Source organism: Candidatus Thalassolituus haligoni (assembly GCF_041222825.1).
Lineage (GTDB): Bacteria > Pseudomonadota > Gammaproteobacteria > Pseudomonadales > Oceanobacteraceae > Oceanobacter > Oceanobacter antarcticus.
The window spans coordinates 2,890,001-3,004,439 of sequence record NZ_CP139482.1 but is presented as its reverse complement, the minus strand read 5'-3'; the positions used below and the strand labels follow the sequence as shown (position 1 = coordinate 3,004,439).

Annotated in this window: 113 protein-coding genes, 3 tRNA genes and 1 other RNA gene (2 of these 117 cut by a window edge); 68 read left to right on the top strand and 49 right to left on the bottom strand. The window is 53.5% G+C overall.

Annotated elements, in window-relative coordinates; all coding sequences use genetic code 11:
* On the top strand, positions 1-920 hold the 3' portion of the coding sequence (argJ, locus tag SOJ49_RS13405) for a bifunctional glutamate N-acetyltransferase/amino-acid acetyltransferase ArgJ (protein ID WP_369855000.1). 298 nt of this gene lie to the left of the window's left edge; only the last 920 of its 1,218 coding nucleotides appear in the window; the start codon falls outside the window, past its left edge; its stop codon occupies positions 918-920.
* A gap of 23 nt (positions 921-943) precedes the next feature.
* Positions 944-1,378 (top strand): 8-oxo-dGTP diphosphatase MutT, encoded by a 435-nt coding sequence (gene mutT, locus SOJ49_RS13400; protein WP_369854999.1) that lies wholly within the window; start codon positions 944-946, stop codon positions 1,376-1,378.
* A 16-nt stretch (positions 1,379-1,394) separates the two neighbouring features.
* On the opposite strand, the gene SOJ49_RS13395 is transcribed toward mutT, so the two are convergent.
* The 6 genes from SOJ49_RS13395 to miaB are packed head-to-tail and all read right to left on the bottom strand — an operon-like array spanning position 1,395 to position 7,062.
* On the bottom strand, positions 1,395-1,742 hold the full coding sequence (locus tag SOJ49_RS13395; protein ID WP_369854998.1) for a DUF6164 family protein: 348 nt from the start codon (positions 1,740-1,742) through the stop codon (positions 1,395-1,397).
* A complete protein-coding gene (lnt, locus tag SOJ49_RS13390; protein ID WP_369854997.1) occupies positions 1,742-3,295 on the bottom strand; it encodes an apolipoprotein N-acyltransferase in 1,554 nt (517 codons plus the stop codon). Before lnt ends, SOJ49_RS13395 begins: the two co-directional genes overlap by 1 nt.
* Positions 3,292-4,113, bottom strand: a complete 822-nt coding sequence (locus SOJ49_RS13385; RefSeq protein WP_369854996.1) for an HlyC/CorC family transporter — start codon at positions 4,111-4,113, stop codon at positions 3,292-3,294. Before SOJ49_RS13385 ends, lnt begins: the two co-directional genes overlap by 4 nt.
* A complete protein-coding gene (ybeY, locus tag SOJ49_RS13380; RefSeq protein ID WP_369854995.1) occupies positions 4,110-4,592 on the bottom strand; it encodes an rRNA maturation RNase YbeY in 483 nt (160 codons plus the stop codon). The genes SOJ49_RS13385 and ybeY overlap by 4 nt, the downstream gene beginning before the upstream one ends.
* The gene (locus SOJ49_RS13375; RefSeq protein WP_369854994.1) at positions 4,589-5,665 is read right to left on the bottom strand and encodes a PhoH family protein; all 1,077 of its coding nucleotides are present in this window, start codon (positions 5,663-5,665) and stop codon (positions 4,589-4,591) included. The genes ybeY and SOJ49_RS13375 overlap by 4 nt, the downstream gene beginning before the upstream one ends.
* Before the next feature lie 35 nt (positions 5,666-5,700).
* Positions 5,701-7,062 (bottom strand): tRNA (N6-isopentenyl adenosine(37)-C2)-methylthiotransferase MiaB, encoded by a 1,362-nt coding sequence (gene miaB / locus SOJ49_RS13370; RefSeq protein ID WP_369854993.1) that lies wholly within the window; start codon positions 7,060-7,062, stop codon positions 5,701-5,703.
* A gap of 130 nt (positions 7,063-7,192) precedes the next feature.
* Between miaB and SOJ49_RS13365 the strand changes: the two genes are divergently transcribed.
* Both SOJ49_RS13365 and SOJ49_RS13360 read left to right on the top strand, forming a co-directional pair.
* Positions 7,193-7,537 (top strand): DUF1820 family protein, encoded by a 345-nt coding sequence (locus tag SOJ49_RS13365; protein WP_369854992.1) that lies wholly within the window; start codon positions 7,193-7,195, stop codon positions 7,535-7,537.
* A 155-nt stretch (positions 7,538-7,692) separates the two neighbouring features.
* Positions 7,693-8,292: a hypothetical protein gene (locus tag SOJ49_RS13360; protein WP_369854991.1), complete on the top strand. Its 600-nt coding sequence runs from the start codon at positions 7,693-7,695 to the stop codon at positions 8,290-8,292.
* A 30-nt stretch (positions 8,293-8,322) separates the two neighbouring features.
* Here SOJ49_RS13360 and SOJ49_RS13355 read toward each other — a convergent pair whose 3' ends face one another.
* From SOJ49_RS13355 to SOJ49_RS13310, 10 genes are all read right to left on the bottom strand, one after another.
* On the bottom strand, positions 8,323-8,478 hold the full coding sequence (locus SOJ49_RS13355; protein WP_369854990.1) for a hypothetical protein: 156 nt from the start codon (positions 8,476-8,478) through the stop codon (positions 8,323-8,325).
* A gap of 54 nt (positions 8,479-8,532) precedes the next feature.
* Positions 8,533-9,102, bottom strand: a complete 570-nt coding sequence (locus SOJ49_RS13350; protein ID WP_369854989.1) for a TetR/AcrR family transcriptional regulator — start codon at positions 9,100-9,102, stop codon at positions 8,533-8,535.
* 274 nt (positions 9,103-9,376) lie between these two features.
* Positions 9,377-10,468, bottom strand: coding sequence for a redox-regulated ATPase YchF (ychF, locus tag SOJ49_RS13345; protein WP_369854988.1), 1,092 nt, complete (start codon positions 10,466-10,468; stop codon positions 9,377-9,379).
* A gap of 39 nt (positions 10,469-10,507) precedes the next feature.
* Positions 10,508-11,095: an aminoacyl-tRNA hydrolase gene (gene pth / locus SOJ49_RS13340; protein ID WP_369854987.1), complete on the bottom strand. Its 588-nt coding sequence runs from the start codon at positions 11,093-11,095 to the stop codon at positions 10,508-10,510.
* A gap of 124 nt (positions 11,096-11,219) precedes the next feature.
* The gene (locus tag SOJ49_RS13335) at positions 11,220-11,834 is read right to left on the bottom strand and encodes a 50S ribosomal protein L25/general stress protein Ctc (protein ID WP_369854986.1); all 615 of its coding nucleotides are present in this window, start codon (positions 11,832-11,834) and stop codon (positions 11,220-11,222) included.
* Positions 11,835-11,950: 116 nt separating this feature from the next.
* Entirely contained in the window at positions 11,951-12,892 is a 942-nt protein-coding gene (locus tag SOJ49_RS13330; protein WP_369854985.1) for a ribose-phosphate pyrophosphokinase, read from the bottom strand.
* Between the two features lie 48 nt (positions 12,893-12,940).
* Positions 12,941-13,015: transfer RNA gene (locus SOJ49_RS13325), tRNA-Gln, on the bottom strand.
* A gap of 4 nt (positions 13,016-13,019) precedes the next feature.
* On the bottom strand, positions 13,020-13,895 hold the full coding sequence (ispE, locus tag SOJ49_RS13320) for a 4-(cytidine 5'-diphospho)-2-C-methyl-D-erythritol kinase (RefSeq protein WP_369854984.1): 876 nt from the start codon (positions 13,893-13,895) through the stop codon (positions 13,020-13,022).
* Positions 13,888-14,493: a lipoprotein insertase outer membrane protein LolB gene (gene lolB, locus SOJ49_RS13315; protein WP_369854983.1), complete on the bottom strand. Its 606-nt coding sequence runs from the start codon at positions 14,491-14,493 to the stop codon at positions 13,888-13,890. Before lolB ends, ispE begins: the two co-directional genes overlap by 8 nt.
* Entirely contained in the window at positions 14,483-16,342 is a 1,860-nt protein-coding gene (locus tag SOJ49_RS13310) for a tetratricopeptide repeat protein (protein ID WP_369854982.1), read from the bottom strand. The genes lolB and SOJ49_RS13310 overlap by 11 nt, the downstream gene beginning before the upstream one ends.
* 170 nt (positions 16,343-16,512) lie before the next feature.
* Here SOJ49_RS13310 and hemA point away from each other — a divergent pair, with 170 nt between their 5' ends.
* From hemA to SOJ49_RS13290, 4 genes are read left to right on the top strand one after another with little or no spacing between them, the layout of a single operon-like run.
* Complete coding sequence (gene hemA, locus SOJ49_RS13305; RefSeq protein WP_369854981.1) at positions 16,513-17,796, top strand: glutamyl-tRNA reductase; 1,284 nt, start codon at positions 16,513-16,515, stop codon at positions 17,794-17,796.
* Between the two features lie 2 nt (positions 17,797-17,798).
* On the top strand, positions 17,799-18,884 hold the full coding sequence (gene prfA, locus SOJ49_RS13300; RefSeq protein ID WP_369854980.1) for a peptide chain release factor 1: 1,086 nt from the start codon (positions 17,799-17,801) through the stop codon (positions 18,882-18,884).
* Complete coding sequence (prmC, locus tag SOJ49_RS13295; RefSeq protein WP_369854979.1) at positions 18,881-19,786, top strand: peptide chain release factor N(5)-glutamine methyltransferase; 906 nt, start codon at positions 18,881-18,883, stop codon at positions 19,784-19,786. The genes prfA and prmC overlap by 4 nt, the downstream gene beginning before the upstream one ends.
* 38 nt (positions 19,787-19,824) lie before the next feature.
* Entirely contained in the window at positions 19,825-20,583 is a 759-nt protein-coding gene (locus SOJ49_RS13290) for a ThiF family adenylyltransferase (RefSeq protein WP_369854978.1), read from the top strand.
* 325 nt (positions 20,584-20,908) lie between these two features.
* On the opposite strand, the gene SOJ49_RS13285 is transcribed toward SOJ49_RS13290, so the two are convergent.
* On the bottom strand, positions 20,909-21,922 hold the full coding sequence (locus tag SOJ49_RS13285; RefSeq protein WP_369854977.1) for an IS110 family transposase: 1,014 nt from the start codon (positions 21,920-21,922) through the stop codon (positions 20,909-20,911).
* Between the two features lie 840 nt (positions 21,923-22,762).
* Between SOJ49_RS13285 and SOJ49_RS13280 the strand changes: the two genes are divergently transcribed.
* A complete protein-coding gene (locus SOJ49_RS13280) occupies positions 22,763-24,040 on the top strand; it encodes an NAD(P)/FAD-dependent oxidoreductase (protein ID WP_369854976.1) in 1,278 nt (425 codons plus the stop codon).
* A 245-nt stretch (positions 24,041-24,285) separates the two neighbouring features.
* Here the strand turns inward: SOJ49_RS13280 and SOJ49_RS13275 are convergent, their stop codons facing one another.
* The 3 genes from SOJ49_RS13275 to SOJ49_RS13265 all read right to left on the bottom strand — a co-directional run bounded on the left by SOJ49_RS13275 (position 24,286) and on the right by SOJ49_RS13265 (position 27,102).
* Positions 24,286-24,870, bottom strand: a complete 585-nt coding sequence (locus tag SOJ49_RS13275) for a phosphoheptose isomerase (protein WP_369854975.1) — start codon at positions 24,868-24,870, stop codon at positions 24,286-24,288.
* Between the two features lie 95 nt (positions 24,871-24,965).
* On the bottom strand, positions 24,966-25,328 hold the full coding sequence (locus tag SOJ49_RS13270; RefSeq protein ID WP_369854974.1) for a YraN family protein: 363 nt from the start codon (positions 25,326-25,328) through the stop codon (positions 24,966-24,968).
* Between the two features lie 10 nt (positions 25,329-25,338).
* Positions 25,339-27,102, bottom strand: a complete 1,764-nt coding sequence (locus SOJ49_RS13265) for a penicillin-binding protein activator (protein WP_369854973.1) — start codon at positions 27,100-27,102, stop codon at positions 25,339-25,341.
* A 31-nt stretch (positions 27,103-27,133) separates the two neighbouring features.
* Here SOJ49_RS13265 and rsmI point away from each other — a divergent pair, with 31 nt between their 5' ends.
* Positions 27,134-27,991: a 16S rRNA (cytidine(1402)-2'-O)-methyltransferase gene (gene rsmI / locus SOJ49_RS13260; protein WP_369854972.1), complete on the top strand. Its 858-nt coding sequence runs from the start codon at positions 27,134-27,136 to the stop codon at positions 27,989-27,991.
* Positions 27,992-28,120: 129 nt separating this feature from the next.
* Positions 28,121-28,495: RNase P RNA component class A (gene rnpB, locus SOJ49_RS13255), an RNA gene on the top strand.
* A gap of 39 nt (positions 28,496-28,534) precedes the next feature.
* Here rnpB and SOJ49_RS13250 read toward each other — a convergent pair.
* The gene (locus tag SOJ49_RS13250; RefSeq protein ID WP_369854971.1) at positions 28,535-29,278 is read right to left on the bottom strand and encodes a peptidase; all 744 of its coding nucleotides are present in this window, start codon (positions 29,276-29,278) and stop codon (positions 28,535-28,537) included.
* Between the two features lie 460 nt (positions 29,279-29,738).
* On the opposite strand from SOJ49_RS13250, the gene SOJ49_RS13245 reads away from it, so the two are divergent.
* The 9 genes from SOJ49_RS13245 to SOJ49_RS13205 all read left to right on the top strand — a co-directional run bounded on the left by SOJ49_RS13245 (position 29,739) and on the right by SOJ49_RS13205 (position 37,691).
* Positions 29,739-29,948, top strand: coding sequence for a transposase (locus tag SOJ49_RS13245; protein ID WP_369854970.1), 210 nt, complete (start codon positions 29,739-29,741; stop codon positions 29,946-29,948).
* A 327-nt stretch (positions 29,949-30,275) separates the two neighbouring features.
* Positions 30,276-30,554, top strand: coding sequence for a VOC family protein (locus SOJ49_RS13240; protein WP_369854969.1), 279 nt, complete (start codon positions 30,276-30,278; stop codon positions 30,552-30,554).
* Between the two features lie 115 nt (positions 30,555-30,669).
* The gene (locus SOJ49_RS13235; RefSeq protein WP_369854968.1) at positions 30,670-31,596 is read left to right on the top strand and encodes a hypothetical protein; all 927 of its coding nucleotides are present in this window, start codon (positions 30,670-30,672) and stop codon (positions 31,594-31,596) included.
* 484 nt (positions 31,597-32,080) lie between these two features.
* The gene (gene hemH, locus SOJ49_RS13230; RefSeq protein ID WP_369854967.1) at positions 32,081-33,091 is read left to right on the top strand and encodes a ferrochelatase; all 1,011 of its coding nucleotides are present in this window, start codon (positions 32,081-32,083) and stop codon (positions 33,089-33,091) included.
* A 278-nt stretch (positions 33,092-33,369) separates the two neighbouring features.
* The gene (locus SOJ49_RS13225) at positions 33,370-33,645 is read left to right on the top strand and encodes an RNA recognition motif domain-containing protein (RefSeq protein ID WP_369854966.1); all 276 of its coding nucleotides are present in this window, start codon (positions 33,370-33,372) and stop codon (positions 33,643-33,645) included.
* A gap of 213 nt (positions 33,646-33,858) precedes the next feature.
* On the top strand, positions 33,859-34,614 hold the full coding sequence (locus SOJ49_RS13220) for a TetR/AcrR family transcriptional regulator (protein ID WP_369854965.1): 756 nt from the start codon (positions 33,859-33,861) through the stop codon (positions 34,612-34,614).
* Positions 34,611-35,576 (top strand): HlyD family secretion protein, encoded by a 966-nt coding sequence (locus SOJ49_RS13215; RefSeq protein ID WP_369854964.1) that lies wholly within the window; start codon positions 34,611-34,613, stop codon positions 35,574-35,576. The genes SOJ49_RS13220 and SOJ49_RS13215 overlap by 4 nt, the downstream gene beginning before the upstream one ends.
* The gene (locus SOJ49_RS13210) at positions 35,573-36,535 is read left to right on the top strand and encodes an ATP-binding cassette domain-containing protein (protein ID WP_369854963.1); all 963 of its coding nucleotides are present in this window, start codon (positions 35,573-35,575) and stop codon (positions 36,533-36,535) included. The genes SOJ49_RS13215 and SOJ49_RS13210 overlap by 4 nt, the downstream gene beginning before the upstream one ends.
* On the top strand, positions 36,525-37,691 hold the full coding sequence (locus SOJ49_RS13205; RefSeq protein ID WP_369854962.1) for an ABC transporter permease: 1,167 nt from the start codon (positions 36,525-36,527) through the stop codon (positions 37,689-37,691). Before SOJ49_RS13210 ends, SOJ49_RS13205 begins: the two co-directional genes overlap by 11 nt.
* A gap of 402 nt (positions 37,692-38,093) precedes the next feature.
* Here the strand turns inward: SOJ49_RS13205 and SOJ49_RS13200 are convergent, their stop codons facing one another.
* The gene (locus SOJ49_RS13200; RefSeq protein ID WP_369854961.1) at positions 38,094-38,240 is read right to left on the bottom strand and encodes a hypothetical protein; all 147 of its coding nucleotides are present in this window, start codon (positions 38,238-38,240) and stop codon (positions 38,094-38,096) included.
* A gap of 158 nt (positions 38,241-38,398) precedes the next feature.
* On the opposite strand from SOJ49_RS13200, the gene SOJ49_RS13195 reads away from it, so the two are divergent.
* From SOJ49_RS13195 to SOJ49_RS13185, 3 genes are all read left to right on the top strand, one after another.
* On the top strand, positions 38,399-38,842 hold the full coding sequence (locus SOJ49_RS13195; RefSeq protein WP_369854960.1) for a hypothetical protein: 444 nt from the start codon (positions 38,399-38,401) through the stop codon (positions 38,840-38,842).
* Positions 38,832-39,086 carry a YheU family protein gene (locus tag SOJ49_RS13190; protein WP_369854959.1) on the top strand — a complete coding sequence of 85 codons (255 nt, stop codon included), beginning with the start codon at positions 38,832-38,834 and terminating at the stop codon, positions 39,084-39,086. The genes SOJ49_RS13195 and SOJ49_RS13190 overlap by 11 nt, the downstream gene beginning before the upstream one ends.
* 70 nt (positions 39,087-39,156) lie before the next feature.
* Complete coding sequence (locus SOJ49_RS13185; protein WP_369854958.1) at positions 39,157-39,357, top strand: hypothetical protein; 201 nt, start codon at positions 39,157-39,159, stop codon at positions 39,355-39,357.
* 71 nt (positions 39,358-39,428) lie between these two features.
* Here SOJ49_RS13185 and mnmC read toward each other — a convergent pair whose 3' ends face one another.
* From mnmC to SOJ49_RS13160, 5 genes are all read right to left on the bottom strand, one after another.
* Positions 39,429-41,561, bottom strand: coding sequence for a bifunctional tRNA (5-methylaminomethyl-2-thiouridine)(34)-methyltransferase MnmD/FAD-dependent 5-carboxymethylaminomethyl-2-thiouridine(34) oxidoreductase MnmC (gene mnmC, locus SOJ49_RS13180; RefSeq protein WP_369854957.1), 2,133 nt, complete (start codon positions 41,559-41,561; stop codon positions 39,429-39,431).
* A 92-nt stretch (positions 41,562-41,653) separates the two neighbouring features.
* The gene (locus SOJ49_RS13175; RefSeq protein ID WP_369854956.1) at positions 41,654-42,223 is read right to left on the bottom strand and encodes a peptidylprolyl isomerase; all 570 of its coding nucleotides are present in this window, start codon (positions 42,221-42,223) and stop codon (positions 41,654-41,656) included.
* 89 nt (positions 42,224-42,312) lie between these two features.
* Positions 42,313-43,032, bottom strand: coding sequence for a TIGR04211 family SH3 domain-containing protein (locus SOJ49_RS13170; RefSeq protein WP_369854955.1), 720 nt, complete (start codon positions 43,030-43,032; stop codon positions 42,313-42,315).
* 22 nt (positions 43,033-43,054) lie between these two features.
* Complete coding sequence (locus SOJ49_RS13165) at positions 43,055-43,354, bottom strand: YciI family protein (protein ID WP_369854954.1); 300 nt, start codon at positions 43,352-43,354, stop codon at positions 43,055-43,057.
* 3 nt (positions 43,355-43,357) lie between these two features.
* Positions 43,358-43,963 (bottom strand): septation protein A, encoded by a 606-nt coding sequence (locus SOJ49_RS13160; RefSeq protein WP_369854953.1) that lies wholly within the window; start codon positions 43,961-43,963, stop codon positions 43,358-43,360.
* 65 nt (positions 43,964-44,028) lie between these two features.
* Here SOJ49_RS13160 and SOJ49_RS13155 point away from each other — a divergent pair, with 65 nt between their 5' ends.
* The 7 genes from SOJ49_RS13155 to rluB all read left to right on the top strand — a co-directional run bounded on the left by SOJ49_RS13155 (position 44,029) and on the right by rluB (position 51,057).
* Positions 44,029-44,886, top strand: a complete 858-nt coding sequence (locus SOJ49_RS13155; protein ID WP_369854952.1) for a PHP domain-containing protein — start codon at positions 44,029-44,031, stop codon at positions 44,884-44,886.
* A 104-nt stretch (positions 44,887-44,990) separates the two neighbouring features.
* Positions 44,991-45,614: an L-threonylcarbamoyladenylate synthase gene (locus tag SOJ49_RS13150; RefSeq protein ID WP_369854951.1), complete on the top strand. Its 624-nt coding sequence runs from the start codon at positions 44,991-44,993 to the stop codon at positions 45,612-45,614.
* Between the two features lie 234 nt (positions 45,615-45,848).
* The gene (locus tag SOJ49_RS13145) at positions 45,849-46,901 is read left to right on the top strand and encodes a tryptophan--tRNA ligase (protein ID WP_369854950.1); all 1,053 of its coding nucleotides are present in this window, start codon (positions 45,849-45,851) and stop codon (positions 46,899-46,901) included.
* Between the two features lie 136 nt (positions 46,902-47,037).
* Positions 47,038-48,213 carry a tryptophan--tRNA ligase gene (locus SOJ49_RS13140; RefSeq protein WP_369858070.1) on the top strand — a complete coding sequence of 392 codons (1,176 nt, stop codon included), beginning with the start codon at positions 47,038-47,040 and terminating at the stop codon, positions 48,211-48,213.
* Between the two features lie 165 nt (positions 48,214-48,378).
* The gene (locus SOJ49_RS13135) at positions 48,379-49,251 is read left to right on the top strand and encodes a ScpA family protein (protein ID WP_369854949.1); all 873 of its coding nucleotides are present in this window, start codon (positions 48,379-48,381) and stop codon (positions 49,249-49,251) included.
* A complete protein-coding gene (gene scpB, locus SOJ49_RS13130; RefSeq protein WP_369854948.1) occupies positions 49,244-50,206 on the top strand; it encodes an SMC-Scp complex subunit ScpB in 963 nt (320 codons plus the stop codon). The genes SOJ49_RS13135 and scpB overlap by 8 nt, the downstream gene beginning before the upstream one ends.
* Complete coding sequence (gene rluB, locus SOJ49_RS13125; protein ID WP_369854947.1) at positions 50,203-51,057, top strand: 23S rRNA pseudouridine(2605) synthase RluB; 855 nt, start codon at positions 50,203-50,205, stop codon at positions 51,055-51,057. The genes scpB and rluB overlap by 4 nt, the downstream gene beginning before the upstream one ends.
* Before the next feature lie 21 nt (positions 51,058-51,078).
* Here rluB and SOJ49_RS13120 read toward each other — a convergent pair whose 3' ends face one another.
* From SOJ49_RS13120 to SOJ49_RS13100, 5 genes are all read right to left on the bottom strand, one after another.
* Entirely contained in the window at positions 51,079-52,020 is a 942-nt protein-coding gene (locus SOJ49_RS13120; RefSeq protein ID WP_369854946.1) for a GGDEF domain-containing protein, read from the bottom strand.
* Between the two features lie 327 nt (positions 52,021-52,347).
* Entirely contained in the window at positions 52,348-53,103 is a 756-nt protein-coding gene (locus SOJ49_RS13115; protein WP_369854945.1) for a YciK family oxidoreductase, read from the bottom strand.
* Between the two features lie 93 nt (positions 53,104-53,196).
* Entirely contained in the window at positions 53,197-53,871 is a 675-nt protein-coding gene (locus SOJ49_RS13110) for an HAD family hydrolase (RefSeq protein WP_369854944.1), read from the bottom strand.
* Positions 53,868-54,596 carry a bifunctional 2-polyprenyl-6-hydroxyphenol methylase/3-demethylubiquinol 3-O-methyltransferase UbiG gene (ubiG, locus tag SOJ49_RS13105; protein ID WP_369854943.1) on the bottom strand — a complete coding sequence of 243 codons (729 nt, stop codon included), beginning with the start codon at positions 54,594-54,596 and terminating at the stop codon, positions 53,868-53,870. The genes SOJ49_RS13110 and ubiG overlap by 4 nt, the downstream gene beginning before the upstream one ends.
* Before the next feature lie 33 nt (positions 54,597-54,629).
* Entirely contained in the window at positions 54,630-55,934 is a 1,305-nt protein-coding gene (locus tag SOJ49_RS13100; RefSeq protein WP_369854942.1) for a TRZ/ATZ family hydrolase, read from the bottom strand.
* 475 nt (positions 55,935-56,409) lie between these two features.
* Here SOJ49_RS13100 and gyrA point away from each other — a divergent pair, with 475 nt between their 5' ends.
* The 11 genes from gyrA to pyrF all read left to right on the top strand — a co-directional run bounded on the left by gyrA (position 56,410) and on the right by pyrF (position 70,453).
* Positions 56,410-59,148 carry a DNA gyrase subunit A gene (gyrA, locus tag SOJ49_RS13095; RefSeq protein WP_369854941.1) on the top strand — a complete coding sequence of 913 codons (2,739 nt, stop codon included), beginning with the start codon at positions 56,410-56,412 and terminating at the stop codon, positions 59,146-59,148.
* A gap of 58 nt (positions 59,149-59,206) precedes the next feature.
* Positions 59,207-60,289: a 3-phosphoserine/phosphohydroxythreonine transaminase gene (serC, locus tag SOJ49_RS13090; protein ID WP_369854940.1), complete on the top strand. Its 1,083-nt coding sequence runs from the start codon at positions 59,207-59,209 to the stop codon at positions 60,287-60,289.
* 65 nt (positions 60,290-60,354) lie between these two features.
* The gene (pheA, locus tag SOJ49_RS13085) at positions 60,355-61,446 is read left to right on the top strand and encodes a prephenate dehydratase (protein WP_369854939.1); all 1,092 of its coding nucleotides are present in this window, start codon (positions 60,355-60,357) and stop codon (positions 61,444-61,446) included.
* Between the two features lie 125 nt (positions 61,447-61,571).
* Positions 61,572-62,684 carry a histidinol-phosphate transaminase gene (gene hisC / locus SOJ49_RS13080; protein ID WP_369854938.1) on the top strand — a complete coding sequence of 371 codons (1,113 nt, stop codon included), beginning with the start codon at positions 61,572-61,574 and terminating at the stop codon, positions 62,682-62,684.
* Complete coding sequence (locus SOJ49_RS13075; protein WP_369854937.1) at positions 62,681-64,930, top strand: bifunctional prephenate dehydrogenase/3-phosphoshikimate 1-carboxyvinyltransferase; 2,250 nt, start codon at positions 62,681-62,683, stop codon at positions 64,928-64,930. Before hisC ends, SOJ49_RS13075 begins: the two co-directional genes overlap by 4 nt.
* A 4-nt stretch (positions 64,931-64,934) precedes the next feature.
* The gene (gene cmk / locus SOJ49_RS13070; protein ID WP_369858069.1) at positions 64,935-65,606 is read left to right on the top strand and encodes a (d)CMP kinase; all 672 of its coding nucleotides are present in this window, start codon (positions 64,935-64,937) and stop codon (positions 65,604-65,606) included.
* A gap of 158 nt (positions 65,607-65,764) precedes the next feature.
* The gene (gene rpsA, locus SOJ49_RS13065; protein WP_369854936.1) at positions 65,765-67,450 is read left to right on the top strand and encodes a 30S ribosomal protein S1; all 1,686 of its coding nucleotides are present in this window, start codon (positions 65,765-65,767) and stop codon (positions 67,448-67,450) included.
* Between the two features lie 437 nt (positions 67,451-67,887).
* Entirely contained in the window at positions 67,888-68,184 is a 297-nt protein-coding gene (gene ihfB / locus SOJ49_RS13060) for an integration host factor subunit beta (RefSeq protein WP_369854935.1), read from the top strand.
* Positions 68,185-68,207: 23 nt separating this feature from the next.
* A complete protein-coding gene (locus SOJ49_RS13055; protein ID WP_369854934.1) occupies positions 68,208-68,492 on the top strand; it encodes a lipopolysaccharide assembly LapA domain-containing protein in 285 nt (94 codons plus the stop codon).
* A 9-nt stretch (positions 68,493-68,501) separates the two neighbouring features.
* Positions 68,502-69,686 (top strand): hypothetical protein, encoded by a 1,185-nt coding sequence (locus tag SOJ49_RS13050; protein ID WP_369854933.1) that lies wholly within the window; start codon positions 68,502-68,504, stop codon positions 69,684-69,686.
* 134 nt (positions 69,687-69,820) lie between these two features.
* On the top strand, positions 69,821-70,453 hold the full coding sequence (gene pyrF / locus SOJ49_RS13045; RefSeq protein WP_369854932.1) for an orotidine-5'-phosphate decarboxylase: 633 nt from the start codon (positions 69,821-69,823) through the stop codon (positions 70,451-70,453).
* Between the two features lie 220 nt (positions 70,454-70,673).
* Here pyrF and SOJ49_RS13040 read toward each other — a convergent pair.
* From SOJ49_RS13040 to purM, 5 genes are all read right to left on the bottom strand, one after another.
* Positions 70,674-70,749: transfer RNA gene (locus SOJ49_RS13040), tRNA-Asn, on the bottom strand.
* Positions 70,750-70,890: 141 nt separating this feature from the next.
* Entirely contained in the window at positions 70,891-71,472 is a 582-nt protein-coding gene (gene dcd / locus SOJ49_RS13035) for a dCTP deaminase (RefSeq protein ID WP_369854931.1), read from the bottom strand.
* A 23-nt stretch (positions 71,473-71,495) separates the two neighbouring features.
* Positions 71,496-72,278, bottom strand: coding sequence for a DUF3108 domain-containing protein (locus SOJ49_RS13030; RefSeq protein ID WP_369854930.1), 783 nt, complete (start codon positions 72,276-72,278; stop codon positions 71,496-71,498).
* A 25-nt stretch (positions 72,279-72,303) separates the two neighbouring features.
* A complete protein-coding gene (gene purN / locus SOJ49_RS13025; RefSeq protein WP_369854929.1) occupies positions 72,304-72,975 on the bottom strand; it encodes a phosphoribosylglycinamide formyltransferase in 672 nt (223 codons plus the stop codon).
* Positions 72,972-74,024: a phosphoribosylformylglycinamidine cyclo-ligase gene (gene purM, locus SOJ49_RS13020; RefSeq protein ID WP_369854928.1), complete on the bottom strand. Its 1,053-nt coding sequence runs from the start codon at positions 74,022-74,024 to the stop codon at positions 72,972-72,974. Before purM ends, purN begins: the two co-directional genes overlap by 4 nt.
* Positions 74,025-74,369: 345 nt before the next feature.
* On the opposite strand from purM, the gene SOJ49_RS13015 reads away from it, so the two are divergent.
* Together SOJ49_RS13015 and hda are read left to right on the top strand one after the other, a co-directional pair.
* Positions 74,370-75,395: a DUF2066 domain-containing protein gene (locus SOJ49_RS13015; RefSeq protein ID WP_369854927.1), complete on the top strand. Its 1,026-nt coding sequence runs from the start codon at positions 74,370-74,372 to the stop codon at positions 75,393-75,395.
* On the top strand, positions 75,395-76,096 hold the full coding sequence (gene hda, locus SOJ49_RS13010; RefSeq protein ID WP_369854926.1) for a DnaA regulatory inactivator Hda: 702 nt from the start codon (positions 75,395-75,397) through the stop codon (positions 76,094-76,096). Before SOJ49_RS13015 ends, hda begins: the two co-directional genes overlap by 1 nt.
* A gap of 137 nt (positions 76,097-76,233) precedes the next feature.
* On the opposite strand, the gene SOJ49_RS13005 is transcribed toward hda, so the two are convergent.
* A complete protein-coding gene (locus tag SOJ49_RS13005; protein ID WP_369858068.1) occupies positions 76,234-77,421 on the bottom strand; it encodes a pyridoxal phosphate-dependent aminotransferase in 1,188 nt (395 codons plus the stop codon).
* A 125-nt stretch (positions 77,422-77,546) separates the two neighbouring features.
* Here SOJ49_RS13005 and uvrB point away from each other — a divergent pair, with 125 nt between their 5' ends.
* Both uvrB and SOJ49_RS12995 read left to right on the top strand, forming a co-directional pair.
* Positions 77,547-79,577, top strand: coding sequence for an excinuclease ABC subunit UvrB (gene uvrB / locus SOJ49_RS13000; RefSeq protein ID WP_369854925.1), 2,031 nt, complete (start codon positions 77,547-77,549; stop codon positions 79,575-79,577).
* Between the two features lie 129 nt (positions 79,578-79,706).
* A tRNA-Val gene (locus SOJ49_RS12995) sits at positions 79,707-79,783 on the top strand.
* A gap of 146 nt (positions 79,784-79,929) precedes the next feature.
* Here the strand turns inward: SOJ49_RS12995 and SOJ49_RS12990 are convergent.
* Positions 79,930-80,205, bottom strand: a complete 276-nt coding sequence (locus SOJ49_RS12990; RefSeq protein ID WP_369854924.1) for a hypothetical protein — start codon at positions 80,203-80,205, stop codon at positions 79,930-79,932.
* A gap of 362 nt (positions 80,206-80,567) precedes the next feature.
* On the opposite strand from SOJ49_RS12990, the gene alaC reads away from it, so the two are divergent.
* The 17 genes from alaC (at position 80,568) to SOJ49_RS12905 (ending at position 97,516) form a co-directional block, all read left to right on the top strand.
* The gene (gene alaC, locus SOJ49_RS12985; RefSeq protein WP_369854923.1) at positions 80,568-81,764 is read left to right on the top strand and encodes an alanine transaminase; all 1,197 of its coding nucleotides are present in this window, start codon (positions 80,568-80,570) and stop codon (positions 81,762-81,764) included.
* A 189-nt stretch (positions 81,765-81,953) separates the two neighbouring features.
* On the top strand, positions 81,954-83,252 hold the full coding sequence (locus SOJ49_RS12980; protein ID WP_369854922.1) for a homoserine dehydrogenase: 1,299 nt from the start codon (positions 81,954-81,956) through the stop codon (positions 83,250-83,252).
* Between the two features lie 181 nt (positions 83,253-83,433).
* Positions 83,434-85,647 (top strand): flagellar biosynthesis protein FlhA, encoded by a 2,214-nt coding sequence (flhA, locus tag SOJ49_RS12975; RefSeq protein ID WP_369854921.1) that lies wholly within the window; start codon positions 83,434-83,436, stop codon positions 85,645-85,647.
* Between the two features lie 81 nt (positions 85,648-85,728).
* Positions 85,729-87,093: a flagellar biosynthesis protein FlhF gene (flhF, locus tag SOJ49_RS12970; RefSeq protein WP_369858067.1), complete on the top strand. Its 1,365-nt coding sequence runs from the start codon at positions 85,729-85,731 to the stop codon at positions 87,091-87,093.
* A gap of 1 nt (position 87,094) precedes the next feature.
* The gene (locus tag SOJ49_RS12965) at positions 87,095-87,916 is read left to right on the top strand and encodes a MinD/ParA family protein (RefSeq protein ID WP_369854920.1); all 822 of its coding nucleotides are present in this window, start codon (positions 87,095-87,097) and stop codon (positions 87,914-87,916) included.
* 51 nt (positions 87,917-87,967) lie between these two features.
* Positions 87,968-88,657 (top strand): RNA polymerase sigma factor FliA, encoded by a 690-nt coding sequence (locus SOJ49_RS12960; RefSeq protein WP_369858066.1) that lies wholly within the window; start codon positions 87,968-87,970, stop codon positions 88,655-88,657.
* Positions 88,658-88,992: 335 nt separating this feature from the next.
* A complete protein-coding gene (gene cheY / locus SOJ49_RS12955; protein ID WP_369854919.1) occupies positions 88,993-89,379 on the top strand; it encodes a chemotaxis response regulator CheY in 387 nt (128 codons plus the stop codon).
* Positions 89,380-89,394: 15 nt separating this feature from the next.
* Positions 89,395-90,168, top strand: coding sequence for a protein phosphatase CheZ (locus tag SOJ49_RS12950; RefSeq protein WP_369854918.1), 774 nt, complete (start codon positions 89,395-89,397; stop codon positions 90,166-90,168).
* Between the two features lie 12 nt (positions 90,169-90,180).
* On the top strand, positions 90,181-92,436 hold the full coding sequence (locus tag SOJ49_RS12945) for a chemotaxis protein CheA (protein WP_369854917.1): 2,256 nt from the start codon (positions 90,181-90,183) through the stop codon (positions 92,434-92,436).
* A 59-nt stretch (positions 92,437-92,495) separates the two neighbouring features.
* The gene (locus SOJ49_RS12940; protein WP_369854916.1) at positions 92,496-93,650 is read left to right on the top strand and encodes a chemotaxis response regulator protein-glutamate methylesterase; all 1,155 of its coding nucleotides are present in this window, start codon (positions 92,496-92,498) and stop codon (positions 93,648-93,650) included.
* A 24-nt stretch (positions 93,651-93,674) separates the two neighbouring features.
* On the top strand, positions 93,675-94,046 hold the full coding sequence (locus tag SOJ49_RS12935; protein WP_369854915.1) for a hypothetical protein: 372 nt from the start codon (positions 93,675-93,677) through the stop codon (positions 94,044-94,046).
* Complete coding sequence (locus SOJ49_RS12930) at positions 94,003-94,791, top strand: ParA family protein (protein ID WP_369854914.1); 789 nt, start codon at positions 94,003-94,005, stop codon at positions 94,789-94,791. Before SOJ49_RS12935 ends, SOJ49_RS12930 begins: the two co-directional genes overlap by 44 nt.
* Positions 94,784-95,134: a hypothetical protein gene (locus SOJ49_RS12925; protein ID WP_369854913.1), complete on the top strand. Its 351-nt coding sequence runs from the start codon at positions 94,784-94,786 to the stop codon at positions 95,132-95,134. The genes SOJ49_RS12930 and SOJ49_RS12925 overlap by 8 nt, the downstream gene beginning before the upstream one ends.
* A 5-nt stretch (positions 95,135-95,139) precedes the next feature.
* Entirely contained in the window at positions 95,140-96,090 is a 951-nt protein-coding gene (locus tag SOJ49_RS12920) for a chemotaxis protein CheW (RefSeq protein WP_369854912.1), read from the top strand.
* Between the two features lie 138 nt (positions 96,091-96,228).
* Positions 96,229-96,711: a chemotaxis protein CheW gene (locus SOJ49_RS12915; protein ID WP_369854911.1), complete on the top strand. Its 483-nt coding sequence runs from the start codon at positions 96,229-96,231 to the stop codon at positions 96,709-96,711.
* A gap of 18 nt (positions 96,712-96,729) precedes the next feature.
* Positions 96,730-97,119: a DUF2802 domain-containing protein gene (locus SOJ49_RS12910; protein WP_369854910.1), complete on the top strand. Its 390-nt coding sequence runs from the start codon at positions 96,730-96,732 to the stop codon at positions 97,117-97,119.
* A gap of 163 nt (positions 97,120-97,282) precedes the next feature.
* Positions 97,283-97,516 carry a hypothetical protein gene (locus SOJ49_RS12905; protein WP_369854909.1) on the top strand — a complete coding sequence of 78 codons (234 nt, stop codon included), beginning with the start codon at positions 97,283-97,285 and terminating at the stop codon, positions 97,514-97,516.
* Between the two features lie 164 nt (positions 97,517-97,680).
* Here the strand turns inward: SOJ49_RS12905 and bcp are convergent, their stop codons facing one another.
* From bcp to nrdA, 4 genes are all read right to left on the bottom strand, one after another.
* Positions 97,681-98,163: a thioredoxin-dependent thiol peroxidase gene (gene bcp, locus SOJ49_RS12900; protein ID WP_369854908.1), complete on the bottom strand. Its 483-nt coding sequence runs from the start codon at positions 98,161-98,163 to the stop codon at positions 97,681-97,683.
* 41 nt (positions 98,164-98,204) lie between these two features.
* Positions 98,205-98,699 carry a class I ribonucleotide reductase maintenance protein YfaE gene (gene yfaE, locus SOJ49_RS12895; protein WP_369854907.1) on the bottom strand — a complete coding sequence of 165 codons (495 nt, stop codon included), beginning with the start codon at positions 98,697-98,699 and terminating at the stop codon, positions 98,205-98,207.
* Positions 98,699-99,829 (bottom strand): class Ia ribonucleoside-diphosphate reductase subunit beta, encoded by a 1,131-nt coding sequence (nrdB, locus tag SOJ49_RS12890; protein WP_369854906.1) that lies wholly within the window; start codon positions 99,827-99,829, stop codon positions 98,699-98,701. Before nrdB ends, yfaE begins: the two co-directional genes overlap by 1 nt.
* A gap of 174 nt (positions 99,830-100,003) precedes the next feature.
* A complete protein-coding gene (gene nrdA / locus SOJ49_RS12885) occupies positions 100,004-102,283 on the bottom strand; it encodes a class 1a ribonucleoside-diphosphate reductase subunit alpha (protein ID WP_369854905.1) in 2,280 nt (759 codons plus the stop codon).
* Between the two features lie 743 nt (positions 102,284-103,026).
* On the opposite strand from nrdA, the gene SOJ49_RS12880 reads away from it, so the two are divergent.
* Both SOJ49_RS12880 and SOJ49_RS12875 read left to right on the top strand, forming a co-directional pair.
* The gene (locus SOJ49_RS12880) at positions 103,027-103,767 is read left to right on the top strand and encodes a response regulator (protein ID WP_369854904.1); all 741 of its coding nucleotides are present in this window, start codon (positions 103,027-103,029) and stop codon (positions 103,765-103,767) included.
* Positions 103,768-103,906: 139 nt separating this feature from the next.
* On the top strand, positions 103,907-105,451 hold the full coding sequence (locus tag SOJ49_RS12875; RefSeq protein ID WP_369854903.1) for an ATP-binding protein: 1,545 nt from the start codon (positions 103,907-103,909) through the stop codon (positions 105,449-105,451).
* A 39-nt stretch (positions 105,452-105,490) separates the two neighbouring features.
* Here the strand turns inward: SOJ49_RS12875 and SOJ49_RS12870 are convergent, their stop codons facing one another.
* Positions 105,491-106,414, bottom strand: coding sequence for a LysR family transcriptional regulator (locus SOJ49_RS12870; RefSeq protein WP_369854902.1), 924 nt, complete (start codon positions 106,412-106,414; stop codon positions 105,491-105,493).
* 509 nt (positions 106,415-106,923) lie between these two features.
* On the opposite strand from SOJ49_RS12870, the gene SOJ49_RS12865 reads away from it, so the two are divergent.
* The gene (locus SOJ49_RS12865; protein WP_369854901.1) at positions 106,924-107,997 is read left to right on the top strand and encodes a GGDEF domain-containing protein; all 1,074 of its coding nucleotides are present in this window, start codon (positions 106,924-106,926) and stop codon (positions 107,995-107,997) included.
* A 2-nt stretch (positions 107,998-107,999) separates the two neighbouring features.
* On the opposite strand, the gene argF is transcribed toward SOJ49_RS12865, so the two are convergent.
* Together argF and SOJ49_RS12855 are read right to left on the bottom strand one after the other, a co-directional pair.
* Complete coding sequence (argF, locus tag SOJ49_RS12860; RefSeq protein ID WP_369858065.1) at positions 108,000-108,887, bottom strand: ornithine carbamoyltransferase; 888 nt, start codon at positions 108,885-108,887, stop codon at positions 108,000-108,002.
* A gap of 43 nt (positions 108,888-108,930) precedes the next feature.
* On the bottom strand, positions 108,931-110,100 hold the full coding sequence (locus SOJ49_RS12855) for an aspartate aminotransferase family protein (RefSeq protein WP_369854900.1): 1,170 nt from the start codon (positions 110,098-110,100) through the stop codon (positions 108,931-108,933).
* Between the two features lie 406 nt (positions 110,101-110,506).
* On the opposite strand from SOJ49_RS12855, the gene SOJ49_RS12850 reads away from it, so the two are divergent.
* Positions 110,507-110,935, top strand: a complete 429-nt coding sequence (locus SOJ49_RS12850) for a hypothetical protein (RefSeq protein WP_369854899.1) — start codon at positions 110,507-110,509, stop codon at positions 110,933-110,935.
* 41 nt (positions 110,936-110,976) lie between these two features.
* Here the strand turns inward: SOJ49_RS12850 and rimK are convergent, their stop codons facing one another.
* From rimK to maoP, 3 genes are read right to left on the bottom strand one after another with little or no spacing between them, the layout of a single operon-like run.
* Complete coding sequence (gene rimK / locus SOJ49_RS12845; protein ID WP_369854898.1) at positions 110,977-111,882, bottom strand: 30S ribosomal protein S6--L-glutamate ligase; 906 nt, start codon at positions 111,880-111,882, stop codon at positions 110,977-110,979.
* Positions 111,883-111,887: 5 nt separating this feature from the next.
* Positions 111,888-112,307 (bottom strand): ATP-dependent zinc protease, encoded by a 420-nt coding sequence (locus SOJ49_RS12840; RefSeq protein ID WP_369854897.1) that lies wholly within the window; start codon positions 112,305-112,307, stop codon positions 111,888-111,890.
* A complete protein-coding gene (gene maoP / locus SOJ49_RS12835; RefSeq protein ID WP_369854896.1) occupies positions 112,300-112,629 on the bottom strand; it encodes a DUF413 domain-containing protein in 330 nt (109 codons plus the stop codon). The genes SOJ49_RS12840 and maoP overlap by 8 nt, the downstream gene beginning before the upstream one ends.
* Before the next feature lie 131 nt (positions 112,630-112,760).
* Here maoP and SOJ49_RS12830 point away from each other — a divergent pair, with 131 nt between their 5' ends.
* Together SOJ49_RS12830 and SOJ49_RS12825 are read left to right on the top strand one after the other, a co-directional pair.
* Positions 112,761-113,660, top strand: coding sequence for a LysR family transcriptional regulator (locus tag SOJ49_RS12830; protein ID WP_369854895.1), 900 nt, complete (start codon positions 112,761-112,763; stop codon positions 113,658-113,660).
* Positions 113,660-114,439: the 5' portion of a zinc-binding dehydrogenase gene (locus tag SOJ49_RS12825; RefSeq protein WP_369854894.1), read on the top strand. Its footprint extends 192 nt past the window's final position; the window shows 780 of its 972 coding nt (coding positions 1-780); the start codon lies at positions 113,660-113,662; the stop codon falls past the right edge of the window. The genes SOJ49_RS12830 and SOJ49_RS12825 overlap by 1 nt, the downstream gene beginning before the upstream one ends.

Genomic DNA, 114,439 nt, shown 5'->3' with positions numbered 1-114,439 from the left:
TGGCCGCAGCTACCGGTGTTGAGGCCAGTCAGATACTGCCGTTTTCGACCGGAGTCATTGGCGAGCCACTCAATATGGCCGCCTTTGAACGCGGCATTCCTCTGGCATTGGCACAACTTGGCGAAGACCAGTGGGCCCGTGCAGCGCGTGGCATCATGACAACGGATACCTTGCCAAAAGGTTACTCGCACTGCTTTGAACTGGATGGCCATGAGGTCACCATCAGTGGCATATCCAAAGGGGCTGGCATGATCAAGCCCAATATGGCGACCATGCTGGGCTTTATTGCCACCGATGCGCAGATTGACAAAACGGTACTTGAGCAGTGGTGCAAGCGTCTGGCTAATGCCTCGTTTAACCGCATTACTATCGATGGTGACACCTCAACCAACGACAGCTGTATCCTGATCGCCACTGGCCAATCGGCACTGACGATTACCGATGCCGATTCCCCCGTGGCCGAGATGCTGTTTAACGAATTAAAAATAGCCTTTCAGCTACTGGCCCAAGCCATTGTGCGTGACGGTGAAGGCGCAACCAAGTTCGTTACTGTCGAAGTTATTGAAGCACGCGAGCAGCAAGAGGCACTGGATGTCGCTTACACGGTTGCTCATTCGCCACTGGTGAAGACCGCCATGTTTGCCTCCGATGCCAACTGGGGTCGTATTCTTGCAGCCGTTGGCCGCGCCGGTGTCGCCAATATGGAACTGGATAAGATCCAGATCTGGCTTGATGACGTCCGTATCGTTGAAGATGGTGGCCGCTGTGACTCGTACACCGAAGCTGCTGGTGCTGCCATATTCAAACAGTCCGAGTTTACCGTGCGTATTGCGCTTGGGCGCGGAGATGTGACCGAGACCATCTGGACGACGGATTTGTCCCATGAGTATGTCACCATCAATGCCGATTATCGTTCCTGATGGCTGTGAGAGATGCAGGGGATATGAGTCACGCCGTTGCTGTTACTGAGCAATTGGCGGTAGCTGTGGCAGTGATTTGTAATCCGCAACAGCAAATCCTGATCGCAAAACGCCCGGATCATAAACATCAGGGTGGGCTGTGGGAGTTTCCAGGGGGAAAGATTGAAGCAGGTGAAACAACCGCTGCCGCCCTGGTGAGAGAGCTGGACGAAGAGCTGGGCCTGCAACTGGGTAACGACAGTATGTCACCGTTGATTGAGGTCTGCTTTGATTATCCAGACAAGTCAGTCCGACTGGATGTTTACTGGGTAGAGGTAACGGCAACAGAGTCATTGCAGGCACACGGTGCCGAAGGGCAACCGATCTGCTGGGTTGGTGCTGCTGATTTGGCCAGCTACAATTTTCCGGCAGCCAATCAGCCGGTTCTGGATGCAACACTGGGCCGTTTGAAACGTTAAGTTAGTAGTTTTTTGGCTACTCAAACACCGTTACAAATGGCCATACGGTCAGCATCACGATGATTCCAATACCCGCCGCGACCAGAATAAAATCTATCGGGCGTTCCCGAAAGCGATGGCGCAAGGATGGCACCGGTTGGGATGCCCCCCTGTTTTGGTCAAGCAGATCCTGTTGTACTGCGTCAATCAGCGATCTTGCCCTGTCGTAGTCATCGGCATCGACCAGCCAAATCGCTGCCACGGATATTCCCCAACGACCAGCATGGGTTTCATAACAATGAATAGCATGCTGCTCCAGCAAAGCCCTCACTGCATCAGCTTCTTCATCCGGCACATTGTTCAGTCTGAACAGTAACTTCGCCATTACCGCTCGCTCGTTGCTGTTGTTGGACGGGTGGCAATCACCAGTGCGGTAGCAAACAGCAGTGTTACCAAACACAAAAAGTACAACGGCAGCAGCCCCCAGCGCATATAGGGCGTGTCTCCGCTCCGTACTTCAGCCTTGGCCGTCAGGCTGCCGCGAATGCCGGTCGGTAGTTGCTTCACGATCTGACCATGGTTGTTTACTAGTGCTGTAATACCGGTATTGGTCGAACGCAGCAGGTAACGCCCGGTTTCCAACGCCCGCATTTGCGCCAGGCCCATGTGCTGTTTTGGCCCCAGAGAGTCGCCAAACCAGGCATCATTGCTGACCGTGACCAACAGGTTAGCTTGCCTGGCCATGCGGCTGACGAGTTGTGGATAGGCTATTTCGTAGCAAATATAAGGGGCAATCAAATAAAGCTGTTGATGCGCTTCGAGACGGATCAGATCCTGATCGGGTGCACCATGCAAGAAGCTCGACATTTCCAGATCAAAAAATGGAATCAGGCCGCGTAGCTGGCTTTCAAAAGGAATAAATTCACCAAAAGGAACCAGTTGTTGTTTGTGATACAGACCGTCAGCCATACCCGTCGCAACAATGCTGTTGTGATATTCCCCGGCCTGCGGGTGATTTTGTGGATAGCGGTAAGCGATACCGGTTATCAGGCCAGCATCATGTTGTTGCGCTGTGTGATTAAGTTCGTCCAGGTAAGGTAAAAAACGATCATAGACCAAGGTGATCGCTGTCTCCGGCCAGACAATCAGGTCGCTGTCCCAGAGTTTTGAGGTTTCCTTGAAATACAGGTTGATGGTTGGGCTGACCATTTCCGGCTTCCATTTCAGATTCTGATCAATGTTTCCCTGTACGCTGCTGACCGTCAGTTCACCCACTGGCGTTGTCCATTGCTGTTGTTGTAACAGGTATCCTGCAGGCCAAAGCAGTACGACCCAGAGGTATCTTAACTGGGTTGTCCGCAGAGCCTGAATCAGACCGGTGGCGGTCAGCATCAGAATAACCGAGATACCATAACTGCCAATGACGGGAGCCCAGCCGGATAGCCAACTGAACAGGTGTGCGTCACCCGCAAATAACCACGGGAAGCCGGTAAATATCCAGCTGCGTAACCATTCGCTGATAAACCAGAAGGCGGGTAGCATTAGCCAGGGAATAACTGGTTGGCCATGACGTCTGAACAGGGCGTAGAGGCTAAAGCAGATGGCGGGAACCAGTGCCAGCACTGCGGCAAACAACGCTGCCAATAGTATGGCCAGGGGGACGGATGTGCCGCCAAAGTCATGCATGCTGACATAAACCCAGGAAACACCACTGCCAAATTGACCAAAGGCGTACCACCAGCTGCGTTCAAATGCCTGGCGGCACGAAGTGGGTTGCCACAGCAGGTGAGCAAACAGGATCAGGCTGACCAGCCCTAGTGGCCACCAGTAAAGCGGTGCCAATGCCAAGGGAGCTATGGCTCCGGCTGCCAGTAATAACAGCGGTGTCATCCAGCGCTCGGATTTGATCATCATCCCGGTAGGGGTGGTTGGAATCACACAGGGGTGACCTCAAGTAAATTGATCTGGCGGCTGGTGCCGTTGACGACCTTGAAGCGCCAGTTTTCGATACTGATGCTTTCATTACATTCTGGCACCCGACCAAAATGATGGATGACGATACCACCGATGGTATCAAAATCGTCATCGCTGAAGCTGGCTTCAAAATGCTCGTTAAAGTCTTCGACCGGAGTGAGTGCCTTGACCATAAAAATCTGATTTTCGACTTCCTTGATCAGGCTCTCTTCTTCATCAAAATCATGCTCATCTTCAATATCGCCGACAATCTGTTCCAGTACATCTTCAATAGTGACCAGTCCGGCGACACTGCCAAATTCATCGACCACAACCGCCATATGATTCCGGGTGGCCCGGAATTCCCGTAGCAGAACATTCAGGCGCTTGCTTTCCGGTACAAAAGTGGTTGGGCGTAAAATATCCTTGAGGCGGAAATTGTCGTGGTGATCGGTAAGCAACAATGGCAACAGATCCTTGGCCAGCATGATACCCAGGATTTCATTTTGCCCTTCACCCAGCACGGGGAAGCGGGAGTGAGCCGATTCGATAATGCGTGGAATGCATCCCTTGAGCGACTCGTTGATTTGAATGGAGACCATTTGGGCGCGCGGAATCATGATATCCCGAACCTGCATCTCGGAAACCTGCAGGGCACCTTCAAGAATATTCAGGGTGTCGTTGTCGACGATGCTGCGTTCGGCAGCTTCTCGTACAATCACTTTGATGTCCTGGCGACTTTGTGGATCGTCAGAAAACAGATCAGTCAGCTTTTCCAGCCAACTTCGGGGGTCGTCGCTCATGGGGCCTCGTCTTGATAAGGGTCTGGGAAGCCGAGCCGCGCCAGCAGGCGTCGCTCCAGTTCTTCCATCTCTTCCGCTTCGTCGTCATTTATATGGTCGTATCCCAGCAAATGCAAGCAGCCGTGAATGACCATATGAGCCCAGTGGGCATTTACTGATTTACCTTGTTCGCGAGCTTCCCTTGTCACAATCTGTACACAGATAACCAGGTCGCCCAGCAAAGGGATAGGGACTTGCGGTGGGGCTTCAAAAGGAAATGACAAGACATTGGTCGGCGAATCCTTGCCACGGTATTCGCTGTTTAATTGTTGGCTTTCTGCTTCAGCGCAAAGACGAATGGTCAGTTCCGGTTCGTCATAGGGTGAGCGTTCCGCCACTGCGGCGGTTACCCACTGCAGAAACTGCTCTTCCGTGGGCAAGCTTTCTGCTTGCGGATCAATTTCTTCGGCAATTTGTAAGTCAAGCAGCGCTAGCGTCATGAAATGGTTGCCTGTTGCCGTTCCTGGCGACTGGCTTCTCTGGCCTGTTCTTCTTTTTCGTCATGACGATCGTAGGCATCAACAATGCGCTGTACCAAAGGGTGTCGGACAACGTCACGATTATCGAAACGGGTGATACCGATGCCTTCAACGCCGTCGAGTACTTCCAGGCCATGACGCAAACCGGACAGTACACCACGTGGCAGGTCAGTCTGGGTGATGTCACCAGTAATCACCGCTCTGGAGCCAAAGCCAATCCGGGTCAGAAACATTTTCATCTGTTCTTTGGTGGTGTTCTGGCTTTCATCCAGAATCACAAAAGAATGGCTGAGGGTGCGCCCACGCATGTAGGCCAGTGGTGCTACTTCAATGACATTACGTTCCATCAACTTGCCGACGTATTCAAAACCGAGCATTTCGTAGAGGGCATCGTAGAGTGGACGCAGGTAGGGATCAATTTTCTGTGCCAGGTCGCCAGGCAGAAAGCCCAGTTTTTCACCGGCTTCTACCGCTGGGCGCACCAGCAAAATACGTCTGACATCATCTTTCAATAGCGCTTCTACCGCTGCAGCGACCGCCAGGAAGGTTTTGCCGGTACCGGCAGGGCCAATACCGAAGCTGATGTCGTAGCGTCGTATCTGGTCAATGTATTCGCGCTGATGCTTGCCTCGTACCTTGACATGGGCCTGGGGCGTTTTGATGATCAGCGAGCCGTGCTGGGGATCTGGCTGAGGCTGTTGTTCCGAGCTATCCGATTCATCCTGTTGGTTAATCTTGTCTTCTGATAGCAGTAAATGGATCAGATCCGGCGTGATCGGCGTGCCATTGGCGGTCTCACTGTAGAGCCGGTCAATCAGCCGGGCGGCACGGGCACCGGCTTCGCGGTCGCCTTCGAGGCGAAACTGGCCGCCACGATTATAAATGACCAACTGGTAGTGATCTGCAATCTGGCGGATATGGCTGTCCAGATTGCCACTGAGGTTGGCGAGCCGGGAGGCATTTTCCGGTTGCAGCTCCAGAGTCTGGACGGATATTTCAGCAACTGACGCTGGGGTGCTGGGCGTATCGGTCAAAAAAATCTCCTGGGAGTAGGCAACGGCGTACTGGTCTAGTACGCCTGATCTGCATCGATGATGACACCACGCAGGCTGTTCGGGTAGGCATCTTCAATCTGTACCCGTACGAATTTACCAATCAGGCTGTGGTCTTCATAGCGGAAGTTTACAACGCGGTTGTTTTCCGTACGCCCTTGCAGTTCTCCCGGATCCTTGCGAGAGACACCGGTGACCAGAATGGTTTCTTCACGGCCGACCATGCGGCGGCTGATTTGTTGGGCATTTTGTAAAATACGGGCTTGCAGAATATGCAGGCGCTCTTTCTTGACGCTTTCCGGGGTATCGTCTATCAGTTCAGCTGCCGGTGTGCCAGGGCGGGCGCTGTAAATAAAACTGAAAGAGGTATCAAAACCAATACTTTCGATCAGTTTCATAGTGTCTTCAAAATCTTCCAGCGTTTCGCCTGGGAAGCCGATAATGAAGTCGGAGGATACGGAAATATCCGGGCGCAACTTGCGCAGCCGCTCGATCTTGTCGATATACAGATCAATTTCATGGCCGCGTTTCATCGCCGCGAGAATCCGGTTGGAGCCACTTTGTACCGGCAAGTGCAGGTGGCTTACCAGCTCTGGTACTTCGGCATACACCTGAATCAGGCTGTCACTGAACTCCAGCGGGTGTGAGGTGGTGAATCGAATCCGGTCAATACCGTCGATGTCGGCAACCTGGGTAATCAGTTCGGCCAGGTCGGCTTCTTCTCCATCGGTGGTTGCACCGCAGTAGGCGTTGACGTTCTGCCCCAGCAGGTTGACTTCCCGAACGTTTTGCGCTGCCAGTTGTTCTACTTCTCGCAGTACATCGGCGAGCGGTCGGCTGACCTCTTCGCCACGGGTGTAGGGGACAACGCAGAAAGTGCAATATTTGGAGCAACCTTCCATAACAGACACAAAAGCCGTACAGCCTTCCACTTTGGGAGCGGGCAGATGGTCAAATTTTTCGATTTCAGGGAAGGTAACGTCGACTACCTGGATGGCATTAGCTGCCTTGTTCACCATGGCTGGCAGGCGGTGGAGCGTTTGGGGGCCAAAGACCATATCGACAAAGGGCGCTCGTTTGATGATGGCGTCACCTTCCTGGCTGGCGACACAGCCGCCAACGCCAATTTTAAGATCGGGGTTTTTGGCTTTCAGTTTTTTCCAGCGCCCTAGCTCATGAAAGACCTTTTCCTGGGCTTTTTCCCGAATCGAGCAGGTGTTCAGCAGAATGACATCGGCTTCTTCCGGGTTGTCGGTCATTTCCATCTGATGGCTGGCTTCCAGCATGTCTGCCATCCGGGATGAATCGTATTCGTTCATCTGGCAACCGTGCGTTTTGATGTAAAGCTTTTTCGGTTGATCCTGAGTGGCAGAAGTCATGGGCAAAACAGCCTTCGGTGTCGCGTAAAAAAAGGGGCAGTATTATACTTCGCTCCCTTCTGTTGATGCCAGTGTGCATCTGCAGTCCTGATCGAGATTTTCTGTGCTACCGAGGTTGTCTGACGCCTTTATGAATTCGAAAGAAATGGTTGAACCCGTCTACCGCGTTGTTTTTTTACAACAAGCCGAGGTATTTGAAATTTACGCGCGCTATATCTATCCAAGTGATCTGTATGGTTTTGTTGAAGTTGAGCAATTATTGTTCGGGGAGCGTTCCCAGTTAGTGGTGGATCCTGGTGAGGAGAAGCTGAAAAACACCTTTGCTGATGTCAAACGCACCTTTATCCCTATGCATGCCGTCATCCGTATCGATGAAGTGAGCAAGGAAGGCAAGCCGACGGTGACCAAAACCGATGGTGTCAATAACGTCAGTTTATTCCCAGGGCCGGGAGGGACACCAGCGGGTCGACGATAACGTCATTGAGGACGGTTGTCTGACTCACTATTGGCACGGCTTGTCACTTTCGGCAGGCCCTGCTATGTTCAGGCAAGTTATTTCTGCTGAGGAGATCTTCGCAGGTACTTGCCGTTTGGCTCCGCAATGTCCATCCAGTATAGGGAGTTAGCCTCATGAACGCAGAAGTGATGCCGTTGTTCTGGCGAATTGCAGAACACGAACAAAATGGCCTGGAAGCTGTTAGCTTGTTAATGCCTGCTCCGGCCTCCGGAGAAGCACCCGCTGAATTTCCCACCGAAGTTTGTTTCCGTTCTTCCCGAGAGCAAAAGCCCCCGGTTGACCTGCGTTGGTCTGACGAAGACTCTGATCTGTTTATGAGCCTACTTGATCGAGTGGTTGATGTTGAGGAAGACAACGAGGTTACTCTGGATATCAATGACGGTATCGTACAGGGGATCGTACAATTGGTGGCGCTGGCACGGTTTAAAAAACCGGCATCGACAGATGATCTGGTAGGTGACGATTTTAATACCGAACGGGAAGAAACCGAGATCGGTGATCTGGTCGCGCTGAACACCCGCTATGGCTATGTTTTGGCGATTGTGGTCGGACTGGATTCGATCGATACCACCTGTGTTTTGCTGGAATCGGTAGTTGATGATGCCGGACTGACACTGGTTGCAGAAAATACCCTGGTTATTGCCAACCGACTTTCGATATTGCCAGGCTGCTTTGCCGACTCGGATGTCGGGCAAGGGGAAACTCGGCACTGAGCGGTGTCAGTGCCAGTGTCTTTTTGCGGCTTACTTCGCCAGCGCCAGACGCTGGCGTTTTTGTTTCAACACCATATGAGTCAGGGTTGAATAAAAGCCGGTTCCACTTTGGCGGTTGTGATGGTGGCTGTGGCTGGCAGCGATTTCAGCACCGCTGACCGTGTTTGCATTCGATTGCTTATTCATGTGTGATCCTGTCTGAATAGGTGAAAGAATATTCATTCCGTGTTTATGTCCCGTTTAACGTCGTATTGCATCCCAACAGAGGCTGAGAATGTCTTCTTCATCGCAGCTGACGCAGCTGAACTTTTCTGGTGCTTGTTGCTGTTTTTTCGCCATCATGGAAAGGCTTCCATAGGTCACTGTATTGAGCAGTTCGTTGGGAAGATCCTTGAAGACCCCCTGATGCTTGCCATCATCCAGTAGTTGACCGATGACCTGTTGCAGTACCGTCAGGGAGTTCTCCCGGTGTTCGGCGCAAATGGTTGGCGAGGCCAGTAGCTGATCCATTAATGCCCGCTGACAAGGGTTTGCGAGTACGTAGCGGTAATAGTTGCCCCACAAGGTAAAGAAGCGTTCGCGCAATGGCAGCGAGGCATCGTAACCTTCGGTACAGGCGGCAGTCAGTTTTGTGATCAGGTCATCAAACAGGGCCTTGACCAGATCCTGCTTGGTTTCAAAATACCGATAGATGGTTCCGGCACCACATCCGGCAAGAGCAGATATTTTGGACATTGGACAAGCCTGAAGGCCATGTTCGACGATCATCTCTGCCGTTGCTTTCAGTATCTGTTCGCGCTTGTCTATCATGATGCTCTATTGCCAGTGACTGAACGTTCATTCTGGTCGTTGGGCGATGGATTTGCAATCTGCTATTACGTGTCGTTTTGGTTCAATGTGTTATTTATTTGAAACAATAAGGCTGGAAATAGAAAATTGGTTCTATTTTCGATGAAATGTTGCGGATTATTGGACGTGCTGGTGACTGATGAGCAGGCGGAAAGGGAGTTGTCCTTTCTGCCTGGGCCTGGGCTGCCTGCAGTTGCAGCAGCTCAGACCTGTGTCTGGTGAATAAGACAGTAATCTATACGTTAAAACGGAAGTGTACGACGTCGCCGTCCTTGACGATATACTCCTTGCCTTCAAGCCGCCATTTGCCAGCTTCCTTGGCGCCAGACTCCCCTTTGTACTGAATAAAGTCGTTATAGCCAACCACTTCTGCGCGGATAAAGCCGCGTTCAAAGTCGGTATGGATCGCTGCGGCAGCACGTGGTGCGGTATCGCCGACCTTGATGGTCCAGGCGCGGACTTCTTTTACCCCGGCGGTGAAGTAGGTTTGCAGCCCCAATAATTCATAGCCTGCACGGATAACACGATCCAGCCCCGGTTCTTCCATACCGATTTCGGACAGAAATTCCATCTTGTCTTCATCATCCAGTTCGGCGATTTCGGACTCGATCTTGTTGCAAACGGCCACGACCTGGGCACCTTCGGAGGCGGCAATGGTGCGCACAACGTCGAGGTGTGGGTTGTTTTCAAAGCCGTCTTCGGCAACGTTGGCAATGTACATGGTAGGTTTGGTGGTCAGCAGGTGGAATGCACGGGCGACTTTTTGCTCGTCGTCACTCATGTCCAGCATGCGGGCGGTGTGGCCTTCTTCAAAATGGGGTAGCAAACGCTCCAGCAACGCTTTTTGCGCTACTGCATCCTTGTCGCCGCCTTTGGCGGTACGGCTAACGCGTTGATACTGCTTTTCACAGGATTCCATATCGGCCAACACCAGCTCGGTATTGATGATCTCAATATCGTCTGCCGGGCTTACCCGGTTGGCAACGTGAATAACGTTGTCGTCTTCAAAACAGCGTACCACGTGGGCAATGGCATCGGTTTCACGAATGTTGGCGAGAAACTGGTTGCCCAGGCCTTCACCTTTTGAAGCGCCAGCCACCAGTCCGGCAATATCGACGAATTCCATGGAAGTTGGGACGACGCGTTCAGGTTTGACGATGTCAGCCAGTTCATCCAGGCGCTTATCGGGCATGGAAACCACCCCGGAGTTAGGCTCAATGGTGCAGAACGGAAAGTTCTCTGCGTCGATGCCGGCCTTGGTGAGTGCATTGAACAGTGTGGATTTTCCGACGTTGGGCAAGCCAACGATGCCGCATTTGAAGCCCATAAGTGGTTTCCTGTGTCTGATAAAAACGGGGCAGGTATTTTACCCTTTAAATGAATGAAGTCGATTCATGGCTTTCGCCATTTCGCCGTTCAGTACGTCTGGTAATACTCGGCATGCTTCGTCAATGGCTGCCCGGATGCTCTGTTCTTCCGCGACGGGGGCGCGTCCCAGCACATGGCCAGTGACCCGTGATTTGTCACCGGGGTGGCCAATGCCAATTCTCAGACGATGAAAATCCTTGTTGTTACCCAGCTGACTGATAATGTCGCGCAGACCATTCTGGCCACCATGGCCACCACCGGTTTTAAACCGTGCGATACCCGCTGGCAGGTCAAGCTCGTCATGAATAACAAGAATGTTTTCGGGTTTGAGTTTGTAAAAATTGGCCAGTGCGGCAACCGCAAGGCCACTGCGATTCATAAAGGTGGCGGGCTTGAGCAGCCAGCATTCCTGGCCATTGATATGGCCCTTGCCAGCGAGTCCGTGAAATTTTTTGTCGGGAGACAGACTAATGCGCTGGCTGTGCGCAAACGCATCCAGGCACCAGAAACCGGCATTATGGCGGGTGTGTTCATATTCGTTGCCGGGATTGCCCAGACCAACGATCAGTGAAATCGGTGCAGTCACTTGCTTGCCTCATCAACAGAATGACGTGAGAACAGCTTGTCAGCTTGCGGCATCATAAATTCTGGTAAATCTGAAAACAAAAAAAAGCGGGGATATCCCCGCTTTTTTTAACAGCCGAACGAGATTACTCGCCAGCGGCTTCAGTTTCTTCGTCGGAGCCGCCTTTGGGCGCCATCACAGACACAACAGCAGTATCGTGCTCTGGGCCGTGAGACAGAGCCAGAGACTCAACACCTTCAGGCAGCACCAGATCGCTCAGGTGAAGGATGGTACCGAGTTCAACCGCAGCCAGATCAACTTCGATGAATTCTGGCAGGTGATCTGCCGTGGTAATGATGTCCAGGCTGGTCAGCTGGTGAGTTACCTTGCCGCCACTCATCTTGACACCAACACAGCTTTCTTCATTCAGGAAGTGCAGTGGAACGTGTGCCTTGATCTTGCTGTCTGCGTTAACGCGCAGAAAGTCGGCATGCCACAGCATGGCTTTGGCTGGGTGGCGCTGCAGGTCTTTCAGCAGAACCTGTTCAGTCTCACCGGCAATCTCCAGAGTAATGATGCTGTTGTAAAACGCTTCATTTTCCAGCTGCTTGTTGAACTCATTGGACTTGATGGTAATGGTTACGGGTTCTTTTGAACCACCGTAAACAATGGCCGGAACGCCGTTTTCACGACGCAGGCGGCGGCTCGCACCTTTCCCTGAGTCTTCGCGAACAACAGCAGACAATGTGAAGTCTGACATAGTAAATACCTCTTTAGCGGATAGAAAAACCGCCAGAACTTGCGACCAGTGCTGGCGGTTTTATTTAACCGGTGACACAACCAGTGTCACCGGGTTCAGCGCTTGCTCGCGTGTTATTAGCGGAACATCGCGCTGATGGATTCTTCGTTGTTAACCCGGCGTACCGCTTCTGCCAGCAGACCAGCAATGGTCAGTTGGCGAATGGAGCCTGTGGCTTTGGCTGCCTCAGACAGGGGAATGGTGTCGGTGACAACCAGTTCATCCAGTTCTGCATTGGCAAGCCGTTCAAGAGCGGGGCCGGATAGTACAGGATGTGTACAGTAGGCGACAACTTTTTCTGCACCAAACTCTTTTAGTGCCTTGGCGGCATGGCACAATGTGCCTGCGGTGTCGACCATGTCATCTACCAGCACACAGGTGCGGCCCTTGACATCACCGATAATGTTCATGACTTCGGCAACGTTGGCTTTAGGGCGGCGCTTGTCGATGATGGCAAGGTCGACATCCATCTGTTTGGCGATTGCGCGGGCGCGTACTACACCACCAATGTCGGGTGAAACAACGATCAGGTTTTCGTAGTTTTGACGTTCCAGATCGTCGAGCAGCACCGGGGAGGCGTAAACGTTATCAACCGGAATATCAAAGAAACCCTGAATCTGGTCGGCGTGCAGGTCAACGGTCAGCATGCGGTCAATACCCGCACCGGCCATCATGTCGGCAACAGCACGGGCGCTGATTGGCACACGGGCGCTGCGCGGACGGCGATCCTGGCGGGCATAACCAAAATAGGGAACGACTGCGGTAATTCGGCCAGCTGAAGCACGACGCAAACCATCGGCCAGTAGCAGAATTTCCATCAGATTATCGTTTGTGGGAGCACAGGTGGGCTGGATAATAAAAACGTCTTTACCGCGCACGTTTTCATCAATCTCAATGGTAATTTCACCATCACTGAATTTTCCAACGCTGGCTTCACCGAGGGGAATGTCGAGACGTTCGACAACGAGTCGGGCCAGTTCCGGATTGGCATTACCGGTAAATACCATCAACTTAGACACAATAGTCCCCTTTGATGTCACTTTAATCTGATTTGGGAGGAAAAGAATTGGCTGAGGTGGCAGGACTCGAACCTGCGAATGACGGGATCAAAACCCGTTGCCTTACCACTTGGCGACACCCCAGTATCTAGGACGGTCTGAATAATAGCTTATGTGCCGGAGAGTGGTTAACACCCTGTGCAATAAAATGCTCATATTCAGCCGGTAACTGCTCAGCAACCTTTGCGGCTGCTGCTTCCGAGTCAAAGCTTGAAAATATGCAAGCTCCAGTACCCGTCATCTTAGCAAGAGAATATTTATTTAGCAAATTCAATGCGTTACCAACTTCAGGATAAATCATCGAGACAATTTGCTGGCAATCGTTATCGCCCCCTTGCTCAAGTGCGGTGCGCATATTAATGGCAGGGGTATTTCTTGTCAAACACTTATGGGAAAAAATTTCTGCCGTGTTGACGTGGACGTCTGGCCGAACGACCAAGAACCATTTTTCTTCCAGTTGTGGCACGGGAGTGAGCTGCTCTCCGACGCCTTCGGCAAAGGCGGCCTGACCGTAAATAAACACCGGCACGTCGGCACCGAGGCCGAGGCCAATCCTGGCGAGTTGATCGAGAGACTGCCCAAGTTGCCAGATCTGGTTCAGTGTTAACAGGGTGGTGGCGGCATCCGAACTGCCACCGCCAAGGCCGCCGCCCATCGGTAAACGTTTGGTCAGACGGATATCAGCTCCTGGAACCGTTATGCCCTTTTCTTTGGCGAGGTTTTGCAGCACTCGGGCGGCACGAATAATCAGGTTCGACTCGCGCTCGACGCCGTCAATGTCGGGGGTCAGGGTGAGCAGGTCGTCACCCCGGCAGCGAAATTCGAGCCAGTCACTGTAGTCGAGGAACTGAAACAGGGTTTGCAGGTTGTGGTAACCATCCGGCCGACGCCCGGTAATATGTAACATCAGGTTCAGTTTGGCGGGTGCCGGTACGCTGACCCAGGGGCTGGCAACATCAGTCATGCAATGTCCACTCGTTAATGGCCAAGGTTAGAGTGTAGTCGTAGCCCTTGAGTTTGATCAGACCCGGTAGCCATATGCCCTGGTGTTGTTGATAACGACTGAAGCGTATGGTCCAGCCATTTTGTTGCAGATTGCTTAGCAGTCCGTAGTCATCAAACTGACTGGTGGCCTCGCTTGCCGGAGAGGGTTGGCCCTTGACCCAATAACGAATGCCTTCAATTGGCAAGTACCAGCCGAGATATTCGGCCATCAGGCTTTCGGCATTCGGAGCGGTCAGCGGCTGGTCGTGATCGGGCAGGGTCAGCGTCGCTTCGGTCGGGTTACCCTGCAAGCGTGACGACCCCTGACCCATGGGGCCGGTGATAAACAGATCGTATTGCTGATGTTGCTGTTCCCAGGTGAGGTAGCCGGTCACGCTGTCGCTATTGGTTCTGACCGACAGTTTGCCGCGCAGCTGCCAGTCTTGTAATTGCTCCAGCTGTTGCTGTTGCAGCTGCTGATCACCGGGCAGTAATGAGCAGGCGCTTAATGTCCCCATCAGCATCATCAACAGTAGCAGCGCTAACGTCTGAAGCTTTTGAACTATGTTATTCGGCATCCATCTCGACCTTCAGGCGCTGCAGTGTTGCCCGGATAATAGCGCTGTTGGCGTGGTCTTGCAGGCCAGCTCGCCATACCTCTCTGGCTTGTTGCTGTGCTCCGGTGACCCAGAGTAACTCACCATAATGGGCGGCAATTTCATGATCGGCGACAATGGTAAAAGCCCGCTGTAGCAGTGGCTCGGCTTGCTGATAGTCACCCAGTTTGAAATAGGCCCAGCCCAGGCTGTCAATAATGGCGGGGCTGTTGGGTCGTAATACCAGTGCCCGTTTCAGTAATGGCAGGGCATCTTCGATGCGGTGTAATCGGTCTACCAGCGTGTAGCCGAGGGCATTGAGGGCATCGGCGTTATCGGGTTGCAGTTCTATCACCCGTTCAAGGTCTTGTTCCATCAGGGGCAGATTATTCATCCGTTCTGCGACCAGAGCGCGGTAGTAAATGACTTTTGCATCGTTCGGGTTATCATCAATCAGACGGGTGTAGCGATCCAGAGCATCCTGAAAATGGCCGTAGTCGGTCAGCAAGCTGGCCTCCAGAACCATCAACTCGTTGTGTTTGTCGGGGTGGCTCTGGCGCAACGCGGTTAAATAATCAACCGCACTCTGGATGCCTTGCTGCTCCGCCAGCAGTGCTGCCGCATTAAGATGTGCTGGCATGAATTCGCGGCTGTCTTCTACCTGGGCATAATAGCTCAGCGCCTGATCTGGCTTGCCGAGTCGCTCGGATAATTGCCCGAGGTAATAAAGGGCCTGAGGCTGATGTGCTCCGGTTTCCAGCAGACTGAGCAAGTGGTTGTAGGAGTCCTGATTCAGCTCCAGTTCAAATTCAATCAGCCCCAATGACAGCAGGATGGTGTGATCACCTGGGTAACTCTGATGTAAATCTTCAAAGGCCTGTCTGGCGGCTTCGGTCTGGTCGGTATTTAATAACAGTCTGGCGCGCAGAACCTCCATGCCCTTGTGATCAGGATGTTGTACCAGTACCTGATCCACCCAGGTCAGAGCTGCACGTTTGTCAGCCCCCGATGCCAGCATCCGGGCTTTGAATACCGCCGCTGGCAGGCTGTCGGGAGCCAGGGTCAGCGCCTGATTGTAATGATTGAGTGCGCTGGTATTGTTACCGAGGCTTTGTTCCAGAATACCCGCTGCGGTCCAGAGTGAGGGGTTGTTTGGGGTGGTTACCAGCCGTTGTGACAACGCATCAAGCAGCTTTTTGCGGTCACTTTCGGCCCCGAGAGATGCGGTGGAAGCCAGTAATTCATAATGGCTGTCGCCGGTCAGATCCTGCAATACACTAAGGTGTTCCAGGGCGTTGAGAAACAACCGCTGCGACATATAAAGCTGGGCCAGTTGCCAGTGTACTTCCGGGTTGTCGGGTTCGGCAGCCAGCCAGATACGGGCAGCCTGGATTGCCTGCGGGTAGGAACCCATATACTGGGAGACCTGCGCGGCCCGAGCAGCAATCTGTGGATTGCCGGTACGCTCTGCAGCGGCCAGATAGCCATCGCGGGCACGCTCGAACTGCTGACGCTGCCCGGCGAACTCGGCAGATAACAACTCGAGTAACTCCTCCTGGCTAAAACTGGCAGGTTTGGGCTTGGGTTCGATTGCGGCGGATTCGGCTTGTGTGGCTGCGGTTGTCGTTCCGGCCGTCGCAGTGTCATTCAACGAGGGTTCGGTGGCCTGATCTTCAGGTTGTGCCTGCTGTTTATGTGCCGCACAGCCCGACAAAAAGCTGCCGAGCAGGATGCCAGTCAGGATCAATTGAGTAAGAGAAGTGCGTTTGCTGCTGGCCGGATGCAACAACGGCGTAGCGTTCGGTACGGCTGTCAACGATGGTGTGAACACTCTGTTTCTTCCGGATGCGGGGGGCTTCAGGAGCCGGTAGCGCCTGATTCGCCAGAAAATTTTGTGTCTATTTAGGGTTAGATGACACACTAAGTCAAAGATTTAAGCGGTAAAGCCGGGCGCTGACGTTTATAATCCGCGCTTTTCGATCAGGGGTAGCACATAGCGTAATGGGTATCTGGGCTCTGGGAATTAACCACAAGACTGCGCCGGTGTCCGTGCGCGAGCGCGTTGCATTTAATCCCGCCTCCATGCCTTCCGCTCTGGTGGACATCTGTCACGTTAATGCGGCTACCGAGGCCGTTATCCTTTCAACCTGTAACCGCACTGAGATCTACGGATCGTCGGCAGAGTTCAATTGGAATCAGGTTCGTGACTGGCTTGCCAATCATCATGGCCTGAATGCCAGTGAACTTGACTCGGCTCTGTACTGCCTCGAAGGAGATGCAGCGGTACAACACACCATGCGAGTGGCCAGTGGTCTGGACTCGTTGGTGCTGGGTGAACCACAGATTCTGGGACAAATGAAATCCGCCTATGCCGTGGCTCAGGAAGCAGGCACCGTCGGCTCTGAACTGGGGCGGCTGTTTCGTCAGACCTTCTCGATTGCCAAGCGTGTCCGTACCGACACTGCCATCGGAGAGAACCCGGTATCGGTGGCATTTGCTGCGGTGCGTATGGCTCAGCACATATTTTCGGATCTGGGCCGCAGCACCGCATTACTGATTGGTGCTGGCGAAACCATCGAACTGGTGGCGCGGCATCTGCGTCATGCCGGCATTGAAAAAATCATTGTTGCCAACCGCACACTGGCGCGTGCCCAGCATCTGGCGGAAGAATTTCATGCCGAAGCCGTGTTACTGGAAGATATTCCGGAAGTACTGGCCGAGGCGGATATTGTAATCGCTTCCACCGCCAGCCCGTTCCCTGTGCTGGGTAAAGGAGCGGTTGAAAAAGCATTAAAAAAACGCCGCCACAAGCCTATGTTTATGGTCGATATTGCCGTTCCCAGAGATATTGAAGCCGAGGTCGCAGACCTCGGCGATGTCTACTTGTACACCGTCGATGACCTGCGCAGCATTATTGAAGAAAACGTCCGTTCACGTGAAGACGCTGCATTGCAGGCGGAAGAGCTGATACTGGCGGGAGTGGAACACTTTATGCGCGAGCTGAAAGTGCTCGATGCGGTTCACACCGTCACAGACTTGCGCGCCCACGTCGACCGGGTGCGCGAAGAACAACTGATCAAGGCGATTAAACAACTGCAAAATGGTGCCGAGCCAGAAAAGGTTTTACGCCAGTTTGCCCATACTTTTAGCAACAAGCTGCTTCATGCTCCCACCATCGCACTGCGTCAGGCAGCGGCGGACGGGCGCATGGATGTCTTTGACAGTACCCGCGAGCTGTTCCAGCTTGGCGATACCGTTGATGCTGCCAGCACTGGCGATGATTGAACATGAAAGCCTCTATCCTGCACAAACTGGAATCTCTCTCCGAACGTTACGAAGAAGTCGGGCACCTGTTATCCGACCCGGACGTTATTAGTGATCAGAATAAATTTCGACAACTGTCGAAAGAATACAGCGAGCTGGAAAGCCTGGCCCAGACCTTTGGGCGCTACCAGCAAGCACAAGCCGACCTGGATGAAGCCGAACAACTGGCCAGCGACCCCGACCCCGACATGCGCGCCATGGGCGAAGAAGAAAAACAATCGGCCAAAGAACAGCTGGATGCCCTGACCGGCGAACTGGAAATTCTGCTATTACCCAAAGACCCGGACGATGGCCGTAACGTCATCGTAGAAATACGTGCTGGCACCGGCGGTGATGAAGCCGCAATTTTTGCCGGTGACCTGTACCGCATGTACACCCGCTTTGCCGAAACCCAGGGCTGGCGTACCGAGCTGATGAGCGCCAGCGAAGGCGAACACGGCGGTTTCAAGGAAGTGATTACCCGTATTGCAGGAACCGACGTTTACTCGCGGCTGAAATTTGAATCCGGTGCCCACCGGGTACAACGCGTGCCGGAAACCGAAAGCCAGGGCCGCATTCATACCTCGGCCTGCACCGTGGCAGTGATGCCAGAAGTTGACAGCGAAGAAGAGATCGATATCAACAAAAACGATCTTCGTATCGACACCTTTCGTGCCTCCGGTGCCGGTGGTCAGCACATCAACAAAACCGACTCAGCCATCCGCGTAACCCACTTGCCGACCGGGCTGGTGGTGGAATGTCAGGACGAACGATCACAACACAAAAACCGCGCCAAGGCACTGGCGGTGCTGGCGACTCGTCTGCGAGATGCCCAGCGCCAAGCCGCCCATGCCGAACAGGCAGCCACCCGTAAAAGTCTGGTGGGGTCGGGAGATCGTTCCGAACGTATTCGTACCTACAACTACCCGCAAGGGCGCGTTACCGATCACCGCATCAATCTGACCTTGTACAAACTGGATGAAATTGTTCAGGGCGACCTGATTCCGGTTATTGGGCCGCTGGCGCACGAGCATCAGGCCAACCTGCTGGCAGAAATGTCGGGCCAATGAGTCAATCCCAATCCATAGATCAGTGGCTGGCGACGGCCCGTCAGCAGCTTGAATTGAGCAGTCATGCCCGCAAGCTGCAAGACAACAATCCACAAGACAACAATCCACAAGACAATACCGCCCGACTCGATGCCGAACTGTTACTGGGGCACGTACTGCAAAAACCGCGTGCCTGGCTGTATACCTGGGGCGACACAACGCTGGAAGCGGCGCATAACGAACCGCTTGAACGGCTGTTGGCACGTCGCTGCCAAGGTGAACCGATGGCGCATATTCTTGGCCAGCGCGCGTTCTGGTCACTCGAACTGGAAGTGAATCCGAGTACCCTGATTCCCCGGCCAGATACCGAAACCCTGGTAGAATGGGCACTGGAATTACCCTTGCTGGCGACAGCGCGAGTATTGGATCTGGGCACCGGCAGCGGGGCGATAGCCCTGGCATTAGCCAGCGAACAGCCCTCCTGGAAAGTATTAGGCGTCGATGTTTGCCTCCCGGCAGTTGAACTGGCGCGCCGCAACGCCCGGAGCAACAAAGTGCGTGCGACATTTCTGTTAAGCCACTGGTTTGATGCTCTGGCTGGGCAGTTTGATCTGATCGTCTCCAACCCCCCCTATATCGACGCCGCCGACCCGCACCTGGCCCAGGGCGACGTTGCTTTTGAACCTCGCAGCGCGCTGGTTGCCGATCATCAGGGCATGGCCGATATCGAACACATCATCAGCAAGGCAGCGGCGTTTCTGGTAGCGGATGGCTGGTTATTGCTGGAACATGGTTATCAACAGGCCACCGCCGTTGCCGACTGTCTGAAACAACAGGGCTTTGTCGATGTGGGCACCCGGCACGATTTGGGCGGCCAGCCACGTATTACCGGCGGACGCTGGCCTCAAACCTGGTTGGCCTGATACTGATTGTTCAGACCTGCCTGTCGAAGGAATAGAAAATGGAAACCCTCTCAGACCAACAACTGTTGCGTTACAGCCGCCATATCCTGCTGCCAGAGCTGGACATCGAAGGGCAACAGGCACTGTTACAAGCCCGCGTCATGATCATTGGTCTTGGTGGCCTTGGTTCACCCGTCGCCCTGTATCTGGCCGCCAGTGGCATTGGCCAACTGCTGCTGGTCGACGATGACCAGGTCGAACTGTCCAATCTGCAACGCCAGATTGCCCACGCCGACGCCGACGTGGGCCGCGCCAAAGTAGATTCCGCAGCGGCACACATACAAGCGCTCAACCCAGACTGCCAGATAACGGCCATACAACGCCGCGCCGATAAAACCTGGCTGCAAAGCCAACTCGGCACGATAGACGTAGTACTCGACTGCACCGACAACGCCGACATTCGTTACCAACTGAACCAGGCCAGCCTCGCCACAAAAACACCCTGGATATCCGCCGCCGCCACCGGCACACAAGGACAATGGATCTGGTTTGACCCTACGGACAACAACAGCCCCTGCTATCGCTGCCTCTACCCAAACCTGACCACCAGTGGACTCAGCTGCGCCGACAGCGGCGTACTGGCACCGCTGGTAGGAGTGATTGGATCACTACAAGCACTGGAAGCACTGAAATTTATCGCCAACATAGGCGATACCCGCCCAGGCCGACTCAAAACATTCGACGCCCTTGCCGGAGAACAGCGCAGCTGGGAACTCCCCAAAAATCCACAATGCCCGGATTGCAGTCGCCCGGAGTAACCATCCGACATCCGTGGGGACTGCATCGCAGTGGGGACATATATAGACGCTCCCGCGGTGTCAAGGACGACTTCACCCTGGCACCTCCAAATGCCCTTCTTTTTTCCTGTTGACCCTTCGTCGTTCGTTGCGATGACAGTGGCAGTTCTGACATATATCCGGCTTCTGATCGGGATCAGCTCCCGCAGCCCTGATGAAATCCGAACCCTGGCACCTTTAACATCTATTCGATCTGGCCACGCCGATCGTGTCCCGCTCAGGCTCTACCAGGGACGGATTGCCCCGTTACATCATCAAACAACGACTACCCGATGGGTTCTTGCTTTCAGGCCGGATTAAAGACCGTTTGACGTGTCAAAACGCTCCAGATAATCCGCGCCAGTTTATGCGCAATGGCGACAACGCCCTTGTGCAATCCGCGACGCTGGACGATGTCTATCATCCAGCGCGCCAGATTTGTGTCTTCGTTTCGCTTGGCCCAGCGCAGTGTGTGACGTGCAGCCTGCACCAGTAGTTTTCTCAGGTAAGCATCACCACGTTTGGTGATCCCTGACATCACCGATTTATGACCACTGGCCTTTTGTCTCGGCGTTAACCCCGTCCACGCCGCAAAATCCCGGCTGTTATGAAAGACCTCCGCATTGCCCACCGTACTCTTGATGGCCGTCGCGATATGAGCCCCGATTCCAGGGATAGAGATCAGGTTCTGGCATTGCTGATCCTGTTCGCCATAACGCTTTAATTCTTCGTTAATGTGATCAATCCGACGCGATAACAGGTCATATTCAGTCAATGTCCAATTCAACTCCGACTGCATCATGCCAGACAGCTCACCTTGTTCCAGAATCTCGCGCAACCCTTTAAACACAGCATTGATCCCGATGGGAAAGATATAACCGTAGTCCGTCAACAAACCGCGCATCTGATTGCAAAGCGCAGTGCGATCCTTGACCAGCCGTTCTCGCATTCGATGCAGGCTCTGAACATCCTGTTGACCCAATGACTTGATCGGTACAAACCGGATATTGGGTCTCATGGATGCTTCATAAATGGCCAGAGCATCGTTCTGATCGTTCTTGTTGCCCCGCACAAATGGCGTGACATGCTGGGCCGGAATCAACAGTACCTGATGGCCTTGTTGCTGAAATAACCTGGCCCAATAATGCGAGGAATAACAGGCCTCCATGACGACTCTGGAGGGTGTTTGCTCCAGCATGAATTGCCTGAATTTCTCCCGGCTGAGGCGTAACTGCTTCGATACCTTGTTGTGCCCGGAGACGATGCAGATCTGAAAAACGGACTTTGCAAGATCGATGGCGATGGTACTAATATCATTCATGTGGACGCTCCTCATATTGACGTTTTGCTGGTAACAAAACCTTAGCGCATTTGACGCTGGATCCTATGGGGAGCGTCCATCTCATCATCTATTTAATCCTGCACGGCTCTGCGCGAGTGTTGCCGTTGTTCAGGGCAAGGCGGCGAATGCAGCGAAATGACGAGTCCTTTTCACATTCGTCAACACCGCACTGGACGGCGGCAACCCGTGCCCAGAGTGAGCACCGGATTAAATAGATGTCCCCATTACATTGTTTTTTTGTGATCGCCCGTGGCAACGTTGGGAAGTTCACGCCTTTTTCGATTGTCGCCTGATCAGCATCTTCCGGCACCGGATTGATGCAGACTTCTGCCGGTGGTAGCGGTACGTTCGGGCGGCTGTATCTGTACCTCAAATCAGCCGTCACGCAGGCTATTATTCGGACTGTCATTTTTGGCAGGCCGCTGAAAATAGTGGCAGTCGATTGGCTCGTTTCAGCGATTGCCTGGTTCTGTCTGGTCATTTTTTTGTTGTGAAGCGTTTAGTGTCTCTTGGTGGCTAGCTGCCAAGCTGCTGATTTTATTAATTATTTTTTTGCTGTAAATTTTAAATATTCCTGTACGGGAATATTGGCCTCGCTGTTGCTATCTCTAGGAGCCTGTCGGACTTGGGCGTTCGTTGCGAGTGCAAGACTGGTTGGCGCGATGTTTACGCGAATGTGAGGCGAATAGTGATTCTGTTTACCAAGAATTTGCGTAAAAAGAGCCAAATCCAGCTTTTCCGCAGTAGAGCAGACCTGAGCTAGACAGGCTCCTAGCTATCGACACACAACAAGATACACAACAAGAAGTGAGGCTGAGCATGGCGAGAATCATCGTATTGGGCGCAGGCACTGGCGGTATGGCCGGTGCGTATGAAATTCGTGAGCTGTTGGGCAAGGGTCATCAGGTGACGGTGATTAATGAGCGGGAAGATTTCCAGTTTGTGCCGTCCAATCCCTGGATTGCTGTGCGCTGGCGCGAACGTCCTGAAATCAGTTTTCCGATTCGTCCTTATCTGGAGAAGAAGGGCATCGAGTTTATTGCGTCGTCGGTGACGGCGATCGAGCCAGATAAGAATAGCCTGACGTTGAAGGATGGTTCGCAGCAGTCTTACGATTATCTGGTGATTTGTACCGGGCCAAAGCTTAATTTTGCGGCTATCGAAGGTGCCGGGCCTCACGGTGGTTTTACCCAGTCGGTCTGTACGCTGGATCATTCGGAAGCCTGTCGTGACGATGTTGATCAACTGATAGATGAGCCTGGGCCGGTGGTGGTTGGAGCCATGCCGGGGGCTTCGTGTTTTGGCCCGGCGTATGAGTATGCTTTTATTCTGGAGACTGAATTACGCAAGCGTAAGGTTCGTGACCGGGTGCCGATGACGTATATTTCCAGCGAGCCTTATATCGGCCATTTGGGTCTGGGTGGGGTGGGCGATTCCAAGTCGATGCTGGAAAGCGAGTTGCGTAACCGCCATATCAAGTGGATTACCAATGCCAGTGTGACGCGGGTGGAAGCGGGCATGATGTATGTGGATGAGCTGAATGACGATGGTTCTCTGAAGCAGCAGCATGAGGTGCCGTTCAAACATTCGATGATGTTGCCGTCGTTTGTTGGTGTTGATCCGGTGGCTGCGGTCGAGGGGCTGGTGAATCCGAAAGGTTTTGTGATTATTGATGAGTTCCAGCGTAATCCGACTTGGAAGAATATCTTTGCGGCGGGTGTCTGTGTGGCTATTCCACCGGTGGAGGTGACGCCAGTGCCTACCGGTACGCCAAAAACCGGTTATATGATTGAGTCGATGATGACGGCGATTGCTCACAATTTGCATGCCGATTTGGAAGGCGGTGTTGCGGATGCAAAGGGTACTTGGGCGGCGATTTGTCTGGCCGATATGGGGGATACGGGGGCGGCGTTTGTGGCGATTCCGCAGATTCCACCGCGTAATGTGACCTGGTTTAAGCAGGGTAAATGGGTGCATCTGGCCAAGGTGGCGTTTGAAAAGTACTTTATTCGTAAAATGAAAACCGGCTCCAGTGAGCCTGTGTTCGAGAAGTACACGCTCAAGGCGCTGGGAATTAACCGTCTGAAAGATGACTGATGCCTATTTTCAGACAATGCGCATTAAGCGCAGGGTCTCGCTCCCTATCAAATAGCCGTCGTGGTGAGTCGTTGAGTTGTGGTGATTTAGTCGCGGTGATTTAAAAGGTAGCGGCTATTGGCATCCTGCGAGCTGGGGGGCGAATGATGGTTTTTGGGTCAGGTAAGGCTATCTAACTAAGTCCACCTAAGGCTAAGGCTATCAGCAACGCTAATGCTGATAGCCTTTATTTTTTAACGGCTGTTTTATTCTTCGCCAAACAGTGAGCAGTCGATGTAGTCGCAGAGGCAGTGAATCACCAACAAGTGGACTTCCTGTATGCGGGCAGTCACTGTCGATGGCACGCGGATTTCAACATCGTCTGTGGTCAGCAGCGAGGCCATATCGCCGCCGTCTTTTCCTGATAGGGCAATGACGGTCATTTCCCGTTCATGGGCTGCTTGAATAGCCTGCACTACGTTGGCCGAGTTACCACTGGTGGATATCGCCAGCAGAATATCGCCCTTGTTGCCCAGTGCCCGGATCTGCTTGGAAAAGATTTCGTTGTAGCTGTAGTCGTTGGCAATCGACGTCATGGTGGATGAGTCGGTGGTCAGGGCGAACGCGGGCAGCCCTGGGCGTTCGCGTTCAAAACGGTTGAGCAGCTCGGAGGAAAAATGCTGGGCATCTCCGGCTGATCCACCGTTGCCACAGCTGAGAATCTTGTTGCCACCAAGAATGGCATTCACCATCGTCTGACCGCCTCGTTCGATAAAGGGAGGCAGTTGCTCGGCGGCGAGCGCCTTGGTTTCAATACTGTTGCCAAAATGGCTGATGATGCGATCTTGCACGGTGGTTCTCCGTCATCAGAAGCCGACAATGGTAATGCATCAATCGGGATAAGACCAAGGCTCGAGGGTGAATTGATTATCAAATACAGCAAGATTCAGAAGGCGTTTTGTATCCAGTCGAATGTTACCGGGTCGCCACAGCCGGACAACACATCAAAACGGCAGTCTGGTAACGGTTCGGCATACTGCTGTTGCAGGTAGTGTTCGGCGGCCAGGCGCAGTTTCTGTTGTTTGCTGACGGTTACCGTTTCTGCCCCGGAGCCATAAGAATTCCGTTTGCGATAACGCACTTCGATAAATACCAGTACGTTGTTGTGGTGAAAGATCAGGTCAATTTCGCCGCGGCGAGTGTAATAATTACGGGCTTCAAATTCTAGCCCGTGTCCCCGTAAAAACTGTTCAGCCGCTGCTTCTATTTGCTGGCCCATGGCGCGGCGGGAAACCTGGTGAATGGCCATTGGAAGACTGCTACTGCTGACTCAGCAGTGCCGGGCGGCCAGAGCGGAAAATAGCGCATTCACTTTGCCGATGGATGCGGCGCTGGGCATCCAGTTGGATGCTCCCGGTCTCTCCATCAAGGCGGTTGTCCGGGAAGGCTTGCAGTTGCGGCAGGCGTGGTAACAGGCGATAGGCATCAACCCCCAGCGCATACAGGCGCAGATACGGCCCCTGGCCGCTGTCACTGTTTTTTTCTACCTGGTTGTAAAGCTGACCACCTTCCAATACCCAGGGCAGGTCGCAAAACCGGATGCCGTTCAGGTCGCGATCATGGTTGGGGTCGGGTTGGCCGCTGTAAACGTGTGAGGTGGCGTAAACGGGCAGATCACCAGCGAAGTTGAATGCCAGTGTTGGTTTGATCTGGCGCGCTTGCTGTGGCTGGGCAACGAGGAATACCCAGTCGATATCCTGACGGCGACGGGGTTCAAATTCGGTTGATTGACGTAATAACTGGCGCATTAGCCGATTGCGGCTGGCGCTGTCGTCGACGTTCAGCAGTGCCTTGATATCCGGGTTGTAATCGCTCTGGCTGGTGTAAAAGCGGGTCTCGCCCAGTTCGCCGCCCAGTGCCAGCCAGTGATCCCGGAAAGCGGCAAAAATTCGCTCGCCCCAGGGGCCTTCAGGAATCATCACCAGTGCCCGGCGATGACCATCTGCCCAGGCTTGTTCGGCCACTTGAATAGCTTCATCTTCCGGAGCCAGGCCAAATTGATACAGATTAGCCGGTGTGCTGGCTTCGTTGTCGGGGCTTGGGTCACCATAGTTCAGCGCCAGTGTGGGAATCGCCAGTTCGGGGCGCTGTGCCAGCGTCACGACTTCTTGCTTGCTGACTGGCCCGACAATCCATTGAGCACCGGTCATTAACGCTTCGGCGTATCCCTGATCGACCGATTCTGTCCCTTGGCTGTCGAGCATGGTGAGTTCTGGGGTCGCTTGTCCTTTTTCCAGCGCCTGATAGTAGGCGGCCAGAAATCCGTCCCGAATTGCCTGCCCGGAAGCTGCCAATGGACCAGACAATGGCAACATGAGGGCAACACGTTCCGGGCGTTGGGCGGCAAGTGTCGACAGGTACGCCAGACTGCCCGGCAATTGGCGAGCAGCCGGGTGCAGCGGGTTACGGCTGCGCCATTGTTCCAATGCTGCGATTTGATCATCAAGGCTGAGGCCGGAATGTCGGGTCAGTATCGCCAGCTCCAGCCATTGTCCCAGTTCCGTGCCGGTATTTTGAGCACTCTTGTCATTCAGCTCTTCTTCCGACATGGCCATCAACTGGTTCCAGATGGCTTCATGGTTACTGTTGGCCAGCGTGCCTTGCAGTACCGGGGCAATAAATACCCGTTCTCGCACTGCCGCGTAATGTTCTCCGCGCTGACCATACCAGGTGGCGCGCAGTAAACTGATGCGAGCGTCTTGAGAGGGCGTTGCCTGGTCTCGCAAGGACTGCAGTCGTTCAAGAGAATATTCGGCGCTGTCGGGTTGTTCGGACTTCAGCGCCAGCACGGTGGCGACCAGCAGCTGATCAATACGCTCGCTATTACTCAGCTTGCGTTGCTCCAGCTGTTGCAAATACTGGCTGGCGTTGCCAAACTCGCCCCTTTCAATCGCTGAACCCGCGCGTTGCAGCAGCTCGGCATTACTGACCTGAACAGGCTGAACGGCCTTTTCTGAGGTGTGTGGAGGAGCAGTAGCGCACCCGGCAATACCTAACAGCATCACCGCTGTTGCGGTCGCCAAGAATTTCCATACCCCAGGTGTATTTCCCCGCATGAGCTCTCTTCCCGATTCTGTTAGCGCCACGCTGTACGTCGTGGCAACGCCAATAGGCAACCTGGCTGACCTGACCGAACGGGCCCGTCAGGTGCTGGGTGCCGTGAATTTAATTGCCTGCGAGGATACCAGACATACCCAGAGATTGCTCCAGCACCTGGGCCTGCGCAAGCCCATGTTATCGGTACACGATCACAATGAACGTGACCGTATTCAGCAGGTGATGGATCACCTGGATCAGGGCCGTGATATCGCCCTGGTATCCGATGCCGGTACGCCATTGATTTCTGATCCCGGTTATCCACTGGTACAGGCGCTGCGTCAGGCTGGCCACAAGGTGGTGCCGATTCCGGGTGCCAGTGCCATGATTACGGCGTTGTCGGCGGCCGGTTTGCCGACAGACCGGTTTACCTTTGAAGGGTTTTTGCCGCATAAAAGCAGTGGCCGTAAAGAGCGTCTGCGCGCCATTGCCCAAGACACCTGCACCCTAGTGTTTTATGAAGCCAAACACCGGATTCTCAATACCCTTGAAGATATGTCCGACGTGCTCGGTGATCAACGAGAAGCCGTGGTGGCGCGGGAGCTGACCAAAACCTTCGAGAGTTTTTATCGGGGCACTTTGATGGAGATTCACGCCCAGCTGTCCAGCCATGATGACCATCAAAAAGGTGAGTTTGTGGTGATGGTGACGGGGAATCCAGCGCCTGCACCGGCTTCTGAAATCGATACCGAACGGCTGTTCAAATTGTTGCTGGCGGAGCTGCCACCAAAAAAAGCAGCGGCGATCATTGCTGAACTGACCGGCGAAAATAAAAAAGAGCTGTATCAAAAAGCGCTTGATTGGAAGGATGCCTAGCCGCTCCTCGCTCTGTTCCAGGTCAGTTCCAGGTCAGCAGCTTGTCCGGGCCAGGGTTTGTTGCCTGTGCAGCGACTAGCAGCGACTAGCTGGTGCGTTACATGACATTTTTATGATAGTCTCCGCGCTGGAGTCGGCCAGACAGTCGTCGCTTGTGTGTTTCGGCATACAGGGGGAGGAAAGTCCGGGCTTCAAAGGGCAGGGTGCCAGGTAACGCCTGGGAGGCGTGAGCCTACGACCAGTGCAGCAGAGAGCAAACCGCCGATGGCCCCTTTTTCTTGTAAAAAGGTGGATCAGGTAAGGGTGAAAGGGTGCGGTAAGAGCGCACCGCGCGTCTGGCAACAGTTCGTGGCACGGTAAACTCCACCCGAAGCAAGACCAAATAGGTTCCCTACAGGCGCGGCCCGCGCTGGGAACGGGTAGGTCGCTTGAGCCAGTGAGCAATTGCTGGCCTAGATGAATGATTGTCCAAGACAGAACCCGGCTTATCGGCCGACTCCGGTTATTTAAAAACCCTCACTGGCTGTGCCAGTGAGGGTTTTTTTATGCTTCTTCTACCGGTTGACAGACGTCACTGGTTAACAGCGGCAGGTTGTCAAACAGTTCCTTGATGCCTTCAGACCAGGCTATTTGCACTTGATGGAACATCTCGTCGTCTTCCTGAAGACGGATCAGCCCTGGATTTTTCATGCCGCCCGTATGGTAGCAAACCAGATCCAGTGGCATCCCCACAGACAGATTGCTGCGCAGAGTTGAGTCCATCGAGATCAGACTGCAAAGCATGGCGCGATCAAGCGGTGTATTGAAGTTAATAATACGATCCAGTATCGGTTTGCCGTATTTGCTTTCGCCCACCTGAAAATAGGGGGTGTCTTCTCCGGCTTCAATAAAATTGCCTTGCGAATAGACGTTAAACAAGCGGTGCGGTTCGCCCTTGATCTGCCCACTCACCAGCATGCTGCAGCTGAAATCGACACCTTGGGACTGCCCCTGATCGCGCTTGATCACTTCTCTTATGGTTTTGCCCACCAGCTCGGCGACATCAAACATGGTCGGCACATTCAGTGCGTGGCGTTCGGCGTTGCGTATGGTGGTTTGCAACAGCGTAATGACACTTTGGGTGGTGGCCAGATTGCCAGCACTTTGCAGGAAAATAACCCGCTCTCCCGGTACTTCGAGAACATGCAGTTTGCGGAAGCTGGCGATATGGTCAACACCGGCATTGGTGCGGGAGTCGGATGTTAAAACCAGTCCGTTCTCGACTTTCAGTGCGACGCAGTAGGTCATGGTGCATGCTTCCTGTAAAAAGGCGATCTCTGCTGTACGCATACCCTTTGTGCACAGCGAGCGCCTGGTAAGATTGGCAGCCATTGTAATCGGCGAATATGTCGGGTCAATCACACAAGTGAACAGATTTACGGAATGCTGCTCACCGTCCTGAAACAGGTGGACTCGTCTTGGCGGCAAGCAAGTTCAGTGAGTTATCTTGCTTGTAACAAAGGCAATCAAGGTGCCCCGTTACACTCGGCATATTGGGTTCGGAGTTCGGTGCGATTGGTAAGTTAATCGTGGAGCGCCTTATTGCAAGCGTTATGCACCTTAAAGCCAAGTGTATCGATGGTAGATAATACCTACACGAAAAGCAGATCGACGCCTACATCCCAGACAACCAGTTCCGAAGCCATGATCCCAAGTTTGCTCATCAAAAAGAGAAATACGGCAAACTCTACCGAGCTACACCGACTGGATGAAACATCGAGTCGACAGCCCCCACGGCAAACAAATCTACAGCCACCGGATGTCCGTTGTCGAACCGGTCTTCGGCAACATCGGCACCAACAAAAGACTGAACCGCTTCAGCCTGAGAGGAAAAATCAAAGTACAGGGACAATGGCAACTGTATTGCCTGGTGCATAATGTAGAAAAACTGGCGAAATATGGGCATCTAAGCCCGTAAAACAGAATTAATACAGCCTTAGAACAGGCAAGGAAAGCGATATGGTATTTGGCTTATAGACGACCAAAGGCTGAAAACACAGAATAAACAAATGGTGGCCGATAAAAACCGGCAATCGAAAATAAATAACAAAGCACGAGCGGTTGGTGGAAAAAGTGGGTTAGAGACAGGTTTTTCTACAGACTCGTTAGTCGCCGGCCCTGAATCAAATGCAAAAGGAGAGTGTATGTCCAGTTCAAACATAAATAGCGTGTTTGCAGTTCTATCGGTCAGGAATCAAGACGAGGCAGTCAGGTGGTATGCCAATCTGCTCGGCCGGAACGCGATATGATCCCAGTGGAAGGCGTAGCGGAGTGGCAACTTGCCGATAGCGCCTGGCTTCAGGTAACCGTTGATTCTGAGAGAGCAGGTACTTCAACGGCCATAGTCGGTGTAAACGACATCGAGGCCCAATGCAGAACGTGCGCCGAGGCGAACGTGCCGTACTGCGAGGTGGTAGAGTATCCGGGCATCATTAAAATGATCGAAGTTATCGATCCCGACGGGAATAAGGTTGCGTTCGTCCAGGACATCTCGAGCGCCAGCCGATGGAACCGTTGTGTTTGAAAACTATCCATAGGGCTAACAAACGCAGGCACGGCGACAGCTTTTCCGTTGCGGCTTCGCTTCCACTACAAAGCTGCGCGTGCTGCGGGCGTTAGATTTTTCGCAGGAATCCTGAATGAAACATTGGACAGAGCCCAACGGGATATTCCTGATTCAAATTCCAACAGAGTGGCAATACTACAACCCTGTTGTGGAAGGCGAAGAGGAAAAGTCCCCATACAGCTTTCAGCCCTATGAAAACGCTAACGGGTGTTTTCAGATTAGCTGTTATCCACTAGAGGAAATAGCACCTAAACTTGCAGATAAGTATCCGAGTGGTGTGCCAGAGCTTAGATGGCAACCTTCTAGGATGGATGATTCAGAGTTCTGTGTTCACATGTTTTATGGGGCTTCAGCAGATCAGGCTTTAATCGGTAAATATATCCATGATGCAAGTCTCGATAACGATGAACAAATAAATGAAGAGCTCCGCTTAGTTGAAAAAATTCTAAAATCTGTGGTTATTGTCCCTCCTGGAGACCGAAAGCTTGCCTCTGATATGGAAAAGTTTGATCGATTCCAAGGATCGTTGGCTGCATCGTACGACCTTCTGGATAACGCCATAGAATCAGATTCGTTTGTGGAAGTGATTGCCGTTTCTGCTAATCAGATTGATGCATTTCTGAGGTTGAGCATAGTCATCGCCATCCAACTGAAGAATCAGACGGACGAGATCCCAATAAAATATCTTTTTCAAGCAGAAGATGAGCGAGGATTGATGGAGCGAAAAATATATGATAATGCTCTTAAGTATAATGTAATTAAAGACAATGACCACGAAGAGCTGAATTCCTTGTATGAGTTAAGAAATCGCGTAATACACAGGTATATCATATCTAATATAAAGACCCGAGACTTGCCTAGGATTGCACTCAGATATGTTGAGGCGTGTGAGAAAGTGCGTTTAATACTACGAGATCTTGAGAATAAACAAAAGGATTGCCAGTATGGCGTTTACGGGAAGAAATTTATGAAATTTCCGAGCCTTATGATGAGGCAATAAAACGTTTATTTGCTGATGTTAACGATAAGCACCTTATTCGTAAATTCGTGAGGAAGGTCACGAATTATTGAATCTAACAAATGCAGGCAAGGGACGCTCCTGACGTCGCGCCCCTGCTGCTGGCGTTCAGGCTGTAGAAAAACCTCCCAAACTTTGTAAAGATGGAGTTTTCTCCAAAGGAGTGACGGATCGGTGGTTTGCAACCCAGTTGTCAAAATAGCTGCGTTGAAGCAGTCTGTTTATTGAACTCAATCTCCTGCAATTTTCCAGGATTGAGCGAGACGGTTCCGACGAATTCCCAGTTTCGAATATCGCCAGATCAGCGCCTGGGGTTCAGACTCTCCGCTCGTTTATAAACCGCTTCACGTTTGGCTAACAGCTCTGTATCGAAAGTGAGCGATTGTCAGACTTTTGATGACCTTTAAAAAACAGCTGGGTAAACTTACGCAAAACTTATACAAACTGCTGCTGTTGAGGAATATTCATGTCATCCAATCAACCACCGTTCGGGGTGCTGCTGGTCAATCTGGGGACACCGGAGGCGCCGACCGCCAGTGCGGTGCGCAAGTATCTGGCGGAATTTTTGTGGGACCCTCGTGTGGTGGATGTTGCACGGCCATTGTGGTGGCTGATTTTACATGGCGTGATTTTACGTATTCGTCCTGCTCGGGTAGCCAAGGCCTATGCGTCGGTTTGGCGTGACGATGGTTCACCGTTGATGCATTTTTCGCTGTTACAGCAGCAAGCCTTAAAAAAGGCACTGAGCCAGCAGTATGACTGTGAGATTCCGGTTGCTCTTGCCATGACGTATGGCCAGCCGGATATGGAACAGGCAGGCAGAAGCCTGCGTCAGAGTGGCGTTAGCAATATGCTGGTACTGCCTTTGTATCCCCAGTATTCCGCTTCTACAACGGCGGCTGTGTTTGATCGGCTGGCGAAAGGGTTAAAAGCCTGCCCACATCTGCCCGGTATGCGCTGGATCAACAGTTACTATAACCATCCTTTGTATATCCAGGCGCTGGCTCAGTCGGTGCGGGATTATTGGCAGGCCCATGGCCGTGGTGATCGTTTGATGATGTCGTTTCATGGGATTCCGCAACGGTATGAAGATAACGGTGATCCTTATCCGGCACAGTGTCGGGAGACGGCGCACTTGTTGGCTGCTGAACTGCGTTTGCAACCAGAGCAGTGGATCTGTTCCTTTCAGTCGCGCTTTGGTCGGGAAGAGTGGGTCAAGCCTTATACCGACCATACGCTCAAAGCGTGGGGGACAGAAAAGGCCGGGCGGGTGGATATTATCAGTCCGGCGTTTGCCGTTGATTGTCTGGAAACCCTGGAAGAACTGGATGTTGAAAATCGCCACTTGTATCTCGAAGCGGGTGGTCGCGAGTACCACTACATTCCTTGCCTCAATGACCGTGAGGATCATATCCGCATGATGGTGGAACTGGTTATGGCCAACACAGCAGGGTGGCTTAAACCGAATGATAACTGATGTTTTGCAAGCAAAACTCAGCCCGGTTGAAGGACAGTTGGCGTGCAGATTCTGTGTTATCAGGACTGTTATAGGGCTTTTTATCGCCATTGTGGGCCTTTGTGACAGCCGGTAAATTGTCATAAAAACTTCTTTGACTTTGTTATGACTGCTCAATAATCTGCGTGATTGTAGACCCGGCGGGGAAGCTGGTTTATCGCCTCCAAATGATGTTGTGATTTGAATTGTTTGCGGGTGTAGGACGAACAAATCACAACCTCGTTGGCTGGAATCTGAGTATGAATATTTATGTGGGCAATTTGCCTTACTCCGCAACCAAAGAAGATTTGTCTGAGTTGTTTTCCGGGTTCGGAGCAGTAGGGCGAGCGACGGTGGTTATGGATCGTGAAACCAACCGCTCCAAAGGGTTTGGTTTTGTCGAAATGGCGGATGATGCAGCCGCAACGGCCGCCATCGAAGCGTTGAATAATACCGATCTCCATGGCCGGGCGTTACGTGTTAACGAAGCCAAGCCGCGTGAAGATCGCCCACGTACACCACGAGGCCCCCGCTGATCTGACTCGACCGCAGAGCGCCACGGACTTTTTGGCTGCTGGCGCTTTGTTTCTCTCTCGATCGTTTGTGGTGAGGTCTGCCTGATTGCTGTGAAAACCTGATCCAGAACCGGTATTTCTTCATTCGCCAGACATTGCGGAATTATTCTTCTGCCTATCTACTGGCTCTGCGCTTAGTATATTCCTCAGTTGTGGAACTCAGAGCCAGTCGCTATGTCCAGTCCGACACCCGCATCACCCTCCCGGCCAGGCCGTCCGAAAGGAAAAGGCGCAAACACTGGCGAGGATACCACCAGTAATCGTCAACACTTACTGAATGCCGCGCGCGACTGCTTTGTCAGTCAGCCATACCGTCAGGTATCGGTACGCCAGATTGCCTGTTGTGCGGGGGTTGATGCCGGGCTGATCCGCTATTATTTCAGTAGCAAGGCGGGGTTATTGGAAGCCATGTTGCGGGAAACGGTAGAGCCTGCTTTACAAGGCTTTCGCGAAGCTGCACAAATCCGCAATGACGATGATATTGATACCCTGATCGGACTTTATTACCACTCTGTGATTGCCCCGAACCCGGCACTGCCGCGATTGGTGATGCGTTTACTGAGTGATCCTGATGACAGTGAACCGTTCCGTATTATGCAATCGATTCTGGGTGATGTGATTGCGCTTTCCAGGCACTGGGTACAATCTGCTCTGGCGGAGAGCGGACGATTGCAACAGGGGGTTGATCCGGAACTGGCGCGGCTGTCATTTTTTAGTTTGACTATATTCCCTCTGATCGCACCACCGATCGTGATGGAGCAATTCGGTTTTAGCCCAACACCGGAAAGACTGCAAAAGCTGGCGGTGCATAACAGCCAGCTGCTGCACCATGGTTTGCTCAAGACGGCGGGAGCTGATACCCCGAGTGCATCAGCAACGACAGCCACTACAGCAACGACAGCCACTACAATAAAGGCTCCTCGCTTATGATGCGCCATCTCGCACTTATGTTGGCCTGTCTGGGGGGCTTGCTCCTCAACGGCTGCAGTTCCGACGACAGTGGCCGGGCGATGGGTACTCTGGAGCGGGAGCGCCTTACCCTTACCGCACCCGCTAGCGAAATCATTACGGATATTCGCGTTCACGAAGGGCAAGTGGTTCGTGCCGGTGAGGTGTTGTTAAGTCTGGACAGCACCCATGCGGAAGCCAGTGTTCGTGTGCAACAGGCACAGCTGGATCAGGCAAACGCCTATCTGAGTGAACGGACGAATGGTGCTCGGCAGGAAGAACTTGCCAGTGCCCAGGCCCGCGTGGAAGGTGCCAACGCCAGCCTGCTGGAGGCACAACAACAATGGCAGCGGGCAACAGCATTGCGGCAGCAGAATCTGACCGGACAAGCCGACGTTGATAGCGCTACTGCCCGTCGGGACAGCGCCAGCGCAGCACTGGATCAGGCACTGCAGCAGCAACGTGAACTGACCAATGGCACCCGCCCGGAGCAGCTGGCTCAAGCCCGTGCAGCTGTCGCTACCGCTCAGGCGCAGTTAGATAACGCCCGGCGTTCATTACAGGAATTAACGCTGCAGGCTCCTGCCGATAGTGTGGTGGATATTCTGCCCTGGCATCGCGGCGATCGCATCAGCGCCGGCAGTATTCTTGTTACCCTGCTGAGCCGTAGTACGCCTTATGCCAGAGTGTATCTGCCGCAGAATCGGCTGACCGGTTTAATGCCCGGCAGCCATGTCAGTGTTCAGATAGATGGTCTGGCACAGCCGCTTGACGGTGTTATCCGCAGTATCCGTTCGCAACCGGCATTTACGCCCTATTACGCACTCAACGAACGTGACCGTGCAGCATTAATGTATCTCACCGATATCGTGTTTGAGGGCGAAGCTTTGCAGCAAATCGAAACACTGCCAAGCGGTCGCACACTGGAAGTGGTGTTGCCATGACCATAGCCCGCTCCGCCGCAACGTATGCAACTGCACCGGTTGCCGATCTGGCGATCGAAACCCACCAGATGACACGCACTTTTGGCGACGCGGTTGCGGTAGATCACCTTGACTTGAGTATTCCAACGGGCAGTATTTACGGTTTTCTGGGCCCCAACGGCTGTGGTAAATCCACCTCGATCCGCATGTTGACTGGTTTACTCAGTCCGACCGAAGGCGATATTCAGGTACTTGGACGACAGCTGCCGCAACAGGCTGAATCCCTGCGCCCGCATATTGGCTATATGACGCAGAAATTCTCGCTGTACGATAATTTGAGTGTGTTTGAGAACCTCAATTTTGTCGGCGAGATATACGGCTTTGGCAGTCGACGCCGTCGCGCTCGGGTCAGCGAACTGATCGCGCTGTACGAACTGGATGCACATAAAAAACAGCTGGCCGGGTCTCTCAGTGGTGGTCAGAGACAACGTCTGGCACTGGCGGCTGCGACCCTGCATTACCCGGATATGCTGTTTCTTGACGAACCTACTTCCGCGGTTGATCCGGAAAACCGGCGCGAATTCTGGGAGCACTTGTTCGACCTCAGCTATAACGGCACCACGATTCTGGTTTCCACTCACTATATGGACGAAGCTGAACGCTGCCATGCGCTGGCGATTTTGGAGCACGGCGTTAAACGTGCTGACGGGTCGCCGCAACAATTGATGCAGACCATGGGTGCCCAGGTCATTGAAGTCGGCGGCGAGGATTTACGTGAATTAAAACAACAGCTGCTGCAACATAAACAAATCGTTTCCGCTGCCCAGCTCGGCACCCGTTTACGGGTACTGGTCGATAATGATGTTGATGCTCCGTTGCAGTGGTTGGCGCAATGGACCGGACAACGGCCACTGGAACAGGTACGCCCCAGTCTGGAAGACGTATTTGTTGTGGCTACCGGGGGCCGTCATGTGGGCTGATTCAGTACGCCTCAGCCTGTTGCGAACCTGGGCTATCGTCAGCAAAGAACTGCGGCAACTGTCACGCGACCGCATGACCTTCGGCATGATTGTGATGATTCCGCTGATGCAGCTGATGTTATTCGGCTATGCCATCAATACCGATGTGCGCCATGTTCAGGCCGGTTTACTGGATCTCAGCCAGTCCAGTTACAGCCGCTACCTGGTGCAGGCGCTGGAAGCGTCACAGGCGGTTAATTTCCGCCGTGTTTATCATTCGTTGGCCGAGGCGGAACAGGCCATCACCCAGGGGGAAGTCAAAGCCGTACTCTACCTGCCGGCCGATATGAGCAGACGCCTGCTCAGCCAGCCGGATTTTCCCGGCAACACACGCATCCACTACGGGCCGGATAATCCGCTGCAAGCCGTGGGTCAATGGTTGGTTGATGGTTCAGATACCATGATCAGCGCCAGCCTGCGGGCTTTACGTAATATGCCGTTTAATGAACTGAGCAATCAGGCTTATACACTGCCGGTACCCCACTTTGAACTGGTGCAATATTTTAACCCGGAACAACGCAGCGCGGTGAATATCGTACCGGGAATGCTGGCCATTATTCTGACCATGACCATGATTATGTTTACCTCTGCCGCCATCGTGCGTGAACGGGAGCACGGCAACATGGAATTTCTGATCACCACGCCGGTACACACTCTGGAATTAATGGTTGGCAAGGTGATTCCTTATATCCTGGTGGGACTTATACAGGTCGGCATTATTCTTGGCATCGGACACCTGGTGTTTTCTGTTCCGGTACGCGGTGGACTGCTCACTCTGATGATGGCTGCGTTGCTGTTTATCAGTGCCAGCCTGACCATTGGCCTGGTCATTTCCACGATAACCAAAACGCAGTTACAGGCGATGCAGATGACGGTATTTATTTTAATGCCGTCAATCTTATTATCCGGCTTTATGTTCCCCTACGATGCCATGCCGGAACCGGCACAATGGATTGCCGAAGCCCTGCCTGCCACGCATTTTATGCGGCTGATTCGTGGCATTGTGCTGAGAGGTGCCAGCCTGACCGGACAGACCTTTGATATGCTGTGGTTGCTGGCATTTACCGTGGTCGGGTTGCTGTTTGCCTCGGTGAGGTTTAAGAAGCGGCTGGATTGATTGTTGCCAAGCCAATAAATCGTCGTGGTGATTAAAAAGACATTTTGATGCAATACGCCTTCGGCTATTGGCATCCTGCGAGCCTGCTACGCAGCCTGTTTGGTGTGACCCGTTTGGTGTGACCCGTTTGGTGTGACCTGTTTGGTGTGATGAGTGATCCCTTGGCAAGGGAGGATCCCTGGGTCAAATGATGATTTCCGCTTGAGTGAATGCCGTTGGCACCCTTGCAGTTAAAACACGGCAGTTAAAACACGGCAGCTAAAACACGTGGCTTGGTTGGTACTTGTTGCGGATTTTGTGACAGCAATCGCATGGCCGCCCGCTGATGAACATCGCAATAACGTGGTTATGGGGACATCTATTTAATCCGGTGCTCACTCTGGGCTACCAGAGGGTTTCGAATCACGAAGCCGACTTGCAGGCCTGACGGGTCAAGTCAAACGTCGGCGACACAGAGTCGAGATCATCCGGCAGCCCCCGCAGGGCGCGGGTTGTCGCCGTCCAGTGCGGTGTTGACGAATGTGAAAAGGACGCGTCATTTCGCTGCATTCGCCGCCTTGCCCTGATCACCGGCAACACTCGCGCAGAGCCGTGCAGGATTAAATAGATGCCCCCTTATGGCTATCAGTACGCGCAATACGCGTCAGACGCTTGCCGCTGTTGCGGTTTTGTTTATGATTGCGGTATCGAGCCTTCAGGACAGACCCGTGAACCATTTCGATCAGGAATCCATTGTGTATGGCGTTATTCGTCATAGCCCCAGTACTCGGGAGGTGATTGCCCAGAATGAGCGGCGCACTAACTGGGCGGCGTTGCAGAGTTTGCCTCTGGGAGTGGATGATGATTGGTCTTTATTATGTCGGGAGATGTTTGCCATGCCGGGGCAACACCTGCTGAATGGCACCTATCAAACCCAGATTATCCATTTTGCAGCCTCTTATCGGGCGGTTGAGTACGAATGGGAGACCTGGCTACGGCAGTTTGAGTCCCTGTTGAAATCGATGTTCTGGGTATCGGCAACCGTACATCTGGAAACCGAATTGTCGGGCAAGCACACGTTTAGCTGGCAGGCGGATCGCGGCCATATACCTTCTGATGCTGAACTGCGCATGAGTTGCGAATGGGAAAGGGAGGCCGGTTTTGCCTTCTGATTATCCGCAAGAAGACGCCCCGGAACACGGGGTGCTCGAAATACCCTGGAATCGTTTGAGCGCTGAGGCGCTGGATGACATTCTGGCTGAATTTGTGCTGCGCGAAGGTACGGATTATGGCGATGTGGAATTCAGCCTGGCCGACAAGAAGCAACATGTCATGGGGCAGCTTGAATCCGGCAAGGTACGGTTGTTATTTGACCCGATCGAAAATAGCTGCCACATTGCTCTGGTCAGAAAATAATCTGATCAAATCCTGATCTGCATGGACGTTGATCTGACCGTATGCCAATACACCTCAGGAGGCTGAAGCCATGACTGACATTCGGGTACAACGTCTGCGCCGTCGAGTCGCAGATGCCGTTGAGGATATCGACGCCATGAAAGAGCAGTTGGCTGACATTCGTGCCTGCTGTGCCGAGTTGTCGGCTTCGATGCGCAAGATTCGGGAAGATTCAGAAAGGGCCAGGGAAACCGCAGAGCGACGCAAGGTGGTGCTCAAACGAGTGGTTTAAGCCAGCGGTCGCTAATTTTTTCCTTTCCCTCTGTTGTTCTCTGTTGTTAATGCCGCGTTTGGCGTTGTGCGTCACCGCTTGATCGGTAATTTGCGCCGAATCATGTCTCTTAACAAAAATCGTCCTGGCCACAAGGCTTCTGCCACACGGTTGCTGACCGGAAGCGCAGAGCCTGTTATTTGGCAAGCCAGCAGCTCTGCGCATAAAGGCGCTGATGCCAGCCCGCGAGAACCATGCCCCAGATTGATCCAGAGTCCTTCCAGTAGCGGTGCCTTGCGAGCCGGTATCTGTCGGGCATTTTTGATCATGGGGGCGTAACAGTGGATAAAACGATCAGTGTCCACGACTGGGCCAGCCATTGGCAGGTAGTCGGGGGTGGTACAGCGAAAACTGGTACGGCCGCCGACCACCAGGTTGTGTGTACTGGCTTTACTGGCCAGCGTACCCCATAAATCGCCAAAGTCCTGCAAGTGGCCCAGGTTGGTTTGATGATCTTGCTCGCGCAGTGTCTTGTCCGGATCATTCTGGTGATAGGTTGCGCCCAATACCAGTTGTCCTTCCCTTGGTGGTGCCATATAGCTGCGACCACACAGTACGGTTTTCAGTGGCGGGCTTTGTGCTGCATCGAGGTAAGTCAGTTGGCCGCGAATGGATTTGATTGGCAGGTAGGTATCAGGTAGCAACTGTTGGGTGGCAGCGGCGGTGGCGATCACCAGCTGTTGGGTGGTCTGGCTGCTGGACGTTGTTCCTGCTGTATCTGTTGTTGTATCGAGTTGTAATTGCCAGTGCTTGTTGGTGAGTTGTGCTATGGAACTGACATTAGCGATCTGGACGTCGATCAGTGAGTGATCCAACAGCCGGTGGCACAAATCAGCCGGGCTGACCCAGCCAGCCGCAGGGAAGAACAGCCCCCCTTGTTGCTGTGAACTACCAGCCAGCACACTGGCTTGTGCAGCGGATACCGGCTGAATCAAGGATGCTGGGTAATGGAGGCGGTCGAGAAATTTCTGCTGGCGCTGTTGTTCAGCCGCAGACCAGGCCAGTTGCAAGACGCCACAAGCATTCCAGACCCCATCTGCGGACGGCTCAAACAGACGATTCATCCAGCGCAAACTGGTGAGATAAGCGTGCAGATAGAATTCGGTATGGGTCGCCTGGTTGTTGGCTGCGAGTTTGACGTACAGCCCTCCCTGAGGGTTGCCGGAAGCGCCGGTGGCGATACCTGATTGATCGATAACTTGCACCTTGATACCGCGCTCGGCCAGTGCTCTGGCGGTGGTTGCACCTGCCAGCCCGGCACCTACGATGATAACCGCTGCAGCGCTGCTATCAGAGAGGGACATCGGGGTTGGTAATGAGGGCGTCATCCAAGGCTGTGAATTGGCTTCTGGTGGCTGCTCTGGGCCAATACTGGCTTTATAGGTGGCTGCCAACATTTCCCGTTTGCCGTTATAGCCTTTGGGTTTGTAGACGTTAAAGCCTGCCCCTTGCAGCCCTCGGCGCACCACACTGGCGGCGGTAAAGGTCGCCAGTGTGGTCGCGCATGTCAGTTGCGGATGGCGTCGGCTTAGGCGTCGAATCTGCTTGAACAGATCTGGCTGCCACATCTCCGGGTTGTTAGCCGGGGCAAATCCATCCAGATACCAGGCATGTACCGGCCCGGAAAGCTCGGCCAAAGCATCGACAACATCATCCAGTATCAGCGTCAACTGCACTCGCTGCTCCGGCCAGCAAAGACTGTGAAAACCGGTGATGGCGTCGGGATATTGCGTCAGTAATTGTGTGGTCAACTCCGCCAGCTCCGGCCACAGTGCCAGTGCTCTGGAGAGCTGCTGGCGGGATAGCGGGTATTTTTCAATGCTGGTGACATGTAACCAGCAATCATTGTTTGGCTGTTGCTGGAAGGCTTGCCAGGTGGTGAGAAAATTCAGTCCGGTGCCAAACCCGGTTTCAACAATACAAAATGGCCCACGCCAGCTGGCCCAGCGGTGCGGCAGCTGGTTGTGCTGCAGAAAGACGTAGCGACTCTCTGCCAGACCGTCGTGCAAGGAAAAATAAGGATCGTCAAACTGACTGGATACCGGCAGTACGTCGTTTTGCCAGGTGATCTCCGGGGGTGTCAAAGGAGGTAACGGGCCGGGCCGTGAGTGGGTACGGTGCGGCGTATTGTTTGAGCCGTTGCTGCGGGAAGTTGTTTCGGCCACGGGTTTTCCGGGTACTGGGAGCGGGGCGCTGATGGTAGCAAAAACCGGTACTGGCTGGCAGTACCGGATGGTGATGAAAGGATTAGCGAAAGTTACTGAATCTGTTCCACACTGATCAGGATGACGGGCTCTTTGGGTTTGTCGCCCGGCAGCGTTTCAACCTTGCCTATGGCATCAACCACGTCCATGCCAGCGGTGACGCGCCCGAACACGGCGTAACCAAAGTCACGGCTGCCGTGATCCAGAAAGCCGTTGTCTTTCAGGTTGATAAAAAACTGGCTGGTGGCGCTATCGGGATCGCCACGGCGGGCCATGGCAATGCTTCCCCGAACGTTTTTAAGACCGTTTTTGGCTTCATTGGCGATGGGCGGCAAGGTTGCCCGCTGGCGCATATCGGTAGTGTAACCACCACCCTGAATCATAAAATCACCAATGACCCGGTGAAACAGGGTCTGGTTGTAATGACCGCTGGCCACATAAGTAAGAAAGTTGTCCACCGACAACGGCGCCTTGCTGCGATCCAGTACCAGCTCAATGATCCCCATATTGGTGGTCAGGCGAATTGGAACCAAGTCTTCGGTAGTGGGATCTGCCCAGGCGGATGACAACATCAGTGCGGCACTCAGGGCCAGCAGCTGTTTCAGTAAAAAACGGCGGTACATCGGAATATCTCCACAGGGAATGGGCTAAGGCCTGTCGTGTCGCTCCGGCCAAGGTGTGTAGCCGGAGCAACGGGTGTGTTTGGCGGCTATCAGGACCAACCGCTGGTGTGTTTGCGGCCACCTCGCAGGGCGGGCAGTATCAGCCCGGCCAGAATGCCGAGAAAGACCAGACCACCGCCGTAGATCAGGCGATTGAGGTCGCGGTCATCGCGTAATTGCGCGTTTTCTGCACTCATGGCTTCGAGCTGGATTTCCAGCTCCTGATTGCGGGTAGACAGCTTGCGGGCTTTTTCATCCAGGGCCAGTGCGCCGGATGATACTTCGCGGATGCTGCTCAGTTCCTGGGTGGCTTTTTCTGTTTTTTGTTCCAGAGTGCTGCGTTCTGAACGCAAGCCTTTGACTTCGCTTTCCAGCGCTTGCAAGCGTTCGGTGGCGGTTGAAAGTTCAGCGCGGGCTTTTTCCAGCTCGCGGTTGGCCAGCACCAGATGCTCACGGGCGGTCGGCTCGTTGTCGAGGTAGCGGGTCAGAACCCAGCCTTCATTACCCTTGTCGGTACGAACGAGTGAATAACCGGCGTCGGCATTTTCGCCCAGCAGTAGCAGATGCTCGCCACTTTTCAGCGCCTGAATAATCCGGTGCTGGGCGGTGGGGCCGGAGCGCAATTGCAGCCACAGGGTGTCGGTGACATAGCGCTTTTCACCGGAGGATACGGCAACATAGCGATCACCTTCGGCCGTTTGTTCGGCCAGGGCGCCGGTAGTGCCTGTGGCGATGATCAGGCATAAACCCAGTTGCGTTAACAGCTTCACGTCTTACTCCTTGCAGGCTGCCTTATGGCAACACTTTCTTGAACGGTTTTACGATGACCTGCTGATACACACCGGCGTCGATATAGGGGTCGGTATCGGCCCAGCGCTGGGCATCTTGCAGTGAGTTGAATTCGGCAATCACCAGGCTGCCGGTAAATCCTTCGCTGCCGGGATCTTCGCTATCAATGGCAGGATGGGGGCCAGCGACCAGCAGACGACCCTCGGCGGACAGAGTTTGCAGGCGTTTTAAATGCGCAGGACGGGCCGACAGACGTTGATCGAGACTGTTGGCGACGTCCTGGCTGATAATGGCGTACCACATGGTTCAGGGTTCCTCATGGTTCATGTATCGGTATAAAAAGATTGACTGGGCCATGATAAAAACAATAGTCAGCCCCAGTAGGCCAAATAACTTGAAGTTTACCCAAATATCTTCAGAAAAGTTGTAGGCAACAACCAGATTGGCAATCCCGCTCAGCAGGAAAAAGGCAACCCAGGCGTAATTCAACTGTATCCAAACTGACACGGGCAGGGTCAGGTTCTGCCCCATCATCCGCTGCAGCAGCGTGGTGCCGGTGACCCAGTAGGTGCCGAGAAAGGCAGCGGCAAACAACCAGTTAACGACGGTGGGTTTCCATTGGATAAAGGTTTTATCTTGCAGAATGACCGTGGCACCGCCCATCACGACAACCAGCGCCAGCGTGACCAGATGCATGTTCTCGACCTTGCCGGTGCTCAGGCGGGTGTAGAGAATCTGCAGAATCGTTGCCGGGATCAATACGGCGGTGGCCAGCACAATCGGTTCCATAGCGTGTAGCGAGGCCTGCTGGTTGGCATTCAACCAGGGCGATACCCACTCAATCAGTTCCGGTGCGAACTTGTAGGTCAGAAAAAAAACAACGATCGGTAAAAAATCCAAGAGTAACTTCATTCGCTTCGCATTCTATGTCCTATTACAATGGGGCGATTATGGCTGAACCTACCAAGAGCGTCCACGTGAACTCAGAGATCGATTTACACTGCCACAGTAATGCGTCCGACGGCCACTTTCCGCCGGATGAACTGGTACGCCTTGCTGCCGGGCGTGGTATCAAAACCCTGGCGATCACAGACCATGATACGGTAGACGGGTTCCGCCGCGGCCGGAATACGGCAGCAGAGCTGGGGATCCGGCTGATACCGGGGATTGAATTGTCTACGGTCTGGAGCGGTGTATCGGTTCATATTGTTGGACTCGGTTTTGATCCGGACGCCGCTGTGATGCAACAGGCCGAGCAGCATCAGAGCTCGGTGCGGGCGGCGCGGGCGGAAATTATTGCAGCACGGCTGGCGAAAAAACTGCGTTGTGACATACCGCTGGCAGAAGTGATCGCTTTCGGCAATACCAGCGCAGACCAGCTGGGGCGTCCCCATTTCGCCAAATACCTGGTTGAAAAGGGCCTGGTGCCCAGTATCCAGCACGCGTTCAGCAAATTGCTGGGCGCTGGCAAAATAGGGGATGTCAAAAGCGGCTGGCCGGAAATGACCACGGCGGTTGAATGGATTGTGGCTGCCGGAGGCACGCCGGTGCTGGCCCATGCTCACCTTTATAATATGACCCGCACCAAGCTGCGCAGCTGCATCCGTGATTTTGCTGCTGCAGGTGGCAAGGCGCTGGAAGTGAGTTACGGCAAGATGGACGGCAACCAGTCAGGCCAGATGGCGGCGTTGGCGCGGGAGTTTAATATGCTCGGATCTTGCGGCAGTGATTACCATGGCCCGAATCGTTTTGGCCTGGAACTGGGCGTAATGCCGACGTTTCCATCGCTGATTACGCCGGTATGGCAACAGTGGCAGGTGTCTACCCCAGCGTAATTCGTCGTCATATGCCTGAAAGTCACGTATTCGTTGGCCATATTGGCTAGCAAGGCAGTTGTTGTGTTGCCAATGGCAACAGTTTGAATGTTACAGGAGCTCATGTGAGCCAGTTTTTACAGATACATCCGGAAAACCCCCAGGCCCGGCTGATTAATCAGGCGGTCGAGATACTGCGCAAGGGAGGAGTAGGGGTTATACCTACGGACTGCTCCTACGCGCTGGCCTGTCGTATTGGTGATAAAAAAGCCACCGAAGTGATTCAGCGTCTGCGCCAACTGGGACCAAAGCACAATTTTACCCTGCTGTGTCGGGATTTTTCCGAGCTGGCAACGTTTGCCAAGGTTGATAACAGCCAGTATCGACTGCTCAAAGCCCATACGCCGGGTGCTTTCACATTTATTTTGCCGGCTACTCGCGAAGTGCCGCGATTGTTGATGCACCCGAAAAAACGCACCATTGGCATTCGGGTGCCTGACAACGCCATCGCCATGGCGTTACTGGATGCCATGAACGAGCCGCTGATGACCAGTTCGCTGATTATGCCGGGCGATGACATGCCGTTATCCGATCCCTACGACATTCGTCAAACGCTGGAAAACCAGCTCGATCTGATTATTGATGGCGGTTACTGCGGTTTTGAAGCCACGACTGTGATTGATATGACCGAAGAGGTGCCAGAGCTGGTTCGGCAGGGCGTTGGTGACGCATCGGATATCCTCGGCTAGGAGCCTGTCGGGCTTGGGCGATGGTCGTGAGGAAAAGTCTGATGTAGTCGTTTTTGCGTGAATTTGAGGTGAATAGTGGTTCTATTTAGCCAAGGTTTGTTCAAAAAAAGCCAAATCCCGCTTTTCCGTTGTGGTACAGCGCTAAGTCCGACGGGCGTCTGGTACCGGGCTGGCAGTCGGGCATAAAACCGGTATGATGCGCGTTTTGTTGTTTCGCCAGCCTGGATGATTTGTATGACTCAAGACACCTCGAATGTCACCGCGCAAGCCAGCGGCCCCAAACGGGTGCTGACCGGTATCACCACCACCGGAACCCCTCACCTGGGGAACTACGTCGGTGCCATTCGTCCGGCAATTGAGGCCAGCAGGGAAGACGCCAACGAATCCTTCTATTTCCTGGCGGATTACCATGCCCTGATCAAGTGCCAGGATCCGGCTGCGGTGCAGCAGTCCACCAAAGAAATTGCTGCTACCTGGTTGGCGTTGGGGCTGGATACCAGCAAAGCCGTTTTTTATCGTCAATCGAATATTCCCCAGATCACCGAGCTGTGCTGGATTCTTAGCTGTATTTGCGCCAAGGGGCTGATGAATCGGGCGCACGCCTATAAGGCATCTGTAGATGCCAATATGGCGGAAGGTGAAGATGCCGACAAGGCCATCACCATGGGGCTGTTCAGTTACCCGGTATTGATGGCGGCGGATATCCTGATGTTTGGCGCCTCTCATGTACCCGTGGGCAAGGATCAGATTCAGCATGTCGAAATGGCCCGCGATATGGCACAGCGCTTTAATCATATCTACGGCAACCATTCATCGATCCTGACCCTGCCAGACTATGTGGTGGATGAGCATGTGGCAGTGCTGCAAGGTCTCGACGGCCGTAAGATGAGCAAAAGCTATGGCAATACCATTCCGCTCTTTTTGCCTGAAAAACAGCTGAAAAAACACATCAACAAGATCAAGACCAACCTGCTGGAACCGGGTGAAGCCAAAGATCCGGACAGCTCCACGGTCTTCCAGATCTGGCAGGCTTTTGCCACCGCTGACCAAACCGCCGCCATGCGTCAGGCGTTTGCTGAAGGTATTGCCTGGGGCGAAGCCAAGAAACAGCTGTTTGAGCTGATTAATGCGGAATTGGCCGAAGCGCGTGAACGTTATCATGATCTGATGGAGCGTCCGCAGGATATCGAAGAACAACTTCAGGCTGGTGCTGCCAAGGCCCGTGCCATTAGCGAACCACTGATGGCAGAGGTGCGACAGGCGGTGGGTATCGCCCGGTTGTTGTGAACGCCCATCCAGTGAGGCGGGTCATCGGTACGGATTGTCTCCGGCGTCTGACGCCGGAATACCCCGAACGGCTGGATCAATACAAGAGGGACGTTATTTGAGCTCCGTGGATTCCCAGCGGCGGGTGGTGTCTGGCATGCGTCCGACAGGCCGGTTGCATCTCGGTCATTATCATGGCGTGTTAAAAAATTGGGTGCGCCTGCAGCACGAGTACGAGTGCTTTTTCTTTGTCGCCGACTGGCATGCCATGACGACGGAATACGAACACCCTCAGTCGCTGTCGGCCAATGTCTGGGACATGCTGATCGATTGGCTGGCCGTCGGGATTAATCCGGGTTCGGCTACCTTGTTCATTCAGAGCAAGGTGCCGGAGCAGGCAGAATTGCACCTGCTGCTGTCGATGTTGACGCCCCAGAGCTGGCTGGAACGAGTGCCCAGCTATAAAGACAAGCAGTCGTTACTGCGGGAATCGGAAGGATTGACTTACGGTCTGCTCGGATACCCCCTGCTGCAAGCGGCGGATATTCTCACCTATCGTGCTGGCCTGGTGCCGGTAGGTGCAGATCAGGTTGCCCATATTGAAATGGCACGCGAGCTGGCCCGACGCTTTAATCACTTGTATGGCCGCGAAGCTGGCTTCGAGGATAATGCCCGGCTGGCGTTAAAAAAACTCGGCAAAAAAACCGGTAAATTGTACAAGGAATTACGCAAGGATTTTTTATCCCAGGGTAATGGTGATGCCTTGCTGACGGCCCAGGCACTGGTGCGTGAGCAGGCCAGTCTGACCCTGGCAGATCAGGAGCGGCTGATCGGTTATCTGGAAGGCATTGGCCGCTCGATCTTGCCTGAACCGCAGGTCATGCTGGCACCGATGGCCAAAATGCCGGGTCTGGATGGGGAAAAAATGTCCAATTCCAGCGCCAATACCATTCCGCTGCGAGCCGAGCCTGATGAGGTCAGCCAGCAAATACGTACGATGCGCACCGATCCTGCGCGAGTGAGACTGAGTGATCCCGGTAATCCGGATGTCTGCCCGGTATGGCAGTTTCACCGGGTCTATTCGGATGATGCCATACAGCAGCGCGTCCAGAGTGCTTGCCGGGGTGGGCAATGGGGTTGTCTGGAGTGCAAGCAGCCGGTGATTGATGCGATAGTGGCGGAACAGGAGCCGATCCGTGCCCGTGCCTTTCAGTACCAACAAGAGCCGGATTTACTGCGCAGTCTGATTGCCGATGGCACTGACAAGGCGCGCGATGCCGCTCGTGCAACGCTGGATGAGTTACGTGAGGCGATGGGTCTGAGCTACCGCTAAGCGGCGATCGATAATCTAGCGCTGTTGCTCTGACTGGATTGCGATAGCTGTATTAAAAATGCTCTCCGGTTGCTCATTTATCACGTATAAACTGCGCTTTTGGGCTTATTTTGGCCTTGTACTCACGGCCATGAAACGTGTTGCAATAACCTGTCAGGAGCGGCTGTGAAACCTTTGCAGGACAACGTATTGCCAGCGTCTGCCAATGCCGTCGCATCAACCACTCCGGGTCAGCGTGACATGCCCTTTGCCTTGGTGCAGGGGCAGCCGTTCACCCAGTTGCCGCTGGATTTATACATACCGCCAGATGCACTGGAGGTTTTCCTTGAGCAGTTTGAAGGGCCACTGGATCTGTTGCTGTATCTGATTCGCAAGCAGAATCTCGATATTCTTGACGTCAACGTGGCGGATATCGTCGACCAGTATTTGCGTTACATCGATATGATGCAAACCATGCAGCTGGAATTGGCTGGCGAATACTTGGTCATGGCCGCCATGTTGGCAGAGATCAAAAGCCGGATGTTGTTGCCGCGTCTCCGCGACAGCGACAGCGATGAGGAAGAAGACCCCCGTGCCGAGCTGATCCGGCGTTTGCAGCAGTACGAACGCTTCAAAACAGCGGCTGAAGACCTCGATGCGCTGCCGCGTATGGAGCGCGATTGGCAGCAGGCCAGTCTGAAGGTTGACCAGCCGACGCTGAAGCGTTTGCATCCAGAAGTGGATCTGCGCGAATTGATGCTGGCGTATGCGGATGTTTTGCGGCGGGTTGATCGAACCGAGCATCATGAGGTTCAGCGTGAGCAACTGTCGACGCGGGAACGAATGAGCCAGGTGCTGGAACGGTTGAGCGGCAATGATTTTATCGTTTTTATTCACCTGTTCGATCCGGCAGAAGGTCGTTTGGGGGTCGTGGTAACGTTTTTGGCCGTGCTTGAACTGGTCAAGGAAAAACTGGTTGAATTGGTGCAACAGCAGCAATTTGGCCCGATCCATGTCCGTATAAAGCCATCCAGCGGAGCATATGCCGACGATGAGTGAAGCTGGCAGCGATTCATACCGGCTAACGGGTGCTGGCCATGGCCTGACGCCAGCGCAGTTGGCGTCTGTGCTGGAAGCCGCGATGCTGGTGCATGCCGCGCCAATGTCACTGGAGCGGATGGCCAGTTTGTTTGATGAACAGCGTAAACCACTCAACTCCGAACTGCGGGCAGCACTTGAGCTGCTGGACAGCCAGCTGCAGGGTCGGGGGATAGAACTGGTCAGGGTCGCCAGCGGTTATCGTTTGCAAGTGCGTCAGCACACCATGCCCTGGGTGAGCCGGTTGTGGGAAGAACGGCCACCGCGTTACACCCGCGCATTGCTGGAAACCCTGGTGCTGATCGCCTATCGTCAGCCCGTTAGCCGTGGTGATATTGAAGATGTGCGGGGGGTTGTGGTCAGTTCCAGTATTATCAAAACATTATTGGAGCGTGAATGGATCAAAGTGGTTGGCCATCGTGATGTACCTGGCCGACCAGCCCTGTTCGCCACCACGGCAGAATTTCTCGATTATTTTGGCCTCAGCAGTCTCGATCAGCTACCGTCATTGATGGCAATACGGGAACTGGATGATGCCAATCGCAAGCTGGCATTGGGCGATGATGCCGAAGCCAAACGTCGTCCTGATGACGATTATACATTTACCCGAGATGAAGACGTCGCCAGGCGTGGAGCAGATGTGCTGGATGCCACTGCCGATGATCTGGCGCAGGCCGACGTGCTGGTGGCCAAGGTCGAACAGAATCTGTTTGCCCGTAATGAAGAAGACCCGCACGGCGGTAGCAAGGTAAAACAAGGTAGCAATACAGAGGGCGGCCCGGCCCGGAAGCAGCTCGGCGATTTGATCGACCGTCTGCAGCAATCAGAACACCGGGACGCTTCCCAGACATCTGCAACCTCAGCGGCATCGGAACACGATGCAGAGGATGCCCGGAAACAAGATAACCAGTCATGAAAGAACGTATACAGAAAATCCTCGCCGTCAGTGCCGTTGCCAGCTCGCGTCGTGAAGCCGAACGCTGGATTGCCGAAGGCCGTGTCGGCCTGAATGGCAAAACCGCAGTATTGGGTGATCGTGCCGACAAACACGATGACGTGCGCCTCGATGGTCGTCCAATCAAACTGGATGATATTGGTCGTGACCGTCGCGTGCTGGCGTACAACAAGCCGGTCGGTGAAGTATGTAGCCGCACGGATCCAGACAAGCGTCCAACCGTCTTTGAGCATTTGCCCAAGACCAAAGGTGAGCGCTGGATCAACGTGGGCCGCCTGGATATTAACACCAGTGGTTTATTGCTGTTTACCACGGATGGTGAGTTGGCCAACCGACTGATGCATCCATCGACCGGTGTTGACCGCGAATATGCGGTACGGGTACGTGGTGACGTTGACGAAGCCATGATTACCCGTTTGAAAGAAGGCGTGCTGCTGGATGATGGCATGGCCAAGTTCGCCGATGTGAAGTACTTCGATGGCGAAGGTCAGAACAAGTGGTTTCACGTTGTGCTGATGGAAGGGCGTAACCGCGAGGTTCGACGCCTGTGGGAAAGCCAGGGTATTGAAGTCAGTCGTCTTAAACGCGTACGTTACGGCTGTATTTTTCTGCCATCCAATATTCCGGTCGGAACCTGGGTCGAGTTGGGGCAGCGCGAATTGAATGACTTGTCGGATTCGGTGGGTCTGGAACGCAAGCGTATACGCCGTCTGATCGGGAAGGAGAAAGAGCAGTTCCAGCGCCATCAGAAGCGCCAGAAAATTCGTCAGCAAGCCAGCGCTCGCCCCAAGCGTCACAGCCCTGACGCCTGAATGCGGTATAGAAGAAGAGCGCTACTGGCGCTTTTCTTCTATCAGCCCCTGTGACAGAGCGGCTTCTCCTATCACACGGTTTCGACCCTGGTTCTTGGCGGTGTAGAGCGCCAGATCTGCCCGGTGAATCAGGCTTTGACGCGAGTCGGATGCGGTCAGGCTGGCACAGCCAATACTGGCGGTTGCGGTCATGGTGGTTGTCTTAGTCGCAGGTATCAGCAGTTTGCTGATGGTTTCGCGAATGCGATCGGCGACAATCAAGGCGTCTGCCTGACTGGCGTTACTCAGTAATACCAGAAATTCTTCTCCACCATAACGGAAACAAAGGTCGGTCTGGCGCATACAGTCCGTGATGGCTTGTACGGTTTCTTTTAACACGGCATCACCGCTGCTGTGGCCGTGTTGATCGTTAATGCTTTTGAATTTGTCCAGGTCGAGCATGAGCAGTGACAGCTGTTGTGCATGGCGACGGCTCAGCTCTATTTCCCGATCGAGTGTCCGATCCAGTGCCACCCGGTTGCCAGCTCCGGTCAGAGGGTCCCTGAATGACGCATCCAATGCTTCCCGGTAAAGCAGGGCGTTACGCAGGGGATGCAGCAGCGTGCTAAGCAATCCCTCAATGTTGGCCAGTTCATACTCGCGAAAACGACTGGAGCGGAAGAAAACCAGTTCGCCGAGCTTGTCACCGTGGTTACTGAGTTCATAGTTAACGCTGTGGGCACTGGTTCTCCCCTGACAAACCACAATCTGCCGGTCACGTACCCGATAGCTGATGCCGTCGACAGATACGCTGCTTTGTATATTCTTGAAAAAAATTTCAATCAGCAGCGGCAGCTCGAGGGTGCTCTGGAGTTTGCCGGTGAGCCGGAATAGTACGTCGGGCCGAATATCGGGCTTGAGTGCCAGTTCGCCAAAGGGGGCGATTGCTTTGCCGACCTGGCCACTGCTCTGTAATGGGGTCACCAGTCGCTACCTCTTGCCGGTTGATTATTAAGATGAGAGGTATTTAGCGAATTTCATGCCATTGTTTGTTTTTTATAAAACTCTATTAAATTCAATGCATTATATTAATTTTCTGATTTCAGGCGGCAATAATTACGGCAGAGCGGCAAGGATTGCCGGAAGAGGACGCATATTTTCTGGCGTTTGCCTTGAAAGTTTTGTCAATATTTTGTCAGGAGTCGGACGTTCTCGTTCCACGGCGCTGCGGGGAATGCAGTTGCGGGTTCGGCTCCACGCCAGAGCACGGGAGCCAGTCATTGAACGGTTGCAGCAAGGCCCAAACGAGCGTTAGTCAATCAGAAAAGCGTTCTCCCCCTGGGCATCCAGGCTTTGACCATGAATACCGATAGCTGCTGGACTCATCAGATGCAAGTACAGCGGCATGATGGCGCTGGGCGCTGTGACATTGGCCGGGTTTTCTACCGGGTAGGCTGCGGCTCGCATGGTGGTGCGGGTGGCTCCGGGATTGATGGCATTAACGCGGATGTTACTGGTGTTTTCCAGTTCCTGCGCCAATACCTGCATCAGCCCTTCGGTTGCAAATTTGGAAACAGAATAGGCACCCCAGTAGGCGCGACCGGTGCGACCAACACTGCTGCTGGTAAACAGGATCGAGGCATCCGCTGCGGCCTTGTGTAATAGCGGCAGCAGGTGTTTGATCAGTAGAAATTGGCCGTTGACGTTAATCTGCATCACCTTCAGCCAGGTGTCAGCGTGGTAGTTATCAATCGGGGTGCGCTGGCCGAGCACCCCGGCATTCAGTAACAGGCCATCCAGATGACCAAAATGCTCCTCGATCAATTGCGCCAGCTGTTGATAGGGTGTTTCTTCGCTGGTTTCAAGGTCGAAGGGCAGTACTGCCGCCTGCGGCAGCTGCTCTGCTTCAATCAGGTCGTAGGTGTCGTTGAGTGCTTCCTGGGTGCGTCCCAGTAACAGTACGGTGGCACCGGCACGGGCGTAGGTCAGCGCAGCTTCGCGGCCGATGCCGTAGCCCGCACCGGTTACCATAATGGTGCGACCTTGCAGGGGTTGTGTTGCGGTCATTCGAAAATCCTTGGTCTGATGAGTCGGATCAGTGCGTACGTTGATTAGCCGATAGAGCTGATCCAGGCACTGGTGGTCGGATTCTTACGCCCGTTAGCGTGATAATGGTTGCTGGCCAAGCAGGGTGATCAGTTCATCCGGGGTATTGATGCAGGCGTCGGCTTGCCAGCGCTGCGGATCATCATGATCCTCTATATAACCAAACAGGGCGGCGATGGTTGGCATGCCAGCCGCCTTGCCCGCTTGTATGTCACGGAGGTGATCGCCGACGTACCAGCAGGCCTCTGGTTTTAGGCCGAGTCGGGTGGCGGCTAATAGCAGACTTGCCGGATCAGGCTTGGCCAGGCTGACGTCTTCGGGGCACACCAATACTGGCGTTTCAAGCGCCAGCTTTTCCAGTAAGGGTTCGGCAAAACGGCGCGGTTTGTTGGTGACGATACCCCACTGCACGCCCAGTAATTGTAATTCGTCCAGGACGGCGCTGAAGCCAGGGAACAGGGCGCTGGCACTGGCGAGGTAGTCACCGTAGCGGCTCAGCAGCTGCTCGCGGTAGTCACCAAATTCAGGATGATCGCGGCTGACCTCCCAGGTTATTTCGGTCAAGGCTGCACCGCCATTGCTGACTTGCTGGCGGATGGTGGCGGTTGCCAGCGGCGCTTTACCCAGTTCCTGGCGTAGCGAGTTGACGACACCAAAAAAATCGGGCGCGCTATCGAGTAATGTGCCATCCAGGTCAAACAGGATGGCGTGCGGGTAGGGTTGGCTCATGCGTCGTCCTGTGGTGGGCGGGTAGTGGCGAGCAGGTAGTTTACGCTGACGTCCTGGTCGTTCAATTTGTAACTCTTGAACAACGGATTGTAGGTCATGCCGGTGATGTGGTCGGCCTGCAGGCCTGCCTGGCGACACCAGCGGGTCAGTTCACTCGGTTTGATGAACTTGCTGTAATCATGAGTTCCTGCGGGCAGCATTTTCAGCAGGTATTCAGCACCGAGAATGGCCATGCCATAGGCTTTGGGGTTGCGGTTGAGGGTCGAAAAAAACACCTTGCCCCCAGGTTTTACCAGTGTTGCGCAAGCACGGATGATGGATGCCGGGTCGGGTACGTGTTCGAGCATTTCGAGACAGGTGACGACGTCGAAACTGGCGGGTTGCTGTGCTGCCAGCGTTTCGACGGCAATACGCTGGTAGTTGATGCTGACGCCGGATTCGAGGGCGTGCAGACGGGCGACATTCAGCGGAGCGTCGCCCATGTCGATACCGGTAACACTGGCACCTCGCTGGGCCATGGCTTCGCTCAGCAGGCCACCGCCGCAACCAACATCCAGCACGTTTTTGCCTGCCAGTTCAGCGGCTTGATCGATGTAATTGCAGCGTAACGGATTGATGTCGTGCAAGGGCTTGAATTCGCTCTCCGGGTCCCACCAGCGGCTGGCCAGGGCTTCAAACTTGGCGATTTCGGCAGGGTCGACGTTCGGCGTGCTGTGTTCGGTCATAGTGATTTCCTGTTGTCCCGTCGGGATCTCGGGTTAATTCGGGCGAATACGCTGACACCATTGCCTGGCAGTGGCGGTCAGTCTGTCGACGTCAATGTGGGTCAATTCTGCTTCACTCAGCAGTGCCTTGCCTGCCACCCAGACGTGGCTGGTGTAACGGCTGCTGTCGGTATAGACCAGTTGCGAGATGGGATCGTAAAGGGGTTGTTGGGGTAATTGCGACAGATCGACGGCCTGTAAGTCTGCCCATTTGCCGATTTCGACTGAGCCGGTGTACTGGTCAATCCCCAGGGCTTGCGCGCTGCCCAGCGTGGCCATATGCAGCGCCTGCAAGGCAGGAACCACTGCGGCATCTGCTGCTACGGCCTTGGCCAGCATGGCGGCGGTTTTCATTTCTGCCTGCAGATTGAGATCGTTGTTGCTGGCGGCGCCGTCAGTGCCGAGGCCCAGCGGGATTCCGGCTGCCAATAGTCGTGCGGTTGGGCAAAAACCACTGGCCAGCTTGAGATTGGATTCCGGGCAGTGGATAACGCTGGCACGACTTTGTTTGATCAGGTCGAGATCGCTGTCGTTAATCTGGGTCATGTGCACACAACTGACATCCTTGCTCAGGAAACCCAGATCGAACAGGCGTTCGATAGGGCGCTTGCCCAGTTGCTCGAGGCTGTCCTGAACTTCAAAGGCGGTTTCGTGCAAATGAATTTGCACCGGCAGCTGCAGTTCGTCGGCGATGATCCGAATCTGCCGTAACGGCGCATCAGAAACCGTATAGGGAGCATGAGGGCCTAGCCCCAGCGTGACCAGATCGTGGTGCTGGTACTGGTCGCGCACTGCCAGGGCTTTCTGGATGTATTCGTCGGCGTTGCTGGCGTAATTGGTGGGGAAGTCCAGAATCGGCGTAAAGCTGACGTGACGCATGCCCGCGGCCAGTGAGGCGTCAATGGCGTCCTGCGGATAAAAGTACATGTCAGCAAAGGTGGTGGTGCCGGAGCGGATCATTTCAGCAATCGCCAGTTCTGTGCCCTGACGCACAAACTCGCTGCTGACCCATTGTGCTTCTGCTGGCCAGATGTGGTGTTGCAGCCAGTTCATCAGTGGCAGGTCATCGGCCAAGCCACGGAACAGGGACATGGCAGCGTGGCCGTGGGCGTTGATGTAGCCGGGTAACAGCGCGTGATGAGGCAGTTCGATGGTTTGCCGGGCGCTGCGTTCGGACGATGACGGCTCGATGGCTTCGATGCGGCCATTGGTCACAAAAACCGACGCATGGTCGATGATCGGTTTGTTGCCGTCCATTGGCACCAGCCAACGGGCGTTGAGGCGCAGATCTGCAGCCATGAAAAGTCCTCATTTGATTGAGAGTGGGAATCGCCGCCAGCGAGTGGCGGGTGCTGGGGCGATTATATCCATCGTTCGGGGGTGTTCGCGACTGCAGACTTGACGAGTACGCAAGATTGGGATTCAAAAATGCGGTTTGGGCGGCCGTCAAGGGCAATGGAGCGCTTTTGTCTGAAAAGATGTCCGCTGCCGGACATTTTGTCCAGCGTGGGCTTGTGGTTGTTCTGAGACGCTTCTGGCAGGGAGTGTACTAGGTTATCAGTGCTTTTATGGTATGCTACGCGCTTTGTTTTGCGGTACTGGATGGACTCGGCTTTACAGCGGTCAGCACAGTGCGGCAAGGGTACTGATTCTGGTCTGGCAGTCGTTGTTTCGGGTGTCCGTTCAATCGTACCGCCACTTCAGTAAATGCAGTCAAGTGAATGCCATCGCCACGGTATGTGGCCAAGCGATACAGCACGGATCTTAATAGTCTATGGGTGAGTTAGCCAAAGAAGTTCTCCCGATTAACATCGAAGATGAATTGCAACAATCGTACCTCGACTACGCCATGAGCGTGATTGTCGGACGGGCGTTGCCGGATGTTCGGGATGGTCTCAAACCGGTTCATCGTCGCGTCTTGCATGCGATGAATGTACTGAACAACGACTGGAACAAGCCATACAAAAAATCTGCCCGTGTGGTCGGTGACGTGATTGGTAAATACCACCCCCACGGTGACTCTGCTGTTTACGACACCATTGTGCGTATGGCCCAGGATTTCTCCATGCGCTATACGCTGGTGGATGGTCAGGGCAACTTCGGCTCCGTTGACGGTGACTCGGCAGCGGCCATGCGTTATACCGAAATTCGCATGGACAAGATCAGCCATGACATGCTGGCCGATATTGAGAAAGAAACCGTCGACTGGGTGCCCAACTACGATGGCACTGAGCAAATTCCGGCAGTCTTGCCTACTCGTGTACCAAACTTGCTGGTAAATGGTTCGTCCGGTATTGCCGTCGGTATGGCGACCAATATTCCGCCGCACAACCTGACCGAAGTTCTGACCGGTTGTTTGGCGTTGATTGACAATCCGGATCTCGATATTGATGCGCTGATGGAATTTATTCCGGGCCCGGATTTCCCCACCGGCGCCTTTATTAACGGCCGTGATGGTATTGTCGAAGCCTATCGTACCGGTCGTGGCCGTATTTACCTGCGCGCCCGTCATCACTTCGAAACCGACGAAAAAAACGGCAAGGTCAGCATCATCTTCACCGAGATTCCCTATCAGGTGAACAAGGCCCGTCTGATTGAAAAAATCGCCGAGCTGGTCAAAGAAAAGAAACTTGAAGGTATCACCGAGCTGCGTGATGAGTCCGACAAGGACGGTATGCGCATTGTGATTGAGCTGCGCCGTGGCGAAATGCCGGAAGTGGTGCTGAACAACTTGTTCGCCCAGACCCAGTTGCAAGGTGTGTTTGGTATTAACGTGGTGGCACTGGTCGATGGCCAGCCCCGCACGCTGAACCTGAAGCAGTTGCTGGAAGCCTTCGTCAAGCACCGCCGCGAAGTGGTTACCCGTCGCACCATTTTTGATTTGCGCAAGGCGCGTGAACGTGGCCATTTGCTCGAAGGCCTGGCACTGGCACTGGCAAATATTGATCCGGTGATCCAGCTGATCAAGGAATCAACCAATGCGGCCGAAGCCAAAGAAAAACTGATCGCTACCGCTTGGGATCCAGGTGATGTGCTGGATATGCTGGAGCGTGCCGGTGAAGACGCCTGTCGTCCGGACGATCTGCCAGAAGAATTTGGTTTCCGGGCTGGCAAGTATCATCTGTCACCGGCACAGGCGCAGGCCATTCTTGATCTGCGCTTGCAGAAACTGACCGGCCTTGAGCATGAAAAACTGATCGAAGAATACCAGCAAAAACTCGAAGAAATCGCCGAGTATCTGGAAATTCTCGGCAGTGCAGAGCGTTTGATGACCGTGATTCGTGAGGAGCTGGAAGCCATTCGCGCAGAGTATGGCGATGGCCGCAAAACCGAAATCATGGTGGTGAAACGTGATCTGAGCATGGCGGATCTGATTCCTGAAGAAGATCTGGTGCTGACGTTGTCGCACAGCGGCTATGCCAAGACTCAGCCGATTGATGCCTATCAGGCTCAGAAGCGTGGCGGCAAGGGTCGCTCGGCGACATCGGTCAAAGATGAAGACTTTATCGAACATCTGTTAGTGGTGAACAGCCATGATACGGTGTTGTGTTTTACTGATGCGGGCAAGGTCTATTGGCTGACGGTGTACGATATTCCGCAGGCCAGCCGTAACGCCAAGGGCCGTCCGATTGTGAACGTCCTGGCGCTGGATGAAGGCGAACGCATTACCGCGATTCTGCCGGTGGTTGAGTACCGCGAAGACAATTACGTCTTTATGGCGACGGCGCGGGGGACGGTGAAGAAAACCTCGCTTGACCAGTTTTCCCGTCCGCGCTCCAGCGGTCTGATCGCGTGTGAGCTGGACGAAGGTGATCATCTGGTGGGTGTTGCCATTACCGATGGCTCACGCGATATTATGCTGCTTTCTGACGCGGGCAAGGCGGTTCGTTTCTATGAAGGCCAGGACAGTGAAGGCAAGGGCGGCGTTCGGCCGATGGGCCGCACTGCTCGTGGCGTGCGGGGTATTACCCTGGGTCAGGGTCAGGTGGTGATCGCGCTGATTATTCCACAGGAAAACGGTGCCATTCTGACCGCCTCGGAACGCGGCTTTGGCAAGCGCACCGAAGTGACCGAGTTCCCGACCAAGGGACGCGGTACGCAAGGGGTCATTGCCATGGTCACGAATGACCGTAATGGTCGCATGGTGGGTGCCGTACAGGTGTTCGATGGCGAGGAAGTGATGCTGATCAGTGATCAGGGCACCCTGGTGCGGACACATGTTAACGAAGTATCACTGCTGGGCCGTAACACCCAGGGCGTTACCCTGATTCGCGTCAGCGACAAGGAAAAACTGGTTGGCCTGGAACGTATCTGTGATCCTGAAGACGACGAAGCCGTACTGGCTGCGCTGGCCGAAGGCGATGATACTGTCGTCAGTGGCGCTAGTGCGGATACCCCTGCAGCGGAAGCGGACAGCAGTGGCAGTGATGACCTTGACGACGACGGCGTCAGTACTGACACGGATGGCACAGAAGCAAACGACACCGAAGACAATGGCGACGACGTGGAATAAAAGCTGCGTTCGTCTGGATGGGGCGCTCCGGCGCCTGTAATACAGAGCAATCAATCTGATGAACCGAGTGTTTAACTTTTGTGCCGGCCCGGCAGCGCTGCCCACCGCGGTGCTGGAACGAGCGGGCCTGGAATTGGCAGACTGGCACGGCAAGGGCCTGTCTATTATGGAAATGAGTCACCGCAGCGCTGATTTTGTGGCGGTGGCAGAAAAAGCCGAACAGGATCTGCGCGACCTGATGGCCATTCCTGACAACTATAAAGTGTTGTTTATGCAGGGGGGGGCCAGCAGTCAGTTCGCCATGATCCCGCTGAATCTGGCGAATGGCAGTGGCAAGGTCGATCAGATTGTGACGGGTCAGTGGTCGAAAAAAGCCCTGGCAGAGGGCCGACGCTTTGCCGATGTGCGGGTCATTGCTAATACCGAAGACAATCATTTTACCTCGGCCCCAGCACAGTCGGAGCTGGCATTAAACGCCGATGCCGATTACGTCCACTATTGCCCTAATGAAACGATTGGTGGTGTGGCGTTTGATTATATTCCCGCTACCGGGGATGTGCCGCTGGTGGCTGACCTGTCATCGGCGATTCTGTCTGATGCGCTGGATGTCAGTCGCTTCGGCATGATTTACGCAGGTGCACAGAAAAATATTGGCCCGGCGGGCCTGTGTGTAGTGATTATTCGTGACGACCTGTTGGGCAAGGCTCAGGCGGCAACTCCTACCATGTTTGATTACAAGGTGTGTGCGGATCACGGCTCCATGTATAACACGCCACCGACCTACAGCTGGTATCTGGCTGGCCTGGTGTTCGAGTGGCTGAAAGAACAGGGTGGGGTTGCGGCGATCGCGGCAGCCAATCATCGCAAGGCATCTCATCTGTATCAATTTATTGATGGCCATGATTTTTATGCCAATCCGGTTGCCATCAATAACCGTTCAATCATGAACGTGCCGTTTACCTTGGCTGACAGTCGTCTGGACAAGCTCTTTTTGCAGCAGAGCGAAGCCGCCGGATTACTGAATCTGGCCGGACACCGCAGTGTGGGCGGCATGCGCGCCAGTATTTATAATGCGGTCTCCGAAGTTGCGGTTGTGGCCCTGACTGATTTTATGACCGACTTTGCCCGTCGCCACGGTTAAGCTCGTGCACTGGCCCGTCTGTCGGGCCAGTGATTCCATTCCAGACTAACGAAGCAAGGCAACTCATGAGTGAAGCCCAGGAACTCGAACAACTGCGTCAGTCGATCGACTCTATCGACCGGCAAATTCAGGAGTTGATCAATCAGCGTGCCTGTTGTGCCAGGCAGGTTGCAGAAGTGAAAGAGAAATATGCTGCACCGGGTGAAACCGTGGTGTTTTATCGCCCGGAGCGGGAAGCACAGGTACTGCGTAATGTGATGGCGCGGAATACCGGCCCCTTGCCCAACGAAAGCATGGCGCGACTGTTTCGTGAAATCATGTCCCAGTGTCTGGCACTGGAAGAGCCGCTCAATGTTGCTTTTCTCGGCCCGGAAGGCACCTTTACCCAGCAGGCAGCAGTCAAGCATTTTGGCCATGCCGTGTGCTGTCACAGTCAGGTGTCGATTGCCGATGTGTTCCGCGAAGTGGAAAGTGGAGCCGCTAATTTTGGCGTTGTACCGGTAGAAAATTCCACAGAGGGCGTAGTGACTCATACCCTCGACAGTTTTTTTGATTCCAGCTTGCAGGTCTGCGGCGAAGTGACATTGCGCATCCATCATCATTTGATGCGCAAAGATCCCGAGCAGCCGATTGAACGGATATATTCCCATGCCCAGTCGCTGGGACAATGTCGTCGTTGGCTCGATCAGCATTATCCGGGGATTGAGCGGATTGCCCTCAGTTCCAATGCGGAGGCCGCACGCCGGGCCAGTCTTGAGCCGGGCAGTGCAGCTATTGCAGGAGAAGTGGCGGCGGATCTTTACCAGTTGGTTGTCTGTAACGCCAATATCGAAGATCGTCCCGACAATACCACGCGCTTCCTGATCGTCGGGCGTCAAGCGACGTTCTCCAGTGGTGAAGACAAGACCTCTATTATGGTCTCCAGTCGTAACCAGCCGGGTGCCTTGTACCAGGTACTGGAGCCATTCCATCAGGCCGGTATCAGTCTGACCCGTATCGAAACCCGGCCAGCGCGCACCGGCACCTGGAATTATGCCTTTTTTATTGATTTTGAAGGTCACTGTGACGACGAGAGTATCCGTCCTGTGTTGGCGCAGTTGCAGCTGGTCGCGGCGGATTACAAATGGCTGGGTTCCTATCCGAAAGCGGTTCTGTAGAGCGGTTTTGCAACAATGGCCAGCGGATCAACCGATTCGTTGGGTTGGATAAACAACGTGTTAGCAGCCTATTAGGCGTCAGGTCGGGCGGTTCCCTTGCTTGGCCTATGGAATGAGATCAAATCATGAGTGTAGATTTTCAGCAGTTGGCCGTTGCCGGAGTGCGCGGTTTGAAACCTTATCAGCCTGGCAAGCCGATTGATGAACTGGCGCGTGAGCTGGGTCTGAATGAGGCGGATATTGTCAAACTGGCCAGTAACGAGAACCCGCTGGGTCCAAGTCCTGCCATTATTGATGCCATCCAGCAGCAGCTGGTGGAGCTGACCCGTTACCCGGATGGTGCCGGTTTTGAACTCAAGGCTGCACTGTGTGAGCGGCTGGGCGTTACCGCCAGTCAATTGACGCTGGGTAATGGCTCCAGCGACATTCTTGATTTTGCCGTGCGGGTCTTCGTTAATCAGGGCGATAACGTGGTGGTATCCCAGCACGCATTCTCCATTTATGGTCTGGTCACTCGCGCCGTTGGTGGTGAAGTGATTGAAGTGCCAGCGCGGAATTTTGGCCATGATCTGGATGCCATGGCAGCCGCAATCAACGACCGCACCCGCATTGTCTTTGTGACCAACCCGAATAATCCGACCGGGACTTATAGTACTCGTGGTGAACTGGAAGCTTTTCTGGCGGCAGTGCCGGAGCAGGTGCTGGTGTTGCTGGACGAGGCATATTTTGAATATGCCGAAGTCGAGGACTACCCTTGTGGCCTGGATTACCTGAGCCAGTATCCGAACCTGCTGGTGGCGCGTACCTTTTCCAAGGCCTATGGCTTGGCATCATTACGGGTTGGCTATGGCGTTTCCAGCCCGGTTGTGGCGGATCTGATGAATCGTGTGAGACCTCCGTTCAACGTCGATTCATTTGCGTTGGCAGCGGCGACAGCGGCCTTGCGTGACGACGCGTATCTGGCCAAAAGTATTGCCGTTAATCGTCAGGGTATGGTGCAACTGGTGGCTGCCTTTGAACAACTGGGGTTGAGCTATATCCCGTCGGTTGCCAACTTTGTCACGTTCAAACTGCCAGATGGCAGTGATGATAGAGAGGTGAACCAGCAGTTGTTACAGCTGGGGGTGATTATCCGGCCGGTCGCCAACTACGATATGCCGGGATATATCCGTGTATCGGTAGGGACGGCTGCGGAAAACCAGACCTTTATTGATGCCTTGGCGAAGGTGTTGGCTTGACCACAGAGAACGGATTCTTTGTAAATCGGGTTGCGGTGATTGGCCTGGGGCTGATCGGTTGCTCCTGGGTCAAGGGACTGCGTGTTCGTGGTGGTGTTGGCGAGGTGATTGGATTTGACCGCAACCTCGATTCGATGGAGCTGGCGTGTCAGTCTGGCATTATTGACCGCTATGCAGCCTCTCCTGCCGAGGCTGTTGAGGATGCCGATCTGGTGATTGTTTCGGTACCGATTCTGTCGATACGACCGGTGCTGGAGGCTCTCGCGCCAGCACTGTCTGTCCACGCAGTGATTACCGATGTCGGTTCGGTCAAAGGTTCGGTGTCTGCTGATGTCAAAGCGGTATTTGGTGAAACCTTTGGCCGTTTTGTACTGGGTCACCCGATTGCCGGTTCTGAGCGTAGCGGTGTAGCGGCGACAGATGAACATCTTTATTGCCGTCACAAGGTCATTATCACCCCCGAGACTTATACGGATCCGCAGGCGCTGCAGCTGGTAACGCAAGCCTGGCTGGCGGTAGGCGCTGAGGTGGAGTCGATGACGGTGAATCACCACGATGAGGTGTTGGCGGCGACCAGTCATCTGCCTCATTTGTTGGCTTATTCACTGGTGGATACGTTGGCCAACAGCCATGAAAACAAGGAAATTTTTAACTATGCTGCGGGAGGCTTTCGCGACTTCACCCGGATTGCCGCCAGCAGCCCGGAGATGTGGCGCGACATTTTTACCGCCAATCGCGAGCACTTGTTGGCAACCCTGGATCTGTTTAACAAGGATCTTCAGCAGTTGCGTGAGGCCATCGTTGAAAACGATACCACGACCCTGATGGGGGTACTGACCCGTGCCAAGGCCGCCCGTGATCATTTTTCAAACATACTTGCCCGCAGGGCCTTTGTGGAACCTATGAAAACCAGCTCACTTTCTTACCTGGTACAACCCGCCCAAAGCCTGTCCGGCACATTCCGCGTGCCTGGCGACAAATCCATTTCGCATCGCTCCATCATGCTGGGCTCGCTGGCTAATGGTGTGACGGAAGTCACCGGTTTTCTGGAAGGTGAAGACAGCCTGGCGACATTGCAGGCTTTCCGGGATATGGGCGTGGTGATCGAAGGGCCGCACCGTGGTCGCGTGACCATTCATGGTGTGGGTCTGCAGGGGTTGAAAGCACCCGCCAATGCCTTGTATGTGGGCAATTCGGGAACCTCTATTCGACTGTTGTCCGGCTTATTAGCGGGTCAACAGTTTGATGTTGAAATGAGTGGCGACGAATCCCTGAGCAAACGCCCGATGGGGCGCGTTGCCGATCCGCTGCGTTTGATGGGAGCCATCGTTGATACCGAAGACGGTGGTCGACCACCGTTAAAAATCAAGGGTGGCCATGCGCTGAAAGGTATTCACTACCATTTGCCGATGGCCAGTGCCCAGGTAAAAAGCTGTGTGCTGCTGGCCGGGCTGTATGCTGAAGGTCAAACCTCGGTGACTGAACCGGCACCCACTCGTGATCATACCGAACGAATGCTGAAAGGTTTTGGTTATGACGTGCAGGTGAATGGCAGTACCGTGACGATTCAGTCCGGTGGTGAATTAACCGCGACCCGTATCGATGTGCCTGCTGATATTTCGTCTACCGCTTTCTACATGGTGGGAGCCAGCATTGCGCCAGGTTCCGATATTACCTTGCAGCATGTTGGTATCAACCCGACCCGCATCGGCGTGATCAATATCCTGCGCGCCATGGGTGGCAATATCGAGGTTATGAATGAACGTGAAGTCGGTGGCGAACCGGTGGCGGATATTCGCGTGCGCTCCGCGCAGCTCAAGGGGATTCATATTCCTGAAGATCAGGTGCCACTGGCGATTGATGAATTCCCGGCGATCTTTATTGCCGCTGCCTGCGCTGAAGGTGAAACGGTGTTGACCGGTGCAGAAGAACTGCGAGTGAAAGAAAGTGACCGTATTCAATCCATGGTAGATGGCCTGAACGTATTGGGTGTGGCTGCCAAAGGTACGCAGGACGGTGCCATTATCCCCGGTTTTGGCGCAAACGGCTGCTTTGGTGGCGGTGTTATCGAAAGCCACGGCGACCACCGTATTGCGATGAGCTTCTCGATGGCATCGTTGCGTGCCGAAGCCGCGATTATCATTCACGACTGTGCCAATGTGGCGACGTCTTTCCCCGGCTATGTTGAACTGGCCAATAACGCCGGTCTGCAGCTGGAAGAACAGGGAGAGGCGCGGAGTGACTGATACGATGGCGGTGGTGATCACTATTGATGGCCCATCCGGCGCTGGCAAGGGCACTGTGTGTGCTCGCCTGGCCGAGCGGTTGGGCTGGCATTTGCTGGATAGCGGTGCGCTTTATCGCATCACCGGGTTAGCGGCCAGTCGCAAGCAGATTGCGCTGGATGACGACGCAGCGGTTGCTGCCGTGGCCGCCGCGCTGGATGTACACTTTGAACCACTTGCCACTGGCGTACAGGTGATTCTGGAAGGTGAGAATGTCACCGATACTATTCGTACCGAGGAAGTGGGCAGTTTGGCCTCGCAAGTGGCTGCTTTACCGGCTGTACGCGCTGCACTGCTGCAACGTCAGCGTGATTTCCGGTTGACCCCCGGTCTGATCGCTGACGGTCGTGATATGGGCACAGTGGTGTTCCCCAGTGCCGAGGTCAAAGTGTTCTTGACCGCCAGTGCTGAGGAACGGGGTCGGCGGCGATATGAACAGTTGCTTGACAAGGGATTTAATGCTAGTTTACCCGCCCTTATCGAAGACATCCGAGCTCGCGATGACCGCGACAGCAACCGTGCTGTTGCCCCGCTGAAGCCTGCCGATGACGCTATAACCATTGACAGTACTGAGCTGACGATCGACCAGGTGTGCGAACACGTGGCAGATCTTGTTCGCAAAGCAGGACTGGTCTGAGATGAATCCGGTGCGTTTGCCAGCCCCCTGCTCTAAGGAATCAGAAGCGTACCAGGGTTTTTGTTTGATTTGACCCAAGTGTCTGGCCATTTGGAACGCGTCGCTATTCCGTCAACCATTTCATCGGAATATACGCTTTTATAGATAGGTGTTAATTCATGACCGAAAGTTTTGCTGAGTTATTTGAAGAATCCTTGAAAGAACTGGACATGCAGCCCGGTTCTATCGTCACTGGTACCGTCGTCGACATCGACAGCGACTGGGTAACAGTGAACTCTGGTCTGAAATCCGAAGCCGTAATTCCACGCAGCCAGTTCCTGAATGAAAAAGGTGAGCTGGAAGTTGCCATTGGCGACGAGACCCAGGTTTCCCTGGAAGCGGTTGAAGACGGCTTTGGTGAAACCAAACTGTCTCGTGAAAAAGCCAAGCGTGCTGAAAGCTGGAAAGAGCTTGAAAAAGCCTTTGAAGCTGAAGAAATGGTTACCGGTATTATCAACGGTAAGGTTAAAGGTGGTTTCACTGTTGACCTGAAGAACATCCGTGCCTTCCTGCCAGGCTCCCTGGTTGATGTCCGTCCTGTACGTGACACCGCCCACCTGGAAGGTAAAGAGCTGGAATTCAAGGTTATCAAGCTGGACGCCAAGCGTAACAACGTCGTGGTTTCCCGTCGTGCCGTTCTGGAAGCTGCTAACAGCCAGGAACGTGAAGAACTGCTGGCCAACCTGCAAGAAGGTCAATCTGTTAAGGGTATCGTCAAGAACCTGACCGACTACGGCGCGTTCGTAGATCTGGGCGGTGTTGACGGCCTGCTGCACATCACCGATATGGCCTGGAAGCGTATCAAGCATCCAAGTGAAATCGTTGCTGTTGGTGACGAGATCGACGTTAAAGTGCTGAAATTCGACCGTGAGCGCAACCGCGTTTCTCTGGGTCTGAAGCAACTGGGTGATGATCCATGGGTCAACATCAACGATCGTTACCCAGAAAGCGCTCGCGTTAAAGCGCGCGTCACCAACCTGACTGACTACGGCTGTTTTGCTGAGTTGGAAGAAGGTGTTGAAGGTCTGGTACACGTATCCGAAATGGATTGGACCAACAAGAATATTCACCCGTCCAAGGTGGTTCAAGTTGGCGACGAGATCGACGTGATGGTGCTGGATATCGACGAAGAACGTCGTCGTATCTCTCTGGGTATCAAGCAGTGCACCATGAACCCATGGGAAGAGTTCGGTACCAAGTGTAACAAGGGCGACAAGATCTCCGGTAAGATCAAGTCAATCACTGACTTCGGTATCTTCATCGGTCTGGACGGTGGTATCGATGGTCTGGTTCACCTGTCTGACATTTCCTGGAATGACACTGGCGAAGAAGCCGTGCGTAACTACAAGAAAGGCGATGAACTGGAAACCGTTATCCTGTCTATCGATCCAGAGCGCGAACGTATCTCTCTGGGTGTGAAGCAGCTGGAAAGCGACCCGTTCTCCGAGTTTGTTGCGGTTAATGACAAAGGCGCTATCGTAACTGGTAAGGTTATTTCAGTCGATGCCAAGTCGGCAGTGGTTGAGCTGGCTGCTGGTGTTGAAGCTGCTCTGAAGGCTTCTGAAATCAGTCGTGACAAGGTAGATGATGCCCGCGCTGTACTGAAAGAAGGCGATGAAGTACAGGGTGTTATCACCATGGTTGATCGTAAGAACCGTGCTTTGAGCATGTCTATCAAAGCCAAGGACAGTGCAGAAGATCGTCAGGCTCTGAAAGAGCAACGTACCAAGTCTGATGCTGAAGTGTCAGCTGGACCGACCACCATTGGTGATCTGATCAAAGAACAGCTTAATCAGAAAGACTAAGCTGGTCTGATTTTAAAAAACCCGCTCCGGCGGGTTTTTTTATGTCTTGTTATCCTCTGTTTCGATAATCGCCATTATTTCGGACAGCCACGGAAGGCGTCCCTTCGTACCAAATTCGTCGTCGCAGGGATCGGCATTATCCGTGTTCGTTGCGTCAAATACACCGGCGTCGTACGAACCGGCACTGTTCGTGTTGTCCACCGCGTCAAATGCATCAGCAGCGTACGGATTCCGCGATTCCCTATCGGACAGCCAGGGATGGCACTTCTGCGTTTTTTTATAGGGATTGATTGAATATTTCAGGTAACATCACACACGAAATGGCTTTGCCGTTTTTGAGTACATAAACAAACATCGAACGGTTGCATTTGTCGTCAGCTAACTGCATGATTTGACAAGAGTTATTGTCATGCAGTCACCTCATGGAGGAAAACGCTGTGACGAAGTCTGAACTGATAGAGCGTATCGTCAGTCGTCAGCCGCAATTATCTGCCAAAGATGTCGAGCTGGCGGTGAAAACCATGCTTGATTACATGTCTTTGACCTTGTCGTCGGGGGAGCGGATTGAAATTCGCGGATTTGGCAGTTTTTCGTTGCATTATCGTGCACCAAGGGTTGGGCGTAATCCCAAAACTGGTGAAACGGTAGAGCTACAGGGCAAGTTTGTGCCGCATTTTAAACCGGGCAAAGACTTGCGTGATCAGGTTAACGACAGTATCGACAGCGAACACTAAGGCCGTTGCGGCCAGGTAATATCATGCTGCAAAAAATCAGGATCGGCATAAGCCTGATCTCTTTCCTGCTTATATTTCTCTATTGTCTGACATTTGCGACTCGTAATAGCGAGCCACTGGATGTGTTTTTTCTGGTTGGTGATCCTGTCAACCTGCCGGTTGCCCTGTGGTTTGGTCTGATTCTGACGCTTGGCTGTATTATTGGTCTGCTGGCGGGCGTGATGTCGGTATTGTCAAAGAAACGTCAAATCCGTCGATTGCAAAAAGCGCTCGATGAGGCACAGGAGCGATCAGGCAGATTGCCATAGGCCTGCATCATGATGGAATCCGCAATTGTTTTTGTACTGGTACTGGTGGGTACAGGCCTTGGCTGGGTACTTGGTTACCGTTCAGGCAAGGCGCGTCCAAAAAGTACTCCCGCTGACTGGATTCCTAGTATCGATTTTATCCTTGCGCAAAACACCGATATTACCCTCAAACGCCTTGTGAATGCCCAAACTTTGGATGATGACTCGATTGAGCTATTTCTCCGGCTAGGCTGCAGTTTGCGTGAAAAAGGTGAAGTGGAACGCGCCATTCATTTACACCAGACCTTGTTTGCCAGAACGGACTTGAAAGGAGTCTTGCTGCAAGAACTGGAGCTGGAGCTGGCAATGGATTTTGCCATGGCAGGTCTGCATGATCGGGCCGAACGGCTCTTGCTGGAATTGCTTGATGCCCGTGGTCGCATTCAGGAAAAGTCCGCCAAGGTATTGCTGGAATTACTGGAAGAAGAAGGCGAGTGGCAGCAGGTGTTGGATTTGAACCGGGCGCGCAAGTTACCCAACTCCGCCCAGTTACAGCGTCGAGTTGCTCACGCTGCCTGCGAATTGGCCGAGCGTGCGGCTGGTAATGGCAACTATATTGAAACCCGCCAGCTCTGTCGTACCGCACTCAAGTCTGATGGCCGCTGCGCTCGTGCGTTTGTGGTGTTGGGGAATATGGCGTTTGAGCAGGACGAACCCAGTGAAGCCGTACGTTGTTACCTCAAGGCGCTGGATCATGACAAGGGCTCTATTATTGCGATTCTCGACCCTATGGTTCGGTCATTCCACCAGCTGGGGGATCCTCATGGTTTGTTGACTCATCTGCAACGTCATGGAGAAGGACTGAATTACGTACCTGCATTGGTGGCGCGAGCCGAAACCCTGGCTGATATTGAAGGTGCTGAAACCGCAATTACCGGGTTTATTCAGGATCTTGAAAAATACCCCTCGTATACCGGCTATGTTGCCATGCTGGGACTGCTGCTGCGCCACAAGCGCCGTTTGAGTGAGTCGCAGGCCCATGGGGTGTATGCTATTCTGCGTCGTATTGATACTGACGATCCGAGCTTTGTGTGCAGCCAATGCGGTTTCAAGGCGCGGGAGTTTCACTGGCGCTGCCCAAGTTGTAAAAACTGGGCCAGCCTCAAAGCGATCACCCCTTTTAGTCACCCCTCTGTTGCTATTGAAGACCTATGACCACTGTTACCTCTACTCCTGTTTTATCTGCTGTTGTTTCATCTAGTGTTGTTTCATCTAGTGTTGTTTCATCTAGTGTTGTATCGCCTATTGTTGTTGCGCTGGATTATTCCTCTGTCGACGCGGCGTTGGCGATGGCCAAGCTGTTGGATCCTGCACGCTGTCGGGTCAAAGTCGGCAAAGAGCTGTTTACCTCGGCGGGGCCGCTGGTGATTGAACAGCTGCATCAGCTGGGATTTGAGGTTTTTCTGGATCTGAAATTTCACGATATTCCCAATACCTGTGCCAAGGCTGTCGCGGCTGCTGCGGATCTGGGTGTCTGGATGGTCAATGTCCATGCCAGTGGCGGGCGTCGTATGATGGAAGCGGCCCGTAACGAACTGGACAAGCGTGCCAGTCGACCCTTGCTGATCGGAGTAACGGTACTGACCTCAATGGACAGTGTCGACCTGATTGAACTGGGTCTGAGTGTGACGCCGGAAGAGCACGTCGTACGGCTGGCGACACTGGCACAGTCGTCGGGTCTGGATGGGGTGGTGTGTTCGGCGAATGAGCTGGCCGTTATTCGTCAGCATTGTGGTGACGACTTCAAGACGGTGACACCTGGCATTCGTCCTTCCTGGAGTGATAATCAGGATCAGAAGCGGGTGATGACGCCAGAACAGGCTGTTGCTGCGGGAGTTGACTACATGGTGATTGGCCGCCCGATTACCCAGTCAGAAGATCCGGCCGCTAGTTGCCAGCGGATTCTCGATAGTCTTGCCTGATGGAATCAGTTGCCGGCGCCATATAGATTTCCCCTAATGCCATGAAGTCGTCGCTGTTGCGGGAATCATTCTGACGTTGGAGTAATTCTGGAAATACCGAGTGGCTAAATCAGCGCCAGTGGCTGGTTTATAGCTGATTGCGTCTGTATGGAGGGTTTTGCTGCTGTAGAAGTAGTAGGTGTATATCGGATTTGGCGAATGCGGAAGAGAGATTACTTGTTGGCTCCCCGAGCTGGACTTGAACCAGCGACCAATAGATTAACAGTCTACTGCTCTACCAACTGAGCTATCGGGGAACATCAGCAAGTGGGGCGCATTATACGGAGCTGGTTTTTTGTGTCAATAGCTTCAATTTAAATAAAATAAGAGTTAATTCAATGTCTTAGCTTGGGCAGCGAGGTCGCCAGCAAGAATGGACGACCCTCTGCAAGAATCAGTTAATCCTTGGCAATACGGCTGAATACCGCACCTTTCTGGCCCTTGTATTTGGCGTTCTCTCGCTTGTTGTACGGACGTTTGGCTGGGCTGCTGAGAGTTTCAAACGACAGTGCGCAAATAATCATCGCGGGTCTTAGCGCCAGTGGCAGTTTGCCGTTGTTATAAAATTCCAGCACGATCTGGCCATCCCAGCCGGGATCAATCCGTCCGGCGGTCAGGTGTACCACCAGACCGAGGCGAGCCAGTGAGCTGCGGCCATCCAGCCAGCCAACCAGATCATCCGGAATGGTGACGGATTCCATGGTGGCGCCGAGTACCAGTTCACCAGGGTGGATATAGAGCGACTGATCATGAGCAATCTCGATTTCTTTGCTCATGATACGATCGATATCGCGCTCCAGTTGCGCCCGTTCGCCGGAAAGATCCAGATGGGTGGCGGAGTTGTTGCTGAATACCCGGAAGCGGTGGTCGAGGCGAAGGTCGACACTGATGCCAGCAATGGCATCCAGGCCGGGGGCTGGCTCGATAGTAATGCTGCCCTCGCTCAGGCGCTGTTCAATGTCGGCATCACTTAATCGCATGGCAGTTCTCTGGTTGGGGTCAGTTACAGGTTGGTACTGACCAGGTCAATCTGATATTGGATTTTGCCTTTTTTGCGATCCACCAGTTTTACCAGCAGGTAATCCTTGTCTTTCGCCAGCCAGGCATAAATTTCCCGTCGGTCGTCGCGTAACTGCTTGATTTTGATCGTATCCAGTACGCCGATACGGGTTTTTAACGGTTCTTCGGCAACGATAACAAATTCATAACTGCGTACCCGGTTTTTCTCGAATACCTGATAGTTCAGCTCGTTTTGGCCATTGGCGAGATCGAGGCTGATTTGCAGCATATAAGTCAGCTTGTCTTGCAGGTTATCTTGCCATAAATCGTTAAATTCGCGCGCTTGCAAGGGGGCGCTGATCTGTTGCTGGGTCGCATCGAAGCGATAGTCCTGATCGTCTTCCTGTATCAGGCCCGAGCCTTTGTAATGGTAGCTTTGTGGCTGGATGATACCGTTGTGCAGTGCAAAAACCGATTGCTCCTGGATGGACGCTGCTGATGCTTCAGCATCAAACGTCATTTGCCAGGATCCGTCTTCACGTTGCTCCAGAGTGCGTTCTGCCGCAATGTTGAAGCTGAAAAATCCCCAGTCATAGCGGCTTGTGTATTTGGCCTTGAAAGGCTGCAGAGTATTGTGTGTTGCCTCTCCCTGTCTCTCCAGCGGGTCGTCGTTCGCCAGCTGTGACTTGGTAGCGCTCAGGGCAAAGGTTTGAGTGTCACCGTTACTGGCAAAAGCCAATAAGGGCGACAGTATCAGGGTGCAGGCCAGGTATCTTATACGTCTCACAGATCATCCTCGCTGTGATGGTGATTTATGGCTGGGCTGTCAGTCTGAGTCCGGATAGCGGAAGAAGTTTACTATCGAGTGTTACGCCTTGGTCGGTCATGGCCAGTCGTCCCTGGGTGCACCACTTGACGATGATGGGATACAGGATGTGCTCCTGTATCTGCACCTTGTGTTGCAAGCTGGCAGCGGTTTCGCCAGTTTCTATGGTCACGACTGCCTGGGCAATCACCGGGCCACCATCCAGCTCTTCGGTGACAAAATGTACCGATACTCCATGCTCGCTATCACCGGCATCGATGGCGCGTTGATGGGTGTTTAATCCCTGATACAAAGGCAACAGGGAGGGGTGGATATTGATCATGCGGCCGCGATAATGCCGTACAAAGTCCGATGTCAGGATACGCATAAAGCCAGCCAGTACAATCAGATCGGGGGCAAGGTCATCAATCGCCCGCATCAGATTGGCATCAAACTCTTCGCGACTGCTGAATTGCTGATGATCAACCAATATGGCCGGGATCTCCCGGTCGCGGGCGTGTTGCATGCCCGCTGCATCTGGACGATTAGATACGACACCTGCGACCATGGCATCAATATCGCCGCTTTGTACCGCATCAGCAATGGCCATCATGTTGCTACCCGTACCGGAAATCAGTATCACAATACGGGGGTGGTCAAGTGCTGAGTCTGTCATCATACGGTGCGGTTACCGATGAATTCGACGGCGGCTTCGTCACTGGTTTTTTCAACGATTTCACCAATGATCCAGGCCTGTTCGCCTTCGGCGTTCAGCAGGGCAATAGCCTGATCAGCCTTGTGTTCCGGCAGAGCGATGATCATGCCCACACCACAATTGAAGGTGCGGAACATTTCTGCAGTTGCGACGTTGCCAGCCTGTTGCAGCCATTCGAACACAGCTGGCCAGCGCCAGCTGTTGGTGTTGATAACGGCCTTGCAATTATCGGGCAGAACGCGCGGAATATTCTCCTGAAAACCACCGCCAGTGATGTGCGACAGGGCATGCACTTCGGTGGCATTAATCAGCTGTAATGCGGATTTGACGTAAATACGGGTGGGGGCCATCAGCGCCTCCGCCAGCGGTACACCGTCGAGATCTTGCTGCAGGTCGGCATTGGCTACCTCCAGGATCTTGCGAACCAGAGAATAGCCATTGGAATGAGGGCCGCTGGATGCCAGTGCAATGAGGGAATCACCGGCCTGGACTCTGGAACCGTCGATGATGTCGGCTTTTTCAACGATACCAACACAAAAACCGGCCAGATCGTAGTCTTCGCCTTCATACATGCCTGGCATTTCAGCGGTTTCACCGCCAACCAGTGCGGCACCAGCCTGCTCACAGCCTGCGCCAATACCGCTGACAACGGCAGCGGCGACATCGACATTCAGATGACCAGTAGCGTAATAGTCGAGAAAAAACAAAGGCTCGGCACCAGAGACCACCAGGTCATTAACACACATGGCGACCAGGTCGATACCAATGGTGTCGTGCTTGCCCAGATCCATAGCCAGACGCAGCTTGGTGCCCACGCCATCGGTACCCGATACCAGCACGGGTTGATGGTAACCTTGTGGCAGTTCGAACAGGGCGCCAAAACCGCCGAGGCCGGCCATTACTTCCGGGCGGCGAGTGCGTTTGGCAACGTCCTTGATGCGTTCTACCAGTGCGTTTCCGGCATTGATGTCAACACCAGCGTCTTTATAGCTTAGGGATTTTGATTCGGTCATTCGGATTCACAGGGTGGCTGCAAAGAAGCGGGGTATTCTAGCGATTTGTGGCCTTCACTTCACCTGCCGCGACAAAGAAATAGCGCCACATGGCCTGTTAATTTAGGTTGAATCACAGGGAAAGCCAGGTTTGTAGTGATGGCAGCGCCAAGATCACCATTCCTGATACTGAGTTCTCTTGGGTGCTTGCGCTGTGCGTGGCACAATAGCCGCCGCCTGACGTATTGGCCCGGTGGCTGTGTCGGTTAACGGTTTTAGTAGTTGATGGATGGGGTCAGGATAAGAACTTATGTTCGCGGTGGTGGTTGTACGCCGTAAACCAGGATGACAAAGGAATTTTCACGCGTGCGCTCAGTCTTTCTGCGATTGATGTATTGTCTGTTGTTTGCGGCTCCCGTTGTTTCGGCGGGTGTGGTAACTGACTTGTATCAGGCTTCAATAGAAGTATCTGATCGAACGCCAACGACGCGACAGGCGGCGGTGCCAGCAGCATTGCTGCAAGTGCTCACCAAGGTTTCAGGGCGGCCAACAGCAGAGCTGGGTGGTCTGGCGGGCAAGTCGGCAAGCCAGTATCTGGCAAGTTTTCGTTATATATCACGGCCAAATGACGGTGTATTGATTCTGCAGGCCATGTTTGCTGCCGGGCAGGTGAATGATTTACTGGCCCGTCATGGCTTGCCGGTCTGGGGCAGTAATCGCCCGGATGTCACCTTCTGGTTAGGTGTTTCCCGCAGTGGCAGTCGCGCTGTGATCGGTGCAGATGACGACGGTGTTGATCAGTATGAAGCGTTGCGCCAAACGTTTGTGCAGCATGGCATTCCGTCGGTCTGGCCGATGCTGGATCTTGAGGATCGACTGGCATTACCAGCCGAACGCCTGTTCGGTCTGTTTCGGGATGATATTCGTGCGGCCTCTGTGCGCTACGACACGGATGCCGTGGTGGCTGCCCGGATTATGCCATTTGCTGACGGCTGGCGTGCCGATGGTTATATCGAGTACCGCCATGACAGTCTGCCTCTGGATGTTCAGGGAACCTCCGAACAGGCTGTTGTGACCGCACTGGCAGAAGCGGTTGGCGGATATTTTTCTGGCCGCTATGGCGTGGTCACCTCGACCACGGGTATGTCATCGGAACAGCAAGCACTGACGATTCAGCACGTCACTCGTTATGATGACTATCAGTCGGTGCTGCGTCTGTTGGCCTCGGTTTCCGGGGTTGAGCATGTCGATGTACTGGCGGTGCGTGGTGACAGTCTGGATTTTGGACTGACGCTGAACGCCAGTTGGCCGCAAGTACTGACCAATATCCGTTTTGACGGGCGAATCGGTGACAGCGATCTACCAGATACGCTGCGTTGGAAGGGGCGTTAATGGTCACTCCGCATCCTCAGCTGACCTTGTCTGTTTATGTGCGGGATGATGCACGCATTGCCAATTTCTACGCTGGTCCGAATGAAGAAGTGATTCAGGCGGTACAGCGTCAGTGGACATTGTCTGGTGATCCATTTCTGTTCATCTGGGGTGATGCCGGTTGCGGCCTCAGCCACTTGTTGCAGGCGGCTTGCCATTACGCCGACGGCCTCGGTCACCACAGCGTATACCTGCCCTTAAAAGAACTGGTTAACTACAGTCCGGACGTATTGGAATCGCTGGAACAACTGCCGCTGGTGGTGCTGGACGATATCGATGCGGTGCTCGGTAATGACGACTGGGAGCTGGCGCTGTTTCATCTGTTTAATCGGGTGCGGGAAAATGACGGTCATTTACTGATTTCTGCCCGTTGCCCGCCACAGCAGCTGGCAGTGGCATTGCCGGATCTTGGCTCGCGTTTGTGCTGGGGGGTGGTGTATCACCTGGAATCGCTGCAGCCGGAAGAACGTGCTTTGGCGCTGGTGCTGCGGGCACGTCAGCGGGGTATTTTACTGGCAGAAGACGTTGCGCGTTTTATCATCTCGCGGGGGCCTGAGCCAATGGAAGGGCTGGCGGAGATACTGGATCACCTTGATCACGCCTCGCTGACCCATCAACGCAAGCTGACCATCCCCTTTGTTAAAGAAGAGATGGACTGGTAATCCTGTATCGGTAATGCAGGATTACCCCGGATTTATCCAGCTCCCACGCTCTTGCGTGATTGCCCTGCGGTGTCGGCATGCGTTCCCGCGCCATGCGCGGGAACGAGAAAATCTGGAAAGAAGGATGCAGGGCTGGATCAGCTGCTCAGCGCCTTGTCCAGACGTGCAATAGCATCTTTCAAGGTTTCCAGGCTGGTTGCGAACGACAGACGCATAAAACCCGGAGAACCAAACGCTGAACCAGGAACCATGGCAACACCCGCCTCGATCAGCATTTTTTCTGCGAACTCGATGTCATCGCTGATACCCATGGTCGCCATCGCTTCCAGGAAGCTCGGGAAAGCGTAAAACGCGCCGTCCCCTTCGATGCATTCAACCCCTGGCAGTGCGTTAAGCGCAGCAACCAGATAATCATGGCGCTCCCTGAAGGCGGCAACCATGGGTTTGACACACTCATTGCCGCCATTCAAGGCGGCTTCGGCGGCGACCTGGGAAATGGATGTCGGATTGGATGTACTTTGTGACTGGATCTTTTTCATCGCACCAATCAGCTTGGCCGGGCCTGCGGCATAACCGATACGCCAGCCGGTCATACTGAAGGCCTTGGAGACACCATTTAATACGATGGTGCGCTCATACAGTTCAGGGCAGGCATTAACAATATTGTGGAAGCCAAAATCGGCCCACAGGATCAGCTCGTACATATCGTCGGTGGCGATCAGCACGTCAGGGTACTTGTTTAATACGGCGCCAAGCGCTTTCAGCTCATCCAGGCTGTATGCCTTGCCGGAAGGGTTGGATGGGCTGTTCAAGACCACCAGGCGTGTTTTGGGTGTAATGGCAGCATCCAGTTGTTCAGCCGTCATTTTGAATTGGTTGTCCATGGTTGTTTCAACGATCACCGGAGTGCCTTCCGCGATCTTGACCATATCGGGGTAAGACACCCAGTAAGGTGCCGGAATAACCACTTCGTCACCCGGATTCAGCAATGCCAGGCTCAGATTGAAAAAGCTCTGCTTGCCGCCACAAGACACCAGAATCTGGTTTGCCTCATACTCCAGGTTGTTGTCATTTTTAAACTTGCTGATAATGGCCTGCTTGAGACTGGGCGTTCCATCCACGGCGGTGTATTTGGTGAAGCCAGCGTTGATGGCATTGATGGCCGCTTTCTTGATGTGCTCAGGAGTGTCGAAATCCGGTTCGCCGGCACCAAGGCCGATAATGTCCTTACCTTCCGCACGCAAAACCGCAGCACGATTGGTGACTGCCAGCGTAGGAGAGGGCTTGATCTGTTGAACGCGATCAGACAGTTGCAGATCCAAAATGTGTATCCTCAAAACAGGCGTTATATAAAAGTGATAACCGGAACAGTGTTGCAAAATAATGAATTGCCCGGAATTAACGTCAAACCGCGAAATGTTACTAAATCTACCGACATACTGGAATCCCTATGAGCAAGACGTTTGAGCTCAAATCCAAATATTCACCTGCCGGGGATCAACCCGAAGCGATTCGGCAACTGGTTGCCGGTGTCGACGCCGGATTGCTCAAGCAAACGTTGCTCGGCGTGACGGGTTCCGGCAAGACCTACACCATGGCCAATGTGATTGCCCAATGTCAGCGCCCCGCCATTATTATGGCCCACAACAAGACCCTGGCGGCGCAACTGTATGGCGAATTCAAAGATTTTTTCCCCGACAACGCGGTGGAGTATTTCGTCTCATACTATGACTACTACCAGCCAGAAGCCTATGTGCCCTCATCGGATACTTTTATTGACAAGGACGCCTCGGTCAACGAACACATTGAGCAGATGCGGCTGTCGGCCACCAAGGCCTTGATGGAACGCCGCGACGCGATTATTGTTGCCACAGTGTCCGCAATTTACGGCCTTGGCGACCCGGATTCCTACCTCAAAATGATGTTACACCTGGTGCGTGGTGATCATATTGACCAGCGTACTATTCTGCGCCGTTTGGCCGAACTGCAATACACCCGCAACGATATGGACTTCCATCGCGGCACCTACCGAGTGCGCGGTGAAGTGATAGACGTCTTCCCGGCGGAAAGTGACGATGAAGCCGTGCGTATCGAGCTGTTTGATGACGAAGTAGAACAGCTCAGCACCTTCGACCCGCTGACCGGTGTGGTGCATAACCGTCTGGCGCGTGTCACCATCTACCCCAAAACCCACTATGTCACGCCACGGCAGCGCATCATTGATGCCATCGACGGAATCAAGGTTGAACTGGATGAACGGCTCGAATACTACCGCAACGAAAACCTGTTGGTAGAAGCCCAACGACTGGAGCAGCGTACTCGCTACGATATCGAAATGATGCAGGAGCTGGGTTATTGCTCCGGCATCGAAAACTACTCCCGTTACCTCTCGGGTCGGGAACAAGGTGCTCCGCCGCCAACGCTGTTTGACTACATCCCCAAAGATGCGCTGATATTTGTTGATGAAAGCCACGTCACCATTCCTCAAATCGGCGGTATGTATCGGGGTGACCGCTCGCGTAAGGAAACCCTGGTGCAGTTCGGTTTCCGGCTGCCATCGGCACTCGACAACCGGCCGATGCAATTCGAAGAATGGGAAGCCATTGTGCCGCAATGCATCTTTGTCTCCGCCACACCAGGCAACTACGAAAAAGAACACCAGGACGCCGTTGTCGAACAAGTGGTACGGCCCACCGGACTGGTTGACCCGATCATAGAAATACGGCCAGCCACCGGTCAGGTGGACGATGTATTGCATGAACTGCGTCTGCGAGTGGACAAGGGCGAACGGATACTGATAACCGTACTCACCAAACGCATGGCCGAAGACCTGACTGACTTCCTGTTTGAACAGGGTGTCCGCGTCCGCTATCTGCACTCCGACATCGACACCGTCGAACGGGTAGAAATCATCCGCGACCTGCGGCTGGGCGAATTTGACGTGCTGGTAGGTATCAACCTGCTGCGGGAAGGGCTGGATATACCGGAAGTATCGCTGGTGGCCATCTTTGACGCCGACAAGGAAGGCTTCCTGCGTTCCGAACGCTCGTTGATCCAGACCATCGGTCGGGCCGCACGTAACCTCAACGGCCGGGCGATACTCTACGCCGACCGGGTGACCGACTCCATGCGCAAAGCCATGGAAGAAACCGACCGCCGCCGGGAAAAACAAGTCGCATACAACGAAGAACACGGCATCACCCCCAAAGGCGTGTTCAAATCGGTTGAAGACATCCTCGAAGCGACGCCGGCACCGGGCAAAAAAAGCCGTCACAACAGCCGCAATCGCAAGGTAGCAGAAGACAAGGCAGGCTACGGACAAGACGACTGGAGCCGACTCTCTGCCACTCAACTGGTGAAAAAAGTCGCAGAAGTGGAAGACAGCATGTTCAAAGCCGCTCGTGACCTGGATTTTGAAACCGCCGCCAAACTTCGCGACCAGCTCCACGAAATGAAAGCGCAGATGATAGCCAACAGCTGACGCCCATCTACTGGCTAACTAGCAGGTGATAGAGGGTCAGTGGTTTTATCAGAATCATCAACCTTCTACGAAAAAGCACGATGAGGGGTTGCGTAGTGGAAAAACCAGAAGTAATATACGCGCCTCTTTAGGACTATAGCTCAGTTGGTTAGAGCGCTACCTTGACATGGTAGAGGTCCCCAGTTCGAATCTGGGTAGTCCTACCAAAGAATTCTCTTACAAATCAGCCGCTTACGAGCGGCTTTTTTGTGCCTGCAAAACAGTGCTCTGATGTTTTTAAGATGAATTTCTGAAATACAGTACTTGCCTGAATACCGTAACTTGTTGTTTTTAAATATTTTTCACATCATTTTTATTTCTGAAATACAGTGGTTTCAAGCACCAAATCTGCACGGCACTCTGTCCAGTTGATATGCTGGCCGATGTAGTCATCCGTCATCCGTTGGCTTGTGTGCCCCATAAGTAGGTTCACATATTCTTTACTGAATCCCTGTCGTAGGTACTCAGCGCCACCCAGCTGTGGCGCGCCGGATCTTTTTAGATTCATCGACGCATGTTTCAGACACTTATTTCTGGCTTTTTTCGGCTTCCAGCTTGGGATAGGGCTGGATTTTGAACAGCTTTTCATTCAACCGTTTCCGGGCTTTTTTGTTCAGAAATTTCACGTATCGAAACTGACGCATCATGTGCATATTGGCTCGATGATGTCACGTCAGGTGATTTTCTGGTTCAGAAACGAGTTGCTATTGAATTTTGGCGGGTTTGGGATTGTCGGCATATCTCACCCCAACGGGTTTCGACATGGACAAAGTGTCGTCGGGTTTAGCGTCAATTGCTGGCGTACTAAGCTGATTCGTGATTTGTTTTTTGACAGGTCGGCAGTTAACCATGCTGGTTTGGCTATCACGCAGGAGCCAGTGATTTCATTGATCAAACTGCCGCCATCCAGTAGCCTGTTGGGCTTTTCAGCCATTGACGAAAGAGTCCTCCATGAACAAGCATTTTCCGCGCATTGAGCGTTTGCCCCCCTATGTTTTCAACGTGATCGGTGAGTTGAAAATGGCGGCGCGAGCCCGTGGCGAAGATGTTGTGGATCTGTCGATGGGGAATCCCGATCAAGACACACCGCAACACATTGTCGACAAGCTGATCGAGACAGTGCAGAAAGAAGGCACACATCGTTACAGCCAATCAAAAGGGATTCCGCGCCTGCGCAGGGCGATGGCGAACTGGTATAAAAAGCGTTACGACGTCGATCTGAATCCGGATACGGAAGTGATTACCACCATTGGGTCGAAGGAAGGTTTGGCGCATTTGGCGCTGGCGACGCTGGGCCCTGGCGATGCGGTGCTGGTGCCGAATCCGGCGTATCCGATTCATCCTTACGGTTTTGTGTTGGCCGGTGCCGATATTCGCCATGTGCCACTGACGCCGGATGTGGATTTTTTTGCCGAGCTGGAAAAAGCGATCAAAACCAGTTGGCCGAAGCCAAAAATGCTGGTGCTTAATTTTCCCGGTAATCCAACCGGTCAGTGTGTCGAACTGGATTTTTTCGAACGAGTGGTAGATATGGCTCGTGAGCATGAAATCTGGGTAGTACAGGATCTGGCTTATGCCGACATTGCGTTTGATGGTTATCAGCCGCCGTCCATTCTGCAGGTAGAAGGCGCCAGAGAAGTGGCGGTGGAGTTTTTCTCGTTGTCAAAAAGCTACAACATGCCGGGCTGGCGAGTGGGTTTTTGCTGCGGTAATAAAGACCTGATTCATGCGCTTGGCAGGATCAAGTCCTACCTCGATTATGGTACATTCACCCCCATTCAGGTGGCGGCGATTGCGGCACTGGAAGGCGATCAGTCGGTGGTCGGGGAGATCTGCGAGATGTACAAGCATCGTCGCGATGTGTTGTGCAAGGGTCTGAATGACATGGGCTGGCAGGTCGAGATTCCGAAGGCCACCATGTTTGTCTGGGCACGCATTCCTGAACCGTATCGTTCTATGGGGTCGCTGGAGTTCAGTAAAAAGTTATTGCTGGAAGCCAGGGTCGCGGTATCTCCCGGCATCGGTTTTGGTGAGTACGGCGATGATCATGTACGACTGGCGCTGATTGAAAACGATCAACGCACGCGTCAGGCATTACGTGGCATCAAGAATATGCTGCGCAAGGATGGTCACTATCAGGGTGACTGAGCCGGGCAACGGAACAGCGCACTGGGCAGCACTGCATACTCAGGCGTGCAAGTACGCATGACGGCGACTGTGGCGGCATGACGGTAAAAGCCGTTAATGTGAAGCCGTTATTGCAGTCAGCATCAAACAACGTAAGAACGACGCACAGCGCTGCAACGTTCGATTTAATCCAGAAGAGAGGAGAAGACCTTGAAGCCGGTAAAAGTAGGTATCTGCGGTTTAGGTACAGTCGGTGGTGGTACGTTTAATGTACTGACCACCAATGCGAAAAATATTGCACGCCGGGCAGGTCGCGAGATTATTGTGGCGCAAATCGGAACGCGTCGTCCCAATCCGGATTGCGACACCCGCAATATTCCTATGACCAGCGATATTTTTGAAGTGGCTAAAAACCCCGATATCGATGTGGTGGTGGAACTGATTGGTGGCTACGAGGTGGCACGTGAGCTGGTGATGACGGCCATTGAGCACGGCAAGCACGTAGTGACGGCTAACAAGGCGCTGATTGCGGAACACGGTGAAGAGATTTTTGCCTTGGCGGAAGCGAAAGGCGTATCGGTCATGTACGAAGCCGGTGTGGCCGGTGGTATTCCTATCATCAAGGCGCTGCGGGAAGGACTGGCTGCCAACCGTATCAACTGGCTGGCCGGTATTATCAACGGTACGGGTAACTTTATCCTGACCGAGATGCGCGACAAGGGCCGAGATTTTAACGACGTACTGCAAGAAGCCCAGCAGCTGGGTTACGCTGAAGCCGATCCGACGTTTGATGTTGAGGGTATCGATGCTGCCCACAAACTGACGATTCTGGCGTCGATTGCCTACGGTATTCCGCTGCAATTTGCGCGCTGCTATACCGAAGGCATCAGCAAAATTACTCAGGATGACGTCGAGTATGCCGAAGAACTGGGGTATCGCATCAAACATCTGGGTGTCAGCCGCCAGACAGAAAAAGGCATCGATTTACGTGTGCATCCGACCCTGATTCCGGAAGCCCGGCCAATTGCCAAGGTTGATGGCGTATTAAACGCCGTGATGGTCAACGGCAATGCCGTCGGCGATACACTGTACGTCGGTGCCGGTGCCGGTGCTGGCCCAACCGCGTCTGCCGTCGTAGCGGATATTATTGATCTGGCCCGCACGTTGGAAGCGGATGCGGCTGCCCGTGTCAATCACCTGGCTTATAACGAGATTGAAAACGAGCAGGTCTTGCCGATTGAGGAGGTTGAAACTTCCTACTACCTGCGGATCCAGGTACAGGACAAAACCGGTGTGCTGGCGTCAGTCGCGACGATTCTGAGTGAGCGCGGCATCAATATTGAAGCCATCATCCAGAAAGAGCCAAAAGAAGGTGAAGAGCTGGCACAGATCATTTTGCTGACGCATCGTATCGTGGAAAAAACCATGAACGGTGCCATTGCCGCTATTCAGGCGCTGGACAGCACGGTTGGCGATGTGACCCGTATTCGGGTTGAACACCTGGACTGATGCTGGTCAGGCGGCCGTTATCGGCCGCCTTGTCCCGATTCCCGATTCCCGATTTCCGATTTCCGATTTCCGATTTCCGATTTCCGATTTCCGATTTCCGATTTCCGATTTCCGATTTCTTGCTTCTGGCCCATTTATTGCGATCCCCCTGTCTGATAACGGTTTTTTGACAGGTAGGGTTATGGCATTGGCCACATCTCAAGTGTTTTCTCACGTCAAGCAAGGTATGTCGCTGCTGTCCCAGGGTAACCTCAGTGTGCCATTAATGGTGGTGATCCTGTTGGGGATGATGACGCTGCCGCTGCCGCCCTTGCTGTTGGATACGTTTTTTACCTTCAACATTGCTCTGTCGATTGTTGTGTTGCTGGTGAGTGTGTATGCCCTGCGGCCACTCGATTTCACTATTTTCCCGACCATCCTGCTGGTGGCAACCTTGTTGCGGCTGGCGTTAAACGTTGCCTCCACTCGCGTGGTGTTGATGAATGGCCATGAAGGGGGAGACTCTGCTGGCAAGGTGATCGAAGCCTTCGGCGAGGTATTGATTGGCGGTAACTACGCCGTTGGTCTGGTGGTCTTTATGATCCTCATGATCATCAACTTTGTGGTGGTCACCAAGGGTGCCGGACGGGTGTCCGAAGTGAGTGCTCGCTTCACTCTGGATGCCATGCCGGGCAAGCAAATGGCCATCGATGCGGATCTTAATGCCGGTTTGATTGATGCCGACCAGGCCCGCAGTCGGCGTAACGAGGTCGCGGCGGAAGCCGATTTTTATGGCTCGATGGACGGTGCCAGCAAATTTGTCAAAGGCGACGCCGTCGCCGGTATTCTGATTCTGATCATTAACGTTGTTGGTGGTTTTGCTATCGGCATGGGCCAGCACAACCTCAATTTTGCCGATGCCGTGGAGGTGTATACCTTGCTGGCTATTGGTGACGGTCTGGTTGCCCAGATTCCGTCGCTGCTGCTGTCGACCGCGACTGCCATTATGGTGACGCGTAATGGCGGTGATGAAGGCATGGGTGCGCAGGTGTTTGGCCAGATGTTTGCCGCCCCCCAAGCACTGGGGGTTGCTGCCGGATTGATGTTCCTGATGGGGGTTGTGCCCGGTATGCCGCATACCATCTTCCTCAGTTCCGCGCTGGTGGCGGGCGGTCTGGCTTATGCCATTCGTTACAAGAAAGAGGGCGGCCAGTTGGGGGATGCGGTGGTGAAACGGCTGGGCGGCAAGCCCAAAGCCCAGGAAAAATTGCCGGTGCGGGGCAGTGGCGGGGCGCTGGAAGCACCGAAAGAAAAAGCCGAACAAGCGATCAAGCAGCTGGAGGTCAAGGAGCTGGGCTGGGACGACGTGGAACCGGTGGATCGCGTCGGTCTGGAAGTGGGCTATCGTTTGATTCCGTTGGTCGACAAACATCAGGGTGGCCAGCTGTTGAACCGGATCAAGGGGGTGCGGCGCAAGCTATCGCAAGATCTGGGTTTCCTGATGCCTTCGGTTCATATTCGCGACAATCTCGATCTGTTACCCAACCAATACCGCATCACCCTGATGGGGGTTACGCTGGCTGAAGCCGAAATTTACCCGGAACGGGAAATGGCGATTAATCCCGGTGAAGTTTTTGGCAAGATTGACGGCATCGCGGCACGTGACCCGGCATTCGGGATGGATGCGTTCTGGATTGAATCCAGCCAGAAAGACCGCGCCCAGACACTCGGTTACACCGTGGTGGATGCCAGTACCGTTGTCGCGACCCATCTGAATCAGAAACTCTATCGTCACGCCCACGAATTATTGGGACACGAAGACGTACAGAAGCTGCTGGACATGCTAGCGACTTCCTCCCCCAAGCTGGCTGAAGAGCTGGTACCGAATAAAGTCTCGATCAGCCAGTTACTGACCGTACTGCAAAGTCTGTTGAAAGAGCAGGTGCCGATTCGGGATCTGCGCTCAATCGCCGAATCTTTGGCGAATAGCCCCGCCAATAGTCAAGATCCTGCCGCTCTGGTGGCATCGGCCCGTATGGGTCTGCGGCGCCTGATCGTCCAGAACATCTATGGCCACGGGGATGAGCTGCCGGTTGTCACCCTGGATCCAGGACTGGAACAGTTATTGCTCAAGTCCTATCAACAGTCATTACAGCAGGCGCAGCAAACGGGTGGGCAAGCCGGTTTGATTCTTGAACCGGCAATGGCCGACACCTTGCAACGCTCGTTAGCGGAAGCCGTGCAGGCACAGGAAATGGCGGGCCACCCGGCGGTATTGCTGGTGACCAGTCAGATACGGGCAGCGATGGCGCAGTTTGTTCGTAACACCCTGGAGCAGCTTCATGTGCTGGCGTACCAGGAAATACCGGACAACAAGAGTATCAATATTGCGGCTGCTGTCGGCAGTAAACGTTGATAAAAAACACCGGGTGGCAAGGGTTGGTCACTGGATAACCGCATTGGGGAAATCCCTGATGATTCAGAGCGAGATGTGGCTATGAAAGTAAAACGCTTCATGGGAACCAATATGCAGCAGGCGTTACGGCTGGTGTCCCAGGATCTGGGGGCTGATGCCGTCATTCTGTCGAGCAAGAAAGTCGCCGAGGGGTTTGAAGTGGTCGCCGCGCTGGATTACCAGAGTGAGCAACAGAATCCGGTCGAGGTTGAACGTCAGCTCGAACTGCAGCGGGAACTGGAGCGCGCCAAGGATATGAGCCGTGAACGTCAGCGTGCCCGCGCTGCTGGAGAGCCATTACCTGAATTTACCCCCGTAAGCATGCCGGACAGAGCAGGAGCACAGCCGTCAACACGACCGTCATCAACACCGGTGTTGGAAGACGGCAGGGAGCAATCGTCACGGCCGTCTGCCAGCAGTAATGACAGCCAGTATCACCAGATGATGGAACGCATGAGTGGTGAACTGAGTGAATTAAAAAACTGGATGGTCAGCCACGGTGGCAGCGCCTGGGATACTGGTCGTCCGATCACTTGGAAGCAAAGCCAGCTGTGGCAGCGTTGCCAGGATGTCGGGCTGGAACCATCCTGGTCGGATCGGATCGTCTCGCAGGTCACAGAACAGAACGACATGGGGCTGGCCTGGAAGCAAGTGTTGCGGCAGATGGCGGTCGATTTGCCGGTCGCCAAACAGGGCAGTCTCGACAAAGGTGGCGTCTTTGCCCTTGTGGGTCCGACCGGTGCCGGAAAAACCACCACCATTGGCAAACTGGCCGCCCGCTTTGTTATCCAACACGGTGCTGATGCCGTCGCGCTGGTGAGTATCGACAGCTATCGCGTTGCCGCGCATGACCAGTTGCGTTCAGTGGCCCGGATTTTAGGCGTGGAATTACACACCGTGGCCCCAGGCGAAGACTTGGCGGCGACGCTGGAAACACTGACGGGTAAGAAAAAGAAGCGCCTGGTGCTGGTCGATACCGCTGGCCTGGCGAGTCAGGATCCATCGTTTCAGGGACAGTTATCGATGTTGAAGCAGGCCTGTACCTGCAAGGGCAGTGGTCCGCGCATGCGCTGCTTGCTGACCTTGCCGTTGACCAGTCAGGGACGTTGCTTGCAGGAAAATTATGAACACTTCAAACCGGCCGGACTGGCGGGCTGTATTTTTACCAAACTGGACGAGTGTTTCAGTCTTGGGCCTGCCATGAGTGTGGCAGCCCTGACCCGGTTGCCATTAGTGATGATTGCGGATGGCCCGAAGATTCCCGATGACCTGCATTATCCGGATGCAGGCAAGTTAGTCAGGCTAGCGGAGCAAATGGCGCGTATGGCGCGTACCCGCTGGCAGGCCGCAGAGGCCATGAGTCTGGCCAATTGTCGCCAGACCGGTTCCCAACAAGGAGTTCATTAATATGGCAAATCATCCTGTTCAAGTCATTGCAGTCAGCGGTGGCAAGGGAGGCGTGGGTAAAAGTAACGTCTCCGTCAACCTGGCGATCGGACTGGCTGAGCTGGGGCGTCGTGTTGTGGTATTGGACGCTGACCTTGGATTGGCCAATATCGATATTCTGTTGGGTATCAGTTCCGCCCGCACCATTGAAAATGTACTGGCAGGGGAGTGTGACCTGCGCGACATCATGGTTCGTGGCCCTGGCGGTATTCGTATTGTACCGGCGGCCTCTGGTACCCAGAAACTGTCGCAGCTGAACAATAGGGAGCATGCCGGGTTGATACAGGCCTTCAGTGAGCTGGGCGACGATATCGACGTCTTGATCGTTGATACCGCAGCGGGCATCTCCGATACCGTGCTCAGTTTTGTGTGTGCGGCTCAGGAAGTATTGCTGGTAGTGACCGACGAACCCACCTCGATTACCGACGCCTACGCCCAGATCAAGTTGTTAAGTCGGGATTACGGCATGTTCCGCTTTCGTATCGTCGCCAATATGGTTCGTACCCCACAAGACGGCCATGCGCTATTTGCCAAACTCACCAAGGTGACGGATCGCTTCCTCGACGTGGCTTTGCAGTATGTCGGCGCGGTTCCCCAGGACGACGCCGTCAAACGGGCGGTGCAGCGTCAGAAAGCGGTGATTGAAACCTATCCCCGTTCCCGTGCGGCGATTGCCTTCCGGGCGCTGGCGAAAAAAGTGGATGCCTGGCCATTACCAACGACACCACGGGGTCATCTGGAATTTTTTGTTGATCGGCTGGTGCAGCAACAGGTTGGAGTGTGAGTTGTGAATCGGAGCAGTTGCCTCGCCTATACCGAGGTTGAAAAACACAAGGTGGATGAGCGTGTGCACGAGCACGCGACTCTGGTCAAGCGTATCGCCCATCACATGATGGCACGGCTACCGGATTCGGTGCAGGTCAATGACCTGATCCAGGCTGGCATGATTGGCTTGTTGGAAGCAGCGCGTAAATACGATGGCGACAAAGGCGCCAGCTTTGAAACCTATGCTGGCATCCGTATTCGGGGTGCCATGCTGGATGAAATTCGTCGGGGCGATTGGGCACCACGTTCGGTGCATCGCAACAGCCGCCGGATCAGTGAAGCGATCCAGCAAATAGAAGGTGAAACCGGCCGCGATGCGGAAGACAGTGACGTGGCTGAGCGTCTGGGACTGAGTGCCGACGACTATCACGCAATCCTGCGCGACAGCGCTGGATGCCGACTGTTCAGCTATGAAGAAATGCTCGAAAACAACGACGGTACTGATGGCGTTGATGCCCTGTTGTCCAGCAGCGATGATCCGTCCCACAGTATCGAACGGAGTGCCTTTCAGCAGCAGCTGGCGGATGCCATTCGCGGCCTGCCGGAGCGGGAACAACTGGTGTTATCGCTCTATTATGATGAAGAACTCAACCTCAAGGAAATAGGCGCCGTACTGGGAGTGAGTGAAAGCCGGGTGTGTCAGATTCACAGTCAGGCGGCCCATCGGTTAAAGGCTCGACTGGGTGGCTGGGCAAGCTGAATCGATAGGACGCATTGCCATCGGGACTGTACGACGTTGAGTGCGCCCGACACGGAGTCAATACGGACTTGAGTTCATACAACGGGCGGGTTCTGCTCCCGTCTTTTGTGCTTGTTTTTTCAGTTTTCCCCTGTCTGGCCGATACCCTTGTTGACAGTATGAAACCGCAGGGATTGCGGTTGTTAGTGGTTGGCCATGGCGACAACAGGAAACTCTCCAGGCTTGCTGGATAACCGTCAGACTGGGTCTACACTTGCAGTAGAGTCCTTGAGTACTACGGGTATCAATGGGCATCAGAAACGGCTTGTTAGAAAAGTCGACTATTGGAGGTCGTTTTGGACAAGAACATGAAAATCCTCATCGTTGACGATTTTTCCACGATGAGACGCATCGTTAAAAATTTGCTGCGCGATCTGGGATTTACCAACACCGCAGAAGCAGATGATGGATCAACCGCCTTGCCGATGCTGCAGCAAGGTGACTTCGATTTCCTGGTAACAGACTGGAATATGCCAGGTATGACAGGTATCGATTTGCTCAAGAAAGTGAGGGCAGACGAGCGCCTGCGAAGCTTGCCCGTATTAATGGTGACAGCAGAAGCCAAGCGCGAGCAGATCGTGGCGGCTGCTCAGGCTGGTGTTAACGGTTACGTCGTGAAGCCATTTACTGCTGCAGTGCTCAAGGAAAAGATTGAAAAAATCTTTGAGCGTGTCGAAGGCTAACTCCAGGGTTTACCCATGTCCGAGAGTAATTCGCAACAACTGGCGCAGTCGACCAGCCTGGCAATGAAAAACCTGGCGCAGTCGATGGTGGAAAGCATTGAACGCGGCGAAATCAGTCATGCGGTGTCCCTGGTGAATCAGCTGAATGATGTACGGGATAAGACCCTGTATGAAGAAATTGGTCGACTCACCAGAGCACTGCACGAAGCCATCAAAAACCTCAACATCGAATCGCCGGGTGCCGGGTCAGAAATCGAAAGCGCGACCGACAAACTTGAGTACGTGATCGAGATGACCAACAAGTCGGCTAATCGGACCATGGATCTGGTGGATGCCGGCATGCCGTTGGCACTTGCGATTCGGGATCGGGCCGGTTCATTAGGGCAACAATGGCAGCGATTTCTCAACAAAGAACTCAAGCCGGATGAGTTCCGGGTATTGTCGCGGGATATCGACGCTTTTTTGACCACTAGCCAACAGCAGTCCGGCGAGTTGAAAGATCAGCTCTCCGACATACTGCTGGCTCAGGACTTCCAGGATCTGACCGGCCAGGTGATTCAGAAAGTGGCCACGCTGGTTCGGGATGTGGAAAGTCGGCTGGTTAATCTGGTGGTGATGGCGGGTACGGTCGACTCCATTACGGGTATTACACATGCAGATCTGGAATTGGTTAAACAAGACGAGGTCTCTGCGATTGCTGCTGAAGGCCCACAGATTGATAAAACGGTGGATGGCGTGGTCGCCAGTCAGGATGACGTTGATGACCTGTTGTCCAGTTTGGGTTTTTAAAGGGGCAGATGAATGAGCTTCGATGCTGATGAAGAGATCCTCCAGGATTTCCTGGTAGAGGCTGGCGAGATTATCGAGCTGTTATCTGAACAGCTGGTCGATCTCGAGCAGCGTCCGGATGACAAGGATCTGCTCAATGCTATCTTTCGCGGTTTTCATACCGTCAAAGGGGGAGCCGGATTTTTACAGCTATCGCCGCTGGTAGATTGCTGTCATGCCGCAGAAAACGTGTTCGATACCCTGCGTAACGGCTTGCGTCGGGTTAATGCTGATCTGATGGATGTGGTATTGCAGGCGCTGGATTGCGTGAACGAAATGTTTGATGACGTCCGTGCCAGCCGCCAGCCCCAGTCTGCCGATCCTGAACTGATACACCAGCTGCATCTGCTGGCGGAACCCCAGTCCGGGGACGCTGAAGTTGTGGGTGGTGTTGCTGAGTCTGTGAATGATACCAAGGCCGCAGAAACGATGACTGTCGGCGGAGCAAATCCTGCGACTGGGTTGGTCGACGACCACGATATTACCGACGATGAATTTGAACAGCTGTTGACGGCGTTGGATGGTGACGCCGCTACACCAGTAGCAACAGAGCCAACCTCATCTGTGTCAGAGCCAGCGGCTGATGATGACGACCTGTTTGACTTGCCGGCGGTATCGGCGGCGAGTGGCGATGAAATTACCGAAGATGAATTTGAAGCCCTGCTGGATCAGATTCATGGCAAGGGCAAACACAGCAGCACTCCGGCGTCGCCAGCAGATGACGCATCCGGTGAGCGGGGAACAACATCAGAAAGCAGTGAGCCGGAGGTTATGCCCCGGTCTGCGGATCTAATAACGGATTCCGAATTCGAAGAATTATTGGATCGTCTGCATGGCAAGGGCAAGCATGCGTTTGCTGGAAGCGTTGAGAGTGAGACGGACTCAAACTCAACGCCAGAGGCGACTGCTGCCGCTGTAGAAACAGTGGCTCCTGTCGCCCAGCCTGAGCCGGTCAAGGCCGTTGCGCCAACGCCGATCAATGCTGCTGCCACACCGGCGGCAAAAGCCGCCGACAGCGGACGCAAGGCAGTAGAGAAAGACGCAACCTCTGAAACAACCGTGCGAGTCGATACCAAGCGCCTTGACGATATTATGAATATGGTTGGCGAGCTGGTGCTGGTGCGTAATCGTCTGGTACGGCTGGGCCTGAAGAGTCAGGACGAATCCATGGCCAAGGCGGTGGCTAATCTGGATGTGGTGACGGGCGATTTACAGTCGTCGGTGATGAAAACCCGGATGCAGCCGATCAAAAAAGTATTTGGCCGTTTTCCTCGCGTGGTGCGTGATTTGGCCCGGCAGCTGAAAAAAGAAATTAATCTGGAATTGCGCGGCGAAGACACAGATCTGGATAAAAACCTGGTTGAAGCGCTGGCGGATCCACTGGTTCACCTGGTGCGGAATTCTGTCGACCATGGTGTCGAGACACCCGCAGAACGGGAACACGCAGGCAAACCACGGGTCGGGCTGGTGATTCTGTCGGCGGAGCAGGAAGGCGATCACATCCTGTTGCAGATTCAGGATGACGGCAAGGGCATGGACGCCGAAGTACTGCGCAGCAAGGCGGTGGAAAAAAATGTCATGGATCAGGATGCGGCTGACCGGCTGACGGAGCAGGAGTGTTTTAACCTGATCTTTGCGCCCGGCTTTTCGACCAAGGAAGAAATATCCGATGTCTCGGGCCGTGGCGTGGGCATGGACGTGGTGAAAACCAAGATCACCCAGCTTAATGGCATTATCAGTATTGATTCCAAGCCAGGCGTAGGCACGACCATCCGTATCAAAGTGCCGTTGACGCTGGCGATTATGCCGACCTTGATGGTGATGCTGAAAAACCAGGCGTTTGCCTTCCCGTTGGTCAGCGTCAACGAAATTTTCCATCTCGATCTGACCCAGACCAATATCGTTGATGGTCAGGAAGTGGTGGTGGTGCGTAACCGGCCGATTCCGCTGTTTCATCTCAAGCGTTGGCTGATTCGTGGCGAGGCCAGTTCTGGCGCGGATGCCAGTGGACATGTGGTGGTGGTCTCGGTGGGCACCAAGAGCGTCGGATTTGTGGTGGATCAGTTGATTGGGCAGGAAGAGGTGGTGATCAAGCCGCTTGGTAAAATGCTGCAAGGCACGGCGGGTATGGCTGGAGCCACCATTACTGGTGATGGTCGTATTGCTCTGATTCTGGATATACCCAGCATGCTGAATCGTTACGCTGCTCGTCATTCTTCGGCGGCTTGACCGCCGCATTCTCTTTTGCAGAGGCCCGGTATTGGCCGGGCTAACGGGACTTCGCGATTATGGCCATTCGTGTGCTGGTGGTAGATGACTCCGGCTTTTTTCGCCGCAGGGTTGCCGACATTATAAATGCTGATCCGCGTATGACGGTTATTGGTGATGCTTCTAACGGTCGTGAGGCCATTGAGCTGAATGATTCCCTCAAGCCTGATGTGATTACCATGGATTACGAGATGCCAGTGATGGATGGCATTACCTCGCTGCGTAATATCATGATACGGCGACCGGTGCCGGTGTTGATGTTTTCGTCTCTGACCTTTGAAGGTGCCAGGGTCACTCTGGATGCCCTGGATGCGGGTGCTCTGGATTATCTGCCGAAAAATTTTGATGCGGTGGCCAAGGGCACCGCAGATATGCGGCGGCTATTGACTGAAAAAATTGTCGCGGTGTCTGCCTGCCGTATGGGTCGACAGGACAAGACGACCGAACCGCCAGTGACAACCAGCAAGGCGGTAACGGACGTGCCGGTTACGGCAGCGCCGCTCGCGACAGCTTCTCCTGCGGTAACGGTGGCATCCGGTACCGTCCGGGCTGACCGGGATCAAGCACCGGTGCCTGCCGTCAGAGAGGCTGCTCGTAAACAGTTGAAGGGTATTGAGCTGGTACTGATCGGTACTTCTACCGGTGGCCCGGCGGCGTTGCAGACATTGTTCAAGAGTTTGCCAGCCAACTTCCGTAAACCGGTGATTATTATTCAGCACATGCCAGCGTCATTTACCCAGGCATTTGCCGAACGCCTTAACAGCATCAGTTCCCTCAACGTCAAGGAGGCGAAGGATGGTGACCGGATTGTTCCCGGTCATGTCTACGTTGCACCGGGCGGGATGCAGCTGATGGTCGAAAGCCGTGGACAAGCGGCTATCCGTATTCGCGAAAGTGATGAACGAGTGAATTATCGTCCCAGTGTGGATATTGCCTTTGCATCGGCAGCCAAGCATTTTGGTGCCAGTGCCCTCGGCGTTGTGCTCACCGGGATGGGTGCAGACGGCAGAGAAGGTGCACGGCTGATGAAAGCAAGCGGTGGCCATATCTGGGCCCAGGACGAGGCCAGCAGCGTGATTTATGGCATGCCAATGGCGGTCACCAAAGCTGGCTATGTGGATGATGTTGTTGCGCTCAAGGACGTTGGACTCAAATTGGCCACCGAGCTGGTTTGATTGCATCCTGCTTTGGAGGCTGGCATGGCTTATTGGCGTATTCCCTTGTTACTCCGGCACCCGCGAGCATCATCAGGCAGCGGTATTCCTGCTGCATTATCTACCGTCATCTACCGTCCGAACATCAATATCAGGCTGAACGGCTGTCTGAACGGCTATTCATGGGCGGGTTCTGGAATGGTTTTTGCCGCACAGAATAACGGGGGTGTTTTATCCGTTCATCCCGTTCATCGTTATCGCTTAGTGGACGTTTTATTGCAGGTTGGTCGACATCTGTGCGGCATCCTGAAACGACGAATTGGCAACCGGCGGCAACTTGTTGCCGTATTGCCGTTAACCAGAGGTAATCAGAGTGCGAGTCTGGTCGATTGCAAATCAGAAAGGTGGCGTAGGTAAAACCACCAGCGTGGTAACGCTGGGTGGCTTGCTTGGTCAGCGTGGCCACCGGGTATTGCTGGTGGATCTGGACCCTCACGGCTCGCTGTCGAGCTATTTCAAACTCGACCCTGACAGTCTTGAGCACAGTATGTATCAATTGTTTTTTAACAATAATTGCAAGAATCGCGATTATATCGGCCAGGTGATCCGACCGACGAGTTTACGGAATGTGCATTTATTGCCTGCGGCGACGTCGTTGGCAACGCTGGAGCGCCAGGTCAGTGGCCAGGAAGGCATGGGCCTAGTGTTGTCACGCTCACTGGCTCAGGTGTGGGATGAGTACGACTATGCCTTACTGGATACGCCACCGATTCTGGGAGTGCTGATGGTGAATGCCTTGGCGGCTTGCCAGCAGCTGGTGGTTCCGACCCAGACCGAACATTTGGCGCTGAAAGGGCTGGAACGTATGGTGCACACCTTAAAAATGGTGATGCGTTCACAACGGCGGGAATTGCCGTACCTGATTGTACCGACACTGTTTGACCGTCGTACCCTGGCTTCGGTGACGACGCTGAAAGAGATGCGTCGTATCTATCGTGACAAGCTGTCACCGGAGCCGATCCCGGTGGATACCCGCTTGCGTGATGCCAGTCAGCTGGGTCTGTTTCCTCATCAGCTGGAAGACGAAAGCCGGGGAGTTCGCGCCTATCGCCATTTACTCAGCTTGCTGGATAACGAGATTGAGAAGGCGAACCATGGTTGATACGAGCCGGTGTGTTGATGGTGTGGTGTCGAGTTACCTGGATACTTTGCTGGCGGACAGCGCAACGGTTGAAACCGATTGGGACAGCTTGCTGACGCAAGCCACATCCGTGCCACACGATAAGGTGAAGCCGGTCAGTCTGGTGTGCCATAGCAGCTCGCTGCGTCCGGGGATGGCACTGGTGCCGCTACAACCTTGTGGTGACAGTCGTCCACAAGGGCTGCCGCTGCAATTGCTGGACAGCTTGTCATTGTTGCGCCAGTTGCCGCATGGCACCCGCTTACAGCAGCAGGTACTGCAGTCTTGCGGGCAGTTGATGCTCCGGCTTGATTTGTGCGGGTGATGTAAATGGCCATTAAAAAACGACAAAACCTGGTTGATGGTGTGCTGCAGGGTTATCTGGATGACCTGCTGGGGATGGCTGATGTGTTTGTCGATCAGGCTTTCACACCATCCGGTGCTGAGTTGTCCGATTACTCGTCTATTCCTGCCAGTGCGGAAGCATGTGGCCATCGTGATCCGGCTACGGCAGTGGTTACTGTTACGAGTGTTGCTGCAGTTGCCAGCAATACCGAAGCGTCCCCCGCCGCTGCCTGGCCACGGTTTGCTGAACCGCCGGTCAAACTGAAAGCACCATTACCGAATGTGGCTGTGGAGGAAGTTAAGGAAGTTGCCAGGGAAGCCGTGGTAACCCCGGACGACGTTATCAAGCCGGTCAACGTGGAGCCAGAAAATGTCGCCCTGAATCCAAGCCGATCCACTGAGGTTGCTGACACGGAACATCGTCATGAACTTGACGGAAAATCCGATCTGGCGTCGTTAAATTGGCAATCAAGTAGCGGCGTCGACTGTCTGCTATTTACGGTATCCGGATTAAAACTGGCCATTCCCCTGCCTTTACTGGGTGGGGTTCATAAGGTGAATGAGCGTGTGACGCCTCTGTTTGGCCAGGCCAGCTGGTCGCTGGGGGTGTGGCAAGGGGATGATCTCAAGCTGACCATCATCGACAGTGCCCAGCTGATCATGCCGGAGCGTGGCACTCGACTGGCCGACGACGGTTACGATTATTTTATTCAGCTGGATCGATCCCCATGGGCTTTGGCCTGTCAGGATATTCTCGATACCGTCAAACTGGATAACAACGCCATCAAGTGGCGCGGAGATGCCAGTAAACGCCGTTGGCTGGCAGGTACGGTAATCAAGGAAATGTGTGCCTTGATCGATGTGCCCGGGCTGTTGCAGTTACTGGAAGACAGTCGTCGTAAAGGTTCTCTCAAACCAGGTCGCCACGCCTACTGAGCCAGCCGGTTCTCTTGCTGTGTGAGTGTCACAATATTTCTTTCCTGCTAACTGGTACACATTGTGCTCTGATCTATAGTTAAGAGCGGTTCGTCATGTTTACGTCAGACTGCGGCCTTTCTTTGTGAGGATGTTTTTATGTCAGCGATTGCCGGAAATAAAAGTGCAGAAGATCCCGTACTGCAGTGGGTTACTTTTCGATTGGAGAACGAGACCTATGGCATCAATGTGATGCAGGTGCAGGAAGTGTTGCGCTACACCGAGATTGCCCCGGTACCGGGTGCGCCGCCTTATGTACTGGGCATTATTAATCTGCGCGGGAATGTGGTGACGGTCATCGACACCCGATTGCGGTTTTCCCTGCCAGGTGCCGATACCACGGATCAGACTCGTATTGTGATTATCGAGGCCGAAAATCAGGTCGTGGGTATTCTGGTCGATGCCGTGGCCGAGGTGGTGTATTTACGTCAGTCAGAAATAGAAACCACCCCGTCTGTGGGAAATGAGGAAAGCGCCAAGTTTATTCAGGGTGTTTGCCATAAAAATGAAGAGCTGCTGATTCTGGTCGATCTGGAAAAGTTGATGACCGATGAAGAATGGTCAGAGTTACAAGGCCTGTAAGGTCTGAAGGAATTCATCATGTTGCCTATGTCACTTGAACAGGCCGGATTGTCGGCCGCTGCCGTTGCACTGGTTATCGGACTGGTAGCATTAGCTCGCTTGCGTTTGATGCTGGTACAGCTGCAGCAAGGTTACACCAGCCAGCACAGCCAACTGCTGCTGTTACAACAGAATCAGCAAGCCATGAATCAGAGCGTGGTGGGCATGGGCAAAAAAATTCGTCACTTGACCCAACGGTTGGGTGAGGCCGAACAACGTAATCTGTTTACGCCCGGAGATGAAGCCTCTTATCAGCAGGCGGCCCGGTTGGTGAGCCTGGGTGCCAGTGCCGGAGAGCTAATGGATCATTGTGGTATGGCTCGTGCGGAAGCGGAGCTGTTGGTGACTTTGAAAGGGCGTGTTCATTAATTAAAAGGCAATTGCAATCGAATTGATGTCGTCAGTATGCTGCCAGTGATACTGATCAATACAACAGGGGAGCGGAACCGCAGGAATGCATATTCACAGGAAAGTGAAGTCGACAGGGATGAGTTATTACCCGACCAACCCCGTAAAGGGGACAGGAGGCACCATGTTGGCCATACTGACTTATCTGGTTTTGGGATCGGGCGCGCTGCAGGTAGTACCTGCCAGTACCCATGAGCATTGGTTTGCCAGTCGCATTCTTGATGCCACGCAGATGGAATACTCACCGGAGTTTACCGATTTATATCTGATTGAAACGTTAGACAAGAGTCGGCTGATTTATATCTATTGTAATAGCAGCAGTTGTTACAAGGTGCGTGGGCAACTGCAGTTTGTCTGACAGGGGATGATCACCTGTTTGGTTGGATGACTGCGGTGCGAAGATTGCCTTGTTTTTTATTTTCGTAATACTCGAGATAGATGTACTGCGATTTTTCAGATGCCTTCGCGCCTGTCCTGCGGTTCAATCGAACAGCAGGACAGGCGCGAACGAATGCGTGTGTCTTACGGGCGGCTTGCCAGTAACGCAATGACGTCGTCGTGGTGAGTTTTGGTTTTCACCTTGGGCATCACCTGCTGGATCAGGCCGTCTTCACCGATAATAAAAGTGATCCGGTTAATCCCCATGTATTCCTTGCCCATGAATTTCTTGAGTCCCCACACGCCGTAGGCTTCAGCAATCTGGTGATCTTCATCGGATAGCAGATCGAAGTTGAGCTGATCCCGATCAATAAACTTTTGCAATCGAGCGGGGGCATCCGGGCTGATGCCGACAGCGACGGCGTTGTGTGCAGCCAGTTCAGCCTGGCTGTCACGCAGTCCGCAGGCCTGTGTGGTACAGCCTGGTGTCATGGCTTTGGGATAGAAATAGAGAATCAGGGTCTTGCCCTGGTAATCACTGAGTGACACGGTTTCACCACGCTGATTCAGGGTGGTGAATGCTGGAGCCTGGGTGCCTGCTTCCGGTAAGACAAGTGCGCTGCTCATGTTGCTCTCCTTATGCTCGTTGGGTTCGTTACTGCTGGGTATTACAGCTGGATGGTGACGTTACTGCGTGGGATGCAGCAACATAGCAGAATTTCGCCGTCATTCAGCCAAGCCATCGGATCACTGGAGTAATGCACTTCGCCACTGATCAAGCGGGCACGACAGCTGCCACAATAACCTTCCCGGCATTGGAAATGGACATCAATCTGTTGGGCTTCAAGTGATTCCAGCAGATTGCTGGCGTATTGAAAACGGGCTTGGCGGCCATCACTGAGGGCAACGGCAAAGACCGGCGGTGCCATGCCTTCCAATTCCAGCTGTGGCGTTTGCTCCGGGTGTTCCGGGTCGCTTTCAGGCAGGTACAACTCGGCCTGTTGCTCGCGGCTGTCGGGTTCGGCTACCGGTGCTTCGAGTTCGAATGGGAGTTGCTGTTCAATATTGCCATCAAGCGCAAAGTTGTCTTCTGCTGACGCAGGTTGCGGCTGGCTGGCGGGAGCGCCAGAGGCATGCCTCTGGCGTAGATCTGTACGACTCATCAAAGATCGAAGTCGCCGAGGTCGTTGGTATCTACTTCACTGTCGAGGGCACCAACCAGATAGGAACTGATTTCAGATTCCTGCGGGGCAACCTGGACGTTGTCGCTGTTGAGCCAGGAATTGATCCAGGGCAGCGGGTTGGAGCGGGCGTCAAAGATACGGTCAAATCCCAGGGCTGCAATACGCTGGTTGGTGATGTATTCAACGTACTGGCACAGAATGTCCTTGTTCAGACCAATCATGGAGCCGTCCTTGAACAGGTATTCGGCCCATTCTTTTTCCTGTTGCGCTGCTTCGGCAAAAATACGAATCACATCGGGCTTGCACTCTTCGGCGATGTTGGCAAAGGCAGGATCATCCTGGCCACGGGCAATAATCTGCAGCATATGCTGGGTACCGGTGAGGTGCAGCGCTTCATCACGGGCAATCAGTTTGATGATTTTGGCATTACCTTCCATCTTGGCACGTTCGGCAAAAGCAAATGAACAGGCGAAGCTGACGTAAAAGCGGATGGCTTCCAGCACGTTGACGGAAACCAGCGTCAGATACAGGCGACGCTTGAGTTCGTGCATGTTGACCTCAACGATTTGGCCGTTGATGGTGTGACTGCCTTCGCCCAGTTGCTGGTAGTAGTTACTCAGCTCAATAAAACTGTCGTAGTAGCGGGTGACAGAAATGGCGCGGCGGGTGATGTGCTCATTACGGGTGATGTCGTCAAAAATAGCAGCCGGGTTGGGGACGATATTACGGACGATATGGGTGTAGGAGCGGCTGTGAATGGTTTCGCTGAACGACCAGGTTTCGATCCAGGTTTCCAGCTCCGGCAGTGATACCACGGGCAAAAAAGCCACGTTGGGGGAGCGCCCCTGAACCGAGTCCAGCAAGGTCTGATATTTCAGGTTGCTGATGAAAATATGTTTTTCGTGTTCCGGCAGGTCGAGAAAATCCTTGCGATCGTTGGTCAGATCCACTTCTTCTGGACGCCAGAAAAACGACAGTTGTTTTTCGATCAGGTTTTCAAAAATCTTGTGTTTTTGTTGGTCGTAGCGGGCAACGTTGACATGTTCGCCAAAAAACATGGGCTGTGAGAAGGTGTCAAATTCGTTGCGGTTGAAGGTGGTGTAGGCCATAGCCAGTATCGTCTCGCCTGGCCGTATACGGCCGTTGTCATTCTTCGGGTTGGGATGACCCGCATGCCGATCCCTGCACGGCGGGCTACTGCCGCTACCATCAATCGGTGATCGATTGTAGCGGCCTTGTACATGGGTAGAAAGTGTATCGGCAGAAAGTACGACAGCGTCGTACTAGATTTTGCAGGCTCCGCCAGCGCAGTCGTCGTCTTCCTGGATCGCGTCTTTCTGAGGATCTTCCATACCGTCACGGGTGTTGTGATAGTACAGGGTTTTGACGCCAAATTTATAGGCCATCAGTAGATCGCGCATCAGTTGTTGCATGGGAACCTTGTTACCGCTGAAGCGTGCCGGGTCATAGTTGGTGTTGGCGGAAATCGATTGGTCGACAAATTTCTGCATGATACCAACCAATTGCAGGTAGCCCTGGTTGCTGGGAATTTGCCACAGCAGTTCGTAGGCTCCTTTCAGGGTTTCGTACTCAGGCACAACCTGTTTGAGAATACCATCCTTGCTCTGTTTGACACTGATATAGCCTCGTGGTGGCTCGATGCCGTTCGTCGCGTTGCTGATCTGGGAGGAGGTCTCCGAGGGCATCAGGGCGGTGAGGGTCGAGTTACGCAAGCCATGTTCCTTGATATCAGCACGCAGTGCTTCCCAGTCGTAGTGCAGCGGCTCGTCACAGAAGGTATCAATATCCTTCTTATAGCTGTCGATTGGCAGGATACCCTGGGCATAGGTGGTGTCTTCAAACAGCGGGCAGGCACCTTGCTCTTGCGCCAGTTTGACGGAAGCGCGCAGCAGCCAGTACTGAATGGCTTCAAAGGTTTTGTGAGTCAGGCCATTGGCGGAGCCGTCGGAATAACGGACACCGTTTTTTGCCAGATAGTAGGCATAGTTGATGACGCCGACACCCAGGGTACGACGCCCCAGGCTGCCTCTTTCGGCGGCGGGCACCGGATAATCCTGGTAGCTGAGCAGGCTGTCGAGGGCTCGAACAACCAGATCAGACAGTTCTTCCAGTTCATCCAGGTTTTTCAGTATACCGAGGTTAAAAGCCGCCAGCGTGCAAAGGGCGATTTCGCCGTTTTCGTCGTTGACGTCCATTAACGGTTTGGTCGGCAGGGCAATTTCCAGACAGAGGTTGGACTGACGTACCGGTGCTTTTTTCGGATTAAACGGACTGTGGGTGTTGCAGTGGTCAACGTTCTGGATGTAAATGCGGCCAGTACTGGCGCGCTCCTGCAGCATGCTGGAGAACAGGTCGACGGCCTTGATGGTTTTCTTGCGAATGCTGTCGTCTTGCTCGTACTTGTTGTACAGCTGCTCGAAGCGTTCCTGATCTTCAAAGAAGGCATCGTACAGGCCGGGAGCATCTGATGGTGAGAACAGGGTGATGTTGCCATTTTTGATCAGGCGTTCGTACATCAGTTTGTTAATCTGCACACCGTAGTCGATATGACGTACCCGGTTTTCTTCTACCCCCCGGTTGTTCTTCAATACCAGCAGGGATTCGACTTCGTAATGCCAGATCGGGTAGAACAGGGTGGCTGCACCACCACGAACGCCACCCTGGGAGCAGGATTTAACGGCCGTCTGGAAGTGTTTGTAAAACGGGATACAACCGGTGTGGAAGGCTTCGCCACCGCGGATCGGGCTGCCCAGGGCACGGATGCGACCACCGTTAATGCCGATACCGGCACGCTGGGATACGTATTTTATGATGGCGCTGGCGGTGGCATTGATGGAATCGAGGCTGTCACCGGCTTCAATCAGCACGCATGAACTGAATTGGCGTGTGGGGGTTCGTACACCAGCCATAATGGGGGTTGGTAACGACAACTTGAAGGTCGAAACGGCATCGTAGAAACGTTTGATGAAGTCGAGTCGACGATCCTTCTCGTAGCCGCTGAACAGGCAGGCGGCAATCAGCAAGTACAGGAACTGGGCACTTTCAAATACCTCACCAGTAACGCGATTCTGCACCAGGTATTTGCCTTCCAGCTGCTTGACGGCAGCATAGCTGAAATTGAGGTCTCGACTGTGGTCGAGGAATGTCTCCATTTCGGCATAGTCAGCTTCGCTGTAGTCTTCCAGCAGGTGGCTGTCGTAGCGTTTTTTGTCGACCAGTTTACGTACATGATCCAGTAATGCCGGTGGTTCATACTGACCAAAAGCTTTTTTGCGCAAGTGAAAAATATTCAGTCGTGCAGCCAGGTACTGATAGTCCGGTGCTTGATCGGAAATCAGATCCGCAGCTGCCTTGATCAGGGTCTCGTGTATTTCAGAGGTCTGAATGCCATCGAAAAATTGCAGATGGGCACGAAGCTCAACTTCGGATACGGAGACGTTATTCAGTCCCTCCGCAGCCCAGGTGACGACCTTGTGAATCTTATCGAGATCCAGCGGTTCCTGACGACCGTCGCGTTTACTGACTTTGAGAGCGCTATTCATGTTAATTGTGCCTGTACTCGAAGGTATTCTGATCACGTCCATGCTTGAAAGTCACCAACCTTTGCCAGTTGTCGTTACTCATCTGATCCTGTCTAACCGGATGCAAGCAAGTATGGGTCAAAGGTGGGAATCCTGATGTGTGCTTGTTTCAATATTAGCCATGAATGTTTGCAATTAGCCCGGTTTTCCGGGTTGCAGCTGATTTTTGGCTTGTTCGTGTTGAACGTACATTGTGTGCCTGATATTAGCATCAAGCTGGCCTGAGGAATGGGGCGATTGAAGGTGCATGGTAATACAGCGTGTTCCACAGGTCTGGTTGGAAACGGCACAAGATAATGGGCCTTGGCGGGGGATTCAACCCCATATGTTGTGTGGCCACTTGCCAAAACGGACAACGGCGGTATGTCAAGATGTGGATAAGGTGTGTATGAGATGTGGGTGAATGTCAGGGCCTTGCTTCTCGGCTACAGCGGATCTGGCTGAAGGCCGCATTGTGGCTGGTATGTTGCTGGATGATGGTTAAAATGCCGTTGCCATGAGTGCTCAGGTAAGTTTTTGTGCATTTGTGGAGGCTTCAGTCTATGGTTAGAACAACAACTTCTGTCACAGGATTCAGAAGTGAATAAAAAGTAAACAGTCGTCTGATTGTGTCCGGCCGGGTTACCTGGATAACTGCCTGCCAATCGGATTTGGGATGAACAACGCGTTTTCGAGCATAACCCTGGTGCTGGAGAGCTGATTGGATGGCAAACGTAGAAATGGCACATGACTCGGATGAAAACTGGCGCATCCTGATTGTTGAAGATGACGAACGACTGGCTGCCCTGACCAAGGATTATCTGGAAAGTAATGGTCTGAGTGTGGCTATCGAAGGTGATGGTGCCCGGGCGATTGACCGGATCAAGACGGAACAGCCGGATCTGGTGGTGCTTGATTTGATGCTGCCGGGTGAAGATGGCCTGGCCGTTTGTCGGCTGGTACGCCCTCATTACCGTGGGCCGATTCTGATGCTGACAGCCCGAACCGAGGATCTGGATCAGGTGCTGGGTCTGGAAATGGGGGCTGATGATTACGTCGCCAAACCGGTACGGCCACGAGTGTTACTGGCCAGAATCCGGGCCTTGTTACGCCGGGTTCGTGATGTGGTGGAGGTGGTCAGTGAAGAGTCCAACCAGGAAAATCGTCTGACGTTCGGTAATCTGGTGGTTGACAGCGCCATGCGGGAAGCCTGGCTTGAAGGGCGCAGCATTGATTTGACCAGTGCCGAGTTCGATCTGCTCTGGCTGTTGTGTAACAGTGCCGGGCGAGTGTTGACACGAGAGGAAATTTTCCATCAGTTACGCGGCATCGAATACGATGGTCAGGATCGTTCGATTGACGTAAGAGTATCTCGTATTCGTCCCAAGGTGGGTGATGATCCGATGAATCCCCGTCGAATCAAAACGGTGCGCAGTAAGGGGTATCTGTTTGTGAAGGAGCTGTAATGGGGTTGCCATTGCTGGCAATGGCGTCCCTGCGGCAACCTATTCGACACGCGTGCGGTATCGTCTCGAAGCGGTGCAGATTCAGAAATAAACTGGATAATCAGGGTTCACAGTACTGTGAGCGGTTGGCAGGTTATCGATGAGTGGCATTTTCCTGCGGGTGTATGGCGCGCTGATACTGGCTATTGTCGGCATTACTGTTTTCTGTTTTCTGTCGCTGAATCTTATTCATCATATTCGTTACCATGAATACTGGGAGCGGGATCTTGGCCGTGCGCTGCAGGTCTTGAATGCTGGCGAGTCTGGGATACGTTTTCGCCAGACGCTGGAGCAGGCCTGGATTGATCAGTCTGATCTGGCGCAGATGAACAGTCATCAACGTTATCGTTTGTCTCAAGGCCAGGTTGTCGTCTCCCTTGATAATTCCAGTCTGCGGCTTAGTTTGCTGGAGGATGTCGAGAGTCGTGCTGCAGAGGACTTGTTCGATGTTGATGCCACCCCCCTCACTGTCTCAAACAGTGTTGCTACCTTCCATTTTAATGCCAACGCAGAACTGGCCTGGTCACAGTTTACCGAGCTGGTTCGACATCATTTTCTGGTGTCGGGAATGGATGGCGACGTCTATGCGGAATGGTTGGCCGTGCAGCTGGCTGTTCCGGTACGGCTTACCATCATGCGTATCGCACCGATATATCCCGTCGCTACCCGGCTGGTCGATGTGCCATTGGGGGATTATCACCATTTACTGATTGGCCCGTTCACGGCTCCCCATGAGACGCCTTATCACGTCTGGGTTGTCCTCGGCTTGATTGCTGTTTTAGTGTTTGCGCTGGTGGTCTTCTGGTTGGTTACGACGATGGAATCCGGTTTGCGAGATCTGGATCAGGTGACTGGCCGCCTGGCACAGGGGCATCTGTCTGCGCGTATCGCGGTGACCGGCATGGATCCGGTCAATCGTCTGGGTAACTCTTTTAACAAGATGGCGGAACATATTCAGCGCTTGATCGGGATTCAGCGGGAGATGTTGCATGCGGTATCCCATGAGTTGAGGACGCCGGTTGCCCGGTTGCGGTTTGGCTTGCAAATCATTGAAGATGAAGTTGAAGACCCGCATCTGAAAAACCAGATACGGGGAATGGATGCGGATATTCAGGAGCTGGATCAGCTGATTGATGAAATCCTGACTTATGCCCGCCTGGAAGAGGGCGGGCCCTTGCTCGAATTCCAGGAAGTGGAGTTGACCGATATCGCTCGCCAAGTGGCGGCAGAAGCCCGGCCCTCGGGGCAGATAGAGGTGCGCTTTCTGGAAAGTGAACGATTGCACGATAGTTTGGCAGAGGTAGAGCCAAGGTATATCCATCGGGCGGTACAGAATCTGGTTGGTAATGCCTGTCGTTATGCCAGCTCCCGTGTTCAGGTGAGTTGCAGCGTGGCGGTGGATACCTGTCGGATTGATGTGGAGGACGATGGCCCTGGTATTCCAGAAGAGCAGTGGTCGAGGGTGTTTGTTGCATTTGCTCGCCTGGATGACAGTCGTACTCGCAGCTCTGGTGGTTATGGTTTGGGGTTGTCAATTGTCCGACGTATTGCTTATTGGCACGGTGGACGCGCCATTGTGGGTCGCAGTGAGCAACTGGGGGGAGCCAGGTTCAGTCTGGTCTGGCCGCGTTACCATATAGACTAGCAAGCTGGCGTTACTGGCTCCGCTGTTGTTATTTGATTGTTATTTTAACGTGCGTATAGGCTCAATACCTTGCAGGCGTTCAAAGCAGGTATCGATAGAAAGACTCAGGAAGTCCTTGATGTAACTGTCGTCTTGCTGATCAGCCCGGATTGCAGCATACAGGGTTGGCCAGATGCCTTCCCCCAACGGCAAGGCGCTGATCAGTTTAGCATCCAGATACGGCTGTAATGCCCAGTTCGGCAAGCAGGCAACACCGCGTCCGCTGGCGACCAGCTGAATCATCATAAGTGTCAGTTCGGTCTGGCGATTGGCACTCGGTTCTATCCCCGCAGGCAGCAGAAAGTGTTGATAAATATCCAGGCGTTTCCGTTCAACCGGGTAGTGAATCAGGGTTTCTGACGCCAGATCGGTGGCTGAGGCTTGGGCCTGACTTGCCAAGGGGTGCTGATTGGAGACCGCCAGCAGTGATTGATAGCGGAATAGCGGACGATAGTGGATACGGCTGTCAGGCTCCGGGTCGGAGGTAATGACAAGGTCAATGTCTCCTCGGGTAAGCGCGGGTAAGGGATCAAAATGGAAGCTGGTGGTCAGGTCTATTTCCACATCTGGCCAGTGATCTCGAAAACGGTTAATCGCTGGCATCAGCCATTCAAAGCAGCTATGGCATTCAATGACCATGTGCAAGCGACCGGTTTCGCCACCCGCCAGTTTTTTTAAGGCCAGTTCACACTGACGTAACTGGGGTAGTATCTGATCAGCCATCTGCAGCATTTCCAGTCCGGCACGAGTGAAACGTAACGGCTTGGATTTACGCACAAAAAGTCTGACTCCCAGCTTGTCTTCCAGATCCTTGAGCTGGTGGGACAGCGCCGACTGTGTCAGGCACAGCCGTTTGGCGGCCTCGACAAGAGTGCCGCCATCACGTAGCGCTATGAGTGTTCTGAGATGTTTGATTTCCAGCATAGTTTTGAATTTTATTCATTTTATCAAGTAATAGCATGATATTAACTCAAGTAGAATTCTGGAAGCACGGAATGATTTTTCCTGCGCTACAGAATTGGGCGATAGAGTAATGTACCCCGGACGGTTGCAATACCGCTGCTTGGGCTTGGTCGGGGTTTGTAGCCGCCGTACGTTGGTCGGATCAAGCCGTATTCGGACAGACAATTTTTGCTTTGGTAATTGGCTTGTATGCCGGTAGCTGATTCTGGTGGTTACGTGAAATACTTGGTTTTGACTTTGGCAGTATTCTGTTCACTTGATCCATCTGCCAGTCGTTGGGTATGTCATTATTGAGGTGGAATACGGTGTTCTATCCGGTGTTGGTGACCCAAGTGTTGGTCATGCCGTCTGCTGAATGGCTCTGACTGACCCGGACAATCTCTTCTGCAGGTACTTCTGCCGGTGATTGACAACAACATGGCATCAGCTTTTTTTTGCGTCAGTTTTCTTGCAGGATAAGGATTTATCAGGTGAATCATTTATATCGGGATATCTATCGACGTCATGCATTGGCACTGGTTGGTGCCTTGTTGTTTACGCTGTTGTATGGCTTTGGGGGGACGTTGTTCGGGGACACTGCTTGGATGATAGAGCTGGCCATAGCGTTCTGGTGTGGGCTGATTTTAATCAGTTACTGGTTCTGGAGTGGACGTAGCCTGAGTTACCGAGATTCCGGCCTGACATTACCCTATCTGGTGTGGTCGATCATGTTTGTCACCTTGGCGATTGTGATCGTCCCGTCGGTGCATCAGATGATGATGATGGCTTATTTGGCGATGCTTCCTTTTGGCATTCTGGGGCTGGGATGGCGTGCGCTGATGGGAATTTGCTTGCTGATTGTCGGTTGTTATTCAGGGGCTGTGCTGACGCTGCAATATAGCGCTACCGGGCCATTTGAATCGGTACGTGAACTGTTGTTGGGGATAGCCTTTACCTTGGCGGTGATGTCGTTCGGGATAGTGGGGCGTGAATTTGTATTATTGCGGGATGCTTTAGGCCGCAAGAACCGTGAGTTGCGCTTGGCGCTCGCCAGAATTGAAGAGCTGTCGACTCGGGATGAAACGACGGGGCTGATCAATCGCCGTCACTTTGTTAAAACGCTGATGGACAAGCGTGCCATGTCCCGCCGGGATGGCAGTCCGTTTGTGGTTGCGCTGGTTGAAATCGATCATTTTGACGAAGTTTGCACTGAATTTGGTGAGTTCCGGGTTGAACAGATGTTGGCAGATGTGGCCCAACTGATGCTTGTGATCGTACGTGAGGTGGATGAGGTGGCCTGTTTCGGCAGGGATGAGTTTGCCTTGATGTTGTCTGGAGCCCAGTTAATTGCGGGTGAGCAGGTGGTTGAGCGGATTCGCAAACGAATTGCTGAACAGCCAATGGCAGAGGGTATGATTTCGGTAACCATTTCTGCCGGGGTTGTTCAGTACCAGCCGTCGGAATCGGTGGATGCCTTGTTACATCGCACCGATGCTCTGGTTGTCGAGGCCCGGAAGCAAGGCCGCAACCAAGTCGTCTCGCAGGGATTAACCGCGTTTGACTGACGCTATTTCTGTGTCTGATTGAGCAGGAATTCTATCAGGGCTTTTTGTGCATGCAGGCGGTTTTCAGCCTCGTCCCAGACCACGGCACGCGGGTCGTCCATCAGCGTAGTGCTGATCTCTTCACCTCGGTGAGCAGGCAGGCAATGCATAAACAGTACGTCGTCGGCTGCTTGATCCAGCAGGGCTTCAGTCACCTGATAATGTCTGAATTTACGCAGCCGTTCTGCTTGTTCTTCTTCCTGGCCCATGGAGGCCCAGACATCGGTAACAATCAGATGTGAGTTTCTGACTGCTTCTTCCGGTGATGCCATCAGGGTGACCTGGTCAGCACAACTGGCCAGTAACTCAGCGTTGGGTTCAAATCCTGCCGGTACAGCGATGTTGAGGTGGAAGCCGAACTGAACCGCTGCGTTCATGTAGGACTGACACATATTGTTGCCATCGCCGATCCAGGTGACAGTTTTGCCTTTGATAGAGCCTCGGTGTTCGATAAAGGTCTGCATGTCGGCCAGCAGCTGACACGGATGGTAATCATCCGTTAAAGCGTTGATAACCGGTACTGCTGAGTGTTTGGCGAACAGCTCAATATCGGCATGATCAAAGGTGCGAATCATGATGATATCAACCATACGAGACAGTACCCGTGCACTGTCTTCGATGGGCTCACCGCGGCCCAGTTGGGTATCTCGTGGCGACAGAAAAATAGCGGCACCACCGAGTTGTGTCATGCCGGCTTCAAAGGACACTCGTGTACGAGTGGAGGATTTTTCAAAAATCATCCCCAATACCTGGTTTTTGAAGGGTTCATAGACGTCATGGCGATGTTGCATGGCCTTGAGTTCTATCGCCCGTTGTAATACCTGGCTCAGCTCCTCTGAAGTCAGATCCATCAGCGTTAAAAAATGTCTCACAGCAGTTCCTTCGTTGTATCGATCAATCTAGCGAATCAATCAGGTTGCACACGATGTCGATGATCTTGTCGGCATCATCCTTATGGAGGTTCAATGCTGGCAATAGTCGGATGACGTTGCCTGCAGTGACATTCAGCAGGATGCCGTATTCCAGACCTCTGGCCATCAGCTCGGGGCAATCCCGATCCATCACCAGTCCCATCATCAGGCCTCGACCGCGAATATCAATAAGATGAGGGTTGTTTTGCAGGCGTTGGCGGAACCCGGTGGCCAGGTATTCACCCATTTCCCGTGCGTTGGCACAGAGATTGTCAGCTTCAATGGTTTCTACTACCGACAGGGCAACGGCGCTGCAAAGCGGATTGCCGCCATAGGTGCTGCCATGGCTGCCAGGCTGCAGTACTTCGGCCGCCGCACCGCGAGCCAGACAGGCACCGATCGGAATTCCATTGCCCAGACCTTTGGCGGTTGTGACGACGTCGGGCACAAAACCAAGTTGTTGGTATGAAAAATAGCTGCCTGTACGCCCGTTACCGGTTTGGACTTCATCGACCATCATCAACCATTTGTGCTGGTCGCAGAGTGCCCGGACTCCTTGCAGATATTCGAGGCTGGCGGTTGCCAGACCGCCTTCTCCTTGCACGGTTTCGAGCATCACCGCCACGACATTACTGGCATTGACGCCAGCGACTTTGGTCAGGGTATCCAGATCATTGTACGGGACACGGATAAAACCACTTAATAGCGGGCCAAAACCTTCTTGCGCCTTGGCATTACCAGTGGCTGTCAAGGTCGCCAGCGTTCGACCGTGAAATGCTTTGCTCATCACGATAATGACAGGTTCATGAATACCGTGCTGATGACCGTATTTACGGGCAATCTTGATGGCTGCTTCGTTGGCTTCTGCACCAGAATTGGAGAAGAACACATTGCTCATGCCGGAAATACGCACCAGCGCATCAGCCAGTGCCTGTTGTCGCTCGATACCGTAGAGGTTGGACGTGTGTATCAGGCGGCCAGCTTGTTCAGTCAGTGTTTTGCTGATAGCCGGGTGGGCATGACCTAGTCCGCATACGGCAATACCGCACAAGGCATCCAGGTAGGTCTTTCCATCGGTATCTGTCAGCCAACTCCCTTTACCTGAGGTAAAAGTAACGGGCAGGCGGCCATAGGTGTTCATGATCGCAGTCATACAGGACGGGTTCCTCAAAACGCAAAAAGGCAGCCTTGGCTGCCCGGTAAGTTATCGACTATACGAAAGCCTTTGTCTGAAGTAAACGGTTTTTGATGGACATAATGGCTAGCATATTAATCGGAATGCGGCGGGGTTCTGCATTGATAAAAATGATGAATGACCAGAGCTCGGCTGATGTCAGCGGCTGGAATGGATCATGCCTGATCATGCTATTGATGCCATTTGTTGATGCAGCATTTTATATGCTGAAGATAAAATTAATTTGTTGGTCGCGTACTGCGTTCCTGCCTACAGTCTCCTCCAGATACGCCTTTTAGAGCCATATCTATCAAATTACGGCGCTGAAATTACGGCGTTAGAAATCGACTCACAATGTTCATTATGGCACCGATGAACTGCGCTTTTGTTGATTGTTCGCCTTGTTTTTTCATCGTTTGCTGCGTTTTTAGATGGCCCCTACAGTCTACGCTGGGAGTACGCTTGTTTGAAAAAACACACGCCGATAATATGCCGCATGCATGCTGGCGGTTGTTCTATACGCTATGTATTAGTAGGAATGTTGACTTGTTTCAGTGTGGCTGTATCAGCGTTTGGCGTTGATGATGACAGCGAGGCTAATAGTGCGGAAGAAACAGCGTCTTTGGAGGGCGTGGAGGCAAGCACTGATACTGCTGATCGTCGTGCACTTGCCAGTGATTCTGAGACGGGCAGTGACGTTGATTATCGTCGTCAAATTCAGGCTGAATGTCGCGAGCAGATCGTGACTCTGGAACTGGTTGGTAAGGAACAGGCAGATTACTTACGCCTGTGTCTGAGTCAATATGGTTTGTGAGCCGAGGCCGCCACTAGTCTGGGGCCTCTGGCTGCAGCCGGTTAGCCTTGTCCGCGGGTACGGGTGTGATTAATCCGGGCATTTTTTTCGATAAACAGCATGATTTTGCTGGCAACATCAATGCCGGTAGCCTCTTCAATTCCTTGAATACCCGGTGAGGAGTTGACTTCCATAACGACAGGGCCGTGGTTCGACCGTAAAATATCGACACCTGCCACATTTAATCCCATGGTACGGGCAGCGCGAACAGCTGTTGCACGTTCGTCAGGGGTGATCTTGATCAGGCTGGCTGAGCCGCCGCGATGAAGATTGGAGCGAAATTCACCTTCGGCTGCCTGGCGTTTCATGGCCGCTACGACCCTGTCGCCAACTACAAAACAGCGGATGTCTGCACCGCCAGCTTCCTTGATAAATTCTTGTACCATGATATTGGCTTTCAGCCCCATAAAGGCTTCGATGACGCTTTCTGCGGCTTTGCGGGTTTCTGCCAGTACAACACCAATGCCCTGAGTACCTTCCAATAGCTTGATGACCAGTGGTGCGCCACCAACCATTGAAATCAGATCTGGAATATCATCCGGGCTGTGAGCGAATCCCGTCACTGGCAGGCCAATGCCTTTGCGTGACATTAACTGCATGGATCTGAGTTTGTCTCTTGAGCGGCTGATGGCGACGGATTCATTCAGCGGATACACGCCCATCATTTCAAACTGGCGCAGCACGGCGGTGCCATAGAATGTAATGGATGCACCAATACGCGGTATTACAGCGTCATAGTCCTTGAGCTCGTTACCCTGATAATGGATCGACGGCTCTACGCTATTGATATTCATATAGCAGTGCAGAGTATCGAATACGGTCACTTCGTGACCTCGCTGCTCCCCAGCTTCTACCAGGCGTCGTGTCGAGTAGAGTTTTGGATTGCGCGAAAGAATCGCGATTTTCATGGTGTTTATTTGCTCAAATAGGTGTGTTCAACGTCAACGACGAAGCGGCCGCTAATGGCTTCTCTGCCCAGGAGCATTGGATACTTCATGCTGCCTCTGTGGGTAAGGCTGAGTTCGATAGGCCATTGCTGGCCCGCGATATTAACCTGTGTACTGATAACATAGCGATAGCTGCGTGAGCCGTTTGAGCTGGCAATGCGTCTGCGGGCCAGTACCTGCGCTTCACACATTTGGTCAATGCGCATTTTTTCACGACTGAACAACACATGAAAGCGCACCCAATCCTGGTCGTCACGCTGGAAGACATTGATATGTTCCGCATGCAGACTGCTGGAGCATGCGCCCGTGTCGACCTTGGCGTGACATTGAATACCAAAGTCAGGAAGAGACAGGACTTCAAGGTAGCCCAGTGCTGGCTTAGTCATCAGTGTCGATGGTTTCATTGACGCCGTCAGTTACTGCGGCAGAGGATGCAGTAAAGTACACTTGTTTACGGCGTAACGCTGACAGGTATAAACACCAGGATTTCTCAATATCGGTAATGGCTGTCTCCGTTCCATGACAGACCGCAACAAAATGTGTTTCGGCATCGTCGATTGGCTCCTGAGTGCCTTCGTGCAGAGCCTTTAAGGCTGTGCCGAGGGTTTCAAGAATATTCGCCTGGGCGCGGGTAAAGTCACCGGAACGATGAAAACCACGCGGAAAGTTGCGATCATCAAAGTATTTTTTAGGGCTGGCAAAACTCATGACTTGGTTCCCCTGTGGACGACATCTATCGTGCTGGCTGGACGCCAATGCTGTTTCGGCGGAGTATGGTCAGGGCACTTTGTGCGGTAAAACAAAAAATACTTATCGTAACGAACATATAAATTGGTCAAATGGATACTGAACTGCTTAAAACTTTTATGGAAGTCTCCCGTACCCGTCACTTTGGTCGGGCGGCAGAAAATCTTTATTTGACCCAGTCTGCGGTCAGTTTTCGTGTGCGTCAGCTGGAAGGGTTGCTGGGTGTCGAGTTGTTTTCGCGGCAGCGCAACAATATTCAGTTAACGACGGCTGGTGAAAAACTGATGCCTCTGGCGGAAAGTACGGTGCGTCTTGAACAGAAAATACGCCAGGAAGTCGCTGCGGAGGAGGGCCAAAGCCAGCAAATGGCTGTGGGTGCCACTCCCAACCTCTGGGACGGTTTTTTGCAACAGCAGATGGCGGGGTTGCTGGATCGGGTTGATGGCTTGTCGCTGACTGCCGTTGCTCATAGTAGCGGTAATCTGATTCGCCAGATCCTGGAGCGCACTCTGGATCTGGCATTTCTGTTTGATGCTCCGAAAGTGGATGAACTGACGACATTGGAAGTGGCGCATTTGCCCCTGTATCTGTGTTCGTCAGTGTCGGATGTGACGATCAGCGAAGCGCTTGACCATAGATACGTGCTGGTGGATTGGGGAACGGCCTTTCAAGCGCAGCATAATCGACAGCTGAAATTGACGAGTACGCCAGCGTTGCAAACCAATACCGGGAGGATTGCACTTGACTGTATCTTGTCGAGAGGCGGTGCAGCCTACCTTCCTTGGGGATTGATTGCCGGGGCTCTTGATCAGCAAAAGTTGTTTCTTGTCCAGGATGCTCCGGTCATTCCAAGAACCGTTTATGCCAGCTTTCACTCAAACGGTGGCAGCGAACATTTGATCGATACAGTGATCCGACAAATTGCTGCAGCTGAAACCAATACGCATCCTCTGGTTCACCATTTGGATGATGGAATAGGAACAGAGTCCTGATGATAAATGCCAAAGCGATGGTTTTTACCCAATACGGCGATCCGGACGTGCTGACGTTACGCTCGATAGCGCTAGCTGAGCCTGACAAAGGGGAGTTGCTGCTCAAGGTATTGGCGGCTGGCTTCAATCCACTCGATACCAAAGTACGCTCCGGGCTGGCACCGGTGGCAACCGAGTCCGGTACCATTGGCTGTGATTTGTGTGGAGAGGTCGTTGCCATTGGAGAGGGTGTGGATGCGTTTGCTGTTGGTGACCGCGTCTACGGCATGACTGGTGGTGTACGGGGAACCATGGGCACGGTGTGTGAGTATGTGCTCGCTGATGCCCGATTGGTGGCCCCGGCGCCTGCTAACCTGACAAACGAAGCAACGGCTTGCTTGCCAGTGGTGTCTTTGACTGCGATGGAGGTGCTGCAACGCTTGCGCCCTCAGCCCAAAAGTCGGCTGCTTATTCTGGGCGGGCTTGGCGGTGTTGGCCGGATGGTGCTGCAACTGGCATTACACCGTGGCATAAAGGTAACAGCAACAGCGGGTAGCTCAGAACGTTTAGAGACATTGCGAAAGATGGGGGTCGAAGCGCTGGCTCACCATGAAGTGGCAAATCTTGTCGCCGCAGGAAGGAGTTTTGACTTTGTTGTTGATACCTGTGGTGGAGAAAGTCTGGGTTCTGCATTGAATGCCGTTGCTGCATGGGGAGAAGTGGCCACTATTAATGCTCGTGGTGCTCATGATTTGTCAATGGCCCATGCCAAATCCCTGACGTTGCATGCCGTGTTCAAG

What these genes read in the sequence shown, in the direction of transcription:
- SOJ49_RS13185 (WP_369854958.1), top strand. Translation starts at nt 39,157, where the DNA reads ATGACTGACATTCGGGTACAACGTCTGCGCCGTCGAGTCGCAGATGCC.
- SOJ49_RS13050 (WP_369854933.1), top strand. Translation starts at nt 68,502, where the DNA reads ATGATGGAATCCGCAATTGTTTTTGTACTGGTACTGGTGGGTACAGGC.
- serC (WP_369854940.1), top strand. Translation starts at nt 59,207, where the DNA reads ATGAACCGAGTGTTTAACTTTTGTGCCGGCCCGGCAGCGCTGCCCACC.
- SOJ49_RS13250 (WP_369854971.1), bottom strand. Translation starts at nt 29,278, where the DNA reads ATGACCTACTGCGTCGCACTGAAAGTCGAGAACGGACTGGTTTTAACA.
- SOJ49_RS13145 (WP_369854950.1), top strand. Translation starts at nt 45,849, where the DNA reads ATGACTCAAGACACCTCGAATGTCACCGCGCAAGCCAGCGGCCCCAAA.
- prfA (WP_369854980.1), top strand. Translation starts at nt 17,799, where the DNA reads ATGAAAGCCTCTATCCTGCACAAACTGGAATCTCTCTCCGAACGTTAC.
- SOJ49_RS13160 (WP_369854953.1), bottom strand. Translation starts at nt 43,963, where the DNA reads ATGAAGTTACTCTTGGATTTTTTACCGATCGTTGTTTTTTTTCTGACC.
- rpsA (WP_369854936.1), top strand. Translation starts at nt 65,765, where the DNA reads ATGACCGAAAGTTTTGCTGAGTTATTTGAAGAATCCTTGAAAGAACTG.
- hemH (WP_369854967.1), top strand. Translation starts at nt 32,081, where the DNA reads ATGTCATCCAATCAACCACCGTTCGGGGTGCTGCTGGTCAATCTGGGG.
- SOJ49_RS13360 (WP_369854991.1), top strand. Translation starts at nt 7,693, where the DNA reads ATGAACGCAGAAGTGATGCCGTTGTTCTGGCGAATTGCAGAACACGAA.
- alaC (WP_369854923.1), top strand. Translation starts at nt 80,568, where the DNA reads ATGAACAAGCATTTTCCGCGCATTGAGCGTTTGCCCCCCTATGTTTTC.
- SOJ49_RS13350 (WP_369854989.1), bottom strand. Translation starts at nt 9,102, where the DNA reads ATGATAGACAAGCGCGAACAGATACTGAAAGCAACGGCAGAGATGATC.
- SOJ49_RS13235 (WP_369854968.1), top strand. Translation starts at nt 30,670, where the DNA reads ATGAAACATTGGACAGAGCCCAACGGGATATTCCTGATTCAAATTCCA.
- SOJ49_RS13115 (WP_369854945.1), bottom strand. Translation starts at nt 53,103, where the DNA reads ATGACCGCAACACAACCCCTGCAAGGTCGCACCATTATGGTAACCGGT.
- SOJ49_RS13240 (WP_369854969.1), top strand. Translation starts at nt 30,276, where the DNA reads ATGATCCCAGTGGAAGGCGTAGCGGAGTGGCAACTTGCCGATAGCGCC.
- nrdA (WP_369854905.1), bottom strand. Translation starts at nt 102,283, where the DNA reads ATGAATAGCGCTCTCAAAGTCAGTAAACGCGACGGTCGTCAGGAACCG.
- flhA (WP_369854921.1), top strand. Translation starts at nt 83,434, where the DNA reads ATGGCATTGGCCACATCTCAAGTGTTTTCTCACGTCAAGCAAGGTATG.
- nrdB (WP_369854906.1), bottom strand. Translation starts at nt 99,829, where the DNA reads ATGGCCTACACCACCTTCAACCGCAACGAATTTGACACCTTCTCACAG.
- SOJ49_RS13165 (WP_369854954.1), bottom strand. Translation starts at nt 43,354, where the DNA reads ATGTGGTACGCCATTATCAGCCAGGACGTCGCCAACAGTCTCGATCAA.
- SOJ49_RS13110 (WP_369854944.1), bottom strand. Translation starts at nt 53,871, where the DNA reads ATGAGCCAACCCTACCCGCACGCCATCCTGTTTGACCTGGATGGCACA.
- ubiG (WP_369854943.1), bottom strand. Translation starts at nt 54,596, where the DNA reads ATGACCGAACACAGCACGCCGAACGTCGACCCTGCCGAAATCGCCAAG.
- rimK (WP_369854898.1), bottom strand. Translation starts at nt 111,882, where the DNA reads ATGAAAATCGCGATTCTTTCGCGCAATCCAAAACTCTACTCGACACGA.
- purM (WP_369854928.1), bottom strand. Translation starts at nt 74,024, where the DNA reads ATGACCGAATCAAAATCCCTAAGCTATAAAGACGCTGGTGTTGACATC.
- prmC (WP_369854979.1), top strand. Translation starts at nt 18,881, where the DNA reads ATGAGTCAATCCCAATCCATAGATCAGTGGCTGGCGACGGCCCGTCAG.
- purN (WP_369854929.1), bottom strand. Translation starts at nt 72,975, where the DNA reads ATGATGACAGACTCAGCACTTGACCACCCCCGTATTGTGATACTGATT.
- gyrA (WP_369854941.1), top strand. Translation starts at nt 56,410, where the DNA reads ATGGGTGAGTTAGCCAAAGAAGTTCTCCCGATTAACATCGAAGATGAA.
- hda (WP_369854926.1), top strand. Translation starts at nt 75,395, where the DNA reads ATGGTCACTCCGCATCCTCAGCTGACCTTGTCTGTTTATGTGCGGGAT.
- hisC (WP_369854938.1), top strand. Translation starts at nt 61,572, where the DNA reads ATGAGTGTAGATTTTCAGCAGTTGGCCGTTGCCGGAGTGCGCGGTTTG.
- SOJ49_RS13215 (WP_369854964.1), top strand. Translation starts at nt 34,611, where the DNA reads ATGATGCGCCATCTCGCACTTATGTTGGCCTGTCTGGGGGGCTTGCTC.
- SOJ49_RS13055 (WP_369854934.1), top strand. Translation starts at nt 68,208, where the DNA reads ATGCTGCAAAAAATCAGGATCGGCATAAGCCTGATCTCTTTCCTGCTT.
- SOJ49_RS12915 (WP_369854911.1), top strand. Translation starts at nt 96,229, where the DNA reads ATGTCAGCGATTGCCGGAAATAAAAGTGCAGAAGATCCCGTACTGCAG.
- SOJ49_RS13220 (WP_369854965.1), top strand. Translation starts at nt 33,859, where the DNA reads ATGTCCAGTCCGACACCCGCATCACCCTCCCGGCCAGGCCGTCCGAAA.
- ispE (WP_369854984.1), bottom strand. Translation starts at nt 13,895, where the DNA reads ATGACTGATGTTGCCAGCCCCTGGGTCAGCGTACCGGCACCCGCCAAA.
- cmk (WP_369858069.1), top strand. Translation starts at nt 64,935, where the DNA reads ATGGCGGTGGTGATCACTATTGATGGCCCATCCGGCGCTGGCAAGGGC.
- SOJ49_RS12965 (WP_369854920.1), top strand. Translation starts at nt 87,095, where the DNA reads ATGGCAAATCATCCTGTTCAAGTCATTGCAGTCAGCGGTGGCAAGGGA.
- maoP (WP_369854896.1), bottom strand. Translation starts at nt 112,629, where the DNA reads ATGAGTTTTGCCAGCCCTAAAAAATACTTTGATGATCGCAACTTTCCG.
- SOJ49_RS12855 (WP_369854900.1), bottom strand. Translation starts at nt 110,100, where the DNA reads ATGACTGCGATCATGAACACCTATGGCCGCCTGCCCGTTACTTTTACC.
- ybeY (WP_369854995.1), bottom strand. Translation starts at nt 4,592, where the DNA reads ATGACGCTAGCGCTGCTTGACTTACAAATTGCCGAAGAAATTGATCCG.
- yfaE (WP_369854907.1), bottom strand. Translation starts at nt 98,699, where the DNA reads ATGAGTCGTACAGATCTACGCCAGAGGCATGCCTCTGGCGCTCCCGCC.
- dcd (WP_369854931.1), bottom strand. Translation starts at nt 71,472, where the DNA reads ATGCGATTAAGTGATGCCGACATTGAACAGCGCCTGAGCGAGGGCAGC.
- SOJ49_RS13395 (WP_369854998.1), bottom strand. Translation starts at nt 1,742, where the DNA reads ATGGCGAAGTTACTGTTCAGACTGAACAATGTGCCGGATGAAGAAGCT.
- SOJ49_RS12830 (WP_369854895.1), top strand. Translation starts at nt 112,761, where the DNA reads ATGGATACTGAACTGCTTAAAACTTTTATGGAAGTCTCCCGTACCCGT.
- hemA (WP_369854981.1), top strand. Translation starts at nt 16,513, where the DNA reads ATGGGTATCTGGGCTCTGGGAATTAACCACAAGACTGCGCCGGTGTCC.
- scpB (WP_369854948.1), top strand. Translation starts at nt 49,244, where the DNA reads ATGAGTGAAGCTGGCAGCGATTCATACCGGCTAACGGGTGCTGGCCAT.
- SOJ49_RS12950 (WP_369854918.1), top strand. Translation starts at nt 89,395, where the DNA reads ATGTCCGAGAGTAATTCGCAACAACTGGCGCAGTCGACCAGCCTGGCA.
- SOJ49_RS13365 (WP_369854992.1), top strand. Translation starts at nt 7,193, where the DNA reads ATGAATTCGAAAGAAATGGTTGAACCCGTCTACCGCGTTGTTTTTTTA.
- pyrF (WP_369854932.1), top strand. Translation starts at nt 69,821, where the DNA reads ATGGCCAAGCTGTTGGATCCTGCACGCTGTCGGGTCAAAGTCGGCAAA.
- SOJ49_RS12940 (WP_369854916.1), top strand. Translation starts at nt 92,496, where the DNA reads ATGGCCATTCGTGTGCTGGTGGTAGATGACTCCGGCTTTTTTCGCCGC.
- SOJ49_RS13175 (WP_369854956.1), bottom strand. Translation starts at nt 42,223, where the DNA reads ATGTACCGCCGTTTTTTACTGAAACAGCTGCTGGCCCTGAGTGCCGCA.
- bcp (WP_369854908.1), bottom strand. Translation starts at nt 98,163, where the DNA reads ATGAGCAGCGCACTTGTCTTACCGGAAGCAGGCACCCAGGCTCCAGCA.
- SOJ49_RS12840 (WP_369854897.1), bottom strand. Translation starts at nt 112,307, where the DNA reads ATGACTAAGCCAGCACTGGGCTACCTTGAAGTCCTGTCTCTTCCTGAC.
- lolB (WP_369854983.1), bottom strand. Translation starts at nt 14,493, where the DNA reads ATGCCGAATAACATAGTTCAAAAGCTTCAGACGTTAGCGCTGCTACTG.
- argF (WP_369858065.1), bottom strand. Translation starts at nt 108,887, where the DNA reads ATGGATCTGACTTCAGAGGAGCTGAGCCAGGTATTACAACGGGCGATA.
- ychF (WP_369854988.1), bottom strand. Translation starts at nt 10,468, where the DNA reads ATGGGCTTCAAATGCGGCATCGTTGGCTTGCCCAACGTCGGAAAATCC.
- SOJ49_RS13140 (WP_369858070.1), top strand. Translation starts at nt 47,038, where the DNA reads ATGCGTCCGACAGGCCGGTTGCATCTCGGTCATTATCATGGCGTGTTA.
- SOJ49_RS13385 (WP_369854996.1), bottom strand. Translation starts at nt 4,113, where the DNA reads ATGAGCGACGACCCCCGAAGTTGGCTGGAAAAGCTGACTGATCTGTTT.
- SOJ49_RS13210 (WP_369854963.1), top strand. Translation starts at nt 35,573, where the DNA reads ATGACCATAGCCCGCTCCGCCGCAACGTATGCAACTGCACCGGTTGCC.
- SOJ49_RS12925 (WP_369854913.1), top strand. Translation starts at nt 94,784, where the DNA reads ATGGTTGATACGAGCCGGTGTGTTGATGGTGTGGTGTCGAGTTACCTG.
- miaB (WP_369854993.1), bottom strand. Translation starts at nt 7,062, where the DNA reads ATGACTTCTGCCACTCAGGATCAACCGAAAAAGCTTTACATCAAAACG.
- SOJ49_RS12880 (WP_369854904.1), top strand. Translation starts at nt 103,027, where the DNA reads ATGGCAAACGTAGAAATGGCACATGACTCGGATGAAAACTGGCGCATC.
- flhF (WP_369858067.1), top strand. Translation starts at nt 85,729, where the DNA reads ATGAAAGTAAAACGCTTCATGGGAACCAATATGCAGCAGGCGTTACGG.
- SOJ49_RS12990 (WP_369854924.1), bottom strand. Translation starts at nt 80,205, where the DNA reads ATGAAAAGCTGTTCAAAATCCAGCCCTATCCCAAGCTGGAAGCCGAAA.
- uvrB (WP_369854925.1), top strand. Translation starts at nt 77,547, where the DNA reads ATGAGCAAGACGTTTGAGCTCAAATCCAAATATTCACCTGCCGGGGAT.
- SOJ49_RS12935 (WP_369854915.1), top strand. Translation starts at nt 93,675, where the DNA reads ATGGCTTATTGGCGTATTCCCTTGTTACTCCGGCACCCGCGAGCATCA.
- SOJ49_RS13200 (WP_369854961.1), bottom strand. Translation starts at nt 38,240, where the DNA reads ATGCAGCGAAATGACGCGTCCTTTTCACATTCGTCAACACCGCACTGG.
- SOJ49_RS12870 (WP_369854902.1), bottom strand. Translation starts at nt 106,414, where the DNA reads ATGCTGGAAATCAAACATCTCAGAACACTCATAGCGCTACGTGATGGC.
- SOJ49_RS12910 (WP_369854910.1), top strand. Translation starts at nt 96,730, where the DNA reads ATGTTGCCTATGTCACTTGAACAGGCCGGATTGTCGGCCGCTGCCGTT.
- SOJ49_RS13290 (WP_369854978.1), top strand. Translation starts at nt 19,825, where the DNA reads ATGGAAACCCTCTCAGACCAACAACTGTTGCGTTACAGCCGCCATATC.
- SOJ49_RS13270 (WP_369854974.1), bottom strand. Translation starts at nt 25,328, where the DNA reads ATGGCCATTCACCAGGTTTCCCGCCGCGCCATGGGCCAGCAAATAGAA.
- SOJ49_RS13100 (WP_369854942.1), bottom strand. Translation starts at nt 55,934, where the DNA reads ATGGCTGCAGATCTGCGCCTCAACGCCCGTTGGCTGGTGCCAATGGAC.
- SOJ49_RS12905 (WP_369854909.1), top strand. Translation starts at nt 97,283, where the DNA reads ATGTTGGCCATACTGACTTATCTGGTTTTGGGATCGGGCGCGCTGCAG.
- SOJ49_RS13335 (WP_369854986.1), bottom strand. Translation starts at nt 11,834, where the DNA reads ATGTCAGACTTCACATTGTCTGCTGTTGTTCGCGAAGACTCAGGGAAA.
- SOJ49_RS13245 (WP_369854970.1), top strand. Translation starts at nt 29,739, where the DNA reads ATGAAACATCGAGTCGACAGCCCCCACGGCAAACAAATCTACAGCCAC.
- SOJ49_RS13205 (WP_369854962.1), top strand. Translation starts at nt 36,525, where the DNA reads ATGTGGGCTGATTCAGTACGCCTCAGCCTGTTGCGAACCTGGGCTATC.
- SOJ49_RS12945 (WP_369854917.1), top strand. Translation starts at nt 90,181, where the DNA reads ATGAGCTTCGATGCTGATGAAGAGATCCTCCAGGATTTCCTGGTAGAG.
- SOJ49_RS13285 (WP_369854977.1), bottom strand. Translation starts at nt 21,922, where the DNA reads ATGAATGATATTAGTACCATCGCCATCGATCTTGCAAAGTCCGTTTTT.
- SOJ49_RS13225 (WP_369854966.1), top strand. Translation starts at nt 33,370, where the DNA reads ATGAATATTTATGTGGGCAATTTGCCTTACTCCGCAACCAAAGAAGAT.
- SOJ49_RS13280 (WP_369854976.1), top strand. Translation starts at nt 22,763, where the DNA reads ATGGCGAGAATCATCGTATTGGGCGCAGGCACTGGCGGTATGGCCGGT.
- rsmI (WP_369854972.1), top strand. Translation starts at nt 27,134, where the DNA reads ATGAGCTCTCTTCCCGATTCTGTTAGCGCCACGCTGTACGTCGTGGCA.
- SOJ49_RS13355 (WP_369854990.1), bottom strand. Translation starts at nt 8,478, where the DNA reads ATGAATAAGCAATCGAATGCAAACACGGTCAGCGGTGCTGAAATCGCT.
- rluB (WP_369854947.1), top strand. Translation starts at nt 50,203, where the DNA reads ATGAAAGAACGTATACAGAAAATCCTCGCCGTCAGTGCCGTTGCCAGC.
- SOJ49_RS12875 (WP_369854903.1), top strand. Translation starts at nt 103,907, where the DNA reads ATGAGTGGCATTTTCCTGCGGGTGTATGGCGCGCTGATACTGGCTATT.
- mutT (WP_369854999.1), top strand. Translation starts at nt 944, where the DNA reads ATGAGTCACGCCGTTGCTGTTACTGAGCAATTGGCGGTAGCTGTGGCA.
- pheA (WP_369854939.1), top strand. Translation starts at nt 60,355, where the DNA reads ATGAGTGAAGCCCAGGAACTCGAACAACTGCGTCAGTCGATCGACTCT.
- SOJ49_RS12920 (WP_369854912.1), top strand. Translation starts at nt 95,140, where the DNA reads ATGGCCATTAAAAAACGACAAAACCTGGTTGATGGTGTGCTGCAGGGT.